The organism is Nosocomiicoccus massiliensis (assembly GCF_002871345.2).
Classification (GTDB): Bacteria; Bacillota; Bacilli; order Staphylococcales; family Salinicoccaceae; genus Nosocomiicoccus; species Nosocomiicoccus ampullae_A.
This window is the reverse complement of record NZ_CP136964.1, coordinates 922,747-1,038,089: the sequence shown is the minus strand read 5'-3', so window position 1 is coordinate 1,038,089 and position 115,343 is coordinate 922,747. Positions and strand designations below refer to the sequence as shown.

At 36.0% G+C, this 115,343-nt stretch carries 100 protein-coding genes and 4 pseudogenes (2 of these 104 only partly in view); 76 read left to right on the top strand and 28 right to left on the bottom strand.

The window, feature by feature from the left end; genetic code table 11:
- Nucleotides 1-1,208: the end of a DNA-directed RNA polymerase subunit beta gene (gene rpoB, locus CJ229_RS05415; protein ID WP_068129506.1), read on the top strand. It extends 2,335 nt beyond the left edge of the window; 1,208 of the gene's 3,543 nt are visible here — the last part of the coding sequence; the start codon falls outside the window, past its left edge; it ends in the stop codon at nucleotides 1,206-1,208.
- 39 nt (nucleotides 1,209-1,247) lie between these two features.
- Nucleotides 1,248-4,889 (top strand): DNA-directed RNA polymerase subunit beta', encoded by a 3,642-nt coding sequence (gene rpoC / locus CJ229_RS05410; RefSeq protein WP_102167593.1) that lies wholly within the window; start codon nucleotides 1,248-1,250, stop codon nucleotides 4,887-4,889.
- 100 nt (nucleotides 4,890-4,989) lie between these two features.
- Here the strand turns inward: rpoC and CJ229_RS05405 are convergent, their stop codons facing one another.
- Nucleotides 4,990-6,486 carry an AcpB/EbpR/MafR family transcriptional regulator gene (locus CJ229_RS05405; protein ID WP_317846521.1) on the bottom strand — a complete coding sequence of 499 codons (1,497 nt, stop codon included), beginning with the start codon at nucleotides 6,484-6,486 and terminating at the stop codon, nucleotides 4,990-4,992.
- A 401-nt stretch (nucleotides 6,487-6,887) separates the two neighbouring features.
- Here CJ229_RS05405 and CJ229_RS05400 point away from each other — a divergent pair, with 401 nt between their 5' ends.
- The 10 genes from CJ229_RS05400 to CJ229_RS05360 all read left to right on the top strand — a co-directional run bounded on the left by CJ229_RS05400 (nucleotide 6,888) and on the right by CJ229_RS05360 (nucleotide 19,190).
- Nucleotides 6,888-10,568 carry a fibronectin-binding protein FnbA gene (locus CJ229_RS05400; RefSeq protein WP_317846520.1) on the top strand — a complete coding sequence of 1,227 codons (3,681 nt, stop codon included), beginning with the start codon at nucleotides 6,888-6,890 and terminating at the stop codon, nucleotides 10,566-10,568.
- A gap of 158 nt (nucleotides 10,569-10,726) precedes the next feature.
- The gene (locus CJ229_RS08825; RefSeq protein WP_419181875.1) at nucleotides 10,727-11,344 is read left to right on the top strand and encodes a hypothetical protein; all 618 of its coding nucleotides are present in this window, start codon (nucleotides 10,727-10,729) and stop codon (nucleotides 11,342-11,344) included.
- A gap of 119 nt (nucleotides 11,345-11,463) precedes the next feature.
- Nucleotides 11,464-12,264, top strand: coding sequence for a hypothetical protein (locus tag CJ229_RS08820; protein WP_257993697.1), 801 nt, complete (start codon nucleotides 11,464-11,466; stop codon nucleotides 12,262-12,264).
- Between the two features lie 20 nt (nucleotides 12,265-12,284).
- Nucleotides 12,285-13,598 (top strand): UDP-N-acetylmuramoyl-tripeptide--D-alanyl-D-alanine ligase, encoded by a 1,314-nt coding sequence (locus tag CJ229_RS05390; RefSeq protein WP_145998152.1) that lies wholly within the window; start codon nucleotides 12,285-12,287, stop codon nucleotides 13,596-13,598.
- 223 nt (nucleotides 13,599-13,821) lie between these two features.
- A complete protein-coding gene (gene rpsL, locus CJ229_RS05385; RefSeq protein ID WP_102167597.1) occupies nucleotides 13,822-14,235 on the top strand; it encodes a 30S ribosomal protein S12 in 414 nt (137 codons plus the stop codon).
- 46 nt (nucleotides 14,236-14,281) lie between these two features.
- A complete protein-coding gene (rpsG, locus tag CJ229_RS05380; RefSeq protein ID WP_040928644.1) occupies nucleotides 14,282-14,752 on the top strand; it encodes a 30S ribosomal protein S7 in 471 nt (156 codons plus the stop codon).
- A 60-nt stretch (nucleotides 14,753-14,812) separates the two neighbouring features.
- On the top strand, nucleotides 14,813-16,894 hold the full coding sequence (gene fusA, locus CJ229_RS05375) for an elongation factor G (protein ID WP_068131188.1): 2,082 nt from the start codon (nucleotides 14,813-14,815) through the stop codon (nucleotides 16,892-16,894).
- A 123-nt stretch (nucleotides 16,895-17,017) separates the two neighbouring features.
- Nucleotides 17,018-18,205, top strand: coding sequence for an elongation factor Tu (tuf, locus tag CJ229_RS05370; protein ID WP_068131185.1), 1,188 nt, complete (start codon nucleotides 17,018-17,020; stop codon nucleotides 18,203-18,205).
- 69 nt (nucleotides 18,206-18,274) lie between these two features.
- Nucleotides 18,275-18,724 carry a hypothetical protein gene (locus CJ229_RS05365; RefSeq protein ID WP_102167598.1) on the top strand — a complete coding sequence of 150 codons (450 nt, stop codon included), beginning with the start codon at nucleotides 18,275-18,277 and terminating at the stop codon, nucleotides 18,722-18,724.
- 55 nt (nucleotides 18,725-18,779) lie between these two features.
- Nucleotides 18,780-19,190, top strand: a complete 411-nt coding sequence (locus CJ229_RS05360) for a GNAT family N-acetyltransferase (protein ID WP_102167599.1) — start codon at nucleotides 18,780-18,782, stop codon at nucleotides 19,188-19,190.
- An 84-nt stretch (nucleotides 19,191-19,274) separates the two neighbouring features.
- On the opposite strand, the gene CJ229_RS05355 is transcribed toward CJ229_RS05360, so the two are convergent.
- Nucleotides 19,275-19,607: a TM2 domain-containing protein gene (locus tag CJ229_RS05355; protein ID WP_052327269.1), complete on the bottom strand. Its 333-nt coding sequence runs from the start codon at nucleotides 19,605-19,607 to the stop codon at nucleotides 19,275-19,277.
- A gap of 277 nt (nucleotides 19,608-19,884) precedes the next feature.
- Nucleotides 19,885-20,523, bottom strand: a complete 639-nt coding sequence (locus tag CJ229_RS05350) for a TetR/AcrR family transcriptional regulator (protein ID WP_102167600.1) — start codon at nucleotides 20,521-20,523, stop codon at nucleotides 19,885-19,887.
- Nucleotides 20,524-20,682: 159 nt separating this feature from the next.
- Here CJ229_RS05350 and CJ229_RS05345 point away from each other — a divergent pair, with 159 nt between their 5' ends.
- Together CJ229_RS05345 and CJ229_RS05340 are read left to right on the top strand one after the other, a co-directional pair.
- Entirely contained in the window at nucleotides 20,683-21,945 is a 1,263-nt protein-coding gene (locus CJ229_RS05345) for an ABC transporter permease (protein ID WP_102167601.1), read from the top strand.
- Between the two features lie 304 nt (nucleotides 21,946-22,249).
- Nucleotides 22,250-23,152: a nuclease-related domain-containing protein gene (locus CJ229_RS05340; protein WP_068129488.1), complete on the top strand. Its 903-nt coding sequence runs from the start codon at nucleotides 22,250-22,252 to the stop codon at nucleotides 23,150-23,152.
- A gap of 533 nt (nucleotides 23,153-23,685) precedes the next feature.
- Here CJ229_RS05340 and CJ229_RS05335 read toward each other — a convergent pair.
- Nucleotides 23,686-24,864: a M20 metallopeptidase family protein gene (locus CJ229_RS05335; RefSeq protein WP_102167602.1), complete on the bottom strand. Its 1,179-nt coding sequence runs from the start codon at nucleotides 24,862-24,864 to the stop codon at nucleotides 23,686-23,688.
- 12 nt (nucleotides 24,865-24,876) lie between these two features.
- Complete coding sequence (locus CJ229_RS05330; RefSeq protein WP_102167603.1) at nucleotides 24,877-26,067, bottom strand: M20 metallopeptidase family protein; 1,191 nt, start codon at nucleotides 26,065-26,067, stop codon at nucleotides 24,877-24,879.
- 166 nt (nucleotides 26,068-26,233) lie between these two features.
- Between CJ229_RS05330 and CJ229_RS05325 the strand changes: the two genes are divergently transcribed.
- The 4 genes from CJ229_RS05325 to tadA are packed head-to-tail and all read left to right on the top strand — an operon-like array spanning nucleotide 26,234 to nucleotide 29,557.
- On the top strand, nucleotides 26,234-27,421 hold the full coding sequence (locus CJ229_RS05325; protein ID WP_068129481.1) for a glycine C-acetyltransferase: 1,188 nt from the start codon (nucleotides 26,234-26,236) through the stop codon (nucleotides 27,419-27,421).
- A 14-nt stretch (nucleotides 27,422-27,435) separates the two neighbouring features.
- Nucleotides 27,436-28,389 (top strand): NAD-dependent epimerase/dehydratase family protein, encoded by a 954-nt coding sequence (locus CJ229_RS05320; RefSeq protein WP_102167604.1) that lies wholly within the window; start codon nucleotides 27,436-27,438, stop codon nucleotides 28,387-28,389.
- 17 nt (nucleotides 28,390-28,406) lie between these two features.
- Nucleotides 28,407-29,084 (top strand): HAD family hydrolase, encoded by a 678-nt coding sequence (locus tag CJ229_RS05315; protein WP_246827411.1) that lies wholly within the window; start codon nucleotides 28,407-28,409, stop codon nucleotides 29,082-29,084.
- Nucleotides 29,084-29,557 carry a tRNA adenosine(34) deaminase TadA gene (gene tadA, locus CJ229_RS05310; protein ID WP_070457888.1) on the top strand — a complete coding sequence of 158 codons (474 nt, stop codon included), beginning with the start codon at nucleotides 29,084-29,086 and terminating at the stop codon, nucleotides 29,555-29,557. The genes CJ229_RS05315 and tadA overlap by 1 nt, the downstream gene beginning before the upstream one ends.
- Before the next feature lie 50 nt (nucleotides 29,558-29,607).
- Here tadA and CJ229_RS05305 read toward each other — a convergent pair whose 3' ends face one another.
- The 6 genes and pseudogenes from CJ229_RS05305 to thiD form a co-directional block, all read right to left on the bottom strand.
- Entirely contained in the window at nucleotides 29,608-29,799 is a 192-nt protein-coding gene (locus CJ229_RS05305) for a hypothetical protein (protein ID WP_070710189.1), read from the bottom strand.
- A gap of 467 nt (nucleotides 29,800-30,266) precedes the next feature.
- Nucleotides 30,267-31,450: pseudogene (locus CJ229_RS05300) on the bottom strand (IS256 family transposase).
- A 322-nt stretch (nucleotides 31,451-31,772) separates the two neighbouring features.
- The gene (gene folE2 / locus CJ229_RS05295) at nucleotides 31,773-32,651 is read right to left on the bottom strand and encodes a GTP cyclohydrolase FolE2 (RefSeq protein ID WP_102167173.1); all 879 of its coding nucleotides are present in this window, start codon (nucleotides 32,649-32,651) and stop codon (nucleotides 31,773-31,775) included.
- Between the two features lie 6 nt (nucleotides 32,652-32,657).
- A complete protein-coding gene (gene bshB2, locus CJ229_RS05290) occupies nucleotides 32,658-33,344 on the bottom strand; it encodes a bacillithiol biosynthesis deacetylase BshB2 (RefSeq protein ID WP_070622692.1) in 687 nt (228 codons plus the stop codon).
- A gap of 18 nt (nucleotides 33,345-33,362) precedes the next feature.
- Nucleotides 33,363-33,725 carry a DUF1806 family protein gene (locus CJ229_RS05285; RefSeq protein WP_102167174.1) on the bottom strand — a complete coding sequence of 121 codons (363 nt, stop codon included), beginning with the start codon at nucleotides 33,723-33,725 and terminating at the stop codon, nucleotides 33,363-33,365.
- 47 nt (nucleotides 33,726-33,772) lie between these two features.
- Entirely contained in the window at nucleotides 33,773-34,603 is an 831-nt protein-coding gene (gene thiD, locus CJ229_RS05280; RefSeq protein ID WP_070622693.1) for a bifunctional hydroxymethylpyrimidine kinase/phosphomethylpyrimidine kinase, read from the bottom strand.
- A 113-nt stretch (nucleotides 34,604-34,716) separates the two neighbouring features.
- Between thiD and CJ229_RS05275 the strand changes: the two genes are divergently transcribed.
- The 5 genes from CJ229_RS05275 to CJ229_RS05255 all read left to right on the top strand — a co-directional run bounded on the left by CJ229_RS05275 (nucleotide 34,717) and on the right by CJ229_RS05255 (nucleotide 39,248).
- Complete coding sequence (locus CJ229_RS05275) at nucleotides 34,717-35,388, top strand: uracil-DNA glycosylase (RefSeq protein WP_102167175.1); 672 nt, start codon at nucleotides 34,717-34,719, stop codon at nucleotides 35,386-35,388.
- Nucleotides 35,369-35,602: a hypothetical protein gene (locus CJ229_RS05270; protein ID WP_102167176.1), complete on the top strand. Its 234-nt coding sequence runs from the start codon at nucleotides 35,369-35,371 to the stop codon at nucleotides 35,600-35,602. Before CJ229_RS05275 ends, CJ229_RS05270 begins: the two co-directional genes overlap by 20 nt.
- 12 nt (nucleotides 35,603-35,614) lie before the next feature.
- Nucleotides 35,615-35,986, top strand: coding sequence for a DUF423 domain-containing protein (locus CJ229_RS05265; RefSeq protein ID WP_070457901.1), 372 nt, complete (start codon nucleotides 35,615-35,617; stop codon nucleotides 35,984-35,986).
- Nucleotides 35,987-36,748: 762 nt separating this feature from the next.
- Nucleotides 36,749-37,114, top strand: a complete 366-nt coding sequence (locus CJ229_RS05260; RefSeq protein WP_070457905.1) for a hypothetical protein — start codon at nucleotides 36,749-36,751, stop codon at nucleotides 37,112-37,114.
- A gap of 742 nt (nucleotides 37,115-37,856) precedes the next feature.
- Complete coding sequence (locus CJ229_RS05255; protein ID WP_070622286.1) at nucleotides 37,857-39,248, top strand: alanine/glycine:cation symporter family protein; 1,392 nt, start codon at nucleotides 37,857-37,859, stop codon at nucleotides 39,246-39,248.
- Nucleotides 39,249-39,504: 256 nt separating this feature from the next.
- On the opposite strand, the gene hemQ is transcribed toward CJ229_RS05255, so the two are convergent.
- Nucleotides 39,505-40,254 (bottom strand): hydrogen peroxide-dependent heme synthase, encoded by a 750-nt coding sequence (gene hemQ, locus CJ229_RS05250; RefSeq protein ID WP_040928620.1) that lies wholly within the window; start codon nucleotides 40,252-40,254, stop codon nucleotides 39,505-39,507.
- Nucleotides 40,255-40,387: 133 nt separating this feature from the next.
- Between hemQ and CJ229_RS05245 the strand changes: the two genes are divergently transcribed.
- The 32 genes from CJ229_RS05245 to CJ229_RS05090 all read left to right on the top strand — a co-directional run bounded on the left by CJ229_RS05245 (nucleotide 40,388) and on the right by CJ229_RS05090 (nucleotide 72,579).
- Nucleotides 40,388-41,164, top strand: coding sequence for a lipoate--protein ligase family protein (locus tag CJ229_RS05245; RefSeq protein WP_102167177.1), 777 nt, complete (start codon nucleotides 40,388-40,390; stop codon nucleotides 41,162-41,164).
- A 10-nt stretch (nucleotides 41,165-41,174) separates the two neighbouring features.
- The gene (locus CJ229_RS05240; RefSeq protein WP_070622294.1) at nucleotides 41,175-42,467 is read left to right on the top strand and encodes an HD domain-containing protein; all 1,293 of its coding nucleotides are present in this window, start codon (nucleotides 41,175-41,177) and stop codon (nucleotides 42,465-42,467) included.
- A gap of 22 nt (nucleotides 42,468-42,489) precedes the next feature.
- Complete coding sequence (locus CJ229_RS05235) at nucleotides 42,490-42,996, top strand: YwhD family protein (protein WP_068129460.1); 507 nt, start codon at nucleotides 42,490-42,492, stop codon at nucleotides 42,994-42,996.
- Between the two features lie 180 nt (nucleotides 42,997-43,176).
- The gene (locus CJ229_RS05230; RefSeq protein ID WP_070710148.1) at nucleotides 43,177-43,560 is read left to right on the top strand and encodes a YwiB family protein; all 384 of its coding nucleotides are present in this window, start codon (nucleotides 43,177-43,179) and stop codon (nucleotides 43,558-43,560) included.
- Nucleotide 43,561: 1 nt separating this feature from the next.
- A complete protein-coding gene (gene argS, locus CJ229_RS05225) occupies nucleotides 43,562-45,205 on the top strand; it encodes an arginine--tRNA ligase (RefSeq protein WP_102167178.1) in 1,644 nt (547 codons plus the stop codon).
- Nucleotides 45,206-45,232: 27 nt separating this feature from the next.
- Nucleotides 45,233-46,072 carry an ABC transporter substrate-binding protein gene (locus CJ229_RS05220; RefSeq protein WP_070622300.1) on the top strand — a complete coding sequence of 280 codons (840 nt, stop codon included), beginning with the start codon at nucleotides 45,233-45,235 and terminating at the stop codon, nucleotides 46,070-46,072.
- The gene (locus tag CJ229_RS05215; protein ID WP_068129453.1) at nucleotides 46,065-47,006 is read left to right on the top strand and encodes a FecCD family ABC transporter permease; all 942 of its coding nucleotides are present in this window, start codon (nucleotides 46,065-46,067) and stop codon (nucleotides 47,004-47,006) included. The genes CJ229_RS05220 and CJ229_RS05215 overlap by 8 nt, the downstream gene beginning before the upstream one ends.
- A gap of 35 nt (nucleotides 47,007-47,041) precedes the next feature.
- Nucleotides 47,042-49,009, top strand: coding sequence for a S9 family peptidase (locus tag CJ229_RS05210; RefSeq protein WP_102167179.1), 1,968 nt, complete (start codon nucleotides 47,042-47,044; stop codon nucleotides 49,007-49,009).
- Nucleotides 49,009-50,097, top strand: a complete 1,089-nt coding sequence (locus CJ229_RS05205) for a M24 family metallopeptidase (protein ID WP_070622306.1) — start codon at nucleotides 49,009-49,011, stop codon at nucleotides 50,095-50,097. Before CJ229_RS05210 ends, CJ229_RS05205 begins: the two co-directional genes overlap by 1 nt.
- 14 nt (nucleotides 50,098-50,111) lie before the next feature.
- On the top strand, nucleotides 50,112-51,524 hold the full coding sequence (aspA, locus tag CJ229_RS05200) for an aspartate ammonia-lyase (protein WP_068129447.1): 1,413 nt from the start codon (nucleotides 50,112-50,114) through the stop codon (nucleotides 51,522-51,524).
- Between the two features lie 82 nt (nucleotides 51,525-51,606).
- Nucleotides 51,607-51,828 carry a type II toxin-antitoxin system RelB family antitoxin gene (gene relB / locus CJ229_RS05195; protein WP_068129445.1) on the top strand — a complete coding sequence of 74 codons (222 nt, stop codon included), beginning with the start codon at nucleotides 51,607-51,609 and terminating at the stop codon, nucleotides 51,826-51,828.
- On the top strand, nucleotides 51,828-52,094 hold the full coding sequence (locus CJ229_RS05190; RefSeq protein ID WP_068129443.1) for a type II toxin-antitoxin system RelE family toxin: 267 nt from the start codon (nucleotides 51,828-51,830) through the stop codon (nucleotides 52,092-52,094). The genes relB and CJ229_RS05190 overlap by 1 nt, the downstream gene beginning before the upstream one ends.
- 128 nt (nucleotides 52,095-52,222) lie before the next feature.
- On the top strand, nucleotides 52,223-53,830 hold the full coding sequence (locus tag CJ229_RS05185) for an alanine/glycine:cation symporter family protein (protein WP_102167180.1): 1,608 nt from the start codon (nucleotides 52,223-52,225) through the stop codon (nucleotides 53,828-53,830).
- Between the two features lie 138 nt (nucleotides 53,831-53,968).
- Nucleotides 53,969-55,321 (top strand): IS1096 element passenger TnpR family protein, encoded by a 1,353-nt coding sequence (locus CJ229_RS05180; protein WP_102167181.1) that lies wholly within the window; start codon nucleotides 53,969-53,971, stop codon nucleotides 55,319-55,321.
- Between the two features lies 1 nt (nucleotide 55,322).
- Entirely contained in the window at nucleotides 55,323-56,099 is a 777-nt protein-coding gene (locus CJ229_RS05175; RefSeq protein ID WP_070710141.1) for a hypothetical protein, read from the top strand.
- 19 nt (nucleotides 56,100-56,118) lie between these two features.
- Complete coding sequence (locus CJ229_RS05170; RefSeq protein ID WP_180953394.1) at nucleotides 56,119-57,312, top strand: amidohydrolase; 1,194 nt, start codon at nucleotides 56,119-56,121, stop codon at nucleotides 57,310-57,312.
- 53 nt (nucleotides 57,313-57,365) lie between these two features.
- A complete protein-coding gene (locus CJ229_RS05165) occupies nucleotides 57,366-57,821 on the top strand; it encodes a hypothetical protein (RefSeq protein ID WP_145998135.1) in 456 nt (151 codons plus the stop codon).
- A 197-nt stretch (nucleotides 57,822-58,018) separates the two neighbouring features.
- Complete coding sequence (locus CJ229_RS05160) at nucleotides 58,019-58,684, top strand: YveK family protein (RefSeq protein ID WP_102167183.1); 666 nt, start codon at nucleotides 58,019-58,021, stop codon at nucleotides 58,682-58,684.
- 4 nt (nucleotides 58,685-58,688) lie between these two features.
- Complete coding sequence (locus CJ229_RS05155; protein WP_068129429.1) at nucleotides 58,689-59,378, top strand: CpsD/CapB family tyrosine-protein kinase; 690 nt, start codon at nucleotides 58,689-58,691, stop codon at nucleotides 59,376-59,378.
- Nucleotides 59,378-60,145, top strand: a complete 768-nt coding sequence (locus CJ229_RS05150; protein WP_068129427.1) for a tyrosine-protein phosphatase — start codon at nucleotides 59,378-59,380, stop codon at nucleotides 60,143-60,145. The genes CJ229_RS05155 and CJ229_RS05150 overlap by 1 nt, the downstream gene beginning before the upstream one ends.
- A gap of 17 nt (nucleotides 60,146-60,162) precedes the next feature.
- A complete protein-coding gene (locus CJ229_RS05145) occupies nucleotides 60,163-61,968 on the top strand; it encodes a polysaccharide biosynthesis protein (RefSeq protein WP_102167184.1) in 1,806 nt (601 codons plus the stop codon).
- A 15-nt stretch (nucleotides 61,969-61,983) separates the two neighbouring features.
- Nucleotides 61,984-63,279 carry an O-antigen ligase family protein gene (locus tag CJ229_RS05140; RefSeq protein ID WP_070710133.1) on the top strand — a complete coding sequence of 432 codons (1,296 nt, stop codon included), beginning with the start codon at nucleotides 61,984-61,986 and terminating at the stop codon, nucleotides 63,277-63,279.
- The gene (locus CJ229_RS05135) at nucleotides 63,273-64,643 is read left to right on the top strand and encodes a lipopolysaccharide biosynthesis protein (protein ID WP_070710132.1); all 1,371 of its coding nucleotides are present in this window, start codon (nucleotides 63,273-63,275) and stop codon (nucleotides 64,641-64,643) included. The genes CJ229_RS05140 and CJ229_RS05135 overlap by 7 nt, the downstream gene beginning before the upstream one ends.
- Nucleotides 64,643-65,692, top strand: coding sequence for a glycosyltransferase (locus CJ229_RS05130; RefSeq protein ID WP_070710131.1), 1,050 nt, complete (start codon nucleotides 64,643-64,645; stop codon nucleotides 65,690-65,692). The genes CJ229_RS05135 and CJ229_RS05130 overlap by 1 nt, the downstream gene beginning before the upstream one ends.
- Nucleotides 65,689-66,699 (top strand): NAD-dependent epimerase, encoded by a 1,011-nt coding sequence (locus tag CJ229_RS05125; protein ID WP_102167185.1) that lies wholly within the window; start codon nucleotides 65,689-65,691, stop codon nucleotides 66,697-66,699. Before CJ229_RS05130 ends, CJ229_RS05125 begins: the two co-directional genes overlap by 4 nt.
- 11 nt (nucleotides 66,700-66,710) lie before the next feature.
- Nucleotides 66,711-67,991, top strand: a complete 1,281-nt coding sequence (locus CJ229_RS05120) for a nucleotide sugar dehydrogenase (protein WP_102167186.1) — start codon at nucleotides 66,711-66,713, stop codon at nucleotides 67,989-67,991.
- A 2-nt stretch (nucleotides 67,992-67,993) separates the two neighbouring features.
- On the top strand, nucleotides 67,994-68,959 hold the full coding sequence (locus CJ229_RS05115) for an ATP-grasp fold amidoligase family protein (protein ID WP_317846519.1): 966 nt from the start codon (nucleotides 67,994-67,996) through the stop codon (nucleotides 68,957-68,959).
- Nucleotides 68,960-68,982: 23 nt separating this feature from the next.
- Nucleotides 68,983-69,513, top strand: a complete 531-nt coding sequence (locus CJ229_RS05110; RefSeq protein WP_317846518.1) for a glycosyltransferase — start codon at nucleotides 68,983-68,985, stop codon at nucleotides 69,511-69,513.
- Entirely contained in the window at nucleotides 69,503-70,132 is a 630-nt protein-coding gene (locus CJ229_RS05105) for a glycosyltransferase (RefSeq protein WP_317846517.1), read from the top strand. Before CJ229_RS05110 ends, CJ229_RS05105 begins: the two co-directional genes overlap by 11 nt.
- 8 nt (nucleotides 70,133-70,140) lie before the next feature.
- Nucleotides 70,141-71,025 (top strand): NAD-dependent epimerase/dehydratase family protein, encoded by an 885-nt coding sequence (locus tag CJ229_RS05100; RefSeq protein ID WP_317846516.1) that lies wholly within the window; start codon nucleotides 70,141-70,143, stop codon nucleotides 71,023-71,025.
- Between the two features lie 6 nt (nucleotides 71,026-71,031).
- Nucleotides 71,032-71,589 (top strand): sugar transferase, encoded by a 558-nt coding sequence (locus CJ229_RS05095; protein ID WP_102167274.1) that lies wholly within the window; start codon nucleotides 71,032-71,034, stop codon nucleotides 71,587-71,589.
- A gap of 15 nt (nucleotides 71,590-71,604) precedes the next feature.
- Complete coding sequence (locus tag CJ229_RS05090; protein ID WP_257993678.1) at nucleotides 71,605-72,579, top strand: LCP family glycopolymer transferase; 975 nt, start codon at nucleotides 71,605-71,607, stop codon at nucleotides 72,577-72,579.
- Nucleotides 72,580-72,606: 27 nt separating this feature from the next.
- On the opposite strand, the gene CJ229_RS05085 is transcribed toward CJ229_RS05090, so the two are convergent.
- Nucleotides 72,607-73,458 (bottom strand): Abi family protein, encoded by an 852-nt coding sequence (locus tag CJ229_RS05085; RefSeq protein ID WP_102167190.1) that lies wholly within the window; start codon nucleotides 73,456-73,458, stop codon nucleotides 72,607-72,609.
- 145 nt (nucleotides 73,459-73,603) lie between these two features.
- On the opposite strand from CJ229_RS05085, the gene CJ229_RS05080 reads away from it, so the two are divergent.
- Nucleotides 73,604-74,227, top strand: a complete 624-nt coding sequence (locus CJ229_RS05080) for a hypothetical protein (RefSeq protein ID WP_102167191.1) — start codon at nucleotides 73,604-73,606, stop codon at nucleotides 74,225-74,227.
- 190 nt (nucleotides 74,228-74,417) lie between these two features.
- On the opposite strand, the gene CJ229_RS05075 is transcribed toward CJ229_RS05080, so the two are convergent.
- Entirely contained in the window at nucleotides 74,418-75,758 is a 1,341-nt protein-coding gene (locus CJ229_RS05075) for a sensor histidine kinase (RefSeq protein WP_102167192.1), read from the bottom strand.
- Nucleotides 75,748-76,410 (bottom strand): response regulator transcription factor, encoded by a 663-nt coding sequence (locus CJ229_RS05070; RefSeq protein ID WP_102167193.1) that lies wholly within the window; start codon nucleotides 76,408-76,410, stop codon nucleotides 75,748-75,750. Before CJ229_RS05070 ends, CJ229_RS05075 begins: the two co-directional genes overlap by 11 nt.
- 79 nt (nucleotides 76,411-76,489) lie before the next feature.
- Here CJ229_RS05070 and CJ229_RS05065 point away from each other — a divergent pair, with 79 nt between their 5' ends.
- Together CJ229_RS05065 and CJ229_RS05060 are read left to right on the top strand one after the other, a co-directional pair.
- Entirely contained in the window at nucleotides 76,490-77,500 is a 1,011-nt protein-coding gene (locus CJ229_RS05065) for an ABC transporter permease (RefSeq protein WP_102167194.1), read from the top strand.
- A gap of 1 nt (nucleotide 77,501) precedes the next feature.
- Nucleotides 77,502-78,194: an ABC transporter ATP-binding protein gene (locus CJ229_RS05060; RefSeq protein ID WP_102167195.1), complete on the top strand. Its 693-nt coding sequence runs from the start codon at nucleotides 77,502-77,504 to the stop codon at nucleotides 78,192-78,194.
- A 224-nt stretch (nucleotides 78,195-78,418) separates the two neighbouring features.
- Here the strand turns inward: CJ229_RS05060 and CJ229_RS05055 are convergent, their stop codons facing one another.
- From CJ229_RS05055 to CJ229_RS05035, 5 genes and pseudogenes are all read right to left on the bottom strand, one after another.
- Nucleotides 78,419-78,991: a transposase gene (locus CJ229_RS05055; RefSeq protein ID WP_102167196.1), complete on the bottom strand. Its 573-nt coding sequence runs from the start codon at nucleotides 78,989-78,991 to the stop codon at nucleotides 78,419-78,421.
- Between the two features lie 347 nt (nucleotides 78,992-79,338).
- Nucleotides 79,339-80,523 carry an IS256 family transposase gene (locus tag CJ229_RS05050; RefSeq protein WP_317846515.1) on the bottom strand — a complete coding sequence of 395 codons (1,185 nt, stop codon included), beginning with the start codon at nucleotides 80,521-80,523 and terminating at the stop codon, nucleotides 79,339-79,341.
- A 243-nt stretch (nucleotides 80,524-80,766) separates the two neighbouring features.
- Complete coding sequence (locus CJ229_RS05045; RefSeq protein ID WP_102167844.1) at nucleotides 80,767-81,663, bottom strand: nuclease-related domain-containing protein; 897 nt, start codon at nucleotides 81,661-81,663, stop codon at nucleotides 80,767-80,769.
- A 183-nt stretch (nucleotides 81,664-81,846) separates the two neighbouring features.
- Entirely contained in the window at nucleotides 81,847-82,143 is a 297-nt protein-coding gene (locus CJ229_RS05040; RefSeq protein WP_102167845.1) for a rhodanese-like domain-containing protein, read from the bottom strand.
- Between the two features lie 105 nt (nucleotides 82,144-82,248).
- Nucleotides 82,249-83,303: pseudogene (locus tag CJ229_RS05035) on the bottom strand (2,3-butanediol dehydrogenase).
- Between the two features lie 697 nt (nucleotides 83,304-84,000).
- On the opposite strand from CJ229_RS05035, the gene CJ229_RS05030 reads away from it, so the two are divergent.
- A complete protein-coding gene (locus CJ229_RS05030) occupies nucleotides 84,001-84,246 on the top strand; it encodes a cytoplasmic protein (RefSeq protein WP_102167846.1) in 246 nt (81 codons plus the stop codon).
- Nucleotides 84,247-84,660: 414 nt separating this feature from the next.
- On the opposite strand, the pseudogene CJ229_RS05025 reads toward CJ229_RS05030, so the two are convergent.
- Nucleotides 84,661-85,515, bottom strand: a pseudogene (locus tag CJ229_RS05025) (Abi family protein); the annotation flags it as partial.
- Between the two features lie 370 nt (nucleotides 85,516-85,885).
- Here CJ229_RS05025 and CJ229_RS05020 point away from each other — a divergent pair.
- The 3 genes from CJ229_RS05020 to CJ229_RS05010 all read left to right on the top strand — a co-directional run bounded on the left by CJ229_RS05020 (nucleotide 85,886) and on the right by CJ229_RS05010 (nucleotide 89,691).
- Nucleotides 85,886-87,478 (top strand): type I restriction-modification system subunit M, encoded by a 1,593-nt coding sequence (locus CJ229_RS05020; protein WP_102167848.1) that lies wholly within the window; start codon nucleotides 85,886-85,888, stop codon nucleotides 87,476-87,478.
- On the top strand, nucleotides 87,478-88,686 hold the full coding sequence (locus CJ229_RS05015) for a restriction endonuclease subunit S (protein ID WP_317846514.1): 1,209 nt from the start codon (nucleotides 87,478-87,480) through the stop codon (nucleotides 88,684-88,686). Before CJ229_RS05020 ends, CJ229_RS05015 begins: the two co-directional genes overlap by 1 nt.
- Before the next feature lie 75 nt (nucleotides 88,687-88,761).
- On the top strand, nucleotides 88,762-89,691 hold the full coding sequence (locus tag CJ229_RS05010) for a site-specific integrase (protein WP_102167850.1): 930 nt from the start codon (nucleotides 88,762-88,764) through the stop codon (nucleotides 89,689-89,691).
- A 32-nt stretch (nucleotides 89,692-89,723) separates the two neighbouring features.
- Here the strand turns inward: CJ229_RS05010 and CJ229_RS05005 are convergent, their stop codons facing one another.
- From CJ229_RS05005 to isaB, 4 genes are all read right to left on the bottom strand, one after another.
- Nucleotides 89,724-90,851, bottom strand: coding sequence for a restriction endonuclease subunit S (locus CJ229_RS05005; protein ID WP_317846633.1), 1,128 nt, complete (start codon nucleotides 90,849-90,851; stop codon nucleotides 89,724-89,726).
- A gap of 215 nt (nucleotides 90,852-91,066) precedes the next feature.
- The gene (locus CJ229_RS05000) at nucleotides 91,067-91,270 is read right to left on the bottom strand and encodes a hypothetical protein (protein ID WP_102167852.1); all 204 of its coding nucleotides are present in this window, start codon (nucleotides 91,268-91,270) and stop codon (nucleotides 91,067-91,069) included.
- Nucleotides 91,271-91,351: 81 nt separating this feature from the next.
- Nucleotides 91,352-91,747 carry an NUDIX domain-containing protein gene (locus tag CJ229_RS04995; protein ID WP_180953423.1) on the bottom strand — a complete coding sequence of 132 codons (396 nt, stop codon included), beginning with the start codon at nucleotides 91,745-91,747 and terminating at the stop codon, nucleotides 91,352-91,354.
- Between the two features lie 134 nt (nucleotides 91,748-91,881).
- Nucleotides 91,882-92,367 (bottom strand): immunodominant staphylococcal antigen IsaB family protein, encoded by a 486-nt coding sequence (gene isaB, locus CJ229_RS04990; RefSeq protein WP_102167854.1) that lies wholly within the window; start codon nucleotides 92,365-92,367, stop codon nucleotides 91,882-91,884.
- A gap of 189 nt (nucleotides 92,368-92,556) precedes the next feature.
- Between isaB and CJ229_RS04985 the strand changes: the two genes are divergently transcribed.
- From CJ229_RS04985 to CJ229_RS04960, 6 genes are all read left to right on the top strand, one after another.
- The gene (locus CJ229_RS04985) at nucleotides 92,557-95,610 is read left to right on the top strand and encodes a type I restriction endonuclease subunit R, EcoR124 family (RefSeq protein ID WP_317846513.1); all 3,054 of its coding nucleotides are present in this window, start codon (nucleotides 92,557-92,559) and stop codon (nucleotides 95,608-95,610) included.
- Nucleotides 95,611-95,613: 3 nt separating this feature from the next.
- Nucleotides 95,614-96,300 carry a DUF4357 domain-containing protein gene (locus tag CJ229_RS04980; protein ID WP_210391816.1) on the top strand — a complete coding sequence of 229 codons (687 nt, stop codon included), beginning with the start codon at nucleotides 95,614-95,616 and terminating at the stop codon, nucleotides 96,298-96,300.
- Nucleotides 96,301-96,403: 103 nt separating this feature from the next.
- A complete protein-coding gene (locus tag CJ229_RS04975; RefSeq protein ID WP_102167856.1) occupies nucleotides 96,404-97,222 on the top strand; it encodes a metallophosphoesterase in 819 nt (272 codons plus the stop codon).
- Nucleotides 97,223-97,330: 108 nt separating this feature from the next.
- Complete coding sequence (locus CJ229_RS04970; RefSeq protein WP_070709622.1) at nucleotides 97,331-98,461, top strand: hypothetical protein; 1,131 nt, start codon at nucleotides 97,331-97,333, stop codon at nucleotides 98,459-98,461.
- Between the two features lie 100 nt (nucleotides 98,462-98,561).
- Nucleotides 98,562-99,029 carry a DUF1307 domain-containing protein gene (locus tag CJ229_RS04965; RefSeq protein ID WP_102167857.1) on the top strand — a complete coding sequence of 156 codons (468 nt, stop codon included), beginning with the start codon at nucleotides 98,562-98,564 and terminating at the stop codon, nucleotides 99,027-99,029.
- 99 nt (nucleotides 99,030-99,128) lie between these two features.
- Nucleotides 99,129-99,596, top strand: coding sequence for a DUF1307 domain-containing protein (locus CJ229_RS04960; RefSeq protein WP_180953424.1), 468 nt, complete (start codon nucleotides 99,129-99,131; stop codon nucleotides 99,594-99,596).
- Between the two features lie 38 nt (nucleotides 99,597-99,634).
- Here the strand turns inward: CJ229_RS04960 and CJ229_RS04955 are convergent, their stop codons facing one another.
- Complete coding sequence (locus tag CJ229_RS04955; RefSeq protein WP_040928576.1) at nucleotides 99,635-100,063, bottom strand: acyl-CoA thioesterase; 429 nt, start codon at nucleotides 100,061-100,063, stop codon at nucleotides 99,635-99,637.
- Between the two features lie 173 nt (nucleotides 100,064-100,236).
- Between CJ229_RS04955 and CJ229_RS04950 the strand changes: the two genes are divergently transcribed.
- A complete protein-coding gene (locus CJ229_RS04950; protein WP_419181874.1) occupies nucleotides 100,237-101,850 on the top strand; it encodes a BCCT family transporter in 1,614 nt (537 codons plus the stop codon).
- 105 nt (nucleotides 101,851-101,955) lie between these two features.
- Entirely contained in the window at nucleotides 101,956-103,230 is a 1,275-nt protein-coding gene (locus tag CJ229_RS04945; protein ID WP_102167860.1) for an anthrax toxin lethal factor-related metalloendopeptidase, read from the top strand.
- A gap of 47 nt (nucleotides 103,231-103,277) precedes the next feature.
- Here the strand turns inward: CJ229_RS04945 and CJ229_RS04940 are convergent.
- Together CJ229_RS04940 and CJ229_RS04935 are read right to left on the bottom strand one after the other, a co-directional pair.
- A pseudogene (locus CJ229_RS04940) lies at nucleotides 103,278-104,180 on the bottom strand (IS3 family transposase); the annotation flags it as partial.
- Nucleotides 104,150-104,692 carry a helix-turn-helix domain-containing protein gene (locus tag CJ229_RS04935; RefSeq protein WP_102167898.1) on the bottom strand — a complete coding sequence of 181 codons (543 nt, stop codon included), beginning with the start codon at nucleotides 104,690-104,692 and terminating at the stop codon, nucleotides 104,150-104,152. The gene CJ229_RS04935 and the pseudogene CJ229_RS04940, both read right to left, overlap by 31 nt.
- Nucleotides 104,693-104,845: 153 nt before the next feature.
- Here CJ229_RS04935 and CJ229_RS04930 point away from each other — a divergent pair, with 153 nt between their 5' ends.
- From CJ229_RS04930 to CJ229_RS04905, 6 genes are all read left to right on the top strand, one after another.
- The gene (locus CJ229_RS04930) at nucleotides 104,846-105,139 is read left to right on the top strand and encodes a metal-sensitive transcriptional regulator (protein ID WP_102167889.1); all 294 of its coding nucleotides are present in this window, start codon (nucleotides 104,846-104,848) and stop codon (nucleotides 105,137-105,139) included.
- 4 nt (nucleotides 105,140-105,143) lie between these two features.
- Entirely contained in the window at nucleotides 105,144-107,513 is a 2,370-nt protein-coding gene (locus CJ229_RS04925) for a heavy metal translocating P-type ATPase (protein ID WP_102167890.1), read from the top strand.
- A gap of 13 nt (nucleotides 107,514-107,526) precedes the next feature.
- Complete coding sequence (gene copZ, locus CJ229_RS04920) at nucleotides 107,527-107,727, top strand: copper chaperone CopZ (RefSeq protein ID WP_083302093.1); 201 nt, start codon at nucleotides 107,527-107,529, stop codon at nucleotides 107,725-107,727.
- A 955-nt stretch (nucleotides 107,728-108,682) separates the two neighbouring features.
- The gene (locus CJ229_RS04915) at nucleotides 108,683-109,933 is read left to right on the top strand and encodes a hemolysin family protein (protein ID WP_070710180.1); all 1,251 of its coding nucleotides are present in this window, start codon (nucleotides 108,683-108,685) and stop codon (nucleotides 109,931-109,933) included.
- Nucleotides 109,914-110,771 carry a metallophosphoesterase gene (locus CJ229_RS04910; protein WP_257993717.1) on the top strand — a complete coding sequence of 286 codons (858 nt, stop codon included), beginning with the start codon at nucleotides 109,914-109,916 and terminating at the stop codon, nucleotides 110,769-110,771. The genes CJ229_RS04915 and CJ229_RS04910 overlap by 20 nt, the downstream gene beginning before the upstream one ends.
- 334 nt (nucleotides 110,772-111,105) lie before the next feature.
- A protein-coding gene (locus CJ229_RS04905) for a DUF7507 domain-containing protein (RefSeq protein ID WP_317846512.1) crosses the window boundary here: on the top strand, nucleotides 111,106-115,343 show its start. 9,109 nt of this gene lie beyond the right edge of the window; only the first 4,238 of its 13,347 coding nucleotides appear in the window; it begins with the start codon at nucleotides 111,106-111,108; its stop codon lies off the right edge, out of view.

The window sequence follows — 115,343 nt, the reverse complement described above, 5'->3', positions numbered from 1 at the left end:
TGTCTGAGCGTTTAGTAAAAGACGACGTCTATACGTCGATTCACATTGAAGAGTATGAATCAGAATCAAGAGATACAAAACTTGGTCCTGAAGAAATCACAAGAGACATTCCAAACGTTTCTGAATCTGCAATGAAAAAGTTAGACGAGCGTGGTATCGTGTACGTCGGTGCAGAAGTTAAAGACGGAGATATTTTAGTTGGTAAAGTAACACCTAAAGGTGTCACAGAACAAACGCCAGAAGACCGTTTATTACACGCAATCTTCGGTGAAAAAGCACGTGAAGTTAGAGATACGTCACTTCGTGTACCACACGGTGCAGGCGGTATCGTCTTAGACGTTAAAGTATTTAACCGTGAAGATGGTCACGAATTATCACCAGGAGTGAACCAACTCGTGCGCGTATATATCGTTCAAAAGAGAAAAATCTCAGTCGGAGATAAAATGGCAGGACGTCACGGTAACAAAGGGGTTATCTCGACAATTCTTCCAGAAGAAGATATGCCATTCTTACCAGACGGCACACCGATCGATATTATGTTAAACCCACTCGGGGTACCTTCACGTATGAACATCGGACAGGTGTTAGAGCTTCATTTAGGTATGGCAGCGCGTGAAATGGGGCTTAAGATGGCAACGCCAGTATTTGACGGTGCGAACGAAGAAGACGTTTGGAGCACGATGGAAGAAGCAGGGCTCGCAAGAGACGGTAAAACAGTACTATACGACGGACGTACAGGTGAACCATTTGAAAATCGTGTATCTGTCGGTGTTATGTACATGCTGAAATTATCACACATGGTTGATGATAAACTTCACGCAAGAAGTACTGGACCATACTCACTCGTTACACAGCAACCACTTGGTGGTAAAGCACAGTTTGGTGGACAAAGATTTGGTGAGATGGAAGTATGGGCGCTTGAAGCATACGGTGCAGCATACACGTTACAAGAAATTCTAACGGTGAAATCAGACGACACAATCGGTCGTGTGAACACGTATGAAGCAATTGTAAAAGGTGAAAACTTACCGAACCCAAGTATTCCAGAATCATTCCGAGTACTCATGAAAGAGTTACAATCACTCGGTCTTGAAGTGTCGATTATGGATGATGAAGACAACGAAGTGAACATGAACACAGTCGTTGAAGAAGACGTCCAAAGAGAATCAGAACGTGATAATGACAAAGACGAAGTTGTATCGAAATAAAAGTTGAGCTTACAGCAGACTTTTAGGGAGGAACGCTCAATGATAGATGTAAATAGATTTCAATATATGAAAATTGGGCTGGCGTCACCTGAAAAAATTCGCTCATGGTCGAGCGGTGAGGTTAAAAAGCCAGAAACAATTAACTATAGAACTTTAAAACCAGAAAAAGATGGACTGTTCTGTGAGAAGATTTTCGGTCCAACAAAAGACTGGGAATGTGCGTGTGGTAAATATAAACGTATTCGCCATAAAGGACATGTTTGTGAAAACTGTGGTGTAGAAGTCACACGTGCGAAAGTACGCCGTGAGAGAATGGGGCACATTGAACTTGCTGCCCCTGTCTCACACATTTGGTACTTTAAAGGAATCCCTTCACGTATGGGATTACTTTTAGATATGTCACCACGTTCATTAGAAGAAGTAATTTACTTTGCGTCATACGTCGTCATCGAACCGGGTCCAACAGGGCTTGAAAAGCGTGACTTATTAAGTGAACGTGAATATCGTGATTACTACATGGAATACGGTGACAGATTTAACGCTAAAATGGGTGCAGAAGCAATTAAAGAATTGCTTGAAAACATCGATTTAGATAAAGAACTCGATCAATTAAAAGAAGAGTTAGAAACAGCGACAGGACAACGTTTAACACGTGCAATTCGTCGTTTAGAAGTCGTTGAAGCATTTAGAAACTCAGGAAACAAGCCTGAGTGGATGGTACTAGACGCTCTACCAGTCATTCCACCAGACATTCGTCCAATGGTGCAGTTAGACGGTGGACGTTTTGCAACGAGTGACTTAAACGATTTATATCGCCGTGTAATTAACCGTAACAACCGCTTAAAACGTTTATTAGATCTCGGTGCACCTGGGATCATCGTCCAAAACGAAAAACGTATGTTACAAGAAGCAGTCGATGCTTTAATAGATAACGGTCGTCGTGGACGTCCAGTTACTGGACCAGGAAACCGTCCGTTAAAATCACTTTCACACATGTTAAAAGGTAAGCAAGGACGTTTCCGTCAAAACTTACTCGGTAAACGTGTAGACTACTCAGGCCGTTCAGTAATCGTCGTTGGTCCAAACTTAAAAATGTACCAATGTGGATTACCACGTGAAATGGCATTAGAGCTATTTAAACCATTCGTTATGAGAGAACTCGTGAAAAGAGAACTCGCTACGAACATTAAAAACGCGAAAAATAAAATCGAACGTTTAGATGAGTCAATTTGGGACGTTTTAGAAGACGTTATCCGTGAACACCCAGTGTTACTTAACCGTGCACCAACACTTCACAGACTTGGTATCCAAGCGTTTGAAGCTGTACTCGTTGAGGGACGTGCAATTAAATTACACCCACTTGTAACGACAGCATATAACGCGGACTTTGACGGTGACCAAATGGCGGTACACGTACCACTTTCAAAAGAAGCACAAGCAGAAGCTCGTATGTTAATGCTTGCAGCATCAAACATTCTAAACCCGAAAGATGGTAAACCAGTTGTAACACCGTCACAAGACATGGTACTTGGTAACTACTACTTAACGTTAGAAAAGCCAGGTGCAAAACGTGAAGGTCGTATCTTTAAGGACTTTGAAGAAGTTGTTATGGCATATCGCTCTGGATATGCATCACTGCATACGAGAATTGGTGTGCATACAGGTGCAATGTCTGAAGAAAAAATCGCTGAAGAAAACCGCGGTAAGATCTTAATGACGACAGTTGGTAAAGTAATCTTTAACGAGATTATGCCTCCGTCATTCCCTTACTTAAACGAACCAACGCGTGAAAACTTAGAGCGTAAAACGCCAGACCGTTTCTTCATCAAAGCAGAAGACCTTGGTGAAGCGGGATTAGTTGGTAAGTTTAAAGAGCAAGAACCTGTAAAATCATTCGATAAGAAATTCTTAGGTCAAATCATCGCTGAAGTATTCAATAAGTTCCACATTACTGAAACGTCAGTCATGTTAGACCGAATGAAAGATTTAGGTTTCAAATACTCAACGCGTGCAGGTATTACAGTTGGGGTATCAGATATCGTTGTCTTACCGAACAAGCAGAAACTTATTGAAGCGACAGAAGAAAAAGTTGAAACAGTTCAAAGACAATATGACCGTGGTTTAATTACAGAAGAAGAGCGTTACAACACAGTTATTAAGCTATGGACAGATATTAAAGACGAAATCCAAGATAAACTGATGGATTCGTTAGATAAATTTAACCCGATCTTCATGATGGCAGACTCTGGTGCCCGTGGTAACGCGTCTAACTTTACTCAGCTTGCAGGTATGCGTGGACTTATGGCGAACCCGTCAGGTCAAATCATTGAGTTACCGATCAAGTCAAGCTTCCGTGAAGGGTTAACAGTACTCGAGTACTTCATCTCAACACACGGTGCGCGTAAAGGATTAGCCGATACAGCACTTAAGACTGCAGACTCAGGTTACTTAACGAGAAGACTTGTAGACGTGGCTCAAGACGTAATCGTCCGCGAGCAAGATTGTGGAACAGACAAAGGGCTTAAAGTATCAGAAATTCGTGAAGGCGGAGAAGTAATCGAGCCGTTATTTGACCGTCTAGAAGGACGTTACGCAAAAGAAACGGTTAGACACCCAAATACGAACGAAGTCATCGTTGGTTCAAATGAACTGATCACAACAGATATCGCAAAAGAAATCGTTAATGCAGGTATTGAATCAGTAGTCATTCGTTCAGCATTCACATGTAACACACGTTACGGTGTATGTGAGAAATGTTACGGTAAAAACCTTGCGACTGGTGAAAAAGTTGAAGTCGGTGAAGCGATTGGTACAATCGCGGCGCAATCAATCGGTGAGCCGGGTACACAGTTAACGATGCGTACATTCCACACAGGTGGGGTTGCAGGATCAGACATTACGATGGGTCTTCCACGTATCCAAGAATTATTCGAAGCGCGCAACCCGAAAGGGGAAGCAGTCATTTCAGAAATTGAAGGAACAATCGCTTCAATCGAAATGATTAAAGACCGTCAACAAGAAATTAAAGTTAAAGGTGACGAAGAAACACGTACGTACACAGCACCAGCCAATGCGAGAGTAATCGTAGAAGAAGGAGACAAAGTATCTCCAGGTGAAATGCTAACAGACGGTTCAATCGAGCCTAAGAACTTATTAAAAGTTGCAGGTTTAAACAAGACGCAAGAATATCTATTAAAAGAAGTACAAAAAGTATATCGTTCACAAGGGGTAGAAATCGACGACAAACACGTCGAAGTAATGGTGCGTCAAATGTTACGTAAAGTACGTATCATCGACGCAGGAGAAACATCACTTATCCCAGGTGCGTTAGTAGATATCCACACGTTCCAAGAAGCAAACAAAGTCGTATTCAAAGAAAGAAAACGACCAGCGACAGCAAAACCTGTATTACTAGGAATTACAAAAGCATCACTTGAAACAGAAAGTTTCTTATCCGCAGCGTCATTCCAAGAAACAACACGTGTCTTAACAGATGCGGCAATCAAAGGAAAACGCGACGACTTACTCGGACTGAAAGAAAACGTCATAATCGGTAAATTGATCCCAGCAGGAACAGGAATGAACCGATACCGCGACATCGACATCGATGTCGAAGGACAAGACGAAAGATTGCAGTTAGAAGCTGAAGAGAGAGAAGCGGAACTAGTTGAAGAAAATTAAAAAATAAAACGATAATCCCCATTCAAGTAAGTATTATGTACTAATACTGGAATGGGGATTTTAATATTTAAAGAATGTTTTATTAACTATATTTAATTGTTTAAAAATCAACACTTATTGATTTATAACTTAAATATTCAACCAATTTGTTTATATTAGAGATATCTTCTATAGTAGGTACATTATTAATTAGTACAATTTGTTTTCCGTCAATAGCATCTATGGGGAAATTTGTAACAATTATATCTGAAGATAGACTTTCCAGATTATTGATATCAAACGAATTAAATGGATATTTATATATTTTTGCTTGATCTATTAGATTTTTCTCTAAAATTTCAACAAGCCATTGGTCGTGATTATACTCAGTGTCGGAAATGACAGTTACTTTTACATTTTCTCTTTTGGAATAAAAATCCTTAAAAAGATATCTCCAATTAATAATGAATGAATATATCATATGGAGAACTAGTCCAGAATCATTTCTTTTAAAAGTATCTATGACAAGCTTTTCAAACTCTAATTCTAAATATTGATATATTTGAGGAAACTCTGTTTTGAAAAGTGTTAGGGTACTATGATATTTGTTGTACAAAATACATTCGCTATAATTTTTGACATTACTAAATATTAAAGAATTATATAACTCGAGAATAATATGTTCATAATCATGAATTTTTAAGCTAAATTTATCAGAGAACTTATTAACTAAACGAACTATATTTGAATAATTATATTCTACCTCGTCTATTATAAGACGTTGGTCTGCAAGTTCTGAGTATGTAGAATAGTATGGATTTACTAAATAAGGACTAAGTATATCTAATGATTCATTTACACTCAAAAATAATTCAGATTGATTTGCAATAGGTTTTAGATGATGTATTAATTCGTCAATTTCATTTTGTGGAATACAATAAAATTGCTTAATATCATTATTAATAAAAAACCCTTGTTTAACTCGTGTGTAATTTATTGCAAAGAGTATAGTTAAAAACCAATCTCTAGATAAGTCAACATCTAAATTAAAAAGTGAAGATGCTTTTTTAATAAATAACTTTAAAGTATTTTTAGGAAGTTTTATAAAATTCCAGGTCTCATAAAGATCTTGTTCATTAAGAAAATTAATAAAAAAACGTCTAATATCTATTTCTTTTCCTACAAAAGAATGAGGGCTACAAGAAATTTTTATATTGAAATCTAACAGAAGAGTGTCGTTTAAGTCTTGAATTTTCCTTTTCAATGTTGAAGTACTTACATAAAGAGCTTTTGAAAGAACTTCTGAAGTAATTTGACCATTTAAAAAAATCGTTTTAAGAATATGAGCACTCAAACTTTGCTTAAAAATATCTCTGTAAAATGTAATCATATTAGCGTCTAAATCGAATTTTATATTAATGGTATTCTGTGAGTAAATTAATTTTATATAAGGATATTTTTCTTCAATGCTTTTAAGTGTGTTATTTGAAGTAATCAAAGAGCAATTTAGCACTTCTGAAATTTCTTGAATACTTACTGACTGTGAATCATTTAAACAGTTCAAAAATTCAACAGCCTTTAATTCACGAAGTAATAAAGAAGGCAAAGAACGTTTCATGTAAATCTCCTCTCTTATTTAATAATATTATAGTAAATTTTACTTGATTGTCATAGGAAGTACAAATAAAGTTTAGGTTAAATCATTTTTTTAATACTTTAAGAAAAAAATGACCACTAGTAAGTGTTTAATTTAATCATAAAAATGGTAATATGATTTTGAGCAAGTTACTTAAAATGAGTTAATACATCATCGTCGCTAAATCTATTAGAGAGGAGCAATTAGACTGAAGAATAAAAAATAGACTATATAAAAGCACAGTTAAACATGTCAAATGTCAAGGTGCAAAAATCAACAAAGGTACTATTAGTGGTAGAGTTACTGTAAAAAAGTCTACTCACTTAAAGATCTATATTATTCAATAGTTATATCGTAATAACTAGGAAAGAAGGGCTTTCAAAATGAAAAAATTAGATTTTCTACCAAACAAATTAAATAAGTATTCAATTCGTAAATTCACAGTAGGTACTGCGTCTATCCTTATCGGATCATTAATCTTTTTAGGTAATGATGCTTCTGCTGCTGAAGCGGATGACAATTCATCAAATGAATCACTCAATGCAATTACAGAAACTAGCGCTGATGAAGTAAATAATGATGTATCAATTGAAGTAAGTGACGAAAAAAATGAAGTCAACAAAGACGAACAAGCAGCTGAATCACTTAATGTAGATACAGAAACTAGTGCTGATGAAGTAAATAATGATGTCTCAAGTGAAGTAAGTGACGAACAAACAGCTGAATCACTTAATGTAGATACAGAAACTAGCGTTGATGAAGTAAATAATGATAGTCAAACTGCTGATAATACTTTAGAAGAAGACACAACTGAAGAATTAGAAAAAGTCACAAATGAAGAAAACGGTTTAGAGGAAACTGAGACAGAAGACATTGAAAAACAACAAGAAACTGTAGTACAAAAAGCCAATGAACTATCTGAAAATAAAAATATCGAAACAATTTCTAATTTATCACCGACAGGTAATAATGTTTCTAATGCAGTTAACGTTAAAAACTTGTCATTAAAAAATAACGAAGATAGTAATAAGATTGATCCGAACAAGTCAGGTGGATTAAATTTGAGCTTTGATATTGATGTGACAGATAAAGGTATCCGCAAAGATGACTTTTTTGAAATCCAGCTATCAGAAAACTTGAATTTTTATGGTGATGCTCCGTCAGCTAATGTGCCGGCATTTAAAAATTCTGCAGGTGGAATTTTAGCAGAAGGTACTTATGATAAAGAAAATCATAAATTTACTTATGTATTCACTGATTTTGTAGAGAGCAGCGTTAATATTAAAGGAAGAGCGAATTATTCATTATGGGTGGATCGTAAAAATGTTCCGAGTCCAGGTAGAGAAACATTCTCTGTCGATGTTGCAGGTGATTCTACTTCAACAACTTTAGATGTTGTATTTACAAATTCACATCATAATGTAGATTCATTTTTAACAGAAGTTGATCCATATAGTACTAAATTTGAACAAACAGTGTATGTGAATCCTCACCACCAACAACTATATGGTACTAAATTAACAATTAAAGCAGATTGGTTTGGTGAAAACAGTTCTTCAGTAGCAACGATTAATTCTGAAAATACAACATTTTTAGGGTATAGAGTACCTAAAAATAGTCAACCAGGATTCCCTTCTAGTTTTGGTTTGGATAAATCCAAATATGAACAAGTTACATTAACACCGTTCTTTGGTGTAGATGATAACGGTGTTGAATATGTTACGTTTGATTTTGGAGATTATACATCAGACGGTACAGGTTTTATTGTCGTTATGGAAAGCAAAACCACTGGTAAAGATGGAAAATTAAGAGTTGGTGCAAAGATTGAATGGGGGGACGGCTATTATAATCATTGGGACAATGAAAATATTGTAAAAAAATCTGATGGAGAACTTGATGGTGAGGTTGTAGGAACGTTCCAAGAACACCATAACTATTATGATGTAGAAAAAGACTTTGACGGTAACGAAGTTAGCCGTGAAAAGAACGAAGGAACATCTTATACTGGAGACCAAACTAAAGGTACAGAAGAAGAAACATTCACAACAGGTAAAGACGAAAAAGACGGTTATAAATTCACAAAAGTTACAGATTCAACAGAGGGCACACCATATGATGAAAATGGTGAAGAAACAACAGGCAACTACATCAATGAGAAGAACCAAAGTGTAACTTACGAGTATGAGAAAGTGAAGCAACCGGGACGCTTCGAAGATACGCATGAGTACTATATTGTTTACACAGACAAAGATGGTAATGAAACACGTCGTGTGAAACAATCAGATCATACAAATAAATATCAAGAAGGATTCCGCGATGATGATCGTTTCACAGCAACAACAGAAGAGAAAGACGGCTATAAGTTCGAGAAAATCACTGGAACAGACAACTTAGAAAAACCGGACTACTATAAAGACGGTGAGACGGATGGAACATATAAACCTGGCGAGTATCAGCGTATTACGTACGTTTACACAAAGACAGAACGTGATCCAGAAACAATCGAAGAAGGTAGTTTCCAAGAACACCATAACTATTATGATGTAGAAAAAGACTTTGACGGTAACGAAGTTAGCCGTGAAAAGAACGAAGGAACATCTTATACTGGAGACCAAACTAAAGGTACAGAAGAAGAAACATTCACAACAGGTAAAGACGAAAAAGACGGTTATAAATTCACAAAAGTTACAGATTCAACAGAGGGCACACCATATGATGAAAATGGTGAAGAAACAACAGGCAACTACATCAATGAGAAGAACCAAAGTGTGACTTATGAATATGAGAAAGTGAAGCAACCGGGACGCTTCGAAGATACGCATGAGTACTATATTGTTTACACAGACAAAGATGGTAATGAAACACGTCGTGTGAAACAATCAGATCATACAAATAAATATCAAGAAGGATTCCGCGATGATGATCGTTTCACAGCAACAACAGAAGAGAAAGACGGCTATAAGTTCGAGAAAATCACTGGAACAGACAACTTAGAAAAACCGGATTACTATAAAGACGGTGAGACGGATGGAACATATAAACCTGGCGAGTATCAGCGTATTACGTACGTTTACACAAAGACAGAACGTGATCCAGAAACAATCGAAGAAGGTAGTTTCCAAGAACACCATAACTATTATGATGTAGAAAAAGACTTTGACGGTAACGAAGTTAGCCGTGAAAAGAACGAAGGAACATCTTATACTGGAGACCAAACTAAAGGTACAGAAGAAGAAACATTCACAACAGGTAAAGACGAAAAAGACGGTTATAAATTCACAAAAGTTACAGATTCAACAGAGGGCACACCATATGATGAAAATGGTGAAGAAACAACAGGCAACTACATCAATGAGAAGAACCAAAGTGTAACTTACGAGTATGAGAAAGTGAAGCAACCGGGACGCTTCGAAGATACGCATGAGTACTATATTGTTTACACAGACAAAGATGGTAATGAAACACGTCGCGTGAAACAATCAGATCATACAAATAAATATCAAGAAGGATTCCGCGATGATGATCGTTTCACAGCAACAACAGAAGAGAAAGACGGCTATAAGTTCGAGAAAATCACTGGAACAGACAACTTAGAAAAACCGGACTACTATAAAGACGGTGTGACAGATGGCACATATACACCTGGTGAGTATCAGCGAATTACGTATGTCTACACAAAGACAGAGCGTGATCCAGAAACAACGCCAGATCCAGAGCCAACGCCTGACCCAGAGCCGACACCAGATCCAGAGCCAACGCCTGACCCAGAGCCAACACCGGATCCAGAGCCAACGCCAGATCCAGAACCAACACCAGATCCAGGAACACCAGGAGAAGAGGATCCTAAAGATCCAGGTAAACCACAAGAGCCAAGTAAACCTGAGCAACCGAATAAACCTGAGCAAAGTAAAACAGTAACATCTTCTAAAGATAAAGAAGACGATAAAAAATTACCGAACACAGGTGAGGCTGAGAGAGATCTTACATTATTCGCTACAGCTTTAGCGGCTCTTGGAGGATTATTAACATTTGGAAGACGTAAAAATAAAAATGAAGAACAATAATCTATAGTTTTTCATGGGCTAAACATACTATATGTTTAGCCTTTTTATTTATAAAATAGATAGGGGAAAAGACATGTGTAAATTGGATGAGATCAATGGCTTTATTAGTAACACATGTATGAAAAAACCTAGTGAAGATTTGGGTGTATTTTTAAGTATTGGAAATAGAGAATCATAAAGCTAAAGTTATATTTTTTAAAAATAATGAAGATTTTAAGAATTATTCTATAGATATAATTGAGGAATTTAAAAAAGAATTTGCAGTCTATCCAGAATGGATAAAAATAGATTTTATAACGAAAAAGATATCTATCGAGTTTCAAAATTTAAGAAAAAATTTAATTGAAACAAGAAGAAATTATATAAACTATGGTTTCTCGTTAGATGAAGAATTTGAGTTAGCTTTTTTACCTGAAGAAATTAATGCAAATGCATTTATACGTCCAAAAAAAGGGGAGAGATCTACTTTTTATTTATCTCGAAATAATATAAATGGCTACCTAGAAAAACACAGAACAACTCAGAAAAGGTATGATTGTAAAGATTTTAATGACAAAATAGTAACTCAATTTTTTACTAAAGGTTTTATTCTAGATAATAATAAAGAATATGAACTGAAATCCAATGGATATGAAAAAGGGTTAAGGGTCGTTGAAGATTTACATGATGAAATTGATCGTATGATTTATTCAGCGACTTGTTTTTTAAAAAATGAAATACAGTCTAATGGTAAATATATATATATGGATATTTTCCACACTTTGATAAGAAGATAAATTTTTATAATAATTTAAGACATAGCTCGTCTACCTACTCTTTAATAGAAGGGTTAAGTTATATTAATGAATCATTAGAGTCCGTAAAAAAGCCAATTGAATATATAATTGAAAATTATTTGTACGTTAAGGATGGAAAAGGGTATATTTTTGATGATACAAAAAATACAAATGAAATAAAATTAGGACAAAATGCAGCATTTATATTCGCGATTTGCGAATATTTAAAGCATGAAAAAAATGAAGAGTATCTCAAAGCCGCACAACTTGTAGCTGAGGGAACAGTTAATATGATTAATGATAACGGTGAAACAGTTCATGTGCTAAGTTATCCAACACTAGAGGTTAAAGAGAGGTATCGTATTGTTTACTATGATGGAGAAGCAGCGCTTGGTCTTTTAAGATTGTATCAACATGATGGCAATAAAAAATGGCTCAATGCAGTTAAAAGTTTATTTGAGAAATTTATTAGTAGGGACTACTGGAGATATAATGATCACTGGCTAGGGTATTGTGCAAATGAGATGGTTAACATTATACCAGATCGTAGATATTTTGAGCTTGGTATTATAAACGTTTCTACAAACTTAACTTATACTTATAAGCGTGAAACAACATTCCCAACATTTATGGAAATGTTAACCGCATCTTATAAACTTGTGCAGAAAGCGAAAGAAAAAGGTTATGAAGATTTAGTTGAAAGTTTAATAGATGAAGATTTTTTAATAAAAACATTACATAAAATAGCTGATTATCAAAGAACGGGGTATTTTTATCCGGAAATTGCTATGTACTTTAAAAACCCTAGTAGAATATTGGGTGCTTTTTTTATTAAACACCACGGCTATAGAGTTCGTATTGATGACATTGAGCACTATATTTCAGGCTATATACAATATCAAAAACTTTTTAAGTTATAGTTTGAATAGTTTTATAAACGATGAGTGATAAGATAATAAGAAGAGAAATACCTATCGAATTTTTAGTGCCAAAAAATTTTAAAACTGCAGGTTTAATTATAAATGTAATCACTTATGGTAATGAACAAAGTGATATTAAGTTAAAGCAAGTTAAGTCATTTAAGGGGTACAACCAAATTCAACTTGAAAGTCATAATGAGTTAGTTAAATTTGATTTAAAACAATTTGGTAGAGGTATGATTGAAAATGCAGAAGCAGCATATGCTACAGTGCTCTCTCTTAATATCAATAGTTCAGCAATGAATTATCTAAGTGATATTAAACTTTTTGATAAAGTACTTAATACTAAGAAGATACTTAATAGGAATGGTGTTATCACTATATTAGATGATACCCATAACGCTTCATTGCCAGCGATGATTAATGCTATTGAAGCATTTAACGAGCAGGCTAAATTTTATAGTGGAAATAAAATTATTGCACTTGGTAAAATAAATGATCTTGGAGAAAATAGTATTGATATTCATAGAAAGTTAATACCAGTTTTAAATGCTTCTTGTGCAGACTATATTTTTTGTTTAGATCAAGAATTACGACCAGTTGTGATGGGAATCAAAGGAAAAGTAGCCACTTGGTTTAGAGATAGTACGGTGTTAAAAGATCACTTAAAATATTTTATGAATCATAATTCATACACATTACTAAAATCTAGTCATGGCGGAACAAAATTTAAATCTATGGCAATGGAGCTTATTGACGAGCTACCACTTGTGGAAAATGATGCGATGCGCACAGTACAACACAAAATAGGAATAGATGGTATCTCTCATTTATTAATTGAAAAAAATGGAAATGTTCTGGAAAGTCTTAATGTCGAAAATTCAAAAACAATAGAGGGACTAAGTCCACTCTTTTATTTTATAGAAGCTAAAGAAAGAAACATTACGAATTATAAAGTTATTGATAACAAAGAAGATAATCGTTCGATAATGTTTGATGAACTGCTAGAAAGGATGCGTAACAAGCCTTCAAAGCAAGAAATAAAACTACTCTCAAGTGAATTATTTAAAGACGAGGTATCAAGAAGAAAAGCAATCAATCAGTTTATTGCTGATAATAAATTGACGGAAACAGCGATAATTACTGTAACTGGTGAGTTTAGTGTTAAAGAAAGACAATCATTTTCTGTTACTGATTTATTAAAAATATATATAAACTATCCATATAAATTAAATGAAGATGAGACTTTTATTTTTGGAGACCAATATAATTACGGATTTAGACCTTTTGGAAATAATATTAGAGTATTTATTTCTAAAGATGATTATGAGTGATACAAATATAAGTAGTTCTTACATTGCAAGGACTACTTATTATAAAAATGTTGACACCGTATTTATGCTGATGATATAATAATTAAGGTTACCGTAGAGATGGTAACGGATGACTTTTTGAAATTGTAAGAGTTGCAGAATTCTTACAAATTTTTTATTGTTTAAAAATGAACCACCTGGGTGTGTGGATTATTAAAAATGAGAAGGGAGGACACTTAATAAGATGCCTACTATTAACCAATTAGTAAGAAAACCTCGTCAATCTAAGAAATCTAAATCTAAAGCACCAGCACTGAACAGAGGGTTTAACAGCCTTAAGAAATCAGTAACGCACAACAACTCACCACAAAAACGTGGCGTTTGTACGCGTGTTGGTACGATGGCGCCACGTAAACCGAACTCAGCTTTACGTAAATATGCACGTGTTAGACTTTCTAACAATATGGAAGTTAACGCGTACATCCCTGGAATTGGCCACAACTTACAAGAACACTCAGTTGTTTTAATCCGTGGTGGTCACATCAAAGACTTATCTGGGGTACGTTACACAGTAGTTCGTGGAGCACTTGATACTTCAGGTGTTGAAGGACGTAAACAAGGACGTTCTAAATACGGTGCTAAAAAAGCAAACTCATAATTTAGCGTAATATATAGAATCAATTCATGGAAGGAGGCTACTTAGTATGCCACGTAAAGGTCCAGTACCTAAGAGAGACGTATTACCGGATCCAATTCATAACTCAAAGTTAATTACGAAGTTAATTAACAAGTTAATGATCGATGGAAAACGCGGTACGTCACAAAAAATTCTTTACAGTGCGTTCGAAATCGTAGAAGAGCGTTCAGGTAGAGACGCAAACGAAGTATTCGAAGAAGCATTAGAAAACATCATGCCATTACTAGAAGTTAAAGCACGTCGTGTTGGGGGTTCTAACTACCAAGTACCAGTTGAGGTACGCCCAGAAAGACGTTCAACTCTAGGTCTTCGTTGGTTAGTGAACTACTCACGCCTACGCGGAGAAAAAACAATGGTAGAACGTTTAGCAAACGAAATTCTTGACGCAGCTAACAACACTGGTGGTGCGGTTAAGCGTCGTGAAGAAATGCACAAAATGGCAGAAGCTAACAGAGCATTCGCACACTACCGCTGGTAGAATTGTGGATCTCGGTAGTATAAATTTATTTTTAAAAACTTGGAAGGAGCAACAAGTTCTATGGCAAGAGAATTTTCTCTAAAAAATACTCGTAACATCGGTATCATGGCACACATCGATGCTGGTAAAACGACTACAACAGAACGTATCCTTTATTACACAGGCCGTATCCACAAACTTGGAGAAACTCACGAAGGTGCATCACAGATGGACTGGATGGAGCAAGAACAAGACCGTGGTATTACAATCACATCTGCAGCAACAACTGCACAGTGGAAAGGTCACCGTGTAAACATCATCGATACACCAGGGCACGTAGACTTCACAGTTGAAGTTGAACGTTCTTTACGTGTACTTGACTCAGCTGTAACAGTATTAGACGCTCAATCAGGTGTTGAGCCACAAACTGAAACAGTTTGGAGACAAGCAACAAACTATGAAGTTCCACGTTTAGTATTCGTTAACAAAATGGATAAGATCGGTGCGGACTTCGACTATGCAATCGGTACAATCAGAGACCGTCTACAAGCTAATGCACACGCGGTACAATACCCAATCGGTGCAGAAGACGAGTTCAGAGGTATCATTGACTTAGTAAAAATGAAAACTTACCTTTACCACGATGACTTAGGTCAAGACGTAGAGGAAGTTGAAATTCCAGCAGAATTCGAAGATAAAGCTCAAGAAATGCGTGAAGCATTAATCGAAGGTCTTGCAGACGTAAACGAAGACGTTATGGAAGCATACCTTGGTGGAGAAGAGCTTTCAGAAGAGACTCTTAAAGCTGCAATTCGTAAAGCGACTTGTGACGTAGAGTTCTTCCCAGTATTCTGTGGTACAGCATTCAAGAACAAAGGTGTTCAGTTATTACTCGATGGAATCATCGATTACTTACCATCACCACTTGAAGTAAAACCAATCGTTGGTCATATGGCTAACGATCCAGAAGAAGAATATATCGCGAAACCAGGAGACGACGAGCCTTTCACAGCGTTAGCGTTTAAGGTTATGACAGACCCATTCGTTGGTAAATTAACATTCTTCCGTGTGTACTCTGGTTCATTAGACTCAGGTTCATACGTATCAAATACAACAAAAGGTAAACGTGAACGTATCGGTCGTATCCTACAAATGCACGCAAACTCTCGTGAAGAGATTTCAACTGTTTACTCAGGAGATATCGCTGCAGCAGTAGGTCTTAAAGACACTGGTACAGGTGACACGTTAACTGAAGAAAAACTTGGCGTGATCTTAGAATCAATGGAATTCCCAGAGCCAGTTATTCACTTATCAGTTGAGCCTAAATCAAAAGCGGACCAAGACAAAATGTCTACAGCTCTTGTTAAATTACAAGAAGAAGACCCAACATTCACAGCATACACTGACAATGAAACTGGACAAGTTATCATCGGTGGTATGGGTGAGTTACACTTAGACGTTCTTGTACACCGCATGAAGTCTGAATTCAACGTTGAATGTAACGTAGGTGCTCCAATGGTATCTTATCGTGAAACATTCACTCAATCAGCACAAGTTCAAGGTAAATTCAGCCGTCAGTCTGGTGGACGCGGTCAGTACGGTGACGTACACATTGAATTCACACCAAACGAACAAGGTGCAGGATTTGAATTCGAAGACGCAATCGTTGGTGGGGTAGTTCCACGTGAATATATTCCATCAGTTGAAGAAGGACTTAAAAACGCTCTAGAAAACGGTGTTCTTGCAGGATACCCATTAGTAGACGTTAAAGCGAAATTATATGATGGTTCATACCACGACGTCGACTCATCTGAGATGGCGTTCAAAATCGCTGCATCACTTGCATTAAAAGAAGCAGCTAAAAAATGTAAACCAGTTCTTTTAGAACCGGTTATGAAAGTTGAAATTGTTATGCCTGAAGAATATCTAGGAGATATTATGGGAGACGTAACAAGCCGTCGTGGACGTGTAGAAGGTATGGAAGCACGCGGTAACGCACAAGTCGTTAACGCATTCGTACCACTATCAGAAATGTTCGGTTACGCAACTTCATTACGTTCTAACACACAAGGACGTGGAACTTACTCAATGGTATTTGATCACTACGAAGAAGTTCCAGCTTCAATCTCAGAAGAAATCATTAAGAAAAACACTGGAGAGTAATCTCTATACTTGATTTTTTCTCGGGGAAAAGGTATAAACAGTATAGGTATTAATTCGTCCGCTTTTAATTAAGTGGGCGAATGAAATTATAAAATTTCTAAATTACAAGGAGAGATATTTCAAATGGCTAAAGAAAAATTTGACCGTTCGAAAACGCATGCTAACATTGGTACTATTGGGCACGTTGACCACGGTAAAACTACATTAACAGCAGCAATTGCGACTGTTTTATCTAAAAAATACGGTGGAGACGCTCAGTCATACGACCAAGTAGACAACGCTCCAGAAGAAAAAGAACGTGGAATCACAATCAACACGTCACACATCGAGTACGAAACACCTAACCGTCACTACGCACACGTTGACTGCCCAGGACACGCAGACTACGTTAAAAACATGATCACTGGTGCTGCACAAATGGACGGAGCTATCTTAGTAGTATCTGCTGCAGATGGCCCAATGCCACAAACTCGTGAGCACATCTTACTTTCACGTAACGTTGGTGTTCCAGCATTAGTAGTATTCTTAAACAAAGTTGACATGGTTGACGACGAAGAGTTATTAGAATTAGTAGAAATGGAAGTTCGTGAATTACTTTCTGAATACGACTTCCCAGGCGACGACATTCCTGTAATCGCTGGTTCTGCTCTTAAAGCTCTTGAAGGTGAAGAAGAGTACGAAGAGAAAATCATCGAGCTTATGGAAGCTGTTGATGAGTACATTCCAACTCCAGAGCGTGACTCTGACAAGCCATTCATGATGCCAGTTGAGGACGTATTCTCAATCACTGGTCGTGGTACAGTAGCTACAGGACGCGTTGAGCGTGGACAAGTTAAAGTTGGTGAAGAAGTTGAGATCATCGGTCTTACAGAAAAATCTTCTAAAACAACTGTAACTGGAGTAGAAATGTTCCGTAAGTTATTAGACTACGCTGAAGCTGGAGACAACATTGGTGCGTTATTACGTGGTGTATCACGTGACGACATCCAACGTGGACAAGTTCTTGCTGCTCCTGGAACAATCACTCCACACAGCAAATTCAAAGCAGAAGTTTACGTTTTATCTAAAGAAGAAGGTGGACGTCATACTCCATTCTTCACAAACTACCGCCCTCAGTTCTACTTCCGTACAACTGACGTAACTGGTATCGTAAACTTACCAGAAGGTACTGAAATGGTTATGCCTGGTGACAACGTTGAAATGGACGTTGAGTTAATTTCACCAATCGCGATTGAAGACGGTACACGTTTCTCAATCCGTGAAGGTGGACGTACTGTAGGATCAGGTGTTGTAACTGGAATCGACGCATAATTAATTTTATGTCACAATATAAACACTCGGGGACTTTCCTCGAGTGTTTTTTTATATCGGAGGTCACAGATGAAATACATTAAGTACGTACTCGTTTTACTTGTAACAGTTTTTTTATCAGCATGTAATACAAACTCGTCAGTATTTGAAAATAAAGTAGACGACAACTACACGATGACGATCACAGTTAACCATAGCGATGAAACGCTGCGCTCAGTAGAGTTTGAAATCGTGAGTCTCGTACCGAAAGAGCAAGCGTCTAATTTCGTTGAATCAACGGACTTAAATTTCACAAAGAAAGATTACGAACAACTGGAGGAGTTCTACTCAGAGCTGAATCAGTTCGAAGGCGTTAAAACGAAGACAAAAGTAAAAGACGCTGGCGACAACGTCGAAGTCAAAATTACAGGTGTTGAAAACGTCAAAAACGGTAAAAGCATCATCGGGAACACGGAGAAGGATGGTACGTTTTCTGACATAAAAGAGTTTCTAACTGAACAAGGATTTAAAGAGAAGTAACGCGAATTCTTTTTAACTCAGGTTGCGTGTCGTAGTGAGTCGTGAGGTGATAATAATGACTATAAATTTTAATGATGAAAAACAAATAGGTAAAGATCAATTAGAAAGACTTTATAATGATGCAGAGTGGTATGCTTATACAAATGATCTAGACCTTTTACAGCAGGCAGTGAATCAGTCGTTATATGTTTTAACGGCGTGGGAAGAGGATACACTCGTTGGATTGATTCGTGTTGTTGGTGATGGTCTAACGATTATTTATATTCAAGACATACTTGTGTTAAAAGAGTATCAAAATCAAGGCATCGCGACTGAAATGTTGCAACACGTTTTAACTAAATATGATAATGTCAGGCAGAAAGTTTTATTAACTGATGAAGCACCTGATGTAAGACACTTCTATGAAAAGAATGGTTTTGAATCTTGTGACAAAGGTGAGTTAGTCGCCTTTGCGAAATTAAATTAGGTTTGTTAAATAAATAAAGTCCTATGGTCAGGTGTGGTCATAGGACTTTTTTGTGTTTTGGTATTCTGTTTGCTTGGAATCTTGCTAGCGCGCGATACTTCTCAGCGCTTCTCTTCTTAAGCGTCTGTTGTAGTTTTTTATCATAAAAATAACGAGCACTGCGTCAATGACCCACCAAATTGTGATTGGAAGCATCGTCACTGCAGTCGCGAGGCCAAACGTGACTAATGTTAGTATGCCTGAAATAATCAGCACGACAATCATTAAAATGCCCGTGATTGTTTTGCCGACGTAGAAACGATGCGCGCCTACCGCACCTAGAAAGAACCATAGTATATAGGCAACGATGAGACTCTTTTTCTCATTAGAAACATATTGCTCAATGTACAATTTTTGGTCGACCGTCAGATTTCTCATAAAATCACTCCTTTATCAATTATACCATTTAGCGTGGGATGTGGAGGTGGTGCTTTTTATCATTGAAAGAGTAATAATACTACTCTCCTTGATTTTAATTAACAAAAAAATCATGATTCTGTTAGATATCCGGATATATTTAACAAATTTCAGGTGTCTGGTCGGAGTTTTGTTAAATATATTTTTTTATCTAACAAAAACGCAGCCGAACTCTGAGTTTTTGTTAATTATCTTGATATATCTAACAAATTAGCGAGTTTTGTGTAAATAGAAACCACTATTCATCTTTCAAAAGCTCTTCAAATAACTCTTTTTTTAGACCTGCTGCTGCGAATGGTCCTTCTATTGAGATTTTGAAAAGGATTTTAGCCATCTTTTCTGGGCTTTTCTTCATACCACTATTTAACCACTGCTGAATTACACCTAAGTGTGCTGATGAAATGTAAGCTATTAAAATGTTTTTTGGTACGAGTGACTCATTTTCATCAAATAATAGATCACTTTGTTCGTTAAAAAACTTTTTCCACATAAAATCTTTTATTGTAGATTGAAATGATAAATCACCTTGTTGTCCGAGCATTGCTGAAAAAATTTTTTCGTTTGTTTCAACATATTTAAAAACAGCGATCACACCATTTATAGGATGGGTCATAGTATCTTTTTTATTCGCAATATCTAGAATGTTATTTCTCTCAGCTTGTGTCATTTCTTCGATAACTTTTTCTTGCATTTGTTTCATTAAATCATATTTATCTAGATAGTGGATATAGAAAGTGCCGCGGTTTATCCTAGCACGCGTCGTAATATCTTTAACTGTAATTTTCTCAAATTCTTTTTCCTTCATGAGTTCTAAAAAAGAATTTTTAATAGATTCTTTTGTACGTTCAACTCTTAAATCTCTTTCTTTATTTTCCATTAAAAAAACTCCTCACTGAACATTTTTTAAATACTGTTCACTATACGACATTTTTAAAAGAATGGTTATTGTGTCATTAATCTATCCTTCATATAATTAATATACAACACAGTGTTCATTCATATAATTATTATAACAAATTTCAGGAGGTTATATACAGTGAAAAAGATTAAGTTAGGCATGATACCAGTCGTTGCTGTGCTTTTATTAGTGATTTTAGCGACAGCTTTTTATCCGGCATACAATCCACAGCCGAAAAATATTCCTCTCGCAATTTTTACACAAGATGAAGGAATCGAGCAGCAAGGTGAAGTGGTAAACATCGGTGAAGAATTCGTGAAGAAGGTGAAGTCGAATGATGGCGATGAAATAGAGTGGCACGAAATAAAGAACGATGAAGAACTAAAAGAGGGCCTAGAAAACAAAGATTTTATCGGTGCATTAGTCATCGAGAAAGATTTTACTAAAAAAGCGATGAGTTCTGCTCAAAGTATTTTAATCAATCATAAACAAGCAGAAATGAAACAGTTAATTGAATCTGGAAAATTAAGTGAAGCAGAAATTGCAAAGATGATGAAAAATCAACCAGATCCGTCTGAGATGGAAGAAATTAAACCTGAAGAAGCGAACGTAGAGATTGTTATTAACCAAGGTGCTGATGCACAATTATCACAAATAGCGACTCAAATTCTAAATAAAATTACGGATACAATGAATAATCAAATTAGTAATCAAAGTTTATCGATATTATCAGAGAATGATGTAAATGTATCAGCAGCAGAAGTTGAACAGTTAACACATCGAGTTAAAGTAGAACAAAAGATAATGAACGAAGTGAAAGACCATCAAGCTAACGGAAATGCGCATAGAGTCATGTTTGTTCCAATTTGGCTAACTTCTATGATAATTTCAGTATTATCTTATCTGATTATTAGAAATAACAAGGATAATCTAGAAGGTGAAAACCGACATAAACTAGCGATAGCATTACCGACGATGATTGTAATTACTAGTATAGTTGCTGGATTTACTTATGTTTACTACATGGACTGGGTGATGGGATTCAATTTTAATAACACTCTATTAACTGCGACATATATATCTATTGCAATACTAGGATTCACATCATTGATTGTTGGATTCCTCGCATGGATTGAATTCGCGACTATTCCTATCTTCATGTTATTCTTATTCTTTACGATGCAAGCAGTTATGCTACCAAAACAAATGTTACCAACGTTCTATCAAAATTACGTTGTACCATGGAACCCATTTGTAAAATATGCAACAACATTAAAAGAAATACTATATACAGGTGGATCGCTTGGAAGCGGTGGTACAGTATGGATGTTTGCGAGTTTCGCGATTATAGGACTCGGACTTTTAGTAATATCGATTTATACGAAATATAAAAAAGCATAGAGATGAATGGAATCTAACCCTCGTAAGACGTGGGTTAGATTTTTCTATATACGGATGCATTGGTAGGTGTCTTGGAGTGTTTTATCTTCTAAAGGATAAAAAAACTCTTTCGTGGGATTTTATCTAACAAAAATATCCTAGTTTTGTTAGATATCCGGATATATTTAACAAATCAGCAGAATTTTTGTAATTTAAAAGAATAAAAACCCTCTGAAGCGTTTATTTTCTAGGAAATCGCGTGTTCACTGAAAGTTTTAAAAGATAAATCGCACTTTCCTAGCATATGTGTTTAGGAGGGATAAAAATGACAATAAGTGAATTAGAGTTTTTGGAAAGAAGATATGATTTGGACCGAGAGCAACAGCTTGAACTCGAGTTAGAGAGAAAAGGCAAGGTTGGAGAATTTTATTTTAAAAGTTTAATGGACAATAAGTTAAATGATAATATCGCGGTGATCACTGATTATCGTTTTGAAAGTGGCGGAAGTGAATGCCAGATTGATTTTTTAATCGTGTTGAATAATACATGCATTATCATTGAGATTAAAAACTTCTATGGTGATTTTGAATTGCGAGATGATGGTTTTTATCGTTTAAATCCTTTGCGTAAAATTAAAAATCCATTGTCTCAAACAGAACGTGCAGAGATTATGTTAAAAAATCAGTTGAAACGGCTAAATTTAAATTTAGATGTTCGATACTATGTGGTGTTTGTAAATGATCAATGTTCGCTTTATCAGTTAACGCGTGATAAGCCGATTGTGATGGCGAGTCAACTGAATCGATTTTTAGAATCACTAAATGAAGAGGCATACGATAAGAATCATAGCTATACGTTGAAGAAATTAGAGTCTGCTCGACTGAAGGAGTCTCGATATAATCTTGAATTGAAATTAGATTTTAGTCAGGCGAGAAAAGGTCTAACGTGTCAAAGTTGTTCGGGATGGCTTGAGGTCGAGACGTATAATAGTTTGAAATGCCAATCGTGTGGTGCTGATGAAAAAATCGAGAACGCAATTAGAAGAAGTATTACCGAGATGAAGACGTTATTTCCAAATGATGCAATTACATTGAGTCGTTTAAGTGAATGGATTGGGCACGCGTATACACCGAGCAAGCTGCGACGACTATTAAATGTGATCTGTCACAGTCATGGAGACAAGAAAGGACGACATTATACGTTAAAGGGAGATAATACACTTTCTTAAAATTATAATTAATAAAAAAACCTTGATTCTGTTAGTTATCCGGATATATTTAACAAATTTTGGCGCTGGGGCAGACTTTTTGTTAAATATAATTATTTATCTAACAAAAACAAAGTGAAATCCTGAGTTTTTGTTAATTAACCTGAGATATTTAACAGATTAGCAGAATTTTTGTAAATAAGGGCTGCTCAGAAAGTCTTTTATCCTTTATAATGATAAAAATACACTTTCGTGAAATTATAATTAACAAAAATATCCGGATTCTGTTAGATATCCGGATATATTTAACAAATCTCGGGTGTGAGGTAAACTTTTTGTTAAATATAATTTTTTATCTAACAAAAACGAAGCGAAATTCTATAATTTTGTTAATTATCCTAATATATCTCACATATTCGAAGTTTTTTTGTAAATAATTAGCAAACACACCCCACCAAAAGAACAAAAGCCTACTGAGACGCTCAACTACTGGGAAACTCATCTATATTCACACAAAAAAGTCCCCTCTAACCAAAGAGGGGACTACCTAATATTTACTTCTCGAACTCGCCAAAGTTCATGACGATTTTTAAGAAGAGCTCGAGTGCGGATTTCATGCCGTCTTCGTCAATATCGAATTTTGGATGGTGGTGCGGATGTATGATTCCTTTGTCGACGTTTCCTACACCTGTTGAGAAATAGCAACCTGGTACTTTTTGTAAATAGTACGCTGCGTCTTCTCCGCCCATCGATGGAGGAAGTTTCACGACGCTCTCGACGAAGTCGACGTCTTTTTCAGCTAGACCGCGCACGTAATCTGTCATTTTGACGTCGTTTTTAAGCGCAGGGTAACCGCGGTGAATTTCAACGTCGAAGTCGACGTTTTGTGCGAGTCCTACGCCTTTAGCGATTTCTTCAATGCGTGATAGTACGAGTTCTCGGACGTCACTTTCATATGTGCGGACAGTTCCTTTTATCTCGACGTATTGTGGAATTACGTTAAATGCTTTTCCAGCGTTAAATGCAGTGACTGAAAGGACTGCAGATTCTAACGGATCGACATTTCTCGACACAATAGACTGTAACTGCTCGATTAAATACGCAGACGCAACGACTGGATCGTGCGTCGTATGAGGTGCAGCACCATGGCCACCTTTACCTGTCGCTGTAATCGTGAATGTATCGGCATTTGCGTACATTGATTCGTAGTTCCAGCCAAATTCATGGACAGGCTTTAAAGACGCAACGTGCGTGCCGAAGAAGTAATCGACACCATCTAAACAGCCGTCTTCGATCATTGATTTCGCACCACCTGGAACGAGTTCCTCAGCGTGTTGGAAGATAAAGACCACGTTTACCGGTAGTTCATCTTTATGTTCTGATAAAATATGCGCAAATGTAATCAGTGCAGCTGTATGCGCGTCGTGCCCACAAGCGTGCATCACACCGTCGTTTTTAGATTTATACGGCACGTCGTTTTCTTCTTGGATTAAAAGCGCGTCAAAGTCTGCACGAAATGCAAGTGTATCGTATGACTCATCGACGATTAAACGCGCGACGACACCATTTCCACCGACGTCTCTTTTAATTTCTAAAGGTAAATTTTTTAATTCATCATAAATATATTGTTTCGTTTTAAACTCTTGAAATGAAGGCTCTGGGTACATATGTAAATGTCTACGTCTTTTCACAGCGTCTTCAAAATGTTCGAGTATCGCTTCACGAATGTTCATAGAATTTCCTCCTTACTCGTCCCATGTAATGATATTTTCTAGCTCAATAATTTTCATAAACATTTTTAAAGCGGACAACATCGCGTCTTCATCTAAGTCAAACATTTCATGATGGTGCGCGTACGTTGAATTTTTACTTTCATTACCTGAACCTGTTAAGAAGAACGCACCCGGAGTATCTTGAATGTAAAACGAGAAGTCTTCACCAATCATTAAAGGTTTTGTGTCTGTGTAATTTAAGCCGAGTGATTTTGCTGCTTCCTCTACGATACCAACTTCTCTTTCGTGGTTGATTACTGGTGGGAATCCTCTATGGTAAAAGAAATCAGCTTCAGCACCACGTTTTTTAGTTGCAGCCTCAATTTCACGCTCGAAAATTTTTACGATTTCTTCTCTGACGTCGTGGTCAAACGTGCGTACTGTTCCTTCTAATACGACGCGGTCTGGCATGACGTTGAATGTGTCCCCAGCTTTAATATGACCAAACGTTACAACCGCACGGTCAATCAGTGAAATTTGACGGGATACGACCGACTGTAAATTCACTATTAACTCGCTCGCAATTAAAATCGCGTCGATGTTTCTTTGTGGATACGCTGCATGCCCACCACGGCCTTGAATCGTAATTCTAAATTTATCAGGGCTCGCAATTAATGCACCACTCGTAGAGTGAATTTCATGTGTATCGAACTGACTCCAGTAATGTTGGCCGTAGACAAAATCGACGTCATCTAAAATACGATCTTTAATCATCGCTTCAGCGCCACCTGGTGGTTCTTCTTCACCGTATTGGAAGATGAAACTCACCTTACCATTTAATTTATCTTTAAATTTTGAGACAGCGTCGACGAGTGTGAGAAGTGTCGTCGTATGCGCGTCATGTCCACACGCATGCATCACTCCGTCCACAGTAGATTTGTACGGCACGTCTTTTTTATCTTGTATTGGTAACGCGTCAAAATCGGCACGAAACGCAATGTGCGGACGCCCGCTACCAAAACTTGCAAAGATACCTTTACCGTCGTTGTCGTCGTTTTCACCGACACGCTCTTTAATTTCAATGCCATCATACGACTTTAAACGATCTAATATAAATTGATATGTTTTTTCTTCTTGAAATGAAAGTTCGGGATGTTGGTGGAGATAGCGTCTAGTCTCGACCATGTCACTTTCATAGTTAGAAACGAGTTTTTCAATCGTCATCGTAACATCACTCCTATCTTTAATATTAATAGTTTAACAGAATCAATTGGAGAGTGGGTTAAAATAGTCCGAAAATTTCAAATACATTATAAATATCATTTGATTTTAAGTAACTTTGTATTCTGTTAAAATATAAGTTAAGAACTTTAAGGAGGACGTTTAAATTATGTCAAAGACTTTACAAGAGTATTTAAATCAGAATTTAACTGAATTAAAGGATAACGGTCTATACAACGAAATCGACGTTGTAGAAGGTGCGAACGGTCCAATTATCAATATCGATGGAAAAGAATTAATTAACTTATCGTCAAATAACTATCTCGGTCTTGCAACAGATGAAGAAATGAAAGCAGTTGCAAAAGAAGCAATCGACTCACACGGTGTCGGTGCAGGAGCTGTACGTACGATTAACGGTACGATGGATCTTCATAGAGATTTAGAAGAAAAACTTGCGAAGTTTAAAGGTACAGAAGCGGTTATTGCGTTAACGTCAGGTTTTAACGCAAACCAAGGTGCAATTCCTGCAATTATGAAAAAAGGAGACGCTATTCTTTCTGACGAATTAAACCACGCGAGTATTATCGATGGATGTCGTTTATCTGGTGCGAAAATTATTCGTGTAAATCATAACGATCCAGAAGATTTACGTAAAAAAGCAAAAGAAGCGACAGAATCAGGCGAATACAATAAAGTAATGTATATTACAGACGGTGTATTTTCAATGGACGGAGACGTCGTAAACTTACCTGAAATGATTAAAGTCGCAAAGGAATTCGATCTTATTACGTACGTCGACGATGCGCACGGGTCAGGTGTTATGGGTAAAGGTGCCGGAACAGTAAAACACTTCGGCTTAGAAAAAGAAGTCGACTTACAAATGGGTACTTTATCTAAAGCGATTGGTGTCGTAGGAGGATACGTTGCGGGTTCTAAAGATTTAGTCGACTACTTAAAAGTTGCAGCACGCCCGTTCTTATTCTCAACAGCGCTAACACCAGCAGATACTGCAGCAATTACAAAAGCTGTTGAAAAATTAATGGCATCAACTGAACTTCATGACAAACTTTGGGAAAATGGAAACTACTTAAAACAAGGCTTAAAAGATGCTGGATTTGACATCGGAAACTCTGAAACACCGATTACTCCAGTTATTATTGGTGAAGAAAAGAAAGCACAAGAGTTTTCACGTCGCCTACAAGAAAAAGGCGTATACGCGAAATCGATTGTATTCCCAACAGTACCAAGAGGTACAGGGCGTGTGAGAAACATGCCAACAGCAGCACACACTAAAGAAATGCTCGATCAAGCAATCGAAATTTACACAGAAGTCGGTAAAGAACTCGGCATCATTTAAGGAGGATTTTCATCGTGGAAAAGTTTTTAGTGACTGGAGCTTTAGGACAAATTGGGACCGAACTCGTCGTACGTTTAAGAGAAATGTACGGCGAAGAAAATGTGTTACCAACGGATATTCGTATGCCAGAACGTGGACCGATGGTCGGCAAATCGTTTGAGATTTTAGATGTGACAGATAAAGAACGCGTTATGGAGGTCGTTGAAGCGTTCCAGCCGGATTCGATTCTCCATTTAGCGGCGTTACTCAGTGCGACTGCTGAAGAAAATCCAGAGCTCGCTTGGCATATTAATATGGGCGGCTTATTTAACACGATTGAAGCGGCTCGTATTTATGGTACGCAGTACTTTACACCAAGCTCGATAGGAAGTTTTGGTCCGAGCACGCCTAAAGATAATACACCACAGCACACACTGATGCGTCCGACGACGATGTACGGTGTGAACAAAGTGGCAGGAGAACTTCTTTTAGATTATTACTACACGAAGTTCGGGCTCGATACACGTTCTGTACGTTTCCCTGGTTTAATTAGCTTTATGCAAGAGCCGGGTGGCGGAACGACAGACTACGCGGTCGAAATTTATTTCGATGCGATTCGTAAGGGCGAGTACACGTCCTTTATCGACAAAGGGACTTACATGGATATGATGTTTATGGATGATGCAATCGATGCGATTATCGACTTATTACATGCAGATCCAGAAAAATTAAAAACGCGTAACGCGTTTAACGTTTCAGCGATGAGTATTGAACCTGAAATGGTTGCAGAGTCGATTCGTAAACACATTCCAGATTTTAAACTGAATTATGATGTTGACCCTGTGCGCCAAGGGATTGCAGAGTCATGGCCAAACTCACTCGATTGTAGTGAAGCAAAAGAGCAGTGGGATTTTAATCCGAAATATGATTTAGATAAAATGACAGAAGTGATGCTTAAAAACATCAAAGTAAAAGTGACAGAGCAGTAGGTGATTTTTTGGTAAAAGTGATCGCTTATGACAAAGACGGCACATTATTAAATTACGAAAAAATATGGACGCCGTTCGCGAAGGCGAGTTTAGACGCGTTTGAAGCACATTTTGACCTTGGATATGACGAGGCGTTTAGACGTGAGGTCGGGTTTGTTGATGAAAAAATTCAGCCGAACTCGATGCTTGCTTCTGGAACAGGGCGAGACATTCAAAATGCATATGATAGACGCGCATATGGTGGTGGCGATTGGGCAGAAGAGTATTATTTAAAACACGTTCATAAATACTTAAATAACATGGAGCTACTTCCTGGTGCTGTTGAAGCGTTAAGAGAAGGACAGCGACTCGGCTATAAAAATGCGATTGTGACGTCTGACTCGAGACTAAGTACAGAAGCATTTTTAAAGAAATTTAATTTAAACGAACTCGTCGATTTTGTGATTGCTGGAGATGATTCAATCTATTCTAAGCCAGACGTTGAAGTTTTGGATACGATCATTGAAGCGGGTTATACGTATGATGAAATCGCAGTTGTCGGAGATAATTATACGGATACGCAACTTGGAAAAGATGATGGTGTCACGACAATCGGTGTGTTAAGTGGCACGTCGACTCGAGAGTTTTTAAGTGACGCTCACCATATTGTTGACGGTGTTCATGAATTATTTAACGGTGGGAAGTTTATCGTCTAATGAGTCACGAAAAATATATGCAACAAGCAATTATAGAAGCTAAAAAAGCAGCGGAGATTGGTGAAGTACCAATCGGAGCAGTCATCGTAAAAGATGACGAAATCATCGCTCGCGCACATAACTTACGTGAAACATCACAGCAACCGACAGCCCACGCGGAACTTCTTGCGATAGAATCCGCATGTGAAGCGCTCGGCACATTCAGGCTCGAAGAGTGTACACTTTATGTGACACTCGAGCCGTGCGTTATGTGCAGCGGGGTGATTATAATGAGCCGTATCCCAACTGTCGTTTACGGAGCGTCTGACAAAAAAGGCGGCACAGTCGACAGTTTAATGCATTTACTGAATGAGAAGCGGTTCAATCACCAAGCAGAAGTAGTTGCTGGTGTTTTAGCAGATGAATGTGGACAGATGCTCACAGACTTTTTTAAAGAGTTGAGAGCGAATAAAAAACGAAAACGCCTTAAGTGAAACGCGGGCTTGAAATGATGATATTTCAAGCCCACACTTAAAGGCGTTTTTTATTTGAATTCGTCTGGTTTTCCGAGAAGTAATAAAGAAACAGCAACGACGAGTACTGCACACATAATCGAGTACATTAAAATACTCGAAATACTACCAGACGTAGATTCGACAAGGTTATTAATCGTATTAAACACTAAAAACGCGATCAACATGACGCGCAGTGCGTAGAAAATTCGAGTTTTGTTCATAAAATAGCGTCTCCTTAACGGTTTATATGTCTTAACTATAACGAAGTGAGCGAAAAAAGGCGAGGAGCTGGTCAAACAAAGTAGAGAGCAGGTTTTTATTCTTTTAAATAGTAGAGAGATGGATATAAAGTGTAATAATACTGTTTCGTCTGGATTTATCTAACAAAAATATCGTGATTTTGTTAATTATCCGGATATATTTAACAAATTCTGGTCGCCTGGCGCGATTTTTGTTAAATATATTTTTTTATCTAACAAAAACTGATGAAAAACCCGCGAATCTGTTAATTAAATCGATATATCTAACAGATTCAACTAATTTTTGTAAATAAGATCATGCTCAGAGTATCTTTTCATTTTTTAAGAGTAAAAGCACAACCTTTCCAAAATTTATCTAACAAAAATATCGTGATTGTGTTAATTATAGGTCAAGTCTTAAATATTGTGTAAAATAAAAAATCTCTCTGTTATTCTTTAGCTTCCACGAACGCGCTCACTTTTCTATTTGTTTCTTTATAGGCTTCATTCGCATCAAGAAGAAGTGCGCCAATTAAACGAAATGCAGACTCGACATTTGGAAATACTCTAACAACGCGCTCACGACGTCTTAACTCACTATTTAGTCGTTCGAGTGCGTTTGTACTTTTTAAAAACTTTTGTCTAGCCGCTGGACACATTAAACATTGAATCGCATCGTCAAATCCACTTTCTAAAATTTCTACCGCGTGATTAAATCTTGGATCCTCTGATACAAAGTCTAAAAACTTCTCTTTTGCTTCTCGTGCATGTTGGGGTGTTGTCGTATGAAAAATCTCTCTCAATAATTGACGCGCAGCAGTTGAACCTTTTTTAGGCATTACATTCGTAATGTTTCTTAAGAAATGGACTGTACATCTTTGCCAAGGTGTGCCCGGGAACTCTTCTTGAATCGCCTGCTTTAAACCTTGATGTGAATCTGAAGTAATGAGTTCTGGTTGTGTTAACCCACGATTTTTTAAGTCACGTAAAAAGTGCCCCAGTGATTCTTACTCTCAGCATCATCCACTTTAAACCCAAGTACTTCACGATGACCATCTACACCAATACCGAGCGCAATATACACAGCTTTAGAGACGATTCTATGATTCTCACGTACTTTAATATACATCGCATCTACTGATACATATTTAAATATATTGTGTGTTAATGAACGCTCCGCGAAGTCTTGGATTTCTGGATCTAATCGTTTCATCACGTTAGATACGAATGATTTCGAGACACTTTCTCCGACTAGTTCTTCCACAATTTTAGTGACTTTACGCGTAGACACACCGCTGACTACCATTTCAATCAAAGAAAGCACGAGCGCCTGGTCCTTTCTTTGCCACTTCTCAAATACCTGTGGTGAAAACTCTCCGGAACGTGTTCGTGGGACTTCGAGTTCAATTTTTCCAACTAACGTTGTGAACCCTCGGCGATAACTGCCATTACGATAGTCTTTTCGACTACTGTTTCTTTCATATGAGCCAATACCCATGTATTCATCTCGTTCTTCTTGCATCACTTGATTTAACACTAAAGTTAGAAGACCCTTAGTCATTTCATTAAGGTTACTTCCAGAGATATCCTCTAGAATTTTTTTCATATCTACTGTAAAATTAAGTTGAGTCATTTGTATTCTCTCCCTGTTAATTTTTGTTGGTAACTGAATTATAACAGAGAATACGATGGCTCTTTTTTTCTATTTTACACAATTATATGGACGTAACTTAATTATCCGGATATAATTAACAAATTTTAATCGCCGACCGCGATTTTTGTTAAATATAATTTTTTATCTAACAAAAATTGATGAAGAACTCGCGAATCTGTTAATTAAATCAATATATCTAACAGAATTGACTATTTGTTGTTAAATAAATCCCATCATACACACATATCACGAACAACTCCAAACAAAAAAGCTAGACCCGCCTAGGTCTAGCTCACATTTATTATTTCTCAAATCTCATACGGCTGAATGCATCGTGTTGGTGGATGCTTTCTTCGTTGCGGCACTCGATTTCAAATGCCTTAACCCATGGTAAATCATGAATATCGTATGCGACGAGGCGAATGAGGTCTTCAACGAAACGTGGATTTTCATACGCGCGTTCTGTGACCATTTTTTCATCTGTTCTTTTTAAAATCGGGTACAGCTGACTCGATGCGTTAATTTCTAACGCTCGGTAGACGATTTCTTTGTAATCAGCAGGTACTTCTTCGTTTTTATCGATATCTAGAAGCACAGTTATAAACCCGCGCTGGTTGTGCGCGCTATACTCACTGATTTCTTTTGAACATGGGCATAGCGTCGTGACGCTTGCTGTCATACCGAACTGTGTTTTTGTCACAGCGTCATCCGTATATTCCATATGATAACGTACGTCCGCGTGTGCTACCGCATCAAGTTCAGTGCCAGGTGACGGTTTGTTAAAGAACCATGTGGACTCGACAGTGAGTTCAGATGATTCTTGGTTCATACGTTCTTTTAGTACTGCGAGTACTTTTTCTAGCGTATCAAATTCAAGTAGAATTCCGCCGTCATTTTGAGTTTGTAACGACTCTAAAATTCGGCTCATGTTGATTCCTTTTTCGTCTCGTCGTAAGCTCGTTGCGAGTTCGAAATTCCCAACAGATTGATAATTTCCAACTCGAACAGGGTACGTCAGGTTATTGATACCGACAGATTGTACGTCAAAGAGAAAGTCTTTTTTCGTATTCTGTAAGTCGGCCATTTCTTCTTTCGTTTTTGGCTTTGTCCCTTTAATTGGATCGACCGAACCAAAGTGTTTATATCGCGCTTCGCGATTTGAAAGATCTATATTCGTCATGCTTAGCTACTCCTTATTTTTCCAATCATTAATATCGTAATAATAGAAGTTTTCTTTCTCAAACCAACGCTCGCGTGCCTCTTTACTAAATTGAGTATCTTTACATAGCTCGATTAACAGCTTTTCTGTTTGAGATTTATGTGCAGCGAGTACTTCTTTTTTACGTTCAGCATACTTTTTAATATCCGTTTGAAGTGTTGGTTCGCCTAAATCAGCAAACGTACGCTTATCAAATGCGACGAGCGTTAGCGTTGGGCGCTTACTTTCTTCCATTTCAGCGACGACGTTCAATACTGCTTCAGCAGTCGCTTCGTGATCCGGGTGTACGCTGTATCCCGGGTAAAATGTAATTAAACGCGTTGGCTCTGTGTCTTCAATTACTTTTCGTATATCATTTTCAAGTAATTCTTGATTTTCAAACTCGAGTGTCTTATCTCTATAATCTAAAAATCTCACGTCTAAATCCATGAGTCGTGCCGCTTCTAGTTGTTCTTGTTTACGTAATTTAGACAGTGTTTCACGCGTCACTGGTGGGTTACCGATGTTGCGCCCCATATCACCATACGTTAAGCACGCATACGTCACCGGCACGCCCATATCTCGGTACGTCATTATCGTTCCTGCAACACCAAACGCTTCGTCGTCTGGGTGAGGGTAAATAATTAGTACATGATTTTCTTTTTCAAGTGACATAATATCCCTCGTTCAATCTTATTTTTTCAGTTTCTCTCGACTAATTTCTAATGCAGCAGCAAGTTTTCCGTCGTGGTCAATACCATGTAGGATAAAGACCCCGTCCTCAACAGTGTAATGAGACAGACCAGTCACGTATACCCATCCGTCATTGTCGAGTTTAAGGCCAACGCGGTATTCAAAATTACCGCCACCTTTAAGCGTCCCCTCAGTGTACGTGATTTGGACGTTTCGGACAAACGTGCCCGCATTAAATTTCGTATCATCGTTATGGCTTGCATACACGCCACTCGTTACTTCAGCGTATAAGTAAACAGGTTCGTTTTTATGTGCGTCGAGTAGGCGTTGTACTTCAGCTTCATCTATTCGTTTTAATCCCATTATAATCCTCCATAATATAATAAGAGAGATAAAAATCTCTCTTACCGTTATAGTGGTTTCACTTGTACGTCTACTGTACCAACTTTATTGTATGCGTTGTGTCTGACAACTCCAACGTGTTCGTTCATTTGTGAACCGTGCTTAATTGCCGATGCGACGAATGCTTTTGCTGCTTTAACCGCTTCAAGTGGTTCTAATCCATTCGTAAAGTTCGATGCAACTGCTGCAGCGAATGTACATCCTGCACCGTGGTTATATGCTTTTTCTAATTTATCTGCATATAATCCGTAGAAGCTTTCACCGTCGTAGAAGATGTCCAGTGCTTCATCGACTTGAAGGTCTGTACCACCTTTAATGACGACGTATTTAGGGCCGTATTCGTAAATCTTTTTAGCCGCTTCTTTTACTTCTTCAACTGTTTTAGGTGTTTTCATGCCAGCTAAGTTACCCGCTTCAACTAAGTTCGGTGTAACAATTGTTGAAATCGGTAGTAATTCTTTCTGCATGCTGTCAACAACACCTGGGTTTAATACTGTGTCGTCACCTTTACATACCATCACTGGGTCAAAGATGAAAAACTCCGCGTCACTTTTTTTGATTGCTTCGCTTGCGCGTGAAATGACGTCCTCATTTGGGAGCATTCCTGTTTTAACTGTATTTGGGCTTAGCGAAAGTGCTGTTTCGAGTTGTTCATCTAACACTTCTAATGGAACATGGTGTACGCGGTGTGACCACGTATTTGGATCCATTGACACGATCGTTGTGAGTGCACAAAAACCGTATAAATCATGATCTTCAAATGTCTTTACATCAGCTGCGTAACCAGCGCCTCCTGAGACGTCTGTTCCCGCAATTGTAAGTACTTTTTTCTGCGTCATAATACTCATTCTCCTATCCTAGGCAATAATGACTATATTTTACTATATAAAGTGCTCTTTATCTACAATGATGCTTAACTTAAGTGGTATACTGTGAATGTAGGAGGCCTGTTATGAATTGGTCAGAGTGTTTTAAATTAATTAAACAAAAATGTGATTTTACAGAGCTTAAAACAGTGCTCGAAGAAAAATATCGTGACGGTGTTGTTTATCCTAAACGAGATGAAATATATCGTGCGTTTCAGTTAACGCCGTTTCAAGACGTGAAAGTCGTCATACTTGGGCAAGATCCGTACCACGGTGAGAACCAAGCATATGGACTCGCCTTTAGTGTGCGACCTGGCGTGACGGTGCCGCCGAGTCTACGAAATATGTACAAAGAACTTGAAAATGATCTTGGTATAAAACGTACAGACGGTGACCTTTCAGATTGGGCGCGTGAAGGGGTGCTACTGTTAAACACTGTGTTAACTGTCGACGCACATAAAGCTAACTCACACCGCGGCATCGGCTGGGAGTGTTTCACTGACTCAATTATCGAAACGCTAAGTAACGAACGTGACGGTCTCGTGTTTATTTTATGGGGAAATCCCGCAAAGAAGAAAATAAAGTTAATCGATACGTCAAAACATAAAGTTATCACCGGCGTGCATCCGAGTCCGCTCGCTGCAAATAGAGGTGGATTTTTCGGGACGAATCCGTATAGTAGGGCGAACGCGTACTTAATCGAACAAGGAAAAGCGCCAGTAGATTGGAGTGAACAGTTTGAGAAAAAAGGTCATTAACTCAATTAGAAACGAACTAGATTTATATGAAACGTCAAACGACGAAAAGCATTTATATACAGTTGAAAAGTTGGTACAATTATTAAAAGATAAACCACCCGTTGACGATGAGCCTACTAAAGACGTGAAAAAAGAAGCGCGTCCGTTAAAAAAATGTACGCTCGATAACACGTATATTGCGGGCGAATCGAAAACGTCGATTTTTGATTTTTAAGGAGATTAGAAAATGAGAATGTTAATTATACTCGGTGCAGTGAATGCACTCATCAGTGTCGCTGCAGGTGCGTTTGGCGCACACGGTTTAGAAGGAAAGTTATCCGAACATTATCTAGAAGTGTGGGAGACAGCGTGTAGATATCAAATGTACCATGCACTCGGTCTGATTTTACTCGGTGTATTAAACGGCGTAACAGGAACTACAATGTTTAATGCAGCAGGAATCGTGATGTTCATTGGGATTCTATTATTTGCAGGATCGCTATTTGTTTTATCGACAACAGGTATCGGTATCCTCGGCGCGATTACACCAATCGGAGGCGTGATGTTTATCGCGTCATGGATCATGGTAATCGTCCAAATTTTAAAAGTGAAGATGTAAGCAACTTTTTTAATGGAGATGAAAAGCTCGTCACTAGTGATCGGGCTTTTCATCTTTTTATTTAACAAAAATTTGCTGAATCTGATAGATATATTCGGATAATTAACAGAATCTCCGGTTTTTCATCCATTTTTGTTAAATAAAAAAATATATTTAACAAAAACCGGGGAAAGCAGCCGAATTATGTTAAAAAATTTCGGATAATGAACAAAATCGCGATATTTTTGTTAATTATATTTGGTAGAGGTTGTGTTTTTACCATTTAAAGATGAAAAACCACTCCCGGCCCGATTTTATTAACAAAAAATAGTCAAATCTGTTAAATATATCGAAATAATTAACAGAATCTCGGGTTTTTCATCAGTTTTTGTTAGATAAAAAGTATAATTAAGATACGCTAATATCAAAATACTAATGGCTGTATATAATTATATTAATAAGAGCATGACAGGCATGTAAATGAACCATTTAAAGGTGCTAATAAAACATGAAAAAACACCACGATGGCGTGAGAAAATGTTAGCTAACGTAACATATACTGAACTTCTTCAAATACTAGTTTTTAAGATATTTAATAAAGTTAAACAGTAGAGGAAGAAAAATCAAATCACTCAACAGGAGATGGGTGGAAGATGTAGGGTTTGAAGAGAGGCGATTTCAAATTGGGGGAATTATAGAAATTTACCTGATATAGAAATGCTTAGTTTAAAATCCCGAGCATTCTGCATATACTTAGATGAATTAATTTTAGGAGGACATAAAATGAAAATGAAGATGGTTTGGATTGGTATTGGTTTATTTGTTTTAAGTTTAATTTCGTATTTTTATGCTTTATTATTCGCACCGGTAAGTATGGAAAACTACTTTTCTGATTTCTCGTTCTATTCGATGTTAGGGGCATTTATATTAGCATTTGTTGTTGGAGTTTTTAATTTTTCTGAGAAGTTTCAAGAAAAAGATGATAAAGTATTAAAATCTATTGGACCAGGAGCAATGATTTTAGGAGCTATGCTCTATGCAATTACTTTGATGACAGGCTGGTTTTCAGGAATCTTTGGTATTGTCTTATGTTTTATAGGCTTTATGATTATTACTTTTCAGAATTTAGGTAGAATTAATAAAAATTAAATATAGAGAAGTTAAAAACCCTAATTTTCCGATGGAAAATTAGGGTTTCTTCTTATTAGGAATCATCCATTCGACAGCATTTTTAATTTTTGCGTTTTTTGTATTATCTTCATCGAGAAGTTTGTCGACAACTTTTGCGACGACGATTGGTGCTAAAAATACAATTGCACGTTTAACTAATTTTTTTATTCGTTTTTCCTCCTATTTACAAAAATTTGCCGAATCTGTTAGATATATCGATTTAATTAACAAATTCTCGGTTTTTTCATCCCTTTTTGTTAGATATAAAATTATAATTAACAAAAACCGGACCAAGCAGCCGAAATATGTCAAATAAATCCGGATAATTAACAAAATCATGATATTTTTGTTAGATATATTTGGATGATATTGTATTTTTATCATTTAAAGATGAAAAACTACTACCGGCTCGATCTTATTTACAAAAATTTGCCGAATCTGTTAGATATATCGATTTAATTAACAAATTCTCGGGTTTTTCATCCTTTTTTGTTAGATAAAAAATTATAATTAACAAAAACCGAGCCAAGCAGCCGAAATATGTTAAATAAACCCGGATAATTAACAAAATCGCGATATTTTTGTTAAATAAATCCGCACAAAAGTGTATTTTCTCCTTTTAAAGATAAAAAGACGCTCCCAGGTCCGTACACCAACCCACTCCAATGTTTAAAAATAAACGTTTAGTGCTAAAGTACATATAACTTAAGGGGTGAACTGTATGTTAGATCAATTTTTGGTGTTCGTTGATAAGGTGAACGGCGTCATATGGGGGCCGGCGGCCTTAGTGTTTTTAGGTCTCGTCGGGATTTACTTAACCGTTGGTACGAAGTTCGTACATATTAAAAATTTCTTTAAAATTATTAAACAGTCGTTTAGTGGGTTAAATGACGATAAAGATGAAAAACAAGATGGCGACTTAACATCGTTACAGTCAATGTTTGTATCGTTATCATCTGTCATCGGTATGGGAAGTGTCGTTGGTGTTGCGAGCGCGTTAATTAGCGGAGGGCCTGGTGCACTTCTTTGGATGTGGATCGCTGCCTTTATCGGAATGGTGATTAAATACTCTGAGATTATTTTAATCGTCATGTTCCGTGAGCAAAAAAGCGACGGTACATATGTCGGAGGACCTGCGTTATACGTGCGTAAAGGTCTTGGCCTAAAATATTTAGGTGAAGTAATCGTTGTACTTATGGTACTTGTCTGTCTCGCGAGTGCGATGATTCAGTCTAACGTGACGGTGTCGAACATGACAAATATCGCGCCACACTTATCGAACTACCTGTATATCTTAGCAGCAGTTAACGTCGTGATTGTTGGGATTGTCATTGTCGGTGGTGTTAAACGTATCGGAAGTGTCGCAGAAAAACTCATTCCGTTTATGTCGCTTTTCTACATTATCGTCGCGACGATTGTGATTATTATTCACTATAAAGATATTATCCCTGCAGTCCAGCTTGTGTTTTCATCGGCATTTAGTCCGGCTGAAGCAGGTGCAGGATTTGCAGGTTACGGAATTATGAAAGCTATGCAGTATGGTATCGCGCGTGGATTTTTCGTTTCAGGAGCAGGGCAAGCAGTATTCACAGTATCTCACGCGCCAGCTCGTGTTAAAAATCCAGTCGAACAAGCAGTGTTTGGTGTAACAGAAGTATTTTTAGTCACTGTCGTCTGTACATTTACAGCGCTCGCTCTACTGACGAGTGGAGTTGAACTAGAAGGACAAGACGCGGGGATAATCGTTGCACAAGTATTCGGAGATATTTCTCCGATATTAGGTATCGCAGTTGGTATCGCGACGATTTTATTTGCATATAGTACTGTAATCGGACTTGGCTACGTCGGTGAATCGCAACTTTCGACAATTACTTCAACTAAGAAAGCGCGCATCTACCGCTATATCTTTTTAGTTGCAGTATACATTGGTGGAATCGGCGGATTAAAAGCCATTTGGGATTTAACAGACGTCTTCTTAGGACTTGTCATGTTCGTAAACTTAATCGTTATGCTTCTTTTAAGTAAAAAGATATTCAAAGCGAGCAATGATTACTGGGGAGATGAAGGACAAAGTAGCGGACTCACTGCAGGATGCAGCAAAAACAAAAAATAATTTTCAACATTACCATTTAAAGATAAAAAATAGCCTGTACTCGTTAAGGAAATTCTCCCAACGTGAGTACAGGCTGTTTTATTTATTTTTTGCGTTTTTTCTTCTTTGTATCGTCTTCACCGAGTACTTTGTCGACAACTTTTGCGACGACGATCGGTGCTAAAAATACAATTGCACGTTTGATTAATTTATTCATTCGTTTCTCCTCCTGACCGAGATACTATACTATACTCGTTTTCAAGGATTTTCAAACGTTTTAAATTTGGAAGAACTCTTGTAATCCTTCTTTTCTTAAACGTACACCGACGTAGAAGTCGCCGAACACACCGTAGCGTGCACTTGTTTCGTCGAATCTCATTTCGTAAATAATGTTTTTGAATTCGAGCATATCGTCAGATAATAGCATGACGCCCCACTCGTATAAGTCGAGTCCTTGTGACCCTAAAATGTACTGTTTAATTTTACCTGCGTATTTACGACCGATCATCCCGTGGTCTCTCATTAAATCACGGCGACGTTCGATTGGTAACATGTACCAGTTATCGTCGAGGTCACGTTTTTTATCCATCGGATAGAAACAGCAGTACTGTGCGTCCATTAATTCTGGATATAATCTGCTTCTTACATATGGGTTTTCGTACGGATCTTCGTCTGAATCTTTCGCGAGATAGCTAGACATTTCAATCGCTGAGAAGTACGAATACTCAGGAATTAAGAAGTCGCTAATTTTTAACTTGTTCAGTTCGTTTTCAAGCGCGTTTAACTCTTCAACTGTCGGGCGTAGGAACCAAAGTAAGATGTCTGCTTTTTGACCAGTAATGTTGTACATCGTGTGGTCGCCTTCTTTTTTCTCGCTGACTGCTTCGCTCTTTTCTAAGAACGTTTCAAACTCGCGAACGATTTCCTCTCTTTCTTCATCAGTAAGCATTCTTAACGCTGGCCAGTCTACGTTATATAAAAGATGTAAACTCCACCAGCCGTCTAAAGTTTTAACTGCTTCGCTCATTTATATCTCTCCTTAAAATATTTACCTAATTTTAGTGTACAGTCTGTTCGGCTGAATTCAAACACCAAATATCGAAAATTTGTGACAAAAGCAGTATAATATTGCTATGTAAAGAACTTTAGGAGACAAGCCATTGCAAAACACCGTATTATTTTATCCAAAAGAGTATACTGAACATCCGTTTGATTCGTTTGCATACGACGACGTGCTTCAACACCTCGTATCAGAAGATGAAACACCCCGCGTCAGAAGCTGGGTGCATGACAACTTTATAATACTCGGTCTTCAAGATATGCGTTTAGAACATCTCGACGAAGGATTAAAAGTACTTCGTGAAAAAGTCTATCACTACATCGTTAGAAATAGTGGTGGACTTGGAGTTGTGCTAGACGGTGGTGTGCTAAATGTATCGCTCGTCATTCCGAAAAAAGACGCTCCGTCGATTGATGACGGATATGATAAGATGCTTGAAATCATTCAAAAAAGTTTTCCGGAATTAGAAATTAAAGCGTATGAAATTGTCGGAAGCTATTGCCCGGGAAGTTATGATTTATCTGTCGACGGTAAAAAATTTGCAGGCATTTCACAGCGACGTATTAAAGAAGCGGTTGCTGTACAAATTTATTTAGCCGTAGAAGGATCCGGAAGTAAACGCGCTGAAGTAATGAAAGACTTTTATGACGTCTCTTCCAATCCACCAAGGTTAGACATGAATCCGGATGTGATGATTTCACTATCAGAACTGATAGACGGACTAACAGTGACAGACACTGAAGAGAGAATTTTAAAAACGATAGAATCACTCTTTGGAAACATTCAAACAAGCGAGCAATTAACTAAAGACGCACTCGATTTTTTTAATAAACAACGTGAGCGCATGGTAGAACGAAACGAACGTTTGAACGATTGAGGTGATATCATTGGTTACCGATTATAAATACGAGCAACTCGAATCAGAAAAAGTGTTTAAAGACCCAGTGCATAGTTATATTCACGTGACAGACCGCATTATTTGGGATCTTATAAAGACAAAAGAATTTCAAAGGCTTCGCCGAATTAAACAACTCGGTACGTTATATTTCGCATTTCCGTCAGCTGAACATTCACGGTTTACACATAGTTTAGGCGTATATGAAATTGTTCGTAAAATGGTCGAGAACTTTTCACGATATGACAAATGGACAAAAGATGACCGGCTACTCGCTTTATGTGCTGCGTTATTACACGATGTCGGGCACGGACCGTTTTCACATTCGTTTGAAAAGATTTTCGGAACAGACCACGAAACGTATACTAAAAAAATTATACTCGGAGACACAGAAGTGAACCGTGTATTAAAGCGTGTTGACGAGTCGTTCCCTGAAGCAGTAGCGAGCGTCATCGCACATACTCACGAAAACAAACTGATTATCTCGATGATATCGAGTCAAATCGACGCAGACCGAATGGATTACTTGCAGCGTGACTCGTATGTGACAGGCGTTGAGTATGGTAAATTTGATATCGACCGTCTGCTTCGAGTGATGGTCCCTTCAAAAGATGAAGTACTCATCAAAGATAGCGGTATGCACGCAGTCGAAGATTATTTAATGAGTCGCTATCAAATGTATTGGCAAATATACTTCCACCCGGTATCACGTGGGGGAGAAGTGTTGCTGACACTAATTTTTAACCGTGCAAAAGAATTATACGAAAGAGGCTACGTCTTTAAACAGCCTCCGAAGTATTTAATCCCGTTCTTCGAGAAGCGTGAAACTGTTCATGATTATTTAATACTCGACGAGACTGTTATGAATTTTTATCTTCAAGAGTGGGTGGAAGAGATTGATGAAATACTCAATGAACTTGCTGATCGGTTCGTGAACCGAAAATTATTTAATTACGTACCGTTTTACGATGGGTTTATTACGTATTCGGAATTAGAAAGCTTATTTGAAGCAGCGGGTATCGACCCTAAATACTTTTTACTTACAGATAAATATTCTGATATGCCGTATGACTACGACCGACCAGGGTCTTCGCGTCAGCCAATTCACATATTAAAAGAATCCGGAAGCATTCGAGAAATTAGTGCCGAATCTGTAGTCATACAAGCGATTACAGGGCTCGACCGGTCGAATGCGAAGTTATATTATCCAAAAGAGAAAGTAATGCGTATTAAAGATGATACAATTAAAAAGAAGATTTTAAACTTATTAAATGAGTTATCGTAAATAATGTTTAGGAGGATTAACTGTGTCAAAAAAACCAGGATTTCAATTTAACATTATAAAAAATGACGAGTTAGATGGTCATAAAGGTGCAATGATTATTGAAGACGTTGCGCCAGTGTATATCGATCTCACCGAGCAACGACCGTTCGTCGACATGGGTGGGCTTCACGGGCGTGCAAAACCGGAAAAGGGCGTCAAATGGTTCACAGATATGAGTGAAGCGTTAGAAGAAGAAGGCGAGCGTAATGATTATAATTTAATATGGATGGCTTTAGATAAAGACGAACGAGGTGTGTATTATAGCGGAGTGACGTCGTGTTACTTTATGACGAATAAAGTCGGACGTAGACGCCGCGGGTATAAAATGATGCACGAACACGTGAATAGTTTAGACCACGCAATGAAAGGACGTTATCGTCTCGAAGAGTTAGACGACAAAACAAAACAAACGTTAATCGAATTTTTAAAAGAACGCGATCCAGTCGCGTGGGAAAACTCAACAGAACTCCACGAGTACCTCGGTGTATAAATATTAATTTTCATTTGATTAATTCAAAAAGAAAAGGTACAATAATCTTTAGTTATATCAGATAACTAAGACACTAAAGGTGGAGCGATTGCTCTGCCTTTTTTCTTTTATGTAACAGTCGTTTTAAAAAGAATCGACACTAAATTATGTTATAATTACTCATTATGGTGGTGACGATTTGTGTATCGATTAAAACAGACAATTAAACAAAAGAGTGGACGCGAAAACTTTTCACAAACAGTTAAAGTCGAAAAGATTTTAAAAGGGAATCGCACGTTTTTAAAATACGATGAAATGCTGAACGGAGAGACTGTTCCAGTTATTTTAAGTATAGAAGACGACGTCGTGCGTATTATGAGAAGCGGTCCAGTGACGATGAAGTTCCAATTCGTAAAAGGCAAGCTGACGGACACTGTCTATGAAACAGTCGCAGGGCGCCACCGATTTAAAGTGTATACTACTGAAGTTAAAACGGCTGAGGACGAGGTCTTTATCTCGTATAAGTTATTTGAAAACGATGAAATACTAGGACATTATAAATATCATTTAAAGAAAGAGGCATAATATGGACTTAAAAGCGCATTTAGTAACGGTTATTGAAGACGCACTCAAACAATCCGAATTAGTAGAAGAAATTCCACACATTAAAATTGAAATCCCAAAAGATAAATCAAACGGAGATTTCTCAACGAATATCGCAATGGCACTCACGCGTACGTTAAAGCGTAATCCACGTGAAATCGCAGAGGAAATCGTTCAACATATCGATAAAGAAAAAGGCGATATCCGTGAAATCGACATTGCTGGACCAGGGTTCATTAACTTTAAAATGAACGAAGGCTCCCTCACTAAAATTATCGATGAAGTCCTCGATAAAAAAGAAAACTACGGACGTAGTGAGAAAAAAGACGTAAAAGTATTATTAGAATTCGTTTCTGCGAACCCAACAGGGTCACTCCACGTCGGTCACGCAAGAAACGCAGCAGTCGGTGATACGTTAGCGAATATTTTAGACTACGCGGGATACGATGTCACGCGTGAATACTATATAAACGACGCGGGTAACCAAATTCATAATTTAGCATTATCTATTAACGCAAGATACTTTGAAGCGTTCGGAGAGCCGTTAGAAATGCCTGAAGACGGCTACCGTGGTAAAGATATTAAAGCGATCGGAGAACGTTTAAAAAACGAACATCCTGAATATAAAGATTTAGATGAAAAAACACGTATCTCTAAATTTAGAGCGCTCGGTGTCGAATATGAAATGGCGCAATTAAAACAAGACTTACAAGACTACCGTGTATCATTTGATAACTGGTTTAGTGAAACGTCACTATACGAAAAAGGTGAAGTCGAAGAAGCGTTAGAAATTATGACGAAAAACGGTCATACGTATGAAGCAGATCAAGCGATCTGGTTAAGAACGACGGACTGGAAAGACGATAAAGACCGCGTCCTTAGAAAAACGGACGGTACATACACGTACTTCATGCCAGACATTGCGTACCATTACGACAAATTAAGACGTGGTTATGATTTATTAATCGACTTATTTGGTGCAGATCACCACGGTTACATTAACCGTATTAAAGCGTCGATTGGTGCGCTCGGTGAAGACCCTGAGAAACTACAAGTAGAAATTATGCAGATGGTCCGTTTAATTCAAGATGGCGAAGAAGTTAAGATGAGTAAACGTACAGGAAATGCGGTGACGTTAAGAGAGTTAATGGACTTAATTGGTGTCGATGCTGCACGTTACTTCTTAGCGATGCGTAGTGCAGACACGCCGTTTGATTTTGACTTAGATTTAGCTTTATCAGAGTCGAGCGAAAACCCGGTCTATTACGTTCAGTATGCACACGCGAGAATTTGTAGCATTTTAAAACAAGCAGAAGAAGCAGGATTTAACTTAGATAGAAGCAAATCACTAGACGTGCTCACGCACCCTCAAGCACTTGAGTTATTAAAGCAAGTCGGTAACTTTAAGCGTACGATTGAAAGTGCGGCTGAAGCCCGCGCAAACCATAGAATTACAAATTATGTCGAAACACTTGCATCAGAATTCCACAAATTCTACAACCAAGAAAAAGTGCTCGGCGAAGACAAAGAAAAAACATACGCGTATTTATTAATGATTGAAGCGGTACGTCAAACGATTGAAAACGCACTGACAATCATCGGCGTGAGCGCACCAAAATCGATGTAAAACTAAATATAAGTGAGGTATTTGTCTATGAAGCGTGTTTTATTACTAATAGCAATTTTTATGTTATCTGCATGTAGCCAAGAAGATGATTCGAGTTTACGTATCGTATCACTTATCCCGAGTAACACGGAAATCGTAAATGAGCTTGTCGGTACGGATTACTTTGTCGGTATTTCATCAGTAGACAATTATCCAGAGTCTCTAAATGACAGCGACATCGCAAAAATCGATACTTTTAACATCAACCCTGAAGAAGTAATTCAGTTAAAACCGACACATATTATTTCACACGAATCTATAAGTGAAAGTGCGAAAGCTGAAATTGACCAAATCATTGAAGCAACGAATGCAGAATTACTCGTCATTAACGATGCGAAAACGCTCGACGACGTATTTACGTCAATTAAACAGATTGGTGAGTTTTTAAATGTATCAGATAAAAGTGATGCACTCGTTGAAAAAATGAAAGATGAGCGTGAACAACTCATTGAACAATATAAAAATACCGATGAAAAAACAGCGTTTGTGTTAATCACTACGCCACCTGACATTTACGTCGCAGCCAATGATACGTTTATGAGTAGTGTGTTAAATGACATTAACATCGTAAACGTGTTCGACGACTTACAAGACTTCCCGATGGTCGATGTTGAAGCGGTCGTTGAAAGAAGTCCAGAGTACCTCATTTCTGCAACAGGTATTTCCAAAGAACAGGTGAGTCATGTCGTAAACGATGAGAAAGCATTTAAAGATATGCCGTTTACAGATGAAGAAAAATTATGTGTACCAAATGTCGATGAAATCTCTCGACCAGGTCCACGTATTCTTTCAGCGATGAAAGACATTGCGGAATGTGTCCATGAATAAACAATATGTAGCATTAGCGAGTATACTCATTGGAGTTATACTCGCATCTTTAGTTATCGGGACAATCAACGTATTTGAAGGTCATTTTAATATCGTGTATAGTATTCGGCTTCCGAGAATTTTATTTGCGGTGCTTGGAGGGGCGGTATTGTCTATTTGTGGTGCGGTATTTCAAATTTTACTAAATAACCGTATGGCAGATAGTTTTACGCTCGGTATGGCAAACGGTGCAGTCATCGGTGCGGCAATCGCGATTTATATTAGTGCATCGTTTTACTTCATCCCGTTATTTGGTGTCGTCGCGGGACTCATCTCACTATTTTTAGTGCTTTTTATCGCAAAGCAAATCGATTCAATGTTGAGACCAGAAACACTCGTCATTACAGGTGTATTATTTTCGACGTTGTTAAGTGGTGTGTTATACATCATCATTATGCTCGATCCGACGAAAACGAAATCAATTGTACAATTTATGTTCGGTAGTTTTTCAGGCAGTCGATATGAATTTATAAGCCTCGTTTTCGTTTGTTTTATCGTCAGCCTTGTTGTGTTATTTAAATCATCACGAGACCTCGACTTACTGACGCTTGGTGAATTACGTGCGTTTAGTCTTGGTGTAGACGTTTCTAAATTACGGCTAAAGTTACTGATAGTCATGGCGATTCCGTCACTCGTACTACTTAGTTTTACAGGCATTATCGGCTTTATAGGAATCATCGTGCCACAAATGATTCAGTACATTAGACCAAGAAAAGCAAAAGAGCTGTTTATATTATCTGGATTTTACGGTGCGATTTTACTCGGTGTGGTCGACACAATCGCGCGAACGATTTTGTCACCGATTCAACTTCCAACCGGCGTCTTACTTAGTATTTTTAGTGTGCCACTTATATTATTTTTAATGTATAAGAGATTTCTTCAAAAGACGATATAAAACATGATAAAATTATTTTAAAAGGGGAGAATCTTATGAAGCACATTTCAATCGAAGATATTTTTAACATCAAATCCGTGAGTGCGCCAAAGGCGATTCCTGGACATGGTGTGACGTATTACGTCACAACGATAAACGAAAAAGATAACAATTACGTCACGCATCTACACGAAGCGACAGAGCTCGGCTTAAAGCAGCTGACGTTCGATAAAGGACGCATCTCGCAAGTCGATCATTCTAACGACGGGAACTTAACGTTATTTGTCGCTAAAGGAGATAACGATAAGCCACAAATCTTTTTATTAAGACGTAACGGCGGGGAAAGAGAGCAGTTAACGTCTGAAGACGAGGGCGTATCAGAGCCGCGTTTTTCTAGCGACGGCACGGCAGTATTTTATCATGTAAATGTTAAAGAAGAAGACGACAAAAAAGAAGACGATGATAAGAAAGACGACAAAAAGCAACCCGTACATATTACGAACATGAAATACAAAATCGACGGTGCACCAGGACCGTTTGGTTATGTACCTGAAAAGAAGCAAGTCGTTAAGAAAATAGATATCGACACACGTGAAGTTGAAACCGTTTGCTCTGGTGAAGCGGATTATTCGTTTATGGCAGAGTTATCTGACGGCATCATTTACACGACGAATGAAAGTGACGACCCGGACTTCAATTTTACGAACACGCTATACGTTCGTCGTAACGGCGAAGACAAAGTCGTAACGCTTCAAGACAAATCAGTTTACGGCGTTGAAGTATCAAAAGATGAAAAACACGCATTACTTTTAACGACAGATTATAACTATAAAAACGCAGCACACTTAACTATTGAGTTATTATCACTTGACGACTTTACGTTGACAGACGTCACTGGTAAGCTCGACCGACCAACTGGGTCAGCAGTCGTTCAAGACGTTCAACAATCTGAAGAGTCGCACGTCGTTAAGTTTGTATCGAATCATGATTTTGTGTTCTTACTTTCTGAAGATGGTGCAGTGAATCTTTATAAAGGGAACATCGACGGAGAAGTTAGACCGTTACTTCAAAGTGAGCACAACATTTTCGGAATGGATGCTAGTGATGATACGGTATATTTAACGATTTCTACACCAGTGTCACCGAGTGAGTTATATCAGTTCGATTTAGGCAATGAAACACTGACGCAACTCACTGAAGTAAACAAAGAATTCGTCGACTCAAAGGAAATCGTTGAGCCAGAATCGATTCGCTTTAACAGTTTTGACGATGAAGAAATTCACGGTTGGTTTATGAAGCCAGCTGGATTTAAAGATGGAGAAAAATATCCGCTCGTTGTGAACGTGCACGGTGGACCACACGCGTTTTACGCACATACATTCTTCCATGAAATGCAAGTGTTAGCAGGACTCGGATATGCAGTATTATTTACAAATCCACGAGGGTCTCATAGTTACTCTCAGAAGTTTGTCGATCACGTACGCGGAGACTACGGAAATACAGATTATAAAGATGTGATGGCGTCAGTCGATTACGTATTAGACACATACGATTTTATCGATGAAAATAGACTCGGTGTAACTGGCGGAAGTTACGGCGGATTTATGACGAACTGGATCGTTGGACATACAAACCGCTTTAAAGCTGCCGTGACACAGCGTTCGATTTCAAACTGGATTAGCTTTAGAGGCGTATCAGATATCGGATACTACTTTACAGATTGGCAAATTCAAGCAGGCGTCGATGACATCGACACGTTATGGCACCATTCACCGCTTAAATATGTCGACAATGTAGAAACGCCGTTACTCATTTTACACAGTGAGTATGACTTTAGATGTCCAATCGAGCAAGCGGAGCAGTTATATATCGAACTTAAATATCGTAAAAAGACAGCGGAATTTGTTCGCTTCCCTGATGCGGACCATAACCTTTCAAGAACGGGTCTTCCACATTTAAGAGTTAAACGTCTTGAATATATGACAGATTGGTTTAAAAAATATTTAAATGAGGAGAATCATTAATGAACAAAAAAGCACATAGTCTTATAGAAACACTAGAAACGGATTACGCGATTATTACAAATCCGATGAACGTATTTTACTTTTCAGGGGCTAACCTTAGCCCACACGAGCGTCTACTCGCACTCATCATCGATAAAGAAAATAAACAATCGACGATTGTCTATCCAAAACTCGATGAAGAAACAGTGAAGAGAGATGCTACAGTAGATGTGTTAAAACCACATAAAGACGGTGAAGATGCATTTCAATATATATTTGAAAGCATTCCTGAAGGTAAAACGATTGGTGTTGAGGGCGATCATTTAACGTATGACCGATATAAACGTCTACTTGAAAAGTATGATGATGAAAACATCAAAGATATTTCAAATACGTTAAGCGAACTACGTGGTATCAAAAATGACGAAGACTTAGTACATCTACAAGACGCTGTAAAAATTACAGAAGACACACTCAAAGAGTTATACAATATTACTGTTGAAGGTAAAACTGAAATGGAAATTGCTGACTTTTTAGTTGCGGAATTTAAAAAGCGCGGTGCAGTTGGGCCATCATTCGGACCAACAGTGCTTGCAGGTAGTAAATCAGCACTGCCACATGGTGATTCAGGAGACCGTGTTATTAAAAAAGGTGACTTTTTACTCATCGACTTCGGTATCGTCACAAAAGAGAATTACGTTTCAGACATGACACGTACGTTTTTCATCGGTGAACCAGATGAAAAACAACGAGAAATTTACAACTCAGTATTAAACTCGAACTTAGCAGGTATTAAAGCGAGCACAGTCGGTACGAAGTTTAGTGACATCGACAAAGCATCGAGAGACGTTATTGAAAACGACGGCTACGGAGAGTACTTTACGCATAGAGTCGGTCACGGACTCGGTCATGACTTACATGAAAGACCATCTGTAGACGACAATAACCACGACGAACTAAAAGAAGGTAATGTTATTACGATTGAACCAGGTATTTACATCGAAGGATACGGCGGAGTCCGTATTGAAGACGCGATATTTGCATCAGAAGAAGGACCAATCGTCATAAACGAATTTAAAAAAGATATAGATTCAATGATTTTAAAATAGAGTGAGGGTAAATTATGGCTCAGAATACAAGAATAGAATCTGATTTCCTTGGTGAAAAAGAAATATCAAACGATGCATATTACGGATGTCAGTCGCTACGTGCAAAAGAGAACTTTCCAATTACAGGACATACGTTAAATATCGATTTAATTCGTGCATTAGCGATGGTTAAAAAAGCTGCAGCGATTGCAAACTATAAAACAGGCCAATTAGAAGAAGATAAAAAGAACGCGATTGTTGAAGCGTCTGAAGAGATTATTAACGGTGAACATATCGATCACTTTATCGTCGATTCGATTCAAGGTGGCGCTGGTACGTCAATGAATATGAACGCAAACGAAGTGATCGCAAACCGCGCGCTTGAAATTCTCGGTAGAGAAAAAGGAGATTATGATTATATTTCTCCAAACAACCACGTAAATATGGCACAGTCGACAAACGACGCTGTACCTACAGCAATTCACTTAGCGATTATGATGCGCGCGGAGCGACTGCTCGACGTAATCGAACATATGGAAGAAGCGTTTAAAGAAAAATCAATTGAGTTTGATGGCTACATTAAAATGGGGCGTACGCATTTACAAGATGCGATTCCAATTCGTCTCGGCCAAGAGTTTGGTGCATATGCTCGTGCGATTGGACGCGATAAAAAACGTATTCGTCATACGCTTGAAGATTTAAAAGAAGTAAATATCGGTGCGACAGCTGTCGGTACTGGTCTTAATGCGAGTGTTGAATATATCGAGCACGTCGTTAAAGAGTTAAGCGAAATTTCAGGATATGACTTAGTTTCTGCAGATAACTTAGTCGACGCAACGCAGTTTACAGATAGTTATGTACAAGTGTCTGCAAGCTTAAAAATTATGATGACGAACATGTCAAAAATTGCAAACGACATTCGTATGATGGCGTCTGGACCAAAAGCTGGTTTATATGAAATTAAATTACCAGGACGTCAACCAGGTTCATCGATTATGCCAGGTAAAGTGAACCCGGTAATGCCTGAGATGATCAACCAAGTGTCGTTCCAAGTATACGGAAATGACTTAACTGTATCACTCGCGTCAGAAGCGGGACAGTTCGAGTTAAACGTTATGGGACCAGTGCTCGTCTATAACTTATTACAGTCTATCGACATTATGCATAACGGATTTAAAGCATTCACAGATTACTGTGTTGTCGGAATTACGCCAAACAAAGAAATCATGGAAAACTACGTCAACGAATCACTCGGAGTCATCACGGCGCTCGTACCACATATCGGTTACAAGCAGTCATCAGAACTCGTAAAAGAAGCACTATTAACAGGAAAAGGTGTGCGTGAACTTATACTCGAGCACAGCATCCTCACAAAAAATCAGCTCGATCACGTACTCAACCCTTACGAAATGACAAATATCGGTATATCAGAATTACCAGAAGCATAGGGGAACGTTATATTCAATTGTATAAGATGACTTAACACTCAAAATGTGTTACAATGTGATACACGAAGGGGGAGTGTTTTAAATGCCTACAGTTACTGTTAGACTTAACAATGAAGAAAACAAGCTATTCAATGAATATGCAGAGATTCATGATATGCCTCTATCAACAATATTAAAAGAAACTCTTAAAGAGAAGATGGAAGACGACTACGATATGGCTTTAATCAAAGAATATGAGCAAAATGATAACACTTCTGAAGTCACGTATACACATGATGAAGTTAAAGATATCTTAGGTTTCTAATGAAATACCAAGTTATATACAGTAAAAGAGCAGTTAAAGAACTGAAAAAATTAGATAAATCTCAAAGTAAGCTTTTAATTAGTTGGATAGAGAAAAATTTAAAAAACACTGAAAACCCTAGAAAGCATGGTAAAAATCTAAAAGGTGTTCTAAATGAGTACTGGAGATATCGTGTAGGAAAATACAGAATAATATCTATTATTGATGATAATAAAATTATTATTAATATTATCTCGGTAGGTCATCGATCAAATATATATAAGTAATACAAAAATATGGCAAGGTCTAAATAAATTAGGCCTTGTCATTTTATTTCCTAAAAATAGTTGTAAAGGCTTACATTAAATATTATAATAGCAATATATTTATAAAACTTATGTTAGGGGGAATTCACATGGATTTTCTTGATAATTTGGTAGCGTTTTTATTAGATCTCGTATGGAGTAAACCTCTCGTTTATGGGCTTTTACTAACGGGGATTTTATTTACGCTTATGTTAAAGGTGTTCCAGTTGAGACACTTTAAGGAAATGGTCCGTTTAATGTTTAGAGGAGAAAACTCGCCGAAAGGGATTACAAGTTTCCAAGCACTTTCTTTATCACTAGCGGGACGTGTTGGTACTGGTAACATTGTCGGAGTATCTACAGCTATTTTCATCGGTGGACCTGGTGCGGTATTTTGGATGTGGGCAACAGCGTTTTTAGGTGCGAGTACAGCATTCATTGAATCGACACTCGGACAAATCTATAAACGTGAAGAACGCGGAGAATACCGCGGGGGACCTGCGTACTACATGGAGTACGGTATTAACAATAAGTTCGGTAAGATTTTAGGGATTACCTTTGCGATTGTAACGGTAATTGCAACAGGACTGTTACTACCAGGGGTACAATCAAACGCAATCGCATCAGGATTACATAACGCATGGGGCATCCCACACTGGATTGTCGGAGCAGTTCTTGCGATTTTACTCGCTTTAATCGTATTCGGCGGATTAAAATCTATCGCAAACGTTGCAACAGCAATCGTGCCATTCATGGCAATTATTTATATTTTAATGGCAATTGTCATTATCGTAATTAACATTGCAGACGTACCTGCGATGTTCGCACTAATTTTTAAATCAGCATTTAACTTAGAAGCAACGTTCGGTGGTATTTTAGGTGCGATGATTGAAATTGGTGTAAAACGTGGTCTTTATTCTAACGAAGCAGGACAAGGAACAGGACCACACGCTGCAGCTGCTGCAGAAGTTTCTCACCCTGCAAAGCAAGGGTTAGTACAATCATTCTCAGTATATATCGATACGTTATTCGTATGTACAGCAACAGCGTTAATCATTTTACTCTCAGGAACGTATAACACAACAGACGGTCAAACGTTAGCAGACGGACGTCCTAGCTTACTATTTGATGGTGAAGTTTACGTTCAATCAGCAGATGGTACAAAGGATTACTCAGGAACAGCGATGTACGTTCAAGCAGGGGTAGACAAAGCATTTGAAGGCGCATCATATGTCTTTGATCCAACATTTGCAGGATTAGGCTCTAAATTCGTTGCGGTCGCATTATTCTTCTTTGCATTCACAACGATTTTAGCTTACTCATATATGGGAGAGACAAACATCTCCTACCTAACTCGGAACTTGAGTGATAATGCTACAAAAGTTGCGATCAACTTTGTACGTGCATTACTCATCTTCGCGACAGTGTTCGGTACAATTCGTACGGCAGCACTCGCGTGGGACTTCGGGGACTTAGGTGTTGGTATGATGGCTTGGCTAAACTTAGTCGCAATATGGATACTGTTTAAACCAGCCGTACGGGCACTAAAAGACTACGAGTCACAGATGAAAGAAAAAGGGTCTGGAAACTACGCGTTATATTCACCTTCTAAAGAAGAAATACCAAACGCAGTATTCTGGCAACATGATTACCCTGAGCGTCTAAATAAAACAGGTGAAATTGAATCGTTTAACGAATGGAAAACAAATAAAAAATAATCGTATTTAAAATGAAAAGCTTGAACACAACAGAATGTTGTTTCAAGCTCTTTTTATATTCATCTAAGTGTAGTCGGTTCTTTTATCTTTTAAGTGAAACAATGATAAAATGAATGTAATGATAATGGTGGTGATGATATGGATCTACGTGCGTTTTTTAAAACATATTATAAAGATGATATGCTGTACCGTGCACTCATTTGGTACAATACGGAGTTTTCTACGGTCGATGATTTTGTCGAATTTAAATTACAGAAACTAAATAATGGTGAAGAGATTCAGACACTCGTTCACTCGCTATCTATGGCTGAAGTTAAGCTGGTAGAACGTTTAAAAATGGAGAATGAAGGTCAGGACGTCATTTATGTTGAAGAGAGTGAAGAACTTCTTCCGTTAAAAGAGTTTCAGTATATCATCGATACACCTGAAGGCTCTGTTACTCATTTTGATATCATAAAGAAAATTTATGACACATTGCTCAGTGAAGATTTAATTAGTGATGTAAAGATGATGTTAGATGATAGCGATATTGAGACGCCGAGTGATATTTATAAATTAACACCGATTTACACAGGTAATATTTTATGGTTGTATGATAATTTAACGAGTCGACATTTACGAGACATCATTCGAAAATTAAATATCACACATTATGGATCGTATAAAGATAGCTTTATTGAAACAGTCGTGAATTATTTAACGACGAAAGAATATATATCGCACGCACTCAGTCTCTTACCAAACGAAACAGTGCTACAGTTAAAAGAAAATGCAGAGAAGAACATTCATGTGTATGACAATAAAACGATGTGGCAAGAAGCAAAGTCACTTGGGATTTTGGTACAAGTCCACCGCGATTATTTAGTCATGCATGAAGGCGTCTTAAATACTCTAAAAGACGTTGATATTAGTAATATAACGTCAATTGACGTAAGTAAATATTTTAACGGTTATGAGTTATTGTTTGTCATCGATGAAATACCATCGATTACGAGAAATGTCATTATTCCGACGCGTTTAAGCGGTCGAGAATTGATTGAAATTATAAAAGAGAGCTTTATTTGGAATAATAATGGGAGTTACATTTCGTTTAACGGGCAAAAGTTTTACGAAAATGGTGACGGTATAGATGCATCGTTTATACAAGTTGATGCTATGTTAAAAGCACATCCAATGTTTACGTTCCATTATAAAAGTGAAGAACTATATAAAGTGAATGTATCACTCATTAAAACCGTGACGACAGAACATTACGCACCGCGCGTGATTTCTCATTCAGGTGAGACTCCGATAGATAACGTTGGAGATATCGATAAAGTAAAATCGATGCTAGAAATACTTTCACGTCCAGACCATATCGACTATAACGTCGTGTATGAACGCGCACGTACAAGGAATTATCGAGAGCGTTATCCGATTACAGCAATAAACGCACATATCGCAAAAATCATCCACCAAGAACGACCGTATTACGAAAAGAGGAAAGACTAACATGGATCTCGCAACGTTTTACAACATGTATTTAACAGATGTTCATCTTAAAAAGATAGGTGAACAAGGGACGAATTTATATAAATTAATCGATGAAAAAATCGAAGAGGCAATGAGTTATCAATACTTATCGATACTATCAGAATCACTCACGCCAGACGAAATTGAGTTGATTACACGATTTTCAAACTTTCACCATGAGTCAAACGTACAAGTTGTGCCGTTTGATTTAGACAAATACCCATATCTTACTTTTAACCATCATCTATTGTTTATTGGTGAAGGTGAAGGTGTCATTCATGAAGAAGTTATAGATGGTATATTACGAAGTTTTGGTAGACAAATCGAACTACCAACAGTAAGAGAAGATATCCACCTAAACAATGTCGATTTAAATCATGCGGAGTATACGACAGCGGTGAACTTATTTGAATATCCAATTATCGAATATTACAACATGCTCACTCGAGAAGAGCAGCTATATATGATCGCGAGTTATTTGAATATAGAATTCGAAGAAACAACAACACGATCACAATTAATTAATATGATCAGTAAACACTTAACAAATAGAGATGTCTTAAAATTAATATTAGAAACGATGGAAGAAAAAGAACGTCACGCATTTTTACAAAAAATCGAAGCGGGTGAAATTCTATTTACGATGGAAGAGTATCCGTGGGAAGAAGTGATGATTTCTGGACTCGTGATGCCATATCAACCAGGAATCGCGATTATTAACGCGTCGATTTATGATATTTTAAAAAATGCAAATTAGAAAAAACGGAGGGCATATTATGAGTCTTAAAGAGAAATTATTTAAAAAACTTGAAGAAAAAGAAAATAAGATGATCGAAATTCGTCGTCATTTACATCAGTATCCAGAACTATCTTTTAAAGAAGAAAAAACAGCGCAATTTATAGCGGATTTCTATAAAGATAAAGACGTAAAAGTGACGACACATGTAGGAAATGGTTACGGAATTATCGCTGAAATTAACGGTAAAAATAAAGGAAAGACGATCGGACTTCGTGCAGATTTCGACGCACTACCAGTCACAGAAGAAACCGATTTACCGTTTAAATCTAAAAACGAAGGTGTTATGCACGCGTGTGGTCACGATGCGCATACTGCGTATATGCTTATACTTGCAGAATCTCTTTATGAGTTAAGAGATGAATGGAACGGTACAATTAAAGTTATTCATCAGCACGCTGAAGAGGTGCCGCCAGGTGGTGCGAAGTCTATTGTAGAATCTGGTATTTTAGACGATTTAGATGAAGTATACGGCGCGCACGTTTTCCCAATGTTCGACACAGGGGTCATCCAATTTGCGACAGGTAACGCGATGGCAGGGTGCTCAAACTTTGATTTAGTTATCCAGGGAAGCGGAGGTCACGGTGGGCTTCCGCATAAAACGAGAGATGCACTCGTTGCTGCGAGTTATTTTATTACAAACATTCAAACGATCGTATCTAGAAATATGAACCCGTTAGATATGACGGTTATCTCAATTACTTCTTTCGAGGACGCTACTGGTGGTTATAACGTCGTACAAGACAAAGTAACACTCCGCGGAACAGTGCGTTATTTACAAGAAGAAAATAAAGAATTCGTCTATGAACGTTTTAAAGATATGGTCGAAGGATTAGAGAAAGCATTTGACGTACAATGTGACCTGAATTACGACTTCCACTTCCCAGTGTTATATAACCATCCAAAAGAATCTGAACACGTTAGAGAGTTACTGAAAAATAGTATAGGAGACTATTTAACAGACGTACAAGTGACAGAACCACTTACAGGCTCTGAAGACTTTGCGTATTATCTACAAAAGGCACCTGGGACTTACATTAACGTCGGTGCAAAACCAGATGGTGTAGAAGTTGCATATCAAAACCATCATCCAAAGTTTGAAATTAATGAAAAATCATTACTCATTTGTGCGAAATCTATCGGTGAAATAACGGTAGATCGTTTAGAGGCGTAATCAAGAATGCTCAGGTTTTCCCTGGGCATTTCTTATATAGGAGGTAGATGGATATGACAGCAGTATTTGGTGTGCCGGGGACATATATCGCGTTTTTCTCAGCAAATATCTCTAACATGTGTTTGCCAGCCGCAGCGGCATCTCAAGATGCGGTCGGTGTTAAACCTGGGACAGACAAAGTAGAAATCGTCGCAACGCTCGGTATTAGTATGGCGAGCCTCGTTAACAAAATCATTTTAATACCTGTAATACTATTTGGATTATGGTTATTAACGATAATCCCAGAAAGCGTGCAGAATATATTCCCGTTTGTATTACCGGCAATATTCGGTGCAGTACTCGCACAATTTGCGATGAAATTCCCGCTATACGGAATATTCGCGCTCGCACTCGGACTAGCTGTACATGCGTTACCGATTTCTTTATTCTTAAAAAATGTGACATGTATAATAATTGTTCTAACGATCATGATACTCAGAGAGCGCCGTAAAACTGTAGAGAAAGCGTAGGGGATGTAAAGCCAGCTCAATTTAGATGGAGAGCTGGCTTTATGTCATGTGTGGATGACTATAGGTAGAATGTTCCGTACTTTATTAGAATAAATTAGGATAACTATCTTCAAGCGAAAAAAGGAACGTTATTACATATTGATACATAATAGATATATATATATAATAACGATATATAAACATACTCGGAGGAAGAAATGGAACAGACAATAGATTTAGAAGATTTATTTAAAATTATTAAGAAAAACTTTTTTTCAATTGTAGCTTTACCATTATTATTTGGAATCATTGCGTTACTGATTTCTATGTATTTAATTACACCAAAATATGAGTCGACGACTCAATTACTGGTCAATCAAAAAGAGACGCAAAACACGATGTTAACACAACAAGTTCAATCGAACTTACAGCTAATTAAAACATATTCTGAAATCATTAAAAGTCCACGTATTCTAGATGAAGTTTCAAATCGTCTAGATAATAGGTATACGACTACAGAAATTCAAAATATGCTAAATATTTCAAGTCAGTCGGACTCTCAAGTGTTAAACATCAGTGTTAAGAGTGAACACAGTGAATTATCAAACACGATCGCAAACACAGTCGCAGAAGTCTTCAGTGAAGATGTAGAAAACATTATGAATGTCGACAACGTGTCAATTCTTTCTGTTGCAGAAGGAAATGGAGAACAAGTAGAACCGAGAACACTAGTTAATGTCGCGGTTGGTATGTTTGTAGGATTTATACTTGCTGCGCTTATCATCTTTTTAAAAGAGGTACTCGATAAACGTATTAAAAATGAAGATGACGTTGCAGAATACTTAGATTTACCAGTGCTCGGTAGTATAGAAAAGGTGAAATAGTTATATGGCTAAGAAAAAGAAGACAATAAACCCATTAGAAACATATGAAAATCCGAAGTCTGTTTTAAGTGAGAAGTTTAGAGGAATACGTACTAATATCACGTTTTCAACGCCAGATGGTAACGTGAATGCTCTCGTAATCACAGCAGAACGACCAGATGCAGGAAAGTCAACAATTACTTCAAATGTAGCAATTACATATGCACAATCAGGCATGAAAACATTAATTATTGACGGAGATATGAGGAAGCCTACTCAACATTATCTGTTCCAAGAGCCGAATGCACGTGGACTATCTACAGCAATCGTTGAAGGAGAACCTATTGAACACTACGTCATCCCGACTCGTGTAAATAACTTAAGTTTACTTACGGCGGGTCCAATACCACCGAACCCGTCAGAGTTAATTGCTTCAGAACGTTTTAAAGAAATATTTGAAGAGTTAAAGACACAGTACGACATGATTATTATAGATACACCGCCGATTCTCACAGTAACAGATGCTCAACTATTTACTAAACTAGCTAATAATGCCGTACTTGTTATAGATGCGTCTCAAAATAACCGTAATGAAGTTATTCGAGCTAAGGAATTAATTGAGAAATCAGGAGCAAAAATACTTGGCGTCATTTTAAATAAAGCGACGTTAGATCAGTCTACAAGCAGTTACTACTATTATTATGGAGAAGAATAATGATAGATATACATTCACATGTTTTAGTTGGTATTGATGATGGACCTAAAAATTTAGAAGATGCGATTGAACTTTTAAAGCAAGCAAAAAATGAAGGTGTAACTGATATTATCGTTACACCTCATCATTTACATCCGAATTGGGATAATGAAGCAAAAAATGTTTATGAAGGACTCGAATTTCTTAAAGCTCAAAAAGAAGTTCAAGATATCGGTATAAATTTACATCCTGGACAAGAAATAAGAATTAAAGATGAATTGTTTAAAGAGTTAGATTCGAATCAGGCGATTGCTTTAGCGAACTCTCAATATATCTTAATTGAATTACCATCAGGTCATGTACCGTCTTCAACGAAGCAGATAATATTCGAATTACAAAAAAGAGGATATACACCAATCATCGCTCATCCAGAAAGAAATAAGGCGATCGCAAATGATTTGAAACTATTATATGAACTCGTTAACAGTGGAGCACTCGCTCAACTGACGACAACATCATTAAACGGTGGCTTAGGGAAGAAGCTTCAACAAGTGAGCTTACAAATGATTGATTATAATTTAGTTCATTTTATAGCATCCGATGCACATAACGTAGACAGTCGTCCGTTTATAATGGATAGTCTATTTAGAAATAAGAAACTAAAAGCATATCATGATGAATTGAATCAAATGATCAAAAATGCTGAAAGTCTTTTAAATAAAGAAAGAGTTTATACGAACCGACCAGAAGAGCCTACACAACGTAAAAAGTTTTTAGGCATTTTTTAACGTGAAAGGAGATTCTCATGAAGCCACCATCTATTAAATTTAGAATTTTTCTATTAATGCTTATAGATTCATTAATAGTGACATTTTCAATTTACTTAAGTTATTACATACTAGAGCCTTATTTTGAAGGTTACTTGCTTAGCAAACTTTTATTAACCGCCGGAATTTTACTAGTCAGTCATCATGTATTCTCTGCTGTGTTTAATTTGTATCATCGAGCATGGGAATATGCAAGTGTAAACGAATTGCTACTCATTGTAAAAGCTGTTTCAGCTTCTATGATATCGACGATGATATTAGTATCATTATTTACACAGAGTCCCCCATTTTTTAGATTATATTTTATAACATGGATGATGCACCTTCTATTAATTGGAGGCTCAAGACTTTCATGGAGAATCATAAGAAAGCAATTTTTATCAGATAAAGATATTGAGAAAATACCAACACTTATCGTAGGTGCAGGTAGAGGTGGATCCTTACTCATACGTCAAATGCTTACAACTCCTTATATGGGAATGGAGCCAGTAACGGTAGTAGATGATGATTTAAATAAGCAAGGAATGTCTATAACGACAGGGATTAAAGTACAAGGGACAGGAGAAGATATTCCTTCGCTTATATCAAAATATAAAATTAAAAAAGTGATTATTGCGATACCTTCATTAAAAAATAATCGATATAATGAAATTGCAAAAAAATGTGAAGGTATGGGTGTAGAAGTATTAAGAATGCCGAATATCGAGGAAGTAATGTCTGGTCAGCTAGAAGTTAGTCAACTAAAGAAAGTAGAAGTGGAAGACTTACTCGGAAGAGAACCGGTAGAACTAGACACAGCAATGATTTCAAAACAATTAACAGGGAAGGTAGTACTCATCACAGGCGCAGGTGGGTCTATTGGTTCAGAGATTTGCAGACAAATATGCAAGTTTGGACCGGAAAGAATTATCCTTTTAGGACACGGTGAGAACAGTATATACTTAATACATAGAGAACTCACTGAGCAATATGGAGAAGCAATCGACATCGTGCCAATAATTGCTGACATTAAAGACAAAGAGCGAATGGAAAAAGTTATGGAGAAATATAAACCATTTGCAGTTTACCATGCAGCAGCCCATAAACACGTACCACTTATGGAATACAACCCAGAAGAAGCGGTACAAAACAACATCTTCGGAACGAAATATACCGCAGAAGCGGCCAAAAAAGCAGGCGTAAGAAAATTCGTGATGGTTTCAACAGACAAAGCAGTAAACCCACCAAACGTCATGGGTGCAACAAAACGTGTCGCAGAAATGATTGTTCAAAGCTTAAATGATGAAGACAGTACGACAGACTTTGTCGCAGTAAGATTTGGAAACGTACTTGGTTCAAGAGGATCAGTAATCCCACTATTTAAAAAACAAATAGAAGCGGGTGGACCAGTAACAGTGACACATCCAGAAATGACGAGATACTTCATGACAATACCAGAAGCATCACGACTTGTACTACAAGCAGGTGCACTTGCAGAAGGTGGAGAAGTGTTCGTTCTAGATATGGGTGAACCAGTTAAAATAGTAGATCTCGCGAGAAAAATGATCCGTTTAAGTGGTTATAGTCAAGAGGAGATTGGTATAGAGTTCACTGGTATTAGACCGGGTGAGAAACTGTTTGAAGAGTTGTTAAATGAAGACGAGATACATCCAGAACAAGTGTATGAGGGTATATATAGAGGGAAAGTGGTTAAGTGTAGTAAAAAAGACCTGTCACCTATACTAAAGGTAATATCATATAATTTTGATAAAGATTATTTATTGAGTGTCGCAAATAAAAAATAACGTTGGTGTTAGTTAATGAAAAATTTAGTCTACTATAATTTAATTTTGATATTTTTACTCCAATTTATTAACCAAATTTTTATACCGATACCTTTATTTATTATTGGTATATTATATGTATCTTCTTTTTTCTTCTCAACTAAAAGAAATATTCTAGGAGTATATTTATACTTAGTTATGATTTCATCGGAATTTTTATTATACCTTACCAATATTTTATTTGTGATTTTCTTATTATGGTATCATCGCAACAATATTATTATAGGAATAAATTCGTTATTGATTCTTTTATTGACACTAAATGAGAGTGTACATGTGTTCATCAATAGTTTAATGGGATTTCAAGAAAGTATAATTAAATTATTTGGTTTTTTAGTTTGCCTCATACCCTTTATGTTTTTAAAACAGCTAAGAAACACTGTAAATATAAAAGTTACTTTCAACTTTTTACTACTAGGCTTTGTTTCATTTAGCCTCATTACTATTGGTACATACATAACATCATATAATGTTGCGAATTTCTTTAATGAAATACGTAGATTTGGCTATTTGCCTAAAAACAAAGATGAATCTGCTTTGTTGATGAATCCGAATACTATTGGTAAGAATAGTGCTTTTATTGTAGGTACTTATCTAGTTTTAATTAATCTTGGATACTTAAAATATAGTATAAAAAATATTATATTAATTTCTTATGTTATTTTTATAGGTTCACTAACACTGTCAAGATCATTTTTTTTACTAATGATAACAACCCTGGTATTAATTGCCATTTATCAAATGATAAAGAAAAAAGCACTAAAAATTATAATGATTTTTATCTTGTTGATTAGCTCTCTTCTTGTAATGATAAAATATGCAACAAATTTTACGAAAGCAATCTCAAGAAGAGTGATTGAAGCTGACGATATTAGTGGAGGAAGACTAGACATTTATAGCCAATATATAAATATTATTACTACAGATTACAAAGTTTTACTATTTGGAACTGGAATGCAGGATTATTTATTAAAGGTTCAAAATTATAATTCTTTCATTAATCAATCATCTCATAATATAGTTTTAGAAATTTTAACAATATGGGGTATTGTTGGCTTAATAATAGTAACAATGTTCATGTTTAACTATATATATGAATGTAAAAATTTTTTAACCAGTTCGTTAGAAACTAAAATTTTGCTACTAATCCCAATAATCATAATTATTATATCGGCTATGTTTGGGCAATTTTTCATATCATATTATCACACTTTTGCTCTCACTTTTTTTGCCTTGATTCTATTAGATGTAAAAGGTGTATGTAAATGTTAAGAGATAGTTTTATTTATTTGCTTTCAAGAATATTTCCTGCAATTTTAAGTTTTGTTGCTTTATTTATTTTCATTAAATTTATGAGTCCTAATGACTATGGTTTATATAGTGTAGCGATAGTAAGTATTGGATTAATAAACGTTATAAGCTCACAGTGGATAAGATCAGGATTAATAAGGTTTTATAATCGACAGATTCCAAATTTTTTAGGTAAAACTTTTACTTTTCAACTTTTAGTTTTAATAATTATTGTTGGTATTTTAACTATAGTAGGTTTAAGTTTAAACTTAGGTATCACACAGATATTTTTGCTCTTATTTATGTTGAGTAATCTTATTGTTAATGAGATTTTAAATAATTATTATCGAACGATACTAAAGCCTAAATTAGTTTTATTTGGAAATTTAATAAAAAATATATTCTTTGTTATAACTTTAATTTTATTCATCTATATATATAATAAATTGTCATTTGATCAATCTTTACTTTCATATTCTATAGGATTATTAACATCTAATTTATATTACTTCTTTAATTTTAAAGAGAAAATTAAATTAGAAAAAGATTTCAAATTAATGAAAGCTTTCCTAGTATATGGTTTACCTCTAACTATTTCTTTTGCACTTGGTATGTTATTACAAAATATAGATAAGTATTTAATTACGTTTTTTCTTGATGTTAAAAGAACCGGCTATTACTCTTTAGTTTATGATTTATTTCATAATAGTTTATATATGGTGATGGGCGCTATGGCTATGGCCTCATTACCAAGGGTTTTGAAACAAAAAGGTGATTATACTAAAACGTTTAATAGATATATAGAAATTGTATACGTGATTTCAATTCCCTTAGTAGCTGCTTTACTAGTACTAACTCCTGAATTTGTTACTATTTTAAATTCATTTAATTATAAAACAACCGAATTAATTATAGTTTTTGTTATTTTAGCTACTTTCATTCATGGAGTAAATTCATATATTTATGGTCAAGCAGTTCAATTATTACAAAAAACAAATATTATACTAATACCGTCAATAGTGGCAGTATTAGTAAATATAATTATCAATAGTTTACTCTTAAACTTAATAGGTGTTTTAGCAGCAGCTATAAGTAGTTTAATCGCATTTTCTATTTCTAATATTATGATTTTAAAAAAATTAAATAAAGAAAAGCATTTAAATTTTTATCCCAAAAAACTATCTTATTTTTTACTAATTACAATTGTTGTTGTTTTGATAGTTTGGAATATTAATCTTACAAATGTTTATATAACTGCTTCAATAAAAATTTTTATTTTAACAATATATATTGGTATAAGTTATTTCAAATTTAAAGAAACTGTTTTAATGAAGGAGAAATTTTAGTGAAAATAGTCCATGTAATAACTTCACTCGAGAGTGGAGGTGCTGAGAGAATGTTAAGTAATCTCGTTAATTTAGATAATGAAAATGAACATGTAATTATATCTGTTCTAAAAAGTAACATTCATTATGAAATTAATGAAAATATTAATATTATTGAATTAAATTTAAAAAATAATATATTAGGTAAATTTAAAATGATATCAAAAATTATTTCAATAATAAAAAAAGAGAAACCTGATATTGTCCAAACTTGGCTAAAGTTAAATTATATTTCTCCAATTCTTAAATATGTGATAAAGAAGCCTAAATATCTGATAAATATTAGACATGGTGTAAGAAAGAAATATACGAGGAGTAAAAGTGTTATTGAAAGTAGTTATTTAGGATATGTAGATGGAACAGTATTTGTATCAAATGCTTCTAAAAATGAATTTGAAAATAAGGGATTATTTTTAAAAAAACCTGTAGTGATAAATAACGGTTTTCACTTAAAAAATTATATGTATCAAAGTAATAGTTCAAATGGTTCTCTTAAAATAGGTTATGTAGGACGAAATCATCCTGTTAAAAACCAACAAATGTTATTTAGGGCTTTTAATGAATTTGCAATTGATAAAAATGTTGAACTTCATATTGCTGGCAGTAATATGAATTATGAAAGTTTCTCATCAATTATATCTGATGATGTAAAAAGTAAAATTCAATGGCATGGTGAAGTAAAGGATCCATTTAATATTTATAAAGTTATTGATGTTCTAGTACTTACATCTAAGACTGAAGGTTACCCTAATGTTATAGGTGAAGCAATGTCTATTGGAGTACCAGTTATTTCAACAAACGCTGGAGAAAGTTGGGATATAATTAGAGAGTCTGGATTTAGGATAAGTATGAATTACAAAGACTTAATAAAAGTTTTAGAGAAAGCATATCACAATCCTAGGATTCTAAAACAGAAATCTAAAGAAGCTTATTGTATAATTCAAAATAATTATTCAATGAGAAAAATAGTTGAGCAATATAAAAAATATTATGAAGAGGTATTGAAATGAAAGTTTTAATCACAGGCACTGCAGGATTTATTGGTTCACATTTAGCAAAAAAGTTAATTGAAAAAGGTCATTCTATTGTTGGGGTAGATAATATCAATGATTATTATGATCCACAATTAAAAGAGGACAGATTAAAGACTATTGACGAAAATTATCATACTTTTTATAAACTTAATCTAGAAGATTATGATGAATTAACGAAAGTTTTTAGAAAAGAACAGCCGGATATTGTTATCAATTTAGCTGCTCAAGCGGGTGTACGTTATAGCTTAGAAAATCCAAGAGCGTATATTGATTCGAATATTGTTGGCTTCATGAATGTTTTAGAATGTTGCCGTCATTTTGATGTGAATCATTTGATTTATGCATCATCTAGTTCTGTTTATGGTGCAAATACTTCTAAACCTTTCTCAACAAGTGATAATGTAGATCATCCGTTAAGTTTATATGCAGCAACAAAAAAATCTAATGAATTAATGGCGCATACATACAGCCATTTATATAATATCCCAACAACAGGACTTAGGTTTTTTACAGTGTATGGACCATGGGGACGTCCGGATATGGCGCTATTTAAATTCACAAAATCTATTATCGAAGGTAAAGAAATCGATGTTTATAATCATGGTAATATGATGCGTGACTTTACCTATGTTGATGATATTGTTGAAGCCATTAGTAGATTAGTTGAAAGACCTGCACGACCAAACAATGAATGGGATGGTAATGATCCAGACCCTGGTTCGTCTTATGCACCATATAAAGTATATAACATAGGTAACAATAGCCCTGTTCGCTTAATGGAATTCATTGAGGCAATTGAGAATAAGCTTAATATTGAAGCTAAGAAAAACTATATGGATTTACAGCCAGGTGACGTTCCTGAAACTTACGCCAATGTTGAAGATTTATTTAGGGATATTGATTTTAAGCCTGAAACTAATATTCAAGATGGTGTGAATGAGTTTGTTGATTGGTACATTAATTATTATGATATAAAACTATAAGAGGTGCTAATATGAGAAAAATAGGAGTAGTTGGTCTCGGTTATGTAGGATTACCGATGGCTGTAACTTTTGGTAAGAAACAACATGTAATTGGTTTTGATATTAATGAAAATAGAATTGAAGAATTAAAAAAAGGGTACGATCGTACAGAAGAGGTGGAAGCTGCTAATTTAGAAAAAACTGATATTTCGTATACAACTAATTTAGATGACTTAAGTCAAGCTGACTTTATTATCGTTGCGGTTCCAACACCGATTAATGAGCATAAGCAGCCGAATCTAGCTCCGCTTCTTGGTGCAAGCCAATCTGTTGGAAAAGCGTTAGTGAACGCTCCGAAAGGTACAATTGTTGTTTTTGAATCGACGGTGTACCCTGGTGCTACTGAGGAAGATTGTATACCTGTTCTTGAGAAATACTCAGGGCTTAAAGCAGGGGAAGATTTCTTTGTTGGTTATTCTCCAGAACGTATTAACCCAGGGGATAAGGTTAATACGTTTGAATCTATTATTAAGGTTGTTTCTGGACAAAACGATGAAGTTTTAGACATTATTGCTAAAGTTTATGAATCAGTAGTTACTGCTGGTGTTCATAGAGCATCTAGTATTAAAGTTGCTGAAGCAGCTAAAGTGATTGAAAATACTCAACGTGACGTAAATATTGCTTTAATGAATGAAATTGCAATTATTTGTAGCAAAGCTGGAATTGATACCAATGAAGTACTAAAAGCAGCACGTACAAAATGGAATTTCTTAGATTTCAGACCAGGACTAGTTGGAGGACACTGTATCGGTGTTGATCCTTATTATTTAACATATAAAGCACAAGAACTTGGACACCATCCTGAAGTTATTCTTTCTGGACGTAGAATTAACGATAATATGCCAAAGCTAATCGCGTCAGATATAGTTCAAAAACTACTTAAAAATGGACATGAAGTTCAAGGAAAAGCTGTGAATTTCTTAGGGATGACATTTAAAGAAAATTGTCCAGATTTAAGAAATACAAAAGCTGTAGATTTAATTAATGAGTTAGAGAAATACGGTCTAAATGTAGTAGTGAATGATGTTGAAGCGGATTCTAAAGAAGCTAAACAACTTTATGATGTAGATTTAAAAGCAAAAGATGAGTTAGAAGTTTCAAATGCTTTAATTATTGCGGTTCAACATGAGGACTATATTAAAAATAAAGCAAGTTATCTAGAGTTAGTATCTGATGATGGTATCATTTTTGATATCAAAGGTATGATTTCAAAGCAAGATTTAAAAGAGAATCAGAAGCTGTGGAGATTGTAGAAATGAATATAAATAGAGTTAATTTGAAAAGAATATTAAGGAAACTACTATACAAGGGTATCACAAAAAATATCTACGTTTATTTGTCGAATATTAAAATATTTCTTAATAAGAATCTTACTGATAAAGAGTTTATTAAGAAAAATTTTATTAAAAATACAGGAATAACACCTAATTTAGAAAACCCAAAGGAATTTCATGAAAAGGTATTATGGTTAAAAATTCATTATAGAAATCCGTTAATGAAAAAGTGTTCAGATAAGTATCGTGTACGACAATATGTTGAAGAAAAAGGTTTTTCTAATTATCTTATGAATATTTATGGCGCATATAAAAGTTTTGATGATATTGATTTTAAAGAACTTCCTGATAAAGTTTTTATTAAGACTAACCATGCTTCAGGATTAAATATGATGATTGATAAAAATAATACAAATCTTAAAAAAGCAAAGAAATATTTCGATAAAGCACAAAACTTTAATTATTATAAACGTTCTAGAGAATGGAATTATGATGGAATTTCGCCACTTTTAGTTGTAGAACCATTTTTAGATATGAAAAAGTTTAATGATTATAAATTTTTTGTGTTAGATGGTAAAGTAGAATTTTTTACAATATGTGATAACTTAACTGATGCAAATGGTATCCAATCATTAAGTGAATCTAGTATAAACTATTATGATAAGAACCTGAATTTACTTGATGATATTGGATTGTTAAGACCTGCTCTAACAAAAGAAATACAATTTAGTAAAGATTTGGACAAAATGTGGAAAGCAGCTGAGAAACTTGCAGCAGAATTCCCTTATTGCAGAGTAGATTTTATTGTATCAGAAGATGAAGTTTATTTTGGAGAAATGACATTCTACTCTAACGGAGGAAATTTAGTTATAAAACCAAGAGAACGAAGCATCGAAATGGGAAGTAATATTAAGCTAGATGATATAGACAGTCGATATTTAATATAATCATTTATTTGGGAGTTAATTATATGAAAAAAATTGTTCAAGTTTCCGCAATTGATATGACTATGAATAATTTCCTTGCACCGCTTAACAAGGCGAGTAAAGAATCAGGTTTTGAGGTTCATACTGCATGTTCACCTGGAAATTATGTAGATGAGATTAAAAAAGATGGTTTAATTTTTCATGATATTAAAATTGATAGAAAGATTAGTCCGTTAAGTAATTTAAAGTCTATATACAAGCTGTATACGTTATTTAAAGCAATTAATCCTGATATTGTTCATGTGCACACTCCTGTTGCTGCTGTTTTAGGTAGAATAGCTGCAAAATTAGCTAGAGTACCAACAATAATATACACAGCTCATGGATTTTATTTTCATGATGATATGAATGAAAAAGATTATAAATTTTATTTTAATATTGAAAAATATATGGGCAGATATTTTACAGATTTTATATTTACTCAAAGTATAGAAGATCATGAAATTGCAAAAAGCAATAACTTTTTAAAAAATAAAAGTAATCATATACACATTAGTAATGGTATTGATTCTTGATAAAAAGTTTAATTACGAAAGTTTATCTCCAAAAGTAAGAGAAGATATTAGAAATCTACATAGTATTAGTGAAGAAGATATTGTAGTAACATTTATAGGTAGGCTAGTAGAGGAAAAAGGAATTTTAGACTTTTTAGAAAGTATAGAACTTTTAGGATTTAATAATATAAAATACATTATTATAGGAAGTCTACCACCTGGAGAAAGAGATACTGAGACTTTTAATAAACTTAAAAATTTTGAAGATAATCCTAATGTAATTTTTACTGGTCAAATAGAAAATGTAAATGAATATCTATATGCAAGTGATGTATTTTGTTTACCATCATACAGAGAAGGTATGCCACGTTCAATAATTGAAGCAATGTCAATGAAAAATGCTGTTTTAGCGACTAACATTAGAGGCTCAAGAGAAGAAGTGGTTAATAACGAGACGGGCTTCTTATTTGAATTAAATGATAGTCAAGCAATCGCTTCATATATTGATAAATTAAATAGCGACAGAGCATTATTAACAAAGATGCAAGAAAACGGTTATGAGCGTGCTCATAAACTCTATAATGAGAACGATGTAGTAGAAAAGCAACTCGAAATATTTAATTTAGTAACTAACAAGTAGGTGTATTTATGAGATTGTTATTAACAGGAGCAACAGGTTTCTCGGGTAAAGAATTTTTGAAAAATCTCGAAGACGAAAAAAACGATTTTGAAGAAATTCATGTTGTTGTTAGAGATAATTCACTTAGATCCTTCATTCAAAAATCATCATTGAATATTATTGAGCATCACGGAGATTTAACAGATCAGAAATTTATTAAAAAAATCACAGAAAATATCGATGTAATACTGCATATAGCTGGGATCCAAATGAGTAAAAATTTATTTAATTCATCGATTGAAAATAAGGTCGATTGGATTATAGCTGTACATACAACAGGTAGATATTCCAAATTTAAGATCGCATCAGAAGAATATATAGCTATTGAAGATGAATTGCTAAAACTAAAAAATAAAATAAATATAACTATATTAAGACCAACAATAATCTATGGTTCTATGAGAGATAGAAATATGTCTAAGTTAATTAAGTTTTTAGACAAATCTCCAGTCTACCCAGTTTTTGGTAATGGAAAGAATCTTATGCAACCTGTAAATGGCAAAGATTTAGCCATTGCATATAAGCAAGTTTTGGATAATGAAGATGTCACCAAAAATAAAGAATATAATTTATCTGGGGAAAAACCTATTGAATATTTAGATTTACTTAAAATCGTTTCTAGGAAACTTGGTAAAAAAACTAGCTTTGTTCGAATTCCTATAAAATTCTCTTATTACACAGCAAAAATCGGTAAAAAAATAACTAGTAAGTTTCCTATTCAGGATGAACAAGTTTTAAGAATGCAAGAAGATAAAGACTTTAGTCATTATGAAGCAACTAAAGACTTTGACTTTAAACCACGCTCTTTTGAAAAAGGAATAGAACAACAAATATTAGAGTATAAGGGAGAATAAGATTTGATTAAAAGACTATTTGATATTATTAGTGCGAGTGCTGTATTAATTGTATTTTCTCCAGTATTATTAGTCACTTCTTATTTAATAAAAAAAGAATCTGAAGGTCCAGCTATCTTTACTCAAAAAAGACCAGGTTTAAATAACGAGTTATTCGATATTTATAAATTTAGGTCAATGAGAATAGATACACCGCATTTAGCGACTGATAAAATTGATGCTAGCAAATACATTACGAAGACGGGAAAATTTATCAGAAAAACTTCAATTGACGAGTTACCTCAATTATATAACATTATTAAAGGTGATATGTCAGTTGTGGGTCCAAGACCAGCACTCTATAACCAATATGAATTAATTGAAGCAAGAACTAAAGAAAATGTACATACTGTTAGACCAGGTTTAACTGGTCTTGCTCAGGTAATGGGAAGAGACGATATATCCGATTATGAAAAAGTTCAATTTGATAAGTATTACGTTGAAAATAGAACTTTTTTAATTGATATGTATATTATATTTAAAACTATTAAAAATACTGTAACTTCGGATGGTGTGAAACATTAGAAAGGATGTCTAATTTTGGAGGAGAGACAAAAAGTAAGAAAACGAAGACGTCGTAAAAAAAGAATGCCTGTATGGCTAAAAGTACTACTTACTTGTTTTCTTTTATTTATTATCGCAGGACTTGCTTTTGCTGTGTTTACTTTTTATAAGTTAAACCAATTGAGTACGAGTATTAATGAAGGTACAGAAGAGAGACAAGCTTCTAAACTTAGAAGAGAAGATGTAAATGTTGATAAAAAAGACCCGATTTCGATCGCGTTATTCGGTATTGACTCTGACGAATCTCGAGATGGACTCGGCGAGCGTTCGGATTCGATTATTCTTTTATCAGTGAACCCAAATACTAATAAAACGGTAATGGTAAGTGTCCCAAGAGATACGCGTGCTGAAATAGTCGGAAATGGTACGGTTGAGAAAATCAACCACGCATATGCTTACGGTGGCCCACAAATGGCAAAAGATTCAATTGAGAATCTAATGAATGTGCCAATTGACCACTATGTGAGTATTAATATGGATGGTTTAAAAGATTTAATAGATATTGTTGGTGGCGTAACTGTTACAAGTAATGCTACGTTTACTGTAAGAGGGAATTCGTATGTTGAAGGATTACCTTATGACATGGATGGTACTGAGGCTCTCGCGTTTACGAGAAGTCGTTATGAAGAAGGTTCTGGTGGTGACTTCGGTCGTCAGGATCGTCAACAACTCGTCGTTGAGGCATTAGGTCAAAAGTTATTATCCGTTGGCTCGATTACAAGAATTAACTCGATTGTAGACACACTTGGCTACAATGTAAAAACAGACTTAACGATGGCGGATATCCAAGATATTGGTACCAAGTATAATGGTGCACGCCGTAATGTTGAACGTATTCAATTAGAGGGTACTGGAGAAACTATGGAAGACGGATTATGGTATTTCTTACCTGACGAAGAAAGTCTAAAAGAAGCAGAGAGAAAGTATAAAGAGAATTTAGAGATAGAATAGAAATAGCTGAGATATTTAATATCTCAGCTATTTCTTTAAATCATTTTGAAAGTCTATCTCAAAGCCTAAGTGATGGAGATCAATATGACTTTCGTACTTTTTAATAAGATTTTTAAATCGTGAAAGAATTTCATTATTCCATGTATTTTTATCAGGATATAGTTCCTTTATAATTACAAATAATGGCCACAAACTTCTATTGCGCGAATTGTTGTTAAACCCTTTTGGTATTTGTGTAAATGTATTATAGTAAATACGATCAGTGTGCGCGCATATATTACGTAGAATAGTTATACAATGGAACCAACTTTTTAACTTTGCATAATTTATTCTATATAAATGAGCGATTTGCTTTTGATCACTTATTTTTAAGTCACTATAAAAAATTGAAGTAGTTGTTAGAGAAAACATTTCTACCATAACCCATATTGGGAAACGAGAATTATAGTTTTTCTTATGGTGTTTAACATACAGTTTATCCTTTTGCTTTCTTTTTAGCTTTTCGATTGTTTCAAGGAATTTTGTATGATTGTGCATAGCATTAAAATTATTCTTATTTAAATAACCTTCTGAACCATATTTATGTGCACAATAATATGCTAACTTAGTCTTCAAGTCTGTTTCAATAGGTTCTATCATTTCGAGGATTAAATTTCTAAGTTCTCTATCGAAAAGGTAAATATTATTAAGTCGATTAAAATCGATATTTTGATATTTATCGTTCTGAGTCTTAAAAGGCAGTAAGTAAGCTGAAATTTTATAGTAGTTAATTTGAGAAAGAATCTTTTTAGTTTGTTCTTTATCAGTAATTGAACAACCTCTTTGTTCTAATTTAGCGATTTGCTCATCATAAGTTATTGGAGGCTTTAAGTCTTTCAAACGTCTTCACCTTTATAAAAAAATGTCTCCCACTGGGACACATCATCATAGATGAGAGGTGCGGGGAGTCCTATTAGATTCATAATATAATAACATTTAATAATAGTCAATAGAAACAAATTATTGTTGATAGAAGGTGTGTTAGATGAATAACATATATAGTACATTTGAAATGTTATATATGCATTTTACTTTTCCTATTTTAATTTTGTTAGTAATATTAATATTTTATAAAGAATTTAAGAAACTTTTCGATGTGTTAATTAATAAAATAAGAGAAGCTGATGATATTAAACTAGAATCTTCAAACATTATTTTAGAGCTAGCTAACAGAGAGAATAGCATTAAGAAGCAATTAGAGCTAATTTATGATAAAAACAGATTATTGCAACAGAAACTTGAAGAAAATAGAGGTGGATTAGATACCGGCGGTGGAGGTGGGGAAGGAAATATATCGTCGCATGAATATGAGCTTATAACAAATCCAAGATATTTGCGCCAAGAACTCAATGTTAGAAGTGCTAAAGAGTTAATCACAGAGCTCTATGATTTATATTATCATAACCGAATGATATATCATGGGCCTGAAGATAATTTAGTCCTTAATACTAAAGAAGAAATCGATGAATTTTACTCATTCTCCAAAAATATAGAAAATGAGAGTCTAATTACTGAGGATTTAGTAATAAATTTCCAAAAAATTATTAAAGCAATTTTAGATTATCAACAATATTTATCTTCAGTAAAATTCTTAGAAGAATATAATTAAAAACCTTAGCAAAACTGATGGTTTTAAATATGGACTATTGTATAAAAAATCATAAGTAATAATGCAATATACAACTATTACTTATGAAATCTTTTATCAACATATAGTGATAAAGTATTTAAAATAAATTAAAATGCATCAATCTAAGAGATAGTATAATAATCGAATTTACGCAGTAAATTCGGTCTATTTAAACCGTCACCGTTATTTTCGTACCTTTTCCTTCTTCAGACTCTACTTCTATTTCACCACCGTACAGGTCGATGATTTCTTTGACAATCGCCATTCCAAGACCGTTTGATGGGATGTTGTCTTCGGCTCGATGGTCTTTGTGAAATCTTTCAAAGAGATGCGCTTTTGTGTCTTCGTTCATCCCGATGCCGTCATCTTCTACGATGATTTCTGCGCGCTCATTGTTTTTTCTGACATAGATATTGATTTCACCGTAATGATTCGTGTATTTAATTGCGTTAGTGAGTAGGTTCGTAATCGCCTGATATAAGAGATGGCTGCTGCCATATATTTCGATATCTTCAACGTGCGTCATTAAAAAGATTTCTTTTTGGTCGAGCATGTATGACTGACTTTGGACGATTTCGTTAATAAATGGTCGTGCACCGAAGTGCGTTTTCTCTAGCTGTGATTCACTCTGTTCAATTGAAGCGAGGAGTAACAGTTGCTTTGTTAACCCGCTCAGTCGCTTCGCTTGGTGTTCCATATTTTGAATCGTGTCTTTATTGTATTCTCGTTTTAATGATTCAAGTTGCATGAGTAAGTTCGAGATCGGGGACTGGATTTCGTGTGAGACGTTAGCAACGAATCGTTCGTTCGTTTTTTGTTGATCACGAATCGCTTGACTCATATGCGCCATCTCACGTTGCAGTGTTCCGATTTCATCGCGTCTAGTGACAATGTTTTCTGTCGTATATTTTCCTAACCTTATGTCACTGGCGAAATTCTTTAACCGAATGACTGGTGCGATTATAAAGTTAGACGATAAAGCAACAAATATAATCGAGAAAACGATTAAAAGACTCAGTAGAATCGCTAAAAATATACGAAACTCTCCCATACTTTCTCCGACGTTTGGTCTCATAAATACGGAATACGTCTCACCGTGAATTGTGACATTTGTACCGACTGTGTTTTTCGTTTCATTGTCAAAGAATCCTGTAATTAAAATGTTGAACGGTCGATTTTTAATTCCGTGATAGATGTCATCTTGCAGTGCATCTTCTGGTAAGTTATCGAGTCGAAACGGATCGCCGTAAAATTGTTTTTCTCCGTTTTTAATCACGACGAGTTGAAAGTCTAAACTCGCGATTTGGTTAAAAATTTCTTCAGCAGGTCTCTTATCATTTTCTATAAACTCTTTTTGTTTTAATAACGTTTCAGTAATGCGCGCGTCGTTTTTTTCTTTCTCATAAAAATGGTAGTAGACGTTTGAGAGTAGGAATGCAAGTATGCTGCTTATTGCCATAACAACGAGTGTAATGACGATAAAACGCGTCGACAAATGTTTAAAGTTCATGGACTTGATATCCAATCCCGCGCACTGTTTTAATCTCAATACGAGAGTTTACAGCACTGAGTCGTTTTCTCACACGTTTAATATGCACGTCTACTGTACGTTCGTCACCTTCAAAGTCATATCCCCAAATTTCTTCAATGAGCATATCTCTACTACATACATTCGGATAATTTATGAAAAGATTCTCGAGCAACTCGAATTCTTTTCTCGGGAAATATAGTGTTTCAGAATCGACTTCAATTAAGTACGCTTTACTATCTAAAGTGACATTCCCAATCGTCGTACTTGATGATTGACCGTATCTTGAAAGGACCGCTTCAATTCTAAATTTTAACTCTTCTGGTTCAAATGGTTTCGTCATATAATCATCCGTTCCAGCTTGATACGCTTCACGTTTATCATATAATTCACTTCTCGCTGTAAGCATAATGACCGGTATATCGTAATCATTTTTTATATGCTTACAAAGCTCAAAGCCGTTCATATACGGCATCATGACGTCGACAACAGCGAGGTGTATATCTTCATCTTGTAAAATATCGAAAGCCTGCATTGCGTCTTCGGCTAGAAACGGCGTGTAGTCAGGCTTTAACTTTGATGCGACCATATCACGAAGGGACGCTTCGTCGTCTACAATTAAAATGTTAACCATAATTTCCTCCTAAAATAATTTGTTCATATTGAGTTCATAGTAGCGGTGTAATATACACAGTGAAGGAAGGGATGGACCAATGAAAATCGCTTTTAAAGAACTCAAATACTATAAATTTAAATATTTAATGATCGGCATAATTTTATTTTTACTCGCATTTTTAGTCATGTTTGTTTCAAGTTTAGCACAAGGGCTTGGAAAAGATAATATTTCAATGATCGAGTCATTATCTGGCGAAGCAATTTTAATTGAAGACGATTCAAACAACGAGATTCAGCAGTCGGTGTTAAGTGAAGATGTCGTAAATGACGCACGCGACAATGGCTATAAAAGTCTATCCATGACACCTCTAAGATTTGAAAACAACGACAGCGTACAGCTCGTTTATACAGATGCTGTGAATTTAAATATTGTTGAAGGAAGTCAGCCAAACGGAAAAGATGAAATACTCGTTGACAGTACGATGGCAGAAAGCTATAACGTTGGCGATACAGTTGAAGTAAAGGACTCAGATATCACGTATAAGATAAGCGGATTTGTGAAACGTCAAATGTACGCGCACACGCCAATCGCTTTTACAACAAAAGAGGGCTTCGAAAAAATTAAAGAAGCAGACGTAAATATTATGGTAGGTAGTGATGAGTTTCAAGCGGAAGGTGTGACGACGATTACGAAAAAAGATTTAATGAACGGCATTCCGAGCTATCAAGCAGAGCAGTTACCACTCAATTTAATGGTCGTGTTTTTATTCGTCATTTCTGCGATTGTGATTAGCGCATTCTTCTACGTTATAACGATACAAAAAACGAAAGAATACGGCATTTTAAAAGCAATCGGCACAAAAAACATGCGCATGGTATCGATGATCGTCACTGAAGTGTTCGTCATCGTTATATTAAGTACACTAATTGCGATTGGCCTCACGTACTTACTGAGTACTTTATTACCAGTAACGATGCCGTTTTTCGTAAACAATAAATTAGTCGTGTTATTATTTGGATCATTTATGGTTGTATCATTAATTGGCGCACTATTATCAGTAATTAAAGTCGTAAAAATCGATCCGTTAACTGCGATAGGAGGAGATTAATGTGTTAAAGCTAGAGAATATATCAAAAACTTACGGTAAAGGTGATACTCAAACTGAAGTGCTAGAAGATATCAACTTAAAAGTCGACAGTGGAGAACTCGTCGTATTATATGGACCGTCCGGTTCAGGGAAAAGTACGCTACTATCGATTATCGGTGCTCTTTTATCCCCAACAGATGGAAAGATTATTATGGATGGAGACGACTGGACGTCTTATAAAGATAGCGAAATGACAGACTTACGGCTCGGAGAAATCGGGTTTATATTTCAAGAGTCGCACCTACTGCCGTACTTAAAAGTCCGAGAGCAACTCGAGTTCGTCGGACGTGAAGCGGGCATGGGTAAGAAAGAAGCAAAAGCACGTGCTGAAGAAATTCTTAAACTATTTGGACTTGAGCACCGACTCGACCATTATCAAAAATCATTATCTGGTGGTGAACAACAACGCGTCGCAATTGCTCGTGCGTTTATGAATAACCCGTCACTTATATTAGCAGATGAACCAACCGCATCACTCGATTTCGAGCGCGCAGTACAAGTCGTCGAAGTTATCCAACAGCGCGTCAAAGAAAACGGCGCAGCATGCATCATGATTACTCACGACCAGCGCATCTTTAAATACGCAGATCGCCTATACGTCTTAAAAGGCGGTAAGTTACAAGAAGAAAAAATACAAGATAAAGAAAGCGCATAGAGATAAATAAACTTTCTCCTTCTGTAGAATTCTCGCGGATTCCCCTGAACTATTCCTAGATTCCCCCTAAAGATATAGGATAGTTTGGGGGAATCTTTTTTTGTGGGGAGGGGGAGTAATTTAACTGAGAATCGTCGGTGGAGTGCCGGATTCGCCGTCGATTCTGGTTATCGCCTGCGAAAATGGTCAAGTCTTAAATATTGTGTAAAATAAAAATCTCTCTGTTATTCTTTAGCTTCCACGAATGCGCTCACTTTTCTATTTGTTTCTTTATAGGCTTCATTCGCATCAAGAAGAAGTGCGCCAATTAAACGAAATGCAGACTCGATATTTGGAAATACTCTAACAACGCGCTCACGACGTCTTAACTCACTATTTAGTCGTTCGAGTGCGTTTGTACTTTTTAAAAACTTTTGTCTAGCCGCTGGACACATTAAACATTGAATCGCATCGTCAAATCCACTTTCTAAAATTTCTACCGCGTGATTAAATCTTGGATCCTCTGATACAAAGTCTAAAAACTTCTCTTTTGCTTCTCGTGCATGTTGGGGTGTTGTCGTATGAAAAATCTCTCTCAATAATTGACGCGCAACAGTTGAACCTTTTTTAGGCATTACATTCGTAATGTTTCTTAAGAAATGGACTGTGCATCTTTGCCAAGGTGTGCCCGGGAACTCTTCTTGAATCGCCTGATTTAACACTAAAGTTAGAAGACCCTTAGTCATTTCATTAAGGTTACTTCCAGAGATATCCTCTAGAATTTTTTTCATATCTACTGTAAAATTAAGTTGAGTCATTTGTATTCTCTCCCTGTTAATTTTTGTTGGTAACTGAATTATAACAGAGAATACGATGGCTCTTTTTTTCTATTTTACACAATTATATGGACGTAACTGCGAAAATGAACTCTCGCCGACGCAGCCAGCATTATCGTCGGCGAGTTTTTATTTCACCGACGGTAACAACAGTATCGTCGGCGAAAAATGGGCTTCTCAATAATTCGCCGACGATTCGGCAATTTCCGACGGCGAATAGAAATTTGGCCGACGATAAGTCCCATAGCGTCGGTGGAAATCTCATTTCACCGACGATTCGGCCGAAATCGGTCAAGTCTTAAATATTGTGTAAAATAAAAATCTCTCTGTTATTCTTTAGCTTCCACGAATGCGCTCACTTTTCTATTTGTTTCTTTATAGGCTTCATTCGCATCAAGAAGAAGTGCGCCAATTAAACGAAATGCAGACTCGATATTTGGAAATACTCTAACAACGCGCTCACGACGTCTTAACTCACTATTTAGTCGTTCGAGTGCGTTTGTACTTTTTAAAAACTTTTGTCTAGCCGCTGGACACATTAAACATTGAATCGCATCGTCAAATCCACTTTCTAAAATTTCTACCGCGTGATTAAATCTTGGATCCTCTGATACAAAGTCTAAAAACTTCTCTTTTGCTTCTCGTGCATGTTGGGGTGTTGTCGTATGAAAAATCTCTCTCAATAATTGACGCGCAACAGTTGAACCTTTTTTAGGCATTACATTCGTAATGTTTCTTAAGAAATGGACTGTGCATCTTTGCCAAGGTGTGCCCGGGAACTCTTCTTGAATCGCCTGCTTTAAACCTTGATGTGAATCTGAAGTAATGAGTTCTGGTTGTGTTAACCCACGATTTTTTAAGTCACGTAAAAAGTGCCCCCAGTGATTCTTACTCTCAGCATCATCCACTTTAAACCCAAGTACTTCACGATGACCATCTACACCAATACCGAGCGCAATATACACAGCTTTAGAGACGATTCTATGATTCTCACGTACTTTAATATACATCGCATCTACTGATACATATTTAAATATATTGTGTGTTAATGAACGCTCCGCGAAGTCTTGGATTTCTGGATCTAATCGTTTCATCACGTTAGATACGAATGATTTCGAGACACTTTCTCCGACTAGTTCTTCCACAATTTTAGTGACTTTACGCGTAGACACACCGCTGACTACCATTTCAATCAAAGAAAGCACGAGCGCCTGGTCCTTTCTTTGCCACTTCTCAAATACCTGTGGTGAAAACTCTCCGGAACGTGTTCGTGGGACTTCGAGTTCAATTTTTCCAACTAACGTTGTGAACCCTCGGCGATAACTGCCATTACGATAGTCTTTTCGACTACTGTTTCTTTCATATGAGCCAATACCCATGTATTCATCTCGTTCTTCTTGCATCACTTGATTTAACACTAAAGTTAGAAGACCCTTAGTCATTTCATTAAGGTTACTTCCAGAGATATCCTCTAGAATTTTTTTCATATCTACTGTAAAATTAAGTTGAGTCATTTGTATTCTCTCCCTGTTAATTTTTGTTGGTAACTGAATTATAACAGAGAATACGATGGCTCTTTTTTTCTATTTTACACAATTATATGGACGTAACTCCGAAATCAAAGAATCGCCGGCGAATAATCCTATTCACCGACGATTCGAACCAATTTCCAGCCGCTAGCCGAGCACTCTCATTCAAATTCACCGTCCGCACGCACCGCTACTTTACAAGATAAAATACTACGGGGCTTTTCTTCTTCATCGTAATGTATAATGCGTACCGCGACCTTTGTTATGACGCACGCATTCTTCAGTTAATACTTTTTGTAAATTGTGTTTTGTGAGTACCCCGCCTGAGAAGTCGATGAGTGCGGGTACAGTAATTTTCTCTGTCGGAAAAATGACAGAGAAGTCCCGAGCGGTTTCAAGAACTATTTCTTTTACTGAGGTTTTCAAATCGCATGTCTCGCAAGAAAAAGAATTTCGCCCAGATAGGTGAAGCGGAGTACCATCGTTATAGCAAAATACATTTTTCTTTAAATGATCGTATTGATAGATTACTTGTGCGGGGCGAGTGTCTTTTATATTATGCGCGAGTAACTTTTCCTTTAACTGAAGAGTGGTATCACTCACAGCATCTCGGTTTCTAGCCAAATTGTCTAGAACGCGCCTCAGTTGTGCACGCGTAATAATCGATAGGTGATCCGGTGCATTATACAAATGGAATTCTTCGTTTATAAACACGACATAATGCCGCACCGATTTTCGTACGCCGATACGCTGCAATAACTCCCGAAATTTACTCGATGCTTCATCGACTTGCCTTACAGGTGACGGGATTTTTTGCATATTATGATATACATAAAACTCATCTTCTTTATAAATAAAATCACCAATGTAGTTTTTCACTTCAAACAGTATACATTCATTATTAGATAAAAAAACAGTATCGATTTGACGTGTAGAGCCATCAATTTCAAACGTAAAATCATGGATACTTGTACACGTATTATACGAAGCTAAAATCTCAGAAAACTCATTTTCACCTTCAAACCCACGCTCTAATCGCTCTAAGTAATATTTAGAATCATCATCTAATGGTAATCGCCACTTTAACGCACGCAACTGCTGATGCGCAAAACTTCTTTCCAACATATAAAACCTCCAGCTGTTTTACGCTTATATTAGCTGATAAAGTACAATCAGTCTAAAAGCAATTTTCTAGTTTCCGTTCTTAAAATACGTAGTATTTAAAAAAACATTCGCGGTTTTTAAGTAATTCCTATAGCAGATTTTTAAAATCTGTATGCAAAATAAAAAAGATGAGTCTCCTCATCTTTACTTTACTTCACTGACGTATGCAATTATTCCACCGTTTAAGTTTTTAAATTCGTAACCGAGTTGTTCTAAGTATTGTGATGCCATTTCACTGCGTTTTCCAGAGCGGCAATATGCATAATATTCGCGGTCTTTCGGTAAATCAAACGTCTCGATTTCGTCAAGAGGGTATAGTATCGCACCTGGTATGTGTACTTCATCGTATTCTTCTTTTGAACGCACATCGATTAACTGCTTGTTGTCCGCGAGTTTTTGTAATTCATCTTTAGTAAAATTTAGCATTTCTAACTGTTCCATTAAAATCCTCCCAACTTTATCTCTAATTTGATTTTATATGAACTCCTCCAAATTGCATACAAAAAAACACCGTATCCGATTCGGATACAATGTTTGAAACTAATCTTATTCTTCGCCGCTAAGTTTGACTAAGATTTTCGCTTGGCTTTTATCTTCAATTAGAGTGTTGAAACCTTTGTCGATAATTTCATCAAGCTCGATTTCACTTGTGATCATTGGGCTTGGGTCGATTTGACCTGATTCAATCATTTTCACAGTTGCTTCAAAAATGTCTGGCTCGTATCCAAGTGTAGAAGAAATTCTTACACCACTTGTTGTGAGTAACATTGGGTTGAAGTCGATTGCTCTTTCAAAGATAGAAACGATTGTTACCATACCTCTTGGACGAGTAGATTGAATCGCTTGTTCTAACGTAATCGGTACACCAGCAACTTCAAATGTACAATCTACGCCGTCTGGATAGAACTGGTGGATATACTCGATAGGGTCTTCTTTACCACTATTTAATGTGTGAGTTGCACCGAATTCTTTCGCCTTTTCTAAACGCTCATCTGATAAGTCGAATACGAAGATATCTCTCGCACCAGCCGCACGTGCAGCAAGTACAGTCACGAGACCAATTGGTCCTGCACCGTAAATCGCAACAGACTCTGCAAATTCCATTTCAGATTCACGAATCGCTTGTAACGCAACAGCTGTTGCGTTACAAGTGCACCGATTTTAAGTGAAGTTGAATCTTGTAATTTAACGATATTCTCTTTTGGAACAACGACATAATCAGCGAACGCACCATCACAACCAAGACCGATGAAAGTACCTTCTTTATAGAAGTCATATAACGGATTCGGGTGTAAGTTATTCGTTAACGCTGGATTTACACATACTTTATCTCCAACGTTTAACCCTTCAACACCTTCACCTAACTCCTCAATGACACCAGAAAACTCGTGCCCCATAACGACCGGACGCTCTTGACCAGTGATTGGGTTCGGTTCATCACCAGGGATGAAGATCGGGCCACCAAGATATTCGTGTAAGTCCGTACCACAAATACCCGTCCAAGCAACCTTAACTTTCACAAGACCATCTTGAACTTTAGGCTCTTCAACCTCTTCAATACGGACGTCTTTCGTGTCATAGTAAACTACTGCTTTCTTCAAAAACACTCCTTTTATATTTATACATCTATTATACCAAGTGAACGTTCATTATTATGCATAATAAGAAGAAAAAATTCGGCGATTTTGTGAGAAGTTAGAATTTTTGAGTGTGTTTAGGCGATTGATGAGTGGGGGAGCGGACTTTTATTCTTTTTAAATCGATGAAAAACTAGGGTTGCATGACAATATGGGACAAACTATCGCAAATCGATGAAAACCTACGGGGCTGGCGCGAATCGTCGGTGAAACGAACTTCCCGCCGACGCTATGAGACTTACCGTCGGCCAAATTTCTATTCGCCGACGGGAATCATCGAATCGTCGGCGAAATCTCGATACATCCATTTTTCGCCGACGATACTCGTTTTACCGTCGGTATTTTAAAAACTCACCGACGATAACCCCGTTAGCGACGGTGAAGGTTTCAGTTCACCGACGATAGGGGGTCATACCAGTTACGTCCATATAATTGTGTAAAATAGAAAAAAGAGCCATCGTATTCTCTGTTATAATTTAGTTACCAACAAAAATTAACAGGGAGAGAATACAAATGACTCAGCTTAATTTTACAGTAGATATGAAAAAAATTCTAGAGGATATCTCTGGAAGTAACCTTAATGAAATGATTAAAAGTCTTCCTTCTCTAGGTTTAAGCTTAGTGATATAATAATAAAAACTATGTACTGTAAGGAGATATTATGGATCATATAACCGCTCATAAATATAGTACTGCCAATAAAACGATGCTAGAAAGTGAAGAACGATGTGGATGTTTCTATTGTGTTAGTATCTTCTCACCGAGAGAAATAACTGAATGGAGCATAGATTATCGAGATAAGACAGCCATTTGTCCATACTGTGGTATCGACGCTGTCATAGGAGAATCGGTTGGATATCCACTTACAAAAGAATCATTAGAGAAAATGCACAATCACTGGTTCTAAACGAAAATATAATGCGAGACGATAGAAATGAAAATTCTATCGTCTTTTTTATTTGAAAAAGTAGAGGGCCGTATATCATTAAACGGGTATTTCATTTTGTGAAAGTAAATCGAAAAAATTAGGATCAATGCTTGATAACTCGATGAAAAACAATTGTCCGTCGCGAATCGTCGGTGAAACAGACTTCCCGCCGACGCTATGAGACTTATCGTCGGCCAAATTTCTATTCACCGACGGGAATCATCGAATCGTCGGCGAATTCTCAGGGAACCACTTTTTCACCGACGATACTCGATTTACCGTCGGTATTTTAAAAACTCGCCGACGATATCCCTGTACGCGACGGTGAAGATTTCAGTTCGCCGACGATAGGGCGCTCGAATATTTTTATAACTAATATCAATCTAAAATAGGTCAGATTTTTAATATACGTACAACATCATCTAAATTATTGATGTTTGAAGATGGACATATGAATCCCATTTGATTTAAAACTGCTTGGAAATCTATAGTTACTAATTCTTCGCTCAAGTTCATAAATTCTTTGGTAAGTTGATCTGCAAAAGTATTAAAATCTTTTGGTTCTAATAATAATTTCAGAATAAAAGTTAAACTTGCAACAGAAGAGTCAATCTCAGTTAAGTTCAAATACCCATCAAACTTAATGACATAAGGTTTTCCATATCTATTCTTTTTCTTAAAATTATAGAATCTCTCGTCATGCGCTAGTATATTTCTAAAAACACCTAATGTTTTTAAATAATTATCAAAGTTTTTCGGTGAAATTGGATAATTATGATCGAAAGTATCTGATACAAGCTTTCTTTCTCGGTGTTTCATATGCAAGTAAAACTTACTTGTTTCACCAAAAGTCATCGAGTTAACTAGTACCCATAACGGCACATAGTTATGCTCTTCTCTATAATGTTTAATATACGGTTGTACATTCTTAGATTTCCAAATATTATTCGTTAATTTGCTTATTAAATAATTTACATCTGTATTTTTTATACCATCATTATATGATGTGAAGTTATTCCTATGTAAATAATCATAGTCTTTATAACCAAAGCTCATAGAGAAATTATAAGCTATAGATGATTTGACTAGTTCTTCTATTCGTAAGATTTCATTCAAGTATAGACTACGTAGTCTTTTGTCGAACGTATATAATTCGTAAATCTCTTTTAAAGAGCTCCCTTTTATGTAAACTCCACTATTTTTATTTGATAAAAATAAGTCGGAATATCCATTGATTAAATTATAATAATTGCTCTCTTTATAATATTTAAATTATAATAAATCGGAAAAATATCTAATCCTCTTGATTTAAGTATCTTTAATTGTTGAACATGAGTTTTAAAAACCTTGTCTTGTTTAATCAATGCGTCACTCCTGATTTAAAAATTGTAAAATTAAAATCAATAAATTTGACAAAATATATCTATGTTATATAATTAATTTAGCAGACTGACCTTGTCATTTATGGCAAGGCTCTTTTTATATCTATACATAATTAAATATATTATACTAAAAAGTTGATTGAATTTGTTTATTAATTAGCCTTTCTTAAGTAAATAAGACTATTGCTTAGGAGGGGCTATTTTTCTATTAAAATTTAATATAGGGAGATCTTACAATGGCAGAAAAAATAAATACAAAAACGTTGTACCAAACATTATGGAATTCAGCTGATATTTTACGTTCTAGAATGGATGCGAACGAATATAAAGACTATCTTCTAGGACTTGTTTTCTACAAATACTTATCTGACAAAATGTTATATTACATATCTGAATTAATGGAGTCACCAACTCAAGATTTAAATGAAGCACAGCAAATTTATGAAGAAATATACAGTGACGATGAAGACCGTGAAGACTTATTATATGATGTACAAGATACATTCTCATATACAATTAAACCTGAGTTAACTTTCACAAAGCTAATGTCACAAATTAACGATGGTACGTTTGAATTAGAATCACTTGCTAGAGGGTTTAAAGATATCGAGCAGTCATCTGAAGCATTTGAAGATCTGTTTGAAGACATTGATTTATATGCACGTCGACTTGGAACAACAGATCATAAGAAAAACGAATTAATCGCATCAGTGATGAAAGAACTGTCTACATTAAACTTAACAGGTCACGCTGGTGACGTGCTTGGTGATGCTTATGAATACTTAATCGGACAATTTGCATCTGAATCTGGTAAAAAAGCAGGGGAGTTCTATACACCTCAACCTGTATCAGAACTAATGACTCGTATCGCTATTGAAGGTAAGGAAGATAAAGAAGGGCTTACTGTATATGACCCAACGATGGGGTCGGGTTCTTTAATGCTAAACGCGAAAAAATATTCAAATCATCCAGGAAAAATCTCATATTTCGGTCAAGAACTAAACAATACGACATATAACTTAGCACGAATGAATATGATTTTACACGGTGTACCAATTGCGCAGCAACACCTACATAACGCAGATACGTTAGATGCTGACTGGCCAACAGAAGAACCTACAAACTTTGATATGGTACTTATGAACCCACCATATTCAGCAAAATGGTCTGCAGAAAAAGGCTTCCTAATGGATAACAGATATTCTAGATATGGCCGACTTGCGCCAAAATCAAAAGCGGATTTCGCATTTCTATTACACGGATTTTATCACTTAAAAGATACAGGAACGATGGCAATCGTACTCCCGCACGGTGTACTATTCCGTGGTGGTGCAGAAGAAGCAATCCGTAAAAAATTATTAGAAGATGGATCAATAGACGCGGTAATTGGATTACCTTCAAACTTATTCTTTAACACATCTATTCCAACGACAATCGTAATCCTGAAAAAAGACCGTCCGAACCGTGACGTTCTATTCATAGATGCGTCAGCGGAATTCGAGAAAAAGAGAAATCAGAACCATTTAACAGAAGAAAATATCGAAAAAATTCTAGAAACATATAGAAACAGAGAATTCGTAGACAAATATGCTTACGTTGCAGAATTTGAAGAAATAAAAGAAAACGACTTTAACTTAAACATCCCAAGATACGTCGATACATTTGAAGAGCCAGAACCAATCGATATTAAAGCATTGTCAAAAGAAATGCAGGAGATAAATAAAGAGATCGCTGAAGCGGAAAAAGAATTCCTTGCAATGCTTGATGAGTTAGAAGTGACAGATGAATCAAGAGAAATCATCGAGGCGACAAGGGAGATGTTCAAATAATGATAAAACAAGGTGAACAGAGACTAGTGCCGAAGCTAAGATTCAAAGGATTCAGTGAAGATTGGGAGCAGTGTAAGTTGGGAGAACTAGGGAAAGATTATTCAGGTCTAACTGGTAAAACAAAAAAAGATTTTGGACATGGCGAATCTTTATACGTTCCATATAAAAATATATTCAATAATCATATTGTTGATGTAGATAATTTAGAAAAAGTGAATGTTAGCAGTAAACAAAATAAAGTTAAGTATGGAGATATATTTTTTACAATTTCTTCTGAAGTACCAGAAGAAGTTGGTATGTCTTCGGTAATAGGGAAAGATATCAACAATCTCTATTTAAATAGTTTTTCATTTGGTTTAAGGCCCTATGAAAAATCAGAATTAGATATGATTTTTTCTAGTTATTTATTCCGAACTTTAACCTTTAGAAAGAAAATGTATATACTTGCACAAGGAATATCTAGATATAATATTTCTAAAGCTAATGTTATGAAATTAGAGATTGCATTACCGAGTGTTAATGAACAGAAAAAGATTGGCAGATTGCTTTATAAACTAGATTCTATGATTACTCTTCATAATCTAAAAAAGGAAAAAATTGAAAAATTAAAACTTGATTTAGTAAGACGATTAGATTTTTCTTTAATTGAAGAAAGTGATGAGGTGGTTTTAGGGGACTTAATTGAAATAAAATCAGGATACGGCTTTAAAAGTGAAGAGTTTTCTAATAATGGTATTCCATTAGTTAGAATTTCAGATATTGACTCTGGAATCGTTAAGAAGCCAGGCACTTTCATAAAAGAAGACTCTAAGTACATAGATTTTCTTATCAAAAGCGGTGATTATTTAATCGCTATGTCAGGTGCAACTACTGGCAAAATTGGAAGATACACTTTAAATCATGATGCTTATTGTAATCAAAGAATAGGTATTATACGTGGTATAGAAAATAAAATAGATAATAATTATCTTGAATATGTTTTACACAGTTCCAAATTTCAGCACTATATATCTACACAATGGGGTGCTGGGGCTCAACCAAATATCAACTTAAAACAAATAAAGGATTACAAATTAAGACTACCTAAACTTTCAGAACAAAAATTAATAGGTAGCATTTTCGCAAATTTAAACAGACAGAAAGATATCCATAAAGTTGAACAACTTCTATCCCTCAAAGAGTTGTACCTAAACAAATTATTTATCTAGATTATAAATAACAAGCAAAACAATTCTTCAACCTTTACACTAAACCTCTAAAAACTATTTTGGAGGTTTATTTTTATGGTTAGAAAATTAAGTAAGAATCGTTTGTTTCACAGTTATTTTAAGGATTGGGTGGAACTCTATAAAGTTGGAGCAGTTAGGGATGTAACTTTAAATAAGTACAATATCACCTATCGTCGACTTAAAGAGTTAGCGCCTAATTTAAAGATATCTCAGCTGAACAGAATGACGTATCAAAAGTTGATTAATGATTATGCTTTAACCCACGAAAAACAGACGACAATGGATTTTCATCATCAAGTTAAAGCTGCTATTTTAGATGCTGTAGACGAGGGTTTAATTGAAAGAGATCCAACTAGAAAAGCAGTAATTAAAGGGAAGAATCCAGGTGATAAGAAACAAAAGTATTTAAACCAAAGTGAGTTACAAACTCTTATTTCTACTTTAGAACTTAAGAGTGTGATAAATAGAGATTGGTTTATACTACTCGTTGCTAAAACAGGACTTCGATTCTCTGAAGCACTTGCACTTACTCCAAACGATTTTGATTTTAAGAACCAAACATTATCAATAAACAAATCTTGGAACTACAAAAATAAGAGAGGTGGGTTTATACCAACAAAGAATGAGTCATCTAATCGTAAAATACAACTAGATTGGCAAACATGTATGCATTTTTCGAACTTAACTATAGGTCTACCAAAAGATAGACCAATGTTCATCAGGCGAAGAATATTTAACTCAACAATTAATGACTATCTAAAAAGAAAATGCACAGATGCTGGAATACCAGTAATTTCAATCCATGGACTTAGACATACACATGCATCGTTATTATTATTTGCAGGTGTATCGATTGCAAGTGTATCAAGAAGACTTGGGCACTCAAACATAACGACAACTCAGCAAACATATTTACACATTATTAGAGAATTAGAAAATAAAGACAATCATAAAATGATGCAATTCCTAGCGACTATAGTATAAAAAAAGAGTCCCAATGAAAATTGGGACTTTGATTAAATGAATAAATAGTTTAAGTATTCTTTCTTTAAATTTTCATATTTTTCAATAATATCTTTTTCTAACTCTATAAGAGTATTTATTTTAACAAATATGTTTGATATCTTTTCTAACTCATTAATATCGCTAGATATTTTTATAGTAATATCACTCATGACATTATTCATTAATTTTGGATTACCAACTCTAACGACCCATCTAGGAGTCTCTTTTTCTATAATTTTCGCTACTGCTTCACAAGCATAACCATCATCGGATATAAGAACGCCATTTACGTTTGTACTATAAAATTTACCTGATCTGAATTTAACCGTTCCAGCATTTGCACCATCTGTTGTCCACGTAATTGCAGTATCAAATAGGAAATCATGATAATAACCGAGCAGCCCATTATTATGTGTTTGTGATGAATATACAGGAAACTTATTATTATCAGTTTTAAATTTAGAAATTTTATCCACAGAAAGGACCTGCCCTCTTGTAACAGTAAATAAATCTTTTACTTTAAACATTTCCCAGTCATTATTAAAATTTGAAAATCTGACTAAAGGAGCATTACTTTTAAAGGCAAATAAGCACACTGAGTACGCATTCTCAAGCTTCTTAAGGAACTTTAGCTTTTTATTATGAAGAGTAATTAAGCTATCGATTAAATTGAAAAAAACTCCAATTTTATTTTGTTCATTAATAGAAGGTACCTTAGTAGTAACTTTATTAATATCACCTAAATTTATTTTTTTAGGAAAAGCAATATGCAAAGTTTTTCTCCATAACTCATTTTGTACATAAGAACTTTGTATATTTGATACAAGAAAAGAAGAATCAATATTCTTGGGTTTCAACAATGCTAAAGTTACATAATAAGCCATGTCACCATTTTTATCTATTAAACGCGGAGTCCCGACATCTCCAATTCTAGTTAAAAACACATCTCCTTTTTCAGGAAATTTATTTTTATAATTTTTATTATAAAAGTCCTTGGTTACGAACTTATTAGGTATTAAAGTATCTATATTTTCTACGCTTATAAAATTAATTCCTTTATCTACATATTCTGGAGTTTGATGAGTTCCATCAAAAACATCAGCTAAGTCTCCCAACTCTCGCTGCTCCCATGTAACAATGAAATGCTATATAAACATTGATTGTCACTATTCTCATATCATACTTGAATACCACCTATACGGTTTTTTATTCATTGATGTTATTGAATGATGTTTTACACTACTTATTAATAGGAAAATATAATCCCTCTAGTAATACTAAGTTATTAGGATTTCTTAATATTACTAGAGGGTTATTTTTTTAATAATTTTAAAGCATTTTTAAAATTGAAAGCTTAATTCTGAATGAAATAGAGTATTATAACTATGATTATAGAAAGTGGGATTATTACCTTATCTGCATTCATCATAGAATCAGATAATCTTTCAAATTCTTTATCTCCAGATTCATTCTTTTTTAAATTCAAATATTTTTTACCGAAATACAGGGCAGGTAAAATATTAATTAATAATAAGATTATTAAAACTGTTAAAAGCATCTAAAACCTCCTTTTTTTAAGTTTATTAATGATTTTAGTTCGCTTCACAATTACTTTATCGTCATTGATACGTGTTCTATTTTACACATATCCATCTTGCTCTAAGGCACTTATTACTTTTAAAACTGCCGGAGCCATTATGTCTGTGTTATTGATTGAGAAAAATTTAGCATCGGTTATTTCATTGTTAATTTTATAATCAAAATTTTCACCAGAGTAGAGAAAACAATTTAATAATACAGTTTCTTTAGTATTAGGATATGCAGGTCCTTCTATTGACTTCCAAAATGTTATTTCATTTTTCTTAATGTTTAAAGAAAGTTCTTCTTTTAATTCTCTTAGAAGTGTGTCGTCAAAACTTTCATTATCCTCAATTTTTCCGCCAGGTAGATAGTATTTATTATTATCATAAGATCTCACTAAAAATATGCTTTTTTCTTCGATATTTACTAAACATGCACAATTATAATTAACCAATTCACTCACTCACTTTGTTGATGATTTTTGTATACTTTTAACACTCTTTATTGTGATTTATACTCACTAATTCCAGAAAAAAACATGGGAGAAATTCATCTCCCATGTTTTATAAGTTTATATATAAAGTATCTTTAATTACTCATAATTTGGCCTTTGATTGCATATCCGTTTTCATTGAAGAAGAATCTGACGTCTTTCTTTCCAACTTCATAAACATATTCTTCGCCCCATGCTGATGGAGATGTGTAAATAGGTTCTCCATAAGTGCTAACTAACGCTTTTTTACTAACGGATTGACCATCTAATGAGAAGAGAACACCTTTCGCTTTATTTCCAGATACACTGTAAAGTGTTTGGTCATTTAAATCTTTTTGTTTTTTACCATTTTCATTTTTGGAAATTTGATATCCATTGATAGTAAAATTATCGTACTTCAATGATTCTTTAAAATTCTTGTCTAATATAAAATCACTTTGATATTCAGTATGACCTTCATAATTATAATAAGGTTCTACGTACTCTTCTGCTTGTGCTTCAGTTGTATTAAGTAGTTCGGGTGTTACAGAGAAACTCAGGGCAATACCACTCGCTAAAACAATTTTTGAAACTTTCTTCATAAAACCCCTCCTAATTAATTGGAATTACATTTTTATTATTACATACATGTTACAAAAAATCATTTGATATAAATGAACGATTTAATTATTTTTCTGATTAAGATTAAACGGTATGTATAAATCTACATAAACGTTAAATAGATTATATGTAATAATATAGTCACTAGGTATTTTATTTGAGGTGAGTGTATGAGGTTCACGGCTGAAGAGGCGATGGAGCGCAGTTTGATTGATGAATTGACGAAGAATGTGTCTCAGTGGACATATCGTGATGATTTACGGACTGAGGATGATTTGTGGGAGAATTTACGCCATAAGTTGAATATGAACAACAAAGCGGTCTTAGATGATGTGCCGCTTTCTGATAAGGAGTTTGAGCAAGTTAAGAACGAACTGAGTTTCCCGAATTTTTATCGTGCGGCTGAGTTTTTAGCGGGTGAAAATGGGATTGCGAATGTGCGTGTCGTTCGTGATGATCCACGTGTTGGTGAGATTCGTTTAATGGCCATGAATAACCGTGATATCGCAGGTGGTTCGTCTTCTTATGAGATTATTAATCAGTATCAAGCGAGTAAGACGAGTAGTACAGATCGTAATCGTATTTTTGACGTGACATTATTAATTAACGGGTTACCGATGATTCATATCGAACTTAAAAATCGTTCGACGTCTTACATGGATGCATTTAGACAAATTGATAAGTACTCTGGTGAAGGTAAGTTTAAAGGGATATTTTCTTCGATTCAAATGTTTGTTGTGACAAATGGTGTTGATACGCGCTATATTGCGGCAGCACAAAAAGGGAAATTGAACTCTAAGTTTTTAACACGCTGGGTGGATGAGAATAATAAGCCAGTGAATAACTATTTAGATTTTGCGAAAGATGTACTATCGATTCCACAGGCACATAAAATGATCGGACAATATTCTGTATTAGATAGTGAGAGACGCTCGATTATTTTACTAAGACCTTATCAGATCCATGCGATTGAAGCGGTTCAAGAAGCATCTAAACTTCATGAATCTGGATACGTGTGGCATACGACAGGTTCTGGTAAAACATTAACGTCTTATAAAGTCGCAAGAAACTTACTACTCATGAATAGCATTGAAAAAACGATATTCATCGTTGACCGTGTGGACTTAGATCAGCAAACGGGAGACTCGTTTAAATCTTATTCAGCAACTGACGTTGTGTCGATTGATGATACGGATAACGTAAATGATTTAATTAAAAAATTATATTCGAAAGATAAGACCGTCATCGTTACGACGATTCAAAAATTAAATCACGTTATGCGTCGTTATGAAGGTAATGAAGATAGTCCAAAGTGGAAATCGATTCGAGGTAAGAAACTCGCATTTGTTGTGGATGAGTGCCATCGTGCAATATCACCGAAAAGACAAATGGAAATCGAGAAGTTTTTTAGAGAATCATTATGGTATGGATTCACTGGAACGCCAATATTTGAAGAGAATGCTAAAGAGGTGTTTGCCGATCTTCCACGTACAACAGAAGAGCAGTATGGAGATTGTCTGCACAAATATACTGTAAAAGAAGCGATTCATGATAAGGCAGTACTCGGTTTTCAAATTGAATATAAGAGTACATTTACAGAAGACGAATTAAGAGATCATGTGGATCGACAATATAACGGTACTATTACGGACTTTGATGATTTAGAACCAGTAGAACAAGAAGAACTAATTAAAAAAGAAGCATTTGAAACAATCGGTCATAAATTAACAGTTATCGACCAAATTGTTAATAAATCGCGTCATAAATTTGGTATGCATAATGAGATTGGAAAACAATATAGTGCGATATTAACGACTTCATCGATTGCGAGTGCTCAAGATTATTATCGTTTATTTAGAAAAGTGATCAACGATGAATCCGAAGTTAAAATTTCAGAACAAGTGAAGAAACGACTTCCAGATTTCCCGAAAGTTGCGATTACGTATTCTATTTCAGAAAACGAAGAGCATTCGTTTAAAAATCAAGAATACATGAAAGAATCGATGGAAGACTATAACGAAATGTTTGGAACGAACTTCACATTAGACCAAATTGGTGCGTATAACAGAGACGTGAACCATCGTCTTGCAAGAAAACAAGACAAGTATAAGTTCAGAGAAGAGCAGTTAGACTTAGTCATTGTTGTAGACAGATTATTGACAGGATTTGATGCACCGAGTTTAGCTATTCTATTTATGGATTGTTATCCGATGCCACCGCATCATTTAATACAAGCCTTTTCTAGAACAAATCGTTTATATGATGAAGGTAAAAAATACGGTCAAATTATGACGTTTAGAACGCCATATACTTTTGAAGAAAAGGTGAAAGAAGCACTCTTCTTATATTCAAACGGTGGAGAATCATTTGTACAAGCACCGAAATGGGAAGAGGCATTTGATAGTTTTAAAGAAGCGTTCGATGAATTAATGCATATTGCACCGAATCTAGAAAGTATCGATTTATTAACAGAGATTACGAGTAAGAAGATGTTTGCAAAAGCATTCCAAGCGTTTGATAAGAAGTTCCAAGAGCTTCAAGTATACTCTGATTACACCGAGGAAATTGCTGAACAATTTGGAATTACGAATGAGAAGCTGGAAGACTATACTGCGAAATATAATAACATAATCGAGGAAATTAAAGCAGAATCAGGTGAAGACGATGAAGACGACGATATCATCATCGACATTGCATACGAAATAAATTCAGTTTCAAAAGATACAGTCAACCATGAATATATATTAGGGCTTATTCAAAGTGTAATGGAAAGTCGTATTACTCAAGATGAATCAAAAGAACGAGTCGAAGCAAAACAGTCAGAAATTGAATCATACATTTCAGATTTAAAACAGTCGAATGAAAAACTCGGGTATCTCGTTGAAGAACTTTGGAAAAATATTAAACAAAATCCAGAGAAATATGATAAAGAAGACGTTCTGATTCTTTTTGAACAACTGAAAGAAGAAGAAAAAGAGAGTGTTGTAAAAAACTTTGCGTATAAGTACGCTGTAGACGAGAACGATTTAATGTTTGTCGTCGATAACTTTAAAGTCTCTTCAGATAATCAATTAGGAGAAAATGACTTGATTAAATCAAGAGATTATCAAGCATATAAATCAAGAAACGAAGATGCTGTAAAACCTATGAAATATCGTCGTAAGCTGAAAGAAAATTTAAAAGACGTATACATTAAAGAAATCGCACCGCTATATGAAAGGTAAGGAGTGAGTACAATCGATAGAGGGATTATTTACGTGATGTCGACAGCTGTCCCAGGTCTAGTTAAAATCGGTAAGACAGGCGTTGATAACTTCGAAAATCGTATGAACTTTCTTGAACGGAATGGATATTTTAACGTCGTCGCTTTAGACAGAAAGTTCGCTATTGAAGTTGAAGATTATCATGCAAAAGAAGTACTGCTAGATGATATTTTTAAAAAGAGTAAAGTTTCTAATTCAGAACTATATGCTTTGGATATTGATTTAGTCATTCAATTACTTTCATCATTTGAAGGCAGACAAGTATTTCCTATAGAAAAGTCTAAAGAAGAGACATTTGATGATGCAACTAAAGAAGTAGAAATGAAAAGAGATACTTCACTTATCCCTGATGGTGAATACGTATTAAATAGAAGAGTAAGAGGTTTCGGTGAAGTAAGGGGTATAGCTCGTGTTGAAGACGGTGTCTTTACAGTGTTAAAAGGAAGCCTTTGTGCACCGGATGGAGATACCTCACATTTAAATGAAACAAGAAGACTCGCGCATATAGTTGATAATATTTTACAAGAAGATGTCATTTGTACGTCACCATCAACAGCAGGCTTTGTAATTATCGGCAACCAAAATAACGGCTGGATGGAATGGAAAACCCGTGATGGAAAACCATTAGATATATTTAGAACTAAAAAATAATATATTCAGAAGCTAACATCCAGTTAGCTTCTTTTTCATTTCTGTAATTTTATAGCACTTCTTTGCTACACTATCCCTATATACAATTTTGGAGACGATGTTTATGAAAATTGGTGTAATTTCTGATTTACATGTTGATAGATATCATAATGATGAAATTAACGAATCGACGTTTCTACGTGAGGTTTCTAATGAGGTGCGCCGTCTTTCGCTTGATTTACTCATTATCGCGGGCGATATTTCGAATGATCATATAAAGTCACAGCAGTTTACTCAAGCGATTGAAGGTGTGACGGGTGTGAAGGTGATTTTTATCCCCGGGAACCATGATTTTTGGAATGCGAGCGGAGATGATAAGTCGTCGTGGGAGATTTACGATTATTTTAAGCACCAGCCGAATTCTCTCTTGGAGAAACCGTATATTATTAACGATGAGTGGGCAATTGTCGGGAGTCCTGCGTGGTATGATTATTCGTTTGCGAGCGAAAGATTTTCTTATGAGGAGTTAGAGCGTCGCGCGTTTAAAGGTGGTCATTGGCAGGATAAGTTTAATATTGACTTTAAAATCTCAGATGTAGACGTTGCGAACTATTTTGCAGAACTTACAAAGAAAGATCTCGAAAAAGTGAAAGATAAAAAAATCATCCTCGTTACACATGTTGCAACAAATAAAAAGTTCCGTGTGCCGATGCCTCATAAAATATTCGATTATTATAATGCATTTATGGGTACAACAAAATATGATGATTTTTATAATGAATATGATATTCGATATAGCGTTTCAGGCCATATTCATTTTCGTCATAACTTTATAGAGAATGGCGTCACATTTATATGTGCGTGTCTCGGTTATAGAAGAGAATGGAGAACGAAAGTAATCACAAAAGAGATACGTGATGCGATGTATGTCATTCAAATCTAGGACAGAGGAGGACTATTTTCTTTTAAAGAGTGTGTAAACTCGCTTATTCGATTTGTAAAAAATAAAAACGCTTAAAATTTTGAGTATTTTAGAAAGAGGTAAGTAATCATGAAAGCGAAGCTATTATTTTTATCTGCTGCTATAGTGATGTTAACTGCATGTCAGTCACCGACCGATGACAAAGTCGAAGATACTTCAGCTAAAAAAGATGAAAAAACTGAAGAAACGACTCAAGAAAATACGTCAAAAGAAAATGAAACAAAAAAAGATAATGCAAAAGAAAATACAAGTAATCAAACAGATACGCTACAAAAAGACGCTACTAAAGGTGAAGTGACGACAGAACACTACTCAAATGTCGTTGATGGTATTGAAGTAGATATTGAGATTACTGCAGACAAAGAAAATGATATTCTTTTAACTCTACATCAAGTTGAAAAAATCCCGTATGAATACTATGACTTAAAAAATGAAGAAGAAGCCAATCAACTTGTTGATCAAGAAAATGCCTATCATGATCAATTACTATCAGACCTTCCGGATGACGTCGCAAAAGTGACTGCAGAAAACCTTCCAGACGAAAAAGCTTTAAAGTATGATAAGTTCTATAACTACTCTGACCCAGAGAACGTCCAAACATTTATAGCGTATGATATCGTTGAGGGTAATGGAACAGAAGAAACTGTCAGCTATGAGTCATTCATCGAGTCATTAAAAGAGCTTGGAGTGATTGAAGATGATTCTGCTTCAAATTCTAACATAGATAAAAAAGCGCTAGACGAAAAAGTACTACTCGTTGCTGATAAAAAAGATGTTGAGAAATACGACAAGTATTATTATGAAGCAAGTAATGATGTAGAAGATTTTTATAAAATGTATGTCGTAGATACTGAGAAAGATCAAATACTCTATGAAGTACAGATGTCTGAAGTTGCATACAAAGATATAAATGTTGAAAATAAAAAAGATGCAGAACAATTGATAGAAGAAAAGAGTAAAGAGTTTGAAAAAGCATTAAACGGAGTTCCTAAGGATATAGCAAGTGTTGAAATTGTTAACGATGAAGAAAGTGAAATGATAAAAGTTTTCCACATCGTAAACTACGATTCTCCTGAAAATGTTAAAGCATTAGCAGATGCGAATGTAGTAACGGCAGGTTACAATGGTACAGATTTTGTAAGCCATTCACAAACAGTAGAAACTCTTAGTAAATCGGGTGGCTTGAAAGAAGTAAAATAAGATGCGGTAATACTGAAAAAGGATAAGTTCTTCTGGACTTATTCTAATACATAATATTTTATCGTATAATAGATAGAAATGAAAAAGGGAGATTTTAATAATGAAACTAAGAACGATACTATTATCTTTAATGGTTATAGTACTTGTTGCATGTAATAAAGGTCCATCAGATCACGTGTTTACAGGGACGATTGACGACATGGACGTTCAGTCAACAGTAGTCGTTGAAGGTGACGATATACAGTCAGAGCATCTCGTATATGAGTTGTCTTATGAAGCAGGCGGTATCGAAAATGACGATGAAGCAAAAGAAGCAGCAGAGGTTCAAAGAGAAACATATGAAAGACTTGCAAGTAACGCACCCGACGGAGCTGTTAAAGTGAATGTCGAAGTCGATGAAGAAAAACAAGCAATCATCATGACATTTGACTTAGATTATACAACACCTGAAAATGTTCAAGGATTAATCGAAGTTGGTTTCCTTGATGGTGATAAATCAGCGTCAACAGTAAGTTTTAAAGAAACGAAAGAACAATACGAAGCAGACGGTCTAAAAGAACAGGAATAATCGATTGTGTGTGTTTTATCAACAGCGTAATAGCTGTTCGTATATAAGCAATTTATGTTACGATATAACACGTACAATGTTAAAAGGTATGTGCTTATATTGAAGATTATTAAAATAATAACTTTACTCGCTCTAGTACTCGTGCTCACTGCATGTGTGTCTTCTAAAAAGTCCGTATTCACTGGAACATTTGAAGAGTATAATCGTACAGTGACGGTATATCATAAAGACAATGTGGTAACAAAAGAGATTTACGAAACGACCGCACCTTTAAAATACTGGGGCTATGAGACGACAAAAGACGCGAGAGAGTCATTACAAGATGAAAAACAAAAACTAAAAGAAAAATATGAAAAATTACCACGAGGGACTGTGAAGTTTGACTTTACAGTGAATGGTGATGATACAATCACTCAAAAGATGGTCATCCTTTATGATGATAAAAAACTCCGCGCACTTATTAAAGAGGGTATCGTAAATGAACGCGCTGAAATGAGTGACGGGAAAATTAGTTTTAATAAGCATAAATTCATTTTCGAGCGAAATGGTTTAACGCTAGAAGAATAAAACACGTGTGTCTCACCATAGAGACGCACGTGTTTTTATTATTTTACTTTTATTTCTTCGTACTTGTTAAACCATTCTGGGTACGCCTTTTTAAAGTTTACTGGACGAAAACCAGTTTCTGTCTTTTTACCGACGATACATGTCACTTCACCGTCCGCACACGTTTCACGTGCTTCATTGACGATTTCGAATCCGTACGTCACGCGAATTCCGGTGTTCTTTTCTACCCACGTACGTACAAATGCACGGTCGCCGTATATAATCGGATTTTTGTACGTAATATTGACGTTGTGAATCGGTGCAACGAACCCTTCTTTTTCCATTTCAACATAACTAAACCCGAGATCTTCAATTAATTGAATTCTACCAAGCTCTAGCCATTTTATATAATTTCCATGGTACATGACACCCATCATGTCCGTATCTGCATATAATAATTGGATTTCAGTTTCAGCAACGTATGCCATATGTGTTGACCTCTTTTCGGTTATAAAAATAAATTTGGATATTTATAATATTATCATATCGAAATGTAAGGTGTGATGCTTTAAAAAAGAATAAAATAAGAGTTCTTCTTGACTCACCAGATGTTAAATGTCTTATAATAGTATGTTATAAAATTACAAAAGGAGAGAAAATTTTGACAGACAATGAAGGTAAACGGTTAACAAATGTATTTAAAGTCTCTGTAGTAGTCGTCCTTCTGCTTGTATTGATAGGTGTATTTTTCCCAGAGGAGTTTGGAAATATTGCTGGAAAAATAGCGAATGCAATTTCAGTCAATCTCGGCTGGTACTATATGATTATTATGACAGGATTTATCTTTTTCTGTATCTTTTTATCGCTCAGTCCTATCGGAAAATTAAAGCTCGGTAAGCCCGATGAAAAGCCAGAATTCAGGACGATTTCTTGGTTAGCGATGTTATTTAGTGCAGGAATGGGAATTGGTTTAGTGTTCTATGGTGCGTCTGAACCAATTAGTCACATGGTGAATCCTTCAACTGGTGAAGGTGGAAAAGATCAAGCACTCGAAGCAATGCGTGCGACGATCATGCACTGGGGGATTCACGCTTGGGCAGCGTACGGAGTAGTTGCGCTTGCATTAGCTTATGCAGCATTTCGTAAAGAGGAGAATGGTCTAATCTCTAAAACATTACGTCCAATCTTTGGAGATAAGGTGGATGGATGGCTTGGAACGATCATTGATGTTCTCGCAGTCTTCGCCACAGTCGTTGGTGTTGCGGTCTCTCTTGGTGTCGGTACACTTCAAATTAACGGGGGACTCACGTACTTATTTGGAATTCCAAACGGATTCTCCATTCAACTTATCATTATTATTGTTGTTACAATTCTCTTTTTACTCAGTGCATATACAGGGTTATCTAAAGGGATTCAATTGTTAAGTAATACTAATATGGTGCTTGCAGGAATTTTATTTTTAATCGTATTAATTGTAGGTCCTACACTTGCGATTTTCACAATGATGACTACGTCAACGGGGGTCTATTTACAAGAATTTATGTATCAAACTTTAGACTCAGGTTTTAATAACCCTCAGAAATCTCAATGGTTGCAAGACTGGACGATTTACTACTGGGGTTGGTGGTTGAGCTGGACGCCATTTGTAGGTGTATTTATTGCACGTGTGTCTCGAGGGCGTACAATTCGAGAATTCGTCCTAGCAGTTATGCTCGTACCAACATTAATTGCGATTGTTTGGTTTAGTGTATTTGGCACGACAGGAATGAACATCGCATTACAATTCCCAGGGATAGCAGAACTTGCACCAGAAGAGCAACTATTTGCGATATTCGATAAGCTACCACTTGGTACGTTACTATCGGTGATTGCGATTTTCCTAGTTGCAGTATTCTTTATAACGAGTGCAGACTCAGCCACATTCGTTCTTGGTATGCAGACATCTAATGGTTCATTACAACCATCTACAATCATGAAAGTCATATGGGGTATTTCTTTATCTGCAATTGCAGTTGTATTACTACTTGCAGGGGGAGAAGAAGCACTAAGTGCGATTCAGTCTGCTGCGATTATTGTCGCATTACCGTTTAGTGTCGTCATAATTTTAATGGTAATTGCGTTCTTTAAAGATGCAAATAACGAACGTAAATATCTCGGTCTTACAATTCGACCAGACGAGAAGCAGATGAAAGAGTATCTATCAAGAACGCCACAAGAGCATAGTCAAGATATATTAGACTATATCGATGAAACAAGCGACCAAAAAGGTATATAAAAGGAATCACCATACGGTGGTTCTTTTTTCTTTGTCAAAATTTACACACCACCAGTGATGACTTGAAGTAGTTATGGTACTATTGACGTAACTAGGAGTGAGGCAATGCGTACGATTAAAAAGATTTTGCTATCTTTTTTACTCATACCGGCTGTGCTACTGTCACCGATGACAGCAGTCGCAAATGAAACGTCGGTCAGCCCGTACTTAATGGATATGATCGATGTACGATTAAGTGAAAATAGTGAAGAAAATGAAACACATGTAAATAACATCATCAGTCGATTAAATCGAATTGACCAGCGTATTTTAGAAAACGTATCTCAGAGTGGTGTCACGATAATACTATCGGATTTACCGATGACGGAGTTCCCGGAGTTTAGTAATTTAAAAGGTGTCGTACCACGCGGACATACTGATACGTGGGATAACATACCAGGGCTCGGAGGATTCCAGTCGTATGTAAGAGTCGGAGCGAGTGAACCTGGAATTAAAAATAATCACGGTGACGTGAATTTAGAATTACACGAGTTTGGACATATCGTCGACAGCTTTTTAGTCGACGGGATGACGATATCTAATGAAGAAGAATTCGTTCAAATTCATGCTGAAGAATATGAAAAAATGTTCCCAGGGCAACCGTATTTTAAATACGTCGAAGAGTATTTTGCAGAAAGTTTTGCGTATTATTATTTAAGTCAAGATACGCGTAATATACTATCATCACGCGCTCCAAAAACGGCAGCATTTTTAGAAAATATGCACCGTAAAGTGTTTACGATTACTGACGTAAAAAGCGATGGTTTTTCATTATCATGGGATGATTATAGTGGAGAATATTATAACGTGATTGTTAATGGTTCTGTCGTTCACAGGACACAAGATTTAACAGCAGTCGTCGATGGACTTGAGCCGAGCACGCTTTACGAGGTGGCTGTTGAAGTACGTGATAAAAACGATAACGTCATAGACAAAACGTACGTCGAATCGATTTATACGACCGCAAAAGCAAACGTCGAGACAGACCGTTTGAGTGCGTTACTCGTTGAAGTTGGAAAAGTGCCTGAGAGTAATATCACACCAGAGTTAAGAGAAGCGAAAAAAGAAGCGGCGAGTATTTTACAGCGCATAGTAAATGAAGATATTTCGCAAGAAGAAGTCGACGATGCGACGGCTAACTTAAGTGACGCATATCAAATCTTCCAGCCAAGAATTATGGAGAAAAATATTCAAGGTGAAGAAAACACGTTTACAAGTGAAACGTCCCACGTCAAAACAATGCCAAAACATATGACGTGGATCGTAATTTTAAGCGTCTCAGTCGTGCTTATTTTATTAGCAATCGTTTATTTATATTATTCAGGTCGAGAAGAAGATTAAAAACAGTTACGATTTTGATGTGCTACCCAAAAGTTGGACTTTTGGAATTATGCAGATTGTAAGGTATGTTTCCTGAATTCTTCAGGAGACATGCCTTTTAATTTTAGCTTAATTCTATCTTTATTATAGTATCTAATATATTCATGTACTGCGATCTCTAATGCTTCATATGTCTTGAATACTTCTCCATAAAACATTTCCTGCTTTAATAAGCCAAAGAAGTTCTCCATCGGTGAATTATCTAAACAGTTTCCTTTACGTGACATACTCATTGTTGCACCATATTCTGTTATGGTATTTCCCCAACTACTATGCTGATAATGAAATCCTTGATCCGAGTGAACAACTAATTGGTTTAGATTGTGTTGGTGTTCCTCAAGTGCTTTATTTAAAGGATTTATAGCGATTGCTAGGTTTGGTGAACGACTTAATTGATAGGCAATCACTTCAGAGTTATAACAATCCATAATCGTTGATAAATATAGTTTCTTGCCTTTGATAGGTAACGCAAACTCTGTGACATCTGTGACCCATAGTTGATTAAATGTTTTCGGCTTAAAGTTACGCTTTACCTTATTTGGAGCGACTTTTCCAACTTGTCCTTTATATGAACTGTAACGTGTTCTCGATTTGTTTTTGAATTTTTGACATAGTAAATTATAGGTTTTCATAATGCGTAACAAGCGCTTATGATTCACCACAATTTGTTCTCTGTTTTCGAGTATCGCTTTGATTCTTCTGTAACCATATCTACCTTTATGTTTTGATACAATTTCTTTAATTTTATTTACTAGCCATCGATCTTTTTGTTTCTGATCATCCATATGTTTTATCCAGTAGTAATATACAGACTTCGGTAGCTTCAACACTGTTAAAATCTCTTTTAGTGTATAAGTCGTTTCTTGCCTTACCTCAAGCGCTACTTTCGTTTTTTGTCTGTTGGATCTGTCGGTAAGGCATTTAACTTTTTTAGAATGATATTTTCCAGTTCTTTCATTCTTAGTTCTTCTCTTAGACGTTCTAACTCTTCGCGTTCTGTTTCATTCAGTGGTTCACTCTTCGATACTTGTTTTTGGTTATTTTCTTTATTAGGCATATGTTTTATTGGTCTCCCTTGTTTGCCCTCTAGAGCAGCTGGGCCACCTTCTTGAATCTTGCGATTCCAGTTAGCGATTGTTGAAAAATGCTTGATACCAAAGTGTTCCGCTGTTTCTCTATAAGACAATTGATTTTCTTCTCTATATTTTAAAACAGCTCGCTTAAATTCACTAGTATATTGAGTATTACTTAGAGATTTAGTGAGGCCCTGATAGCCATATGTGTTGTATTGTTTTACCCATGTTTGAACAAGCGATCTATCCACATTATGCTTTTCACCTAAAAATTTATATCCTCCTGCTTCATTTAAATATTCATTAACTACTTTTACCTTAAATTCAAAGCTATGCTTTTTATACTTCATACAAAAACACCCCTAAAGTTGGATTTTAGTGTCCAACTTTAGGGGTGCACCTCATTTTCGTAACTGTTTTTTATTTGTGGAGGTATTTCATTGACTTGAAATATACCCATATAGGGTATATAATAGGGTTATAAATGGTAAAGAGGTGACGACGTGGAAAGAGAGAAAACAATTCGACACGATGAAGAAAAGACGAAACTTATCAATCGTTTGAGTCGTATTGAAGGACAAGTACGCGGTGTGGAACGTATGGTAGAAGAAGATAGGTACTGTATGGATATTTTAATACAAATTCGTGCGATTGAATCTGCACTCCATAACGTTGGACTTGAAATTACTGAACGCCACATGAAACACTGCGTGACAGATGCAATTCAAACAGGTGAAGGTGACGATTATATCGAAGAGTTAATGCGTATTTTAAAACAATTTTCAAAAAGTAGGTGAGTGAATGAGTGAGAAAAAAGAAACACTCAAAATTACAGGCATGACGTGTAGTGCGTGTTCTTCACGTATTGAAAAAGTACTAAATAAAATGGACGGCGTAGATGCACAAGTGAACCTCGCGACTGAACTCGCGACAGTTAAATATGATAATGACAAGTTATCGACCAAAGACGTAAAAGATAAGATTAAAAACCTAGGATACGACGTTCAAATGAAGACGTCAGAGTTTAATATTACAGGTATGACGTGTGCGTCTTGTTCATCTCGAATCGAAAAAGTACTAAACAAAATGGATAGTGTCGAAACAGCGACGGTTAACTTAACGACAGAAAAAGCGACAGTAACATATAACGAACAAGAATTATCAGAGTATGACATTATTAAACGTATCCAAAAAATTGGATATGATGCTGAAACAGTAGAAGATGACACAGACAGTGCTACTAAAAAAGATGAAGCAACTGAAAAGTTAAAACGAAAAGTCATTATTAGCGCGATTCTTTCGGCACCACTTTTACTGACGATGCTCGATCACTTACTTGGTGTTCATTTACCAGCAATTTTCATGAATCCTTGGTTTCAACTTGCATTCGCGGCACCCGTACAATTTATAATTGGTTGGCAATTTTATAAGAGTGCCTATAAAAATTTAAAAACATTTAACGCGAATATGGACGTACTCGTCGTTATGGGTACAAGTGCAGCATTCTTATTCAGTTTATATGAGACGTATAAATGGATGAAATTTGGTACAGAACCACATTTATATTTTGAAGCGTCAGCAGTTATTATTACATTAATCTTATTCGGTAAATATTTAGAAGCGCGTGCAAAATCCGAAACGTCTAGTGCAATTTCAAAACTTCTTGATATGCAAGCGCGAGAAGCAAGAGTTATTCGTGACGGAAAAGAAGTAATGATTCCTGTTGAAGAAGTTGTTGTTGACGATATATTAATGATTAAACCTGGTGAAAAGATACCGGTAGATGGTATTGTATTAAAAGGAAATTCATCAATCGATGAGTCAATGTTAACAGGTGAATCTATTCCAGTCGAAAAAAATAAAGGTGACGAGTTAATTGGATCGACTGTAAACGAAAACGGTACATTAGAAATGCGCGCGACGAGAGTGGGTAAAGATACTGCACTTCAATCTATCGTAAAAATCGTTGAAGATGCACAAGGTGTGAAAGCACCTATTCAGCGTATGGCAGACGTTATTTCAAACTACTTTGTGCCAATCGTTATTGGAATTGGAATTGTGACATTTATCCTTTGGTATTTAATTACAGGAAAAGTTGAACCAGCACTTGTTGCGAGTGTGTCAGTATTAGTTATCGCATGTCCATGTGCGTTAGGACTTGCAACACCAACGTCAATTATGGTTGGTACGGGTAAAGGTGCAGAGCAAGGAATTCTCTTTAAAGGTGGAGAACACTTAGAGAAAACTCACCAACTCGACACGATCATTTTAGATAAGACAGGTACAATCACGAACGGCACACCAGAAGTAACGGATTATACTGGTAGTGATGAGACATTACAATTGCTCGCAAGTGCAGAGAATCATTCCGAGCACCCGCTCGCAAATGCAATTGTTAAATACGCTAAAAGTGAAGGACTCGAATTATTATCTGTCGACGATTTTAAAGCAATACCAGGTCATGGTATTGAAGCGACGATTGAAAGTAAAGAAGTGTTAGTTGGTACGAGAAAACTAATGCGTGATCGAGCGGTTAATTTATCAGCAGCAGATGATATGGAAGTCTATGAATATGACGGTAAAACAGCGATGATTGTTGCAGTAAACGGAGAATATAAGGGAACGATTGCTGTACTAGATACTGTAAAAGATACTGCAAAAAAAGCGGTAAAATTACTCCATGAAGACGGATTAGAGGTCGTCATGCTAACTGGAGACAATAAACGTACTGCAGAAGCAATCGCAAGAACAGTCGGAATTGATACAGTCATTGCAGAAGTTTTACCAGAGGAAAAAGCAGAAGTTGTTAAAAAATACCAAAATTCGGGTAAAGTAGTAGGGATGGTTGGTGACGGTGTAAACGACGCGCCAGCTTTAGCACTCGCTGACATTGGTATTGCGATTGGAACAGGGACTGACGTTGCGATTGAAGCAGCGGACTTAACAATACTCGGTGAAGACTTAACACTCATTCATAAAGCAATTTCACTGAGCCATAAAACTATTCGTAATATTAAGCAAAACTTATTCTGGGCGTTTTTCTATAATACACTCGGAATACCAATCGCAGCCTTAGGACTTTTAGCACCATGGGTTGCTGGAGCTGCGATGGCATTTAGTTCAGTGAGTGTAGTATCAAATGCATTACGATTAAAACGTGTAAAATTATAGGAGTGATTATATAATGGAATCAATTATTAAAGTCGAAGGTATGACATGTGGTCATTGTAAACAGGCTGTAGAAACAGCATTAAACAATTTAGATGGTGTACAATCAGCAACAGTTGACTTAGAAAACGGCGACGTTACAGTCAAACATGAAGACAGTGTTACGAAAGAAGCAATGTCAGAAGCAATCGAAGATCAAGGCTACGACGTTGTGTAATTGAGTATACCCCTCGCATCACTCGGTGATGCGGGGGTCTTTTTATGCGAAGAGTCGGTGGAAGAGATTAGAGTGCGTTCGTTATGTAAAGATGGACGAGGTTTTAATTCTTATAAGAAATAAAAATAGACTGTCTGACCGATTTTATTAACAAAAAATAGTCGAATCTGTTAGATATATTGATTTAATTAACAAAATTTCGTGTTTTTCATCAATTTTTGTTATATAAAAAATTATATTTAACAAAATCGTGGTGCGCGGGGCAGAATTTGTTAATTATATCCGGATAACTAACAAAATCGCGATATTTATGTTAAATATATTTAGACGAAGTTGTGCTTTATCTCTTTAAGGATAAAAAAACACCACCCGCCCAATCTTATTCACAAAAAATAGTCGAATCTGTTAGATATATTGATTTAATTAACAAAATTACGCGTGTTTTATCAATTTTTGTTATATAAAAAATTATATTTAACAAAATCGTGGTGCGCGGGGCAGAATTTGTTAATTATATCCGGATAACTAACAAAATCGGGATATTTATGTTAAATATATTTAGACGAAGTTGTGCTTTATCTCTTTAAGGATAAAAAAACACTACCCGCCCAATCTTATTCACAAAAAATAGTCGAATCTGTTAGATATACTGATTTAATTAACAGAATTACGCGTGTTTTATCAATTTTTGTTATATAAAAAATTATATTTAACAAAAACGTGGTGCGCGGGGGAGAATTTGTTAATTATATCCGGATAACTAACAAAATCGGGATATTTATGTTAAATAAAATCCGAACAAATGCACTTATTGCCCTTTACAGATAAAAAGCACCCATCCACACCGGTTTCCACTTGCTTTTCAACCTACTAATCCTCTTTCACCTCAATTATTTTATTTTCTACGCTATGTTTTGTAAAATAATAGTATTACTGATGAACGGAGTCGACGATAATGCTTATCGCCATATTTATATTGTTTTTTGTGTCGCTGTTTTTCTCTGGAAGTGAAACGGCGCTTACTGCAGCGAACCAGTTGAGATTACAAAGTGAAGCGAACGCTGGTGACCTCCAATCAAAGAAATTACATAAATTAGTATCTAAACCAAGTGAGTTTATTACGACGATTTTAATTGGAAATAATATCGCGAACCTCGTGATGCCGGTACTTCTTACGACGATCGCAATCGAGTATGGCTATAACTTAACGGTACTGACGATTATTTTAACTGTGAGTATTATTTTATTTGCTGAAATTTTACCGAAGTCGATCGTAGCAGCGTTTCCTGAACAAGTCGGTAAAATGGTTATGCCGATTATTAATTTATTTATAATTATCTTTAAGCCGATTACAATCGTGCTGAATAAGATTACTGATCTCATTACAAATAAATTATCTAAAGGTGAAAAGGAATCTTGGACTGTCACTAAAGATGAGATTATGTCGATTGTTGATATCGCAGGTGGTGAAGGGGCGCTTGATAGAAAAGAGTCATTACGTCTTCGTGGTGTACTCGACTTTGATACGTTAAATGTTAAAGACGTCCTTCAAACGCCGCGTACAGATATGCATGCGATTCAAATCGATTCGACATTTGAAGAAGTTAGAGATATCGTCATCGAAGGAATGTACACGAGATACCCAGTTTATGGTGAAGATACGGACGATATTATCGGGATTTTCCATACGAAGTATTTACTCAAGTGGTCACTCGATCCAAGCCGACCATTTGTCGATTTTTGTGATACAGATCCGTTACGAGTTAGAGAGTTTAATAATATTGAAGAAGTACTCCTTCTTATGACGAAACACCGTCGCCATATGGTTATCGTAATGGATGAATATGGTGGTACAGAAGGATTACTAACACACGAAGATATTATCGAAACACTTCTCGGTATTGAGATTAAAGACGAACTGGATACGACAGAGAGTGCGATCGTTCGTTATTTACGTGATGACGTTATCGTTTGTGATGGTAAAATCACGCTACACAGGCTAAACGGAATTTTCCAGTCAAATATTCCAGAAGAAGAAAACACGTTATCCGGTTACTTATATTATCTATTCGAAGATATTCCGGAGCGCTTTGATACGATAGAAGACGATGAAAACCGCTATGAAATTTTAGTTATGGAAGAAAACACGATTCGTCTCGTACGTATTACTAAACTAGAGGTTGAAGATGATGAAATCACGAGCTAACATATTCGCTGTTCTAACAGGGTTTTTCATCGCGCTTGGAAGATTTCTATGGGTGCAAAATAAAAATATCTTCACACGTAAAGTGACGCATCAATCATCAAAAATTCCGGCGTCATTTGATGGATTTAAAATCACACAAGTGTCAGATTATCACAACACGTATTTTGGACGAAATGGAAAACATTTACTTCAAGCAGTTAAAGAAACGAACCCGGATATCATTTTAGTCACAGGCGATTTAATCGACAGACGTACTACGAACGAAAAACGTGGGATTCAAATGCTCGCAAGCCTTATGGAGATTGCGCCGTGTTATTATGTAACAGGAAATCATGAGGCATTTTATAAAGACTTCGAAGGCATTTACAAAAAAATTTTAAATACAGGTGTCAATAACGCATCGACGAATAATTTTTTCATCTCGCGCGGCAATGACACGATAGAAATTACAGGAATTCACGATTTAAGAATTTTTGGAGATGAAGAAACCAACCCAAATATTTATAACAAATACGATGAGATGTTAGATGATCGTTTAAATCATGTTGGGGACTATTTCACAATTTTACTAGCGCATCGACCAGAACAGTTTTCGAGATATTCGAAATACCCGGTGGATCTAATATTTAGTGGCCACGCGCACGGCGGTCAAATAAGGCTTCCAATTGTAAAAGGGTTATATGCCCCAGACCAGGGTGCACTACCTAAATTCACTGAAGGTATTCATACAAAAAATAATTCAGCACTCATCATTAGCCGTGGCCTTGGGAATAGTCGCTTCCCGTGGCGCGTGTTTAATCGACCAGAAATTGTATCAGTAACGTTAAAAGCAAAATAATGGGCATCACTGAAATCTGATGTGCACCCCTTAAGTTAGACTTAATATCCAACTTAAGGGGTAGCACATCACATAAAAGATCTTAAATTATATAAAACGAATATATATTTATTATTAGAATATTTAGATAATATCGACCTTTAATTGTATAATAAATTAAAACGTTAGAAGTCTTAAGTTACAACGTATTGTAATCTCAATCACAATATATTCTATAACTTATCTATAAAAAATTTATCTGGCTTAAAATTATGGTACAATTAATGTGATTCTATAAAAATATGTTTATGTGATTTTATTACCAATATATGGAAAGGAGTAAATGTGATATAAAATGCGAAGAAAATCATTTTCAAAAATTGTTCTAATGGTCACCTTATCACTTTTGATTATTGCATCAAGTATGTTTAGTTCAATATCTCCACTCCTGACGGAGAATAATCGAGCATTGGCCGCCGATGGAACTGAACAAGTAGAACCAAATGACTCCGGCGGAGTAATTAACCCTCAAAACCCTCAAGAGTTTGAAGACTCTATCATTTCTAAGACAGCAACCTATACTGGCACTCCAGGTGAATACTTCATAGACTTAAAAGTACAAGGTAAGGAAAAAGTAATAAAAGAGCCGACAGATATCGTAATCGTTTACGATAATTCCAATAGTATGGCGACTAATAATAGAGTTGCAATTGCTAAAGAAGCAGTAACGAACTTTATTAATCAGACTCTAACAGCTGACAATGACAGCATCAGAATAGCACTTGTTACGTTTGGTACAAACGTTTTAGATGGAAGAAAAAACCAAATCTATGCTGGGAATACTGATAACTATTCCTACAAAACACTCACAAAAAGTGCAAGTACATTGATTAATAAAATACCTACAAATACTCCTAGAGATAGAGGCCGTGCGAATGATGGTGGAACAAATATTCAAGAAGGTTTGCAAGTTGCAAAAGAAATCCTAAATTCGAGTAACGCAAAAAATAAAGTCATTATTACAATTACTGATGGTTCCCCAACAATAAGTTATGAGAAAGGTGTACTTAAGGGAAATGGAACAAGTTTCAATTATGAAACTAACAAAAATCATGGTACAAACACTATTACTGAAGCAAAGGCTATTCAAAGTAGTGGCATTAATATGTACTCAATCGGTATTGAGTTAACTGGTGACGCTGGAGCAACTAAAGAACAAGTCACTTATGTAATGCAAAATATCGCCTCATCTCCTGAGCAATTCTATAATGCTGATAAAGCAAATGAGCTAGTTGACATTTTAACTGGTCTTGCAAAAGGTATCACAGGTACAATCAATAACGGTGAAGTAACAGATCCAATGAGTGAATATGTGAACCTCGCTCTGACGGATGGTGAATTTAAACGAGCGTCTAATGATCAACTTACAGATGGATCGTATTATCTTTCTGCTGCAGACCCTAAATTCTTAACAGGAGTTACTGTAGGATATGAAAATAACACGATCACACTTGGCAGCTTGATGCTTGGTAAAGATCAGTATATAAATATTCGATATAAGGTGAATATCAACACTGATAAAGAAAGTTTTAACGGTACGGATTATTTCACTACAAATGATACGACAACGCTTATCCCAAATACTACAGATCCAAATTCTCCAACAAGAGAATTTATAGTACCTAAAGTTCAAGGTAAAACTCTTGATATAAGCGGTACGAAAATTTGGGAAGACAAAGGTGGAGAATCGAATCGGCCACCTGAAATCGAACTAGAATTATACAGAACAACAGGCGACCTTTCTAATGGTACCTTAGTTGACACTGTTAAAGTAACTCCAGATGCTAATGACCAATGGAAATACGATTTTGGAACGAAACCAGCGTATTCATCAACTGGTCAAAACTATAAGTACTATATTAAAGAAACCATAGTCGATGGCTACACTGCGACTTATAATGAAGATAATTTTAACGTTACTAATACGCTAATTTCTGAACCAAAAATTGAACTCACTAAAACAAGTGATGTTGATACAATAACTAAAGTAGGGCAAAAAGTAACATATACGTTTGAAATTAAAAATACCGGTAACATTACTTTAAATAAAATTAAACTAGACGACCCAATGCTCGGTGGAGACATCGACCTTGACAAGACAACATTAGCCCCTGGTAAGTCAATCACAGTTTCTAAAGATTACACTGTGACACAAGATGACCTAGATAAAGGCGAAATCGTCAACGTTGCGACAGTAACTGGTGAAGATCCGAAAGGAAATACTTCAAAAGATGAAGACAATGTAACCGTTACCGGAACACAAGACCCTCAATTAACACTAGAGAAGACAAGCGACACTAAAGAAGTTACAGAAGTCGGTCAAGTGATTCCTTATCATTTTAAAGTGACAAACAACGGTAACGTAACGATTAAAAATATTGTGTTAGACGACCCAATGCTCGGTGGGAATATCGAATTAGATAAAACAACACTAGCCCCAGGTGAGTCAATCACAGTTTCTAAAGAATACAAAGTAACGCAAAGCGATATTGACAAAGGCACTGTTCACAACAGCGCTACTGTTAAAGGTGAAGATCCGAAAGGTAAGACACTTGAACACAAAGATGAAGTGGAAATCCCTGTCACTCAGAAGCCAAGTATCAGTATTGATAAACTCGCTGTTCGTAGTGATTTAAAAGTTAACGAAAATATTAACTATGTATTCCTAGTGACGAATGACGGGAATGTTACATTATCAAATGTTGAAATCACTGATGTTTTAGAAGGCTTAAGCGATATCACATATGTATCCGTAAATGGAGAAGTGATTGAAGATGTTGAAGCAATTACTCTGAAACCTGGTGACATCCTGCTTGCGAACGCAAGTTACACAATTACTCAAGCAGATATAGATAATGGATCAGTGAAGAACGAAGCCACTGTCTCTGGTACACCTCCGAATAGTGATAAACCAGTAGAAGCTAAAGATGAAGTTACAGTTTCAGAAGAGTTTCATGGAAATCTTGAGCTTAAAAAATCTACTTCAACAGAGTCCTATGCAGAGATTGGTCAAACAATTACTTACGATTTTGTCATTACGAACAATAGTAAAGTGACAATGAACAATATCGTACTAATCGACCCAATGCTTGGTGGAAACATTGAACTTGAAAACACAACATTAAAGCCTGGTAAGTCAATCACTGTATCAAAAGATTACACTGTAACTCAAAGCGACATGGATAAGGGGAATATCCCAAATATTGCGGTTGTAACGGGAGAAGATTCAAAAGGTGAAACTTCTACAGCTACGGATGAAAAAGATGTACCTGCAGATCAACAACCTAGTATCTCTTTAGTCAAAGAAGCAGATCACACTGACCTAGTCGTTGGTGAAGATATTACCTACACGTTCACTGCAACGAACACAGGTAACGTGACGCTTAACAAAGTAAATCTTGTAGATGAACTTGAAGGTATTAGCGATATAACTTATGTTTCTGTAAATGGAGAAGCAATTGACGATATCGAAGCAATCACACTAAAACCAGGTGACGTACTTGTTGCGAACGCAAACTACACAATCACTCAAGCTGACGTGGACAATGGGTCAGTGAAGAATGAAGCGACAGTATACGGTACACCACCAAACGTCGATGAGCCAATTCAAGCAAAAGACGATGTAACAATTACCGGAACACAAGACTCTCAATTAACATTAGAGAAAACAAGCGACACTAAAGAGATTACAGAAGTCGGTCAAGTGATCACTTATAACTTTAAAGTGACAAACAACGGTAACGTAACACTTAAAAACATTGTGTTAGATGACCCAATGCTCGGTGGAGACATCGAACTTGAAAAGACAACACTAGCACCAGGTAAGTCAATCACTGTATCTAAAGAGCACACTGTGACACAAGATGACTTAGATAAAGGTGAAATCGTCAACGTCGCGACAGCGACAGGTGAAGATCCAAAAGGAAATACTTCAACAGCTAAAGACGATGTAACAATTACCGGAACACAAGACCCTCAATTAACATTAGAGAAAACAAGCGACACTAAAGAGATTACAGAAGTCGGTCAAGTGATCACTTATAACTTTAAAGTGACAAACAACGGTAACGTCACGATTAAAAACATCGTGTTAGACGACCCAATGCTTGGTGGAAACATTGAACTTGAAAACACAACACTAGCACCAGGTGAATCAATCACAGTTTCTAAAGAATACAAAGTAACTCAAAGCGATATTGACAAGGGTAAAGTTCACAACATCGCTACCGTTAAAGGAGAAGATCCGAAAGGTAAGACACCTGAGAACAAAGATGAAGTGGAAATTCCTGTTACTCAGAAGCCAAGTATCGAACTTGTGAAGACTGCAGATCGCACTGACCTAGTCGTTGGTCAAGATATCAACTACACATTCACTACAACGAACACAGGTAACGTGACATTAACTCAAGTAAATATTAAAGATATTCTTGATGGCTTAAGCGATATCACGTATGTCTCTGTAAATGGAGAAGCAATTGAAGATATCGAAGCAATCACACTGAAACCAGGTGACGTTCTTCTTGCGAACGCAAG

Coding starts and splice junctions, on each gene's coding strand:
- folE2 (WP_102167173.1), bottom strand. CDS start 32,651: ATGACGAATATAGATCTTTCAAATCGCGAAGCGCGATATAAACACTTT.
- CJ229_RS05185 (WP_102167180.1), top strand. CDS start 52,223: ATGGATTTTCTTGATAATTTGGTAGCGTTTTTATTAGATCTCGTATGG.
- CJ229_RS05045 (WP_102167844.1), bottom strand. CDS start 81,663: ATGTTGGAAAGAAGTTTTGCGCATCAGCAGTTGCGTGCGTTAAAGTGG.
- CJ229_RS04975 (WP_102167856.1), top strand. CDS start 96,404: ATGAAAATTGGTGTAATTTCTGATTTACATGTTGATAGATATCATAAT.
- CJ229_RS05140 (WP_070710133.1), top strand. CDS start 61,984: ATGAAAAATTTAGTCTACTATAATTTAATTTTGATATTTTTACTCCAA.
- CJ229_RS05175 (WP_070710141.1), top strand. CDS start 55,323: ATGGATCTCGCAACGTTTTACAACATGTATTTAACAGATGTTCATCTT.
- CJ229_RS05110 (WP_317846518.1), top strand. CDS start 68,983: ATGAAAAAAATTGTTCAAGTTTCCGCAATTGATATGACTATGAATAAT.
- CJ229_RS05355 (WP_052327269.1), bottom strand. CDS start 19,607: ATGAGAAATCTGACGGTCGACCAAAAATTGTACATTGAGCAATATGTT.
- CJ229_RS05150 (WP_068129427.1), top strand. CDS start 59,378: ATGATAGATATACATTCACATGTTTTAGTTGGTATTGATGATGGACCT.
- aspA (WP_068129447.1), top strand. CDS start 50,112: ATGGCTCAGAATACAAGAATAGAATCTGATTTCCTTGGTGAAAAAGAA.
- CJ229_RS04935 (WP_102167898.1), bottom strand. CDS start 104,692: ATGAAGTATAAAAAGCATAGCTTTGAATTTAAGGTAAAAGTAGTTAAT.
- CJ229_RS04925 (WP_102167890.1), top strand. CDS start 105,144: ATGAGTGAGAAAAAAGAAACACTCAAAATTACAGGCATGACGTGTAGT.
- hemQ (WP_040928620.1), bottom strand. CDS start 40,254: ATGAGCGAAGCAGTTAAAACTTTAGACGGCTGGTGGAGTTTACATCTT.
- CJ229_RS04915 (WP_070710180.1), top strand. CDS start 108,683: ATGCTTATCGCCATATTTATATTGTTTTTTGTGTCGCTGTTTTTCTCT.
- CJ229_RS05015 (WP_317846514.1), top strand. CDS start 87,478: ATGATAAAACAAGGTGAACAGAGACTAGTGCCGAAGCTAAGATTCAAA.
- CJ229_RS05020 (WP_102167848.1), top strand. CDS start 85,886: ATGGCAGAAAAAATAAATACAAAAACGTTGTACCAAACATTATGGAAT.
- rpsL (WP_102167597.1), top strand. CDS start 13,822: ATGCCTACTATTAACCAATTAGTAAGAAAACCTCGTCAATCTAAGAAA.
- CJ229_RS05070 (WP_102167193.1), bottom strand. CDS start 76,410: ATGGTTAACATTTTAATTGTAGACGACGAAGCGTCCCTTCGTGATATG.
- isaB (WP_102167854.1), bottom strand. CDS start 92,367: ATGAAGAAAGTTTCAAAAATTGTTTTAGCGAGTGGTATTGCCCTGAGT.
- thiD (WP_070622693.1), bottom strand. CDS start 34,603: ATGACGCAGAAAAAAGTACTTACAATTGCGGGAACAGACGTCTCAGGA.
- CJ229_RS05190 (WP_068129443.1), top strand. CDS start 51,828: ATGAAATACCAAGTTATATACAGTAAAAGAGCAGTTAAAGAACTGAAA.
- tuf (WP_068131185.1), top strand. CDS start 17,018: ATGGCTAAAGAAAAATTTGACCGTTCGAAAACGCATGCTAACATTGGT.
- CJ229_RS05360 (WP_102167599.1), top strand. CDS start 18,780: ATGACTATAAATTTTAATGATGAAAAACAAATAGGTAAAGATCAATTA.
- CJ229_RS05125 (WP_102167185.1), top strand. CDS start 65,689: ATGAAAGTTTTAATCACAGGCACTGCAGGATTTATTGGTTCACATTTA.
- CJ229_RS05400 (WP_317846520.1), top strand. CDS start 6,888: ATGAAAAAATTAGATTTTCTACCAAACAAATTAAATAAGTATTCAATT.
- CJ229_RS05055 (WP_102167196.1), bottom strand. CDS start 78,991: ATGACTCAACTTAATTTTACAGTAGATATGAAAAAAATTCTAGAGGAT.
- CJ229_RS04945 (WP_102167860.1), top strand. CDS start 101,956: ATGCGTACGATTAAAAAGATTTTGCTATCTTTTTTACTCATACCGGCT.
- CJ229_RS05350 (WP_102167600.1), bottom strand. CDS start 20,523: ATGGAAAATAAAGAAAGAGATTTAAGAGTTGAACGTACAAAAGAATCT.
- CJ229_RS05405 (WP_317846521.1), bottom strand. CDS start 6,486: ATGAAACGTTCTTTGCCTTCTTTATTACTTCGTGAATTAAAGGCTGTT.
- CJ229_RS05390 (WP_145998152.1), top strand. CDS start 12,285: ATGAGTGATAAGATAATAAGAAGAGAAATACCTATCGAATTTTTAGTG.
- CJ229_RS05340 (WP_068129488.1), top strand. CDS start 22,250: ATGACAATAAGTGAATTAGAGTTTTTGGAAAGAAGATATGATTTGGAC.
- CJ229_RS05065 (WP_102167194.1), top strand. CDS start 76,490: ATGAAAATCGCTTTTAAAGAACTCAAATACTATAAATTTAAATATTTA.
- relB (WP_068129445.1), top strand. CDS start 51,607: ATGCCTACAGTTACTGTTAGACTTAACAATGAAGAAAACAAGCTATTC.
- CJ229_RS05075 (WP_102167192.1), bottom strand. CDS start 75,758: ATGAACTTTAAACATTTGTCGACGCGTTTTATCGTCATTACACTCGTT.
- CJ229_RS04965 (WP_102167857.1), top strand. CDS start 98,562: ATGAAACTAAGAACGATACTATTATCTTTAATGGTTATAGTACTTGTT.
- CJ229_RS05010 (WP_102167850.1), top strand. CDS start 88,762: ATGGTTAGAAAATTAAGTAAGAATCGTTTGTTTCACAGTTATTTTAAG.
- bshB2 (WP_070622692.1), bottom strand. CDS start 33,344: ATGTCACTTGAAAAAGAAAATCATGTACTAATTATTTACCCTCACCCA.
- CJ229_RS05365 (WP_102167598.1), top strand. CDS start 18,275: ATGAAATACATTAAGTACGTACTCGTTTTACTTGTAACAGTTTTTTTA.
- rpoC (WP_102167593.1), top strand. CDS start 1,248: ATGATAGATGTAAATAGATTTCAATATATGAAAATTGGGCTGGCGTCA.
- CJ229_RS05335 (WP_102167602.1), bottom strand. CDS start 24,864: ATGAACATTCGTGAAGCGATACTCGAACATTTTGAAGACGCTGTGAAA.
- argS (WP_102167178.1), top strand. CDS start 43,562: ATGGACTTAAAAGCGCATTTAGTAACGGTTATTGAAGACGCACTCAAA.
- CJ229_RS05000 (WP_102167852.1), bottom strand. CDS start 91,270: ATGCTTTTAACAGTTTTAATAATCTTATTATTAATTAATATTTTACCT.
- CJ229_RS05265 (WP_070457901.1), top strand. CDS start 35,615: ATGAGAATGTTAATTATACTCGGTGCAGTGAATGCACTCATCAGTGTC.
- CJ229_RS05215 (WP_068129453.1), top strand. CDS start 46,065: ATGAATAAACAATATGTAGCATTAGCGAGTATACTCATTGGAGTTATA.
- CJ229_RS04970 (WP_070709622.1), top strand. CDS start 97,331: ATGAAAGCGAAGCTATTATTTTTATCTGCTGCTATAGTGATGTTAACT.
- CJ229_RS05330 (WP_102167603.1), bottom strand. CDS start 26,067: ATGACGATTGAAAAACTCGTTTCTAACTATGAAAGTGACATGGTCGAG.
- CJ229_RS05220 (WP_070622300.1), top strand. CDS start 45,233: ATGAAGCGTGTTTTATTACTAATAGCAATTTTTATGTTATCTGCATGT.
- CJ229_RS05205 (WP_070622306.1), top strand. CDS start 49,009: ATGAACAAAAAAGCACATAGTCTTATAGAAACACTAGAAACGGATTAC.
- CJ229_RS05145 (WP_102167184.1), top strand. CDS start 60,163: ATGAAGCCACCATCTATTAAATTTAGAATTTTTCTATTAATGCTTATA.
- CJ229_RS05170 (WP_180953394.1), top strand. CDS start 56,119: ATGAGTCTTAAAGAGAAATTATTTAAAAAACTTGAAGAAAAAGAAAAT.
- CJ229_RS05135 (WP_070710132.1), top strand. CDS start 63,273: ATGTTAAGAGATAGTTTTATTTATTTGCTTTCAAGAATATTTCCTGCA.
- copZ (WP_083302093.1), top strand. CDS start 107,527: ATGGAATCAATTATTAAAGTCGAAGGTATGACATGTGGTCATTGTAAA.
- rpsG (WP_040928644.1), top strand. CDS start 14,282: ATGCCACGTAAAGGTCCAGTACCTAAGAGAGACGTATTACCGGATCCA.
- fusA (WP_068131188.1), top strand. CDS start 14,813: ATGGCAAGAGAATTTTCTCTAAAAAATACTCGTAACATCGGTATCATG.
- CJ229_RS05210 (WP_102167179.1), top strand. CDS start 47,042: ATGAAGCACATTTCAATCGAAGATATTTTTAACATCAAATCCGTGAGT.
- CJ229_RS05080 (WP_102167191.1), top strand. CDS start 73,604: ATGAATAACATATATAGTACATTTGAAATGTTATATATGCATTTTACT.
- CJ229_RS05180 (WP_102167181.1), top strand. CDS start 53,969: ATGGATCTACGTGCGTTTTTTAAAACATATTATAAAGATGATATGCTG.
- CJ229_RS05325 (WP_068129481.1), top strand. CDS start 26,234: ATGTCAAAGACTTTACAAGAGTATTTAAATCAGAATTTAACTGAATTA.
- CJ229_RS05160 (WP_102167183.1), top strand. CDS start 58,019: ATGGAACAGACAATAGATTTAGAAGATTTATTTAAAATTATTAAGAAA.
- CJ229_RS05100 (WP_317846516.1), top strand. CDS start 70,141: ATGAGATTGTTATTAACAGGAGCAACAGGTTTCTCGGGTAAAGAATTT.
- CJ229_RS05305 (WP_070710189.1), bottom strand. CDS start 29,799: ATGAACAAAACTCGAATTTTCTACGCACTGCGCGTCATGTTGATCGCG.
- CJ229_RS04985 (WP_317846513.1), top strand. CDS start 92,557: ATGAGGTTCACGGCTGAAGAGGCGATGGAGCGCAGTTTGATTGATGAA.
- CJ229_RS05155 (WP_068129429.1), top strand. CDS start 58,689: ATGGCTAAGAAAAAGAAGACAATAAACCCATTAGAAACATATGAAAAT.
- tadA (WP_070457888.1), top strand. CDS start 29,084: ATGAGTCACGAAAAATATATGCAACAAGCAATTATAGAAGCTAAAAAA.
- CJ229_RS05120 (WP_102167186.1), top strand. CDS start 66,711: ATGAGAAAAATAGGAGTAGTTGGTCTCGGTTATGTAGGATTACCGATG.
- CJ229_RS04955 (WP_040928576.1), bottom strand. CDS start 100,063: ATGGCATACGTTGCTGAAACTGAAATCCAATTATTATATGCAGATACG.
- CJ229_RS05115 (WP_317846519.1), top strand. CDS start 67,994: ATGAATATAAATAGAGTTAATTTGAAAAGAATATTAAGGAAACTACTA.
- CJ229_RS05165 (WP_145998135.1), top strand. CDS start 57,366: ATGACAGCAGTATTTGGTGTGCCGGGGACATATATCGCGTTTTTCTCA.
- CJ229_RS05285 (WP_102167174.1), bottom strand. CDS start 33,725: ATGGGATTAAAACGAATAGATGAAGCTGAAGTACAACGCCTACTCGAC.
- CJ229_RS05255 (WP_070622286.1), top strand. CDS start 37,857: ATGTTAGATCAATTTTTGGTGTTCGTTGATAAGGTGAACGGCGTCATA.
- CJ229_RS05260 (WP_070457905.1), top strand. CDS start 36,749: ATGAAAATGAAGATGGTTTGGATTGGTATTGGTTTATTTGTTTTAAGT.
- CJ229_RS04910 (WP_257993717.1), top strand. CDS start 109,914: ATGATGAAATCACGAGCTAACATATTCGCTGTTCTAACAGGGTTTTTC.
- CJ229_RS05050 (WP_317846515.1), bottom strand. CDS start 80,523: ATGACTCAACTTAATTTTACAGTAGATATGAAAAAAATTCTAGAGGAT.
- CJ229_RS05040 (WP_102167845.1), bottom strand. CDS start 82,143: ATGGAACAGTTAGAAATGCTAAATTTTACTAAAGATGAATTACAAAAA.
- CJ229_RS05275 (WP_102167175.1), top strand. CDS start 34,717: ATGAATTGGTCAGAGTGTTTTAAATTAATTAAACAAAAATGTGATTTT.
- CJ229_RS05030 (WP_102167846.1), top strand. CDS start 84,001: ATGGATCATATAACCGCTCATAAATATAGTACTGCCAATAAAACGATG.